The 115343-nt window shown below is 47.3% G+C and carries 110 protein-coding genes, 3 tRNA genes and 1 pseudogene (2 of these 114 running past the window's edge); 67 read left to right on the top strand and 47 right to left on the bottom strand.

Annotated features, from left to right (window positions below):
• Positions 1 to 1718, bottom strand: the 5' portion of a protein-coding gene (locus FC652_RS08085) for an efflux RND transporter permease subunit (protein WP_176298169.1). 1420 nt of this gene lie to the left of the window's left edge; only the first 1718 of its 3138 coding nucleotides appear in the window; it begins with the start codon at positions 1716 to 1718; its stop codon lies off the left edge, out of view.
• 11 nt (positions 1719 to 1729) lie between these two features.
• A complete protein-coding gene (locus FC652_RS08090; RefSeq protein WP_176298170.1) occupies positions 1730 to 2884 on the bottom strand; it encodes an efflux RND transporter periplasmic adaptor subunit in 1155 nt (384 codons plus the stop codon).
• A 516-nt stretch (positions 2885 to 3400) separates the two neighbouring features.
• On the opposite strand from FC652_RS08090, the gene FC652_RS08095 reads away from it, so the two are divergent.
• The 6 genes from FC652_RS08095 to FC652_RS08120 all read left to right on the top strand — a co-directional run bounded on the left by FC652_RS08095 (position 3401) and on the right by FC652_RS08120 (position 9752).
• Complete coding sequence (locus FC652_RS08095) at positions 3401 to 3910, top strand: molybdopterin-dependent oxidoreductase (RefSeq protein ID WP_176298171.1); 510 nt, start codon at positions 3401 to 3403, stop codon at positions 3908 to 3910.
• A gap of 12 nt (positions 3911 to 3922) precedes the next feature.
• Positions 3923 to 6073 (top strand): ATP-binding protein, encoded by a 2151-nt coding sequence (locus FC652_RS08100; RefSeq protein WP_176298172.1) that lies wholly within the window; start codon positions 3923 to 3925, stop codon positions 6071 to 6073.
• Between the two features lie 99 nt (positions 6074 to 6172).
• Entirely contained in the window at positions 6173 to 6574 is a 402-nt protein-coding gene (locus FC652_RS08105; RefSeq protein ID WP_176298173.1) for an NUDIX hydrolase, read from the top strand.
• 187 nt (positions 6575 to 6761) lie between these two features.
• Positions 6762 to 7301 carry a YbhB/YbcL family Raf kinase inhibitor-like protein gene (locus FC652_RS08110; protein WP_130196275.1) on the top strand — a complete coding sequence of 180 codons (540 nt, stop codon included), beginning with the start codon at positions 6762 to 6764 and terminating at the stop codon, positions 7299 to 7301.
• Between the two features lie 5 nt (positions 7302 to 7306).
• Positions 7307 to 8113, top strand: coding sequence for a helix-turn-helix transcriptional regulator (locus FC652_RS08115; RefSeq protein ID WP_176298174.1), 807 nt, complete (start codon positions 7307 to 7309; stop codon positions 8111 to 8113).
• Positions 8114 to 8201: 88 nt separating this feature from the next.
• Entirely contained in the window at positions 8202 to 9752 is a 1551-nt protein-coding gene (locus tag FC652_RS08120; protein WP_176298175.1) for a cryptochrome/photolyase family protein, read from the top strand.
• Here the strand turns inward: FC652_RS08120 and soxR are convergent.
• Positions 9747 to 10202 carry a redox-sensitive transcriptional activator SoxR gene (gene soxR, locus FC652_RS08125; protein WP_176298176.1) on the bottom strand — a complete coding sequence of 152 codons (456 nt, stop codon included), beginning with the start codon at positions 10200 to 10202 and terminating at the stop codon, positions 9747 to 9749. The two genes, FC652_RS08120 and soxR, sit on opposite strands and share 6 nt — an antisense overlap.
• 91 nt (positions 10203 to 10293) lie before the next feature.
• Here soxR and FC652_RS08130 point away from each other — a divergent pair, with 91 nt between their 5' ends.
• Positions 10294 to 11520: an MFS transporter gene (locus FC652_RS08130; RefSeq protein WP_176298177.1), complete on the top strand. Its 1227-nt coding sequence runs from the start codon at positions 10294 to 10296 to the stop codon at positions 11518 to 11520.
• A 103-nt stretch (positions 11521 to 11623) separates the two neighbouring features.
• Here FC652_RS08130 and ptsG read toward each other — a convergent pair whose 3' ends face one another.
• Complete coding sequence (gene ptsG / locus FC652_RS08135; protein WP_176298178.1) at positions 11624 to 13066, bottom strand: glucose-specific PTS transporter subunit IIBC; 1443 nt, start codon at positions 13064 to 13066, stop codon at positions 11624 to 11626.
• 235 nt (positions 13067 to 13301) lie between these two features.
• Between ptsG and FC652_RS08140 the strand changes: the two genes are divergently transcribed.
• The 7 genes from FC652_RS08140 (at position 13302) to fusA (ending at position 22569) form a co-directional block, all read left to right on the top strand.
• Entirely contained in the window at positions 13302 to 14009 is a 708-nt protein-coding gene (locus FC652_RS08140; protein ID WP_176298179.1) for a response regulator transcription factor, read from the top strand.
• Positions 13999 to 15435, top strand: coding sequence for an ATP-binding protein (locus FC652_RS08145; protein ID WP_176298180.1), 1437 nt, complete (start codon positions 13999 to 14001; stop codon positions 15433 to 15435). The genes FC652_RS08140 and FC652_RS08145 overlap by 11 nt, the downstream gene beginning before the upstream one ends.
• Positions 15432 to 16661 (top strand): ABC transporter substrate-binding protein, encoded by a 1230-nt coding sequence (locus tag FC652_RS08150; RefSeq protein ID WP_176298181.1) that lies wholly within the window; start codon positions 15432 to 15434, stop codon positions 16659 to 16661. Before FC652_RS08145 ends, FC652_RS08150 begins: the two co-directional genes overlap by 4 nt.
• 192 nt (positions 16662 to 16853) lie before the next feature.
• Positions 16854 to 18008 (top strand): substrate-binding protein, encoded by a 1155-nt coding sequence (locus tag FC652_RS08155; protein WP_176298182.1) that lies wholly within the window; start codon positions 16854 to 16856, stop codon positions 18006 to 18008.
• Positions 18001 to 19824: a GGDEF domain-containing protein gene (locus tag FC652_RS08160; protein ID WP_176298183.1), complete on the top strand. Its 1824-nt coding sequence runs from the start codon at positions 18001 to 18003 to the stop codon at positions 19822 to 19824. Before FC652_RS08155 ends, FC652_RS08160 begins: the two co-directional genes overlap by 8 nt.
• Positions 19808 to 20263 (top strand): GNAT family N-acetyltransferase, encoded by a 456-nt coding sequence (locus FC652_RS08165; RefSeq protein ID WP_176298184.1) that lies wholly within the window; start codon positions 19808 to 19810, stop codon positions 20261 to 20263. The genes FC652_RS08160 and FC652_RS08165 overlap by 17 nt, the downstream gene beginning before the upstream one ends.
• 287 nt (positions 20264 to 20550) lie before the next feature.
• Complete coding sequence (gene fusA / locus FC652_RS08170; protein ID WP_176298185.1) at positions 20551 to 22569, top strand: elongation factor G; 2019 nt, start codon at positions 20551 to 20553, stop codon at positions 22567 to 22569.
• Between the two features lie 169 nt (positions 22570 to 22738).
• On the opposite strand, the gene nqrM is transcribed toward fusA, so the two are convergent.
• The 6 genes from nqrM to FC652_RS08200 all read right to left on the bottom strand — a co-directional run bounded on the left by nqrM (position 22739) and on the right by FC652_RS08200 (position 25006).
• On the bottom strand, positions 22739 to 22936 hold the full coding sequence (gene nqrM, locus FC652_RS08175) for a (Na+)-NQR maturation NqrM (protein WP_011081850.1): 198 nt from the start codon (positions 22934 to 22936) through the stop codon (positions 22739 to 22741).
• Between the two features lies 1 nt (position 22937).
• Positions 22938 to 23390 carry a NifB/NifX family molybdenum-iron cluster-binding protein gene (locus tag FC652_RS08180; protein WP_011152657.1) on the bottom strand — a complete coding sequence of 151 codons (453 nt, stop codon included), beginning with the start codon at positions 23388 to 23390 and terminating at the stop codon, positions 22938 to 22940.
• Entirely contained in the window at positions 23387 to 23689 is a 303-nt protein-coding gene (locus tag FC652_RS08185) for a DUF134 domain-containing protein (protein ID WP_176298186.1), read from the bottom strand. Before FC652_RS08185 ends, FC652_RS08180 begins: the two co-directional genes overlap by 4 nt.
• Before the next feature lie 138 nt (positions 23690 to 23827).
• Positions 23828 to 24022: a hypothetical protein gene (locus tag FC652_RS08190; RefSeq protein ID WP_011081853.1), complete on the bottom strand. Its 195-nt coding sequence runs from the start codon at positions 24020 to 24022 to the stop codon at positions 23828 to 23830.
• Between the two features lie 186 nt (positions 24023 to 24208).
• Entirely contained in the window at positions 24209 to 24556 is a 348-nt protein-coding gene (locus FC652_RS08195) for a GlpM family protein (protein WP_176298187.1), read from the bottom strand.
• 129 nt (positions 24557 to 24685) lie between these two features.
• Complete coding sequence (locus FC652_RS08200; protein ID WP_045597291.1) at positions 24686 to 25006, bottom strand: hypothetical protein; 321 nt, start codon at positions 25004 to 25006, stop codon at positions 24686 to 24688.
• A 265-nt stretch (positions 25007 to 25271) separates the two neighbouring features.
• Here FC652_RS08200 and FC652_RS08205 point away from each other — a divergent pair, with 265 nt between their 5' ends.
• Positions 25272 to 26912 (top strand): tannase/feruloyl esterase family alpha/beta hydrolase, encoded by a 1641-nt coding sequence (locus FC652_RS08205; RefSeq protein WP_176298188.1) that lies wholly within the window; start codon positions 25272 to 25274, stop codon positions 26910 to 26912.
• A gap of 55 nt (positions 26913 to 26967) precedes the next feature.
• Here FC652_RS08205 and FC652_RS08210 read toward each other — a convergent pair whose 3' ends face one another.
• Together FC652_RS08210 and FC652_RS08215 are read right to left on the bottom strand one after the other, a co-directional pair.
• Positions 26968 to 27924: a LysR family transcriptional regulator gene (locus FC652_RS08210; protein ID WP_176298189.1), complete on the bottom strand. Its 957-nt coding sequence runs from the start codon at positions 27922 to 27924 to the stop codon at positions 26968 to 26970.
• A gap of 260 nt (positions 27925 to 28184) precedes the next feature.
• Entirely contained in the window at positions 28185 to 28898 is a 714-nt protein-coding gene (locus tag FC652_RS08215; RefSeq protein ID WP_217904564.1) for a hypothetical protein, read from the bottom strand.
• Positions 28899 to 29097: 199 nt separating this feature from the next.
• Here FC652_RS08215 and FC652_RS08220 point away from each other — a divergent pair, with 199 nt between their 5' ends.
• Positions 29098 to 29442, top strand: coding sequence for a hypothetical protein (locus FC652_RS08220; protein WP_011081860.1), 345 nt, complete (start codon positions 29098 to 29100; stop codon positions 29440 to 29442).
• Between the two features lie 31 nt (positions 29443 to 29473).
• On the opposite strand, the gene FC652_RS08225 is transcribed toward FC652_RS08220, so the two are convergent.
• Positions 29474 to 30253 (bottom strand): helix-turn-helix domain-containing protein, encoded by a 780-nt coding sequence (locus FC652_RS08225; RefSeq protein WP_176298191.1) that lies wholly within the window; start codon positions 30251 to 30253, stop codon positions 29474 to 29476.
• 95 nt (positions 30254 to 30348) lie between these two features.
• Between FC652_RS08225 and FC652_RS08230 the strand changes: the two genes are divergently transcribed.
• From FC652_RS08230 to FC652_RS20830, 7 genes and pseudogenes are all read left to right on the top strand, one after another.
• Entirely contained in the window at positions 30349 to 31479 is a 1131-nt protein-coding gene (locus FC652_RS08230; RefSeq protein WP_176298192.1) for a multidrug effflux MFS transporter, read from the top strand.
• A 120-nt stretch (positions 31480 to 31599) separates the two neighbouring features.
• A complete protein-coding gene (locus FC652_RS08235) occupies positions 31600 to 32496 on the top strand; it encodes a DMT family transporter (RefSeq protein WP_176298193.1) in 897 nt (298 codons plus the stop codon).
• 90 nt (positions 32497 to 32586) lie between these two features.
• Positions 32587 to 33117: a DUF2799 domain-containing protein gene (locus tag FC652_RS08240; RefSeq protein ID WP_011081865.1), complete on the top strand. Its 531-nt coding sequence runs from the start codon at positions 32587 to 32589 to the stop codon at positions 33115 to 33117.
• A gap of 157 nt (positions 33118 to 33274) precedes the next feature.
• Entirely contained in the window at positions 33275 to 33922 is a 648-nt protein-coding gene (locus FC652_RS08245) for a DUF2057 domain-containing protein (protein WP_176298194.1), read from the top strand.
• Positions 33923 to 34174: 252 nt separating this feature from the next.
• A pseudogene (locus tag FC652_RS20820) lies at positions 34175 to 34585 on the top strand (EamA family transporter); the annotation flags it as partial.
• A complete protein-coding gene (gene psbR / locus FC652_RS20825; RefSeq protein WP_223370952.1) occupies positions 34552 to 34728 on the top strand; it encodes a photosystem II protein PsbR in 177 nt (58 codons plus the stop codon). The pseudogene FC652_RS20820 and the gene psbR, both read left to right, overlap by 34 nt.
• Positions 34679 to 35038 carry a DMT family transporter gene (locus FC652_RS20830; RefSeq protein ID WP_349953743.1) on the top strand — a complete coding sequence of 120 codons (360 nt, stop codon included), beginning with the start codon at positions 34679 to 34681 and terminating at the stop codon, positions 35036 to 35038. Before psbR ends, FC652_RS20830 begins: the two co-directional genes overlap by 50 nt.
• Here the strand turns inward: FC652_RS20830 and FC652_RS08255 are convergent.
• Entirely contained in the window at positions 35016 to 35795 is a 780-nt protein-coding gene (locus FC652_RS08255; protein ID WP_011081868.1) for a ferredoxin--NADP reductase, read from the bottom strand. The two genes, FC652_RS20830 and FC652_RS08255, sit on opposite strands and share 23 nt — an antisense overlap.
• Positions 35796 to 35989: 194 nt before the next feature.
• Here FC652_RS08255 and FC652_RS08260 point away from each other — a divergent pair, with 194 nt between their 5' ends.
• Entirely contained in the window at positions 35990 to 36424 is a 435-nt protein-coding gene (locus tag FC652_RS08260; RefSeq protein WP_176298195.1) for a thioesterase family protein, read from the top strand.
• A gap of 255 nt (positions 36425 to 36679) precedes the next feature.
• Positions 36680 to 37627 (top strand): LysR family transcriptional regulator, encoded by a 948-nt coding sequence (locus FC652_RS08265; RefSeq protein WP_011081870.1) that lies wholly within the window; start codon positions 36680 to 36682, stop codon positions 37625 to 37627.
• On the opposite strand, the gene FC652_RS08270 is transcribed toward FC652_RS08265, so the two are convergent.
• Together FC652_RS08270 and FC652_RS08275 are read right to left on the bottom strand one after the other, a co-directional pair.
• On the bottom strand, positions 37610 to 37900 hold the full coding sequence (locus FC652_RS08270; RefSeq protein ID WP_176298196.1) for a putative quinol monooxygenase: 291 nt from the start codon (positions 37898 to 37900) through the stop codon (positions 37610 to 37612). The two genes, FC652_RS08265 and FC652_RS08270, sit on opposite strands and share 18 nt — an antisense overlap.
• 16 nt (positions 37901 to 37916) lie before the next feature.
• Positions 37917 to 38570, bottom strand: coding sequence for an oxygen-insensitive NAD(P)H-dependent nitroreductase NfsB (locus tag FC652_RS08275; protein WP_011081872.1), 654 nt, complete (start codon positions 38568 to 38570; stop codon positions 37917 to 37919).
• A 264-nt stretch (positions 38571 to 38834) separates the two neighbouring features.
• Between FC652_RS08275 and FC652_RS08280 the strand changes: the two genes are divergently transcribed.
• The 3 genes from FC652_RS08280 (at position 38835) to FC652_RS08290 (ending at position 42114) form a co-directional block, all read left to right on the top strand.
• Complete coding sequence (locus FC652_RS08280; protein ID WP_176298197.1) at positions 38835 to 40139, top strand: alpha/beta fold hydrolase; 1305 nt, start codon at positions 38835 to 38837, stop codon at positions 40137 to 40139.
• 75 nt (positions 40140 to 40214) lie between these two features.
• Entirely contained in the window at positions 40215 to 41411 is a 1197-nt protein-coding gene (locus tag FC652_RS08285; protein WP_176298198.1) for a DEAD/DEAH box helicase, read from the top strand.
• A 229-nt stretch (positions 41412 to 41640) separates the two neighbouring features.
• A complete protein-coding gene (locus FC652_RS08290) occupies positions 41641 to 42114 on the top strand; it encodes a peroxiredoxin (RefSeq protein ID WP_011081694.1) in 474 nt (157 codons plus the stop codon).
• 85 nt (positions 42115 to 42199) lie between these two features.
• Here FC652_RS08290 and FC652_RS08295 read toward each other — a convergent pair whose 3' ends face one another.
• Genes FC652_RS08295 through FC652_RS08305 form a run of 3 tightly spaced genes read right to left on the bottom strand, consistent with a single transcriptional unit; the run spans position 42200 to position 44265 of the window.
• The gene (locus FC652_RS08295) at positions 42200 to 42814 is read right to left on the bottom strand and encodes a LysE family translocator (protein ID WP_026050675.1); all 615 of its coding nucleotides are present in this window, start codon (positions 42812 to 42814) and stop codon (positions 42200 to 42202) included.
• Between the two features lie 57 nt (positions 42815 to 42871).
• A complete protein-coding gene (locus FC652_RS08300) occupies positions 42872 to 43813 on the bottom strand; it encodes a LysR family transcriptional regulator (protein WP_176298199.1) in 942 nt (313 codons plus the stop codon).
• 2 nt (positions 43814 to 43815) lie between these two features.
• Positions 43816 to 44265: an Lrp/AsnC family transcriptional regulator gene (locus tag FC652_RS08305; RefSeq protein WP_172572769.1), complete on the bottom strand. Its 450-nt coding sequence runs from the start codon at positions 44263 to 44265 to the stop codon at positions 43816 to 43818.
• Positions 44266 to 44520: 255 nt separating this feature from the next.
• Here FC652_RS08305 and yjeH point away from each other — a divergent pair, with 255 nt between their 5' ends.
• Positions 44521 to 45774 carry an L-methionine/branched-chain amino acid transporter gene (gene yjeH / locus FC652_RS08315; protein WP_176298201.1) on the top strand — a complete coding sequence of 418 codons (1254 nt, stop codon included), beginning with the start codon at positions 44521 to 44523 and terminating at the stop codon, positions 45772 to 45774.
• 13 nt (positions 45775 to 45787) lie between these two features.
• On the opposite strand, the gene FC652_RS08320 is transcribed toward yjeH, so the two are convergent.
• Positions 45788 to 46549 (bottom strand): class II glutamine amidotransferase, encoded by a 762-nt coding sequence (locus tag FC652_RS08320; protein WP_176298202.1) that lies wholly within the window; start codon positions 46547 to 46549, stop codon positions 45788 to 45790.
• Positions 46550 to 46561: 12 nt separating this feature from the next.
• Complete coding sequence (locus FC652_RS08325; protein WP_176298203.1) at positions 46562 to 48019, bottom strand: PLP-dependent aminotransferase family protein; 1458 nt, start codon at positions 48017 to 48019, stop codon at positions 46562 to 46564.
• Between the two features lie 116 nt (positions 48020 to 48135).
• Here FC652_RS08325 and FC652_RS08330 point away from each other — a divergent pair, with 116 nt between their 5' ends.
• Positions 48136 to 48807, top strand: coding sequence for a pyridoxamine 5'-phosphate oxidase family protein (locus tag FC652_RS08330; protein WP_176298204.1), 672 nt, complete (start codon positions 48136 to 48138; stop codon positions 48805 to 48807).
• On the opposite strand, the gene FC652_RS08335 is transcribed toward FC652_RS08330, so the two are convergent.
• A complete protein-coding gene (locus FC652_RS08335) occupies positions 48804 to 49814 on the bottom strand; it encodes an AraC family transcriptional regulator (RefSeq protein ID WP_176298205.1) in 1011 nt (336 codons plus the stop codon). The genes FC652_RS08330 and FC652_RS08335 overlap by 4 nt on opposite strands.
• Positions 49815 to 49920: 106 nt before the next feature.
• Here FC652_RS08335 and FC652_RS08340 point away from each other — a divergent pair, with 106 nt between their 5' ends.
• From FC652_RS08340 to FC652_RS08365, 6 genes are all read left to right on the top strand, one after another.
• Positions 49921 to 50250, top strand: a complete 330-nt coding sequence (locus tag FC652_RS08340) for an MFS transporter (protein WP_176298206.1) — start codon at positions 49921 to 49923, stop codon at positions 50248 to 50250.
• Positions 50247 to 51470, top strand: coding sequence for an HlyD family secretion protein (locus FC652_RS08345; RefSeq protein WP_176298207.1), 1224 nt, complete (start codon positions 50247 to 50249; stop codon positions 51468 to 51470). The genes FC652_RS08340 and FC652_RS08345 overlap by 4 nt, the downstream gene beginning before the upstream one ends.
• A gap of 140 nt (positions 51471 to 51610) precedes the next feature.
• On the top strand, positions 51611 to 52957 hold the full coding sequence (locus FC652_RS08350; RefSeq protein WP_176298208.1) for a magnesium transporter: 1347 nt from the start codon (positions 51611 to 51613) through the stop codon (positions 52955 to 52957).
• A 473-nt stretch (positions 52958 to 53430) separates the two neighbouring features.
• Positions 53431 to 54333, top strand: coding sequence for a GyrI-like domain-containing protein (locus FC652_RS08355; RefSeq protein ID WP_176298209.1), 903 nt, complete (start codon positions 53431 to 53433; stop codon positions 54331 to 54333).
• A gap of 286 nt (positions 54334 to 54619) precedes the next feature.
• Positions 54620 to 55858, top strand: coding sequence for a cytosine permease (gene codB / locus FC652_RS08360; RefSeq protein ID WP_176298210.1), 1239 nt, complete (start codon positions 54620 to 54622; stop codon positions 55856 to 55858).
• A 9-nt stretch (positions 55859 to 55867) separates the two neighbouring features.
• Entirely contained in the window at positions 55868 to 57145 is a 1278-nt protein-coding gene (locus tag FC652_RS08365; RefSeq protein ID WP_015728188.1) for a cytosine deaminase, read from the top strand.
• A gap of 323 nt (positions 57146 to 57468) precedes the next feature.
• On the opposite strand, the gene FC652_RS08370 is transcribed toward FC652_RS08365, so the two are convergent.
• Entirely contained in the window at positions 57469 to 59829 is a 2361-nt protein-coding gene (locus FC652_RS08370) for a Lon protease family protein (RefSeq protein ID WP_176298211.1), read from the bottom strand.
• 268 nt (positions 59830 to 60097) lie between these two features.
• Here FC652_RS08370 and FC652_RS08375 point away from each other — a divergent pair, with 268 nt between their 5' ends.
• A complete protein-coding gene (locus FC652_RS08375) occupies positions 60098 to 60598 on the top strand; it encodes a hypothetical protein (protein WP_176298212.1) in 501 nt (166 codons plus the stop codon).
• Between the two features lie 14 nt (positions 60599 to 60612).
• Positions 60613 to 62241: an ABC transporter ATP-binding protein gene (locus FC652_RS08380; RefSeq protein ID WP_176298213.1), complete on the top strand. Its 1629-nt coding sequence runs from the start codon at positions 60613 to 60615 to the stop codon at positions 62239 to 62241.
• Positions 62242 to 62423: 182 nt separating this feature from the next.
• On the opposite strand, the gene FC652_RS08385 is transcribed toward FC652_RS08380, so the two are convergent.
• Together FC652_RS08385 and FC652_RS08390 are read right to left on the bottom strand one after the other, a co-directional pair.
• Positions 62424 to 64460 carry a prolyl oligopeptidase family protein gene (locus FC652_RS08385; RefSeq protein ID WP_176298214.1) on the bottom strand — a complete coding sequence of 679 codons (2037 nt, stop codon included), beginning with the start codon at positions 64458 to 64460 and terminating at the stop codon, positions 62424 to 62426.
• Positions 64461 to 64694: 234 nt separating this feature from the next.
• Positions 64695 to 65594, bottom strand: coding sequence for a LysR family transcriptional regulator (locus tag FC652_RS08390; RefSeq protein ID WP_011152506.1), 900 nt, complete (start codon positions 65592 to 65594; stop codon positions 64695 to 64697).
• Between the two features lie 134 nt (positions 65595 to 65728).
• Here FC652_RS08390 and FC652_RS20555 point away from each other — a divergent pair, with 134 nt between their 5' ends.
• The 11 genes from FC652_RS20555 (at position 65729) to FC652_RS08440 (ending at position 76290) form a co-directional block, all read left to right on the top strand.
• Positions 65729 to 65857 carry a hypothetical protein gene (locus tag FC652_RS20555; RefSeq protein ID WP_255199154.1) on the top strand — a complete coding sequence of 43 codons (129 nt, stop codon included), beginning with the start codon at positions 65729 to 65731 and terminating at the stop codon, positions 65855 to 65857.
• A gap of 147 nt (positions 65858 to 66004) precedes the next feature.
• Positions 66005 to 66760: a (Fe-S)-binding protein gene (locus FC652_RS08395; RefSeq protein ID WP_011152508.1), complete on the top strand. Its 756-nt coding sequence runs from the start codon at positions 66005 to 66007 to the stop codon at positions 66758 to 66760.
• Positions 66760 to 68190: a LutB/LldF family L-lactate oxidation iron-sulfur protein gene (locus tag FC652_RS08400; protein WP_176298215.1), complete on the top strand. Its 1431-nt coding sequence runs from the start codon at positions 66760 to 66762 to the stop codon at positions 68188 to 68190. The genes FC652_RS08395 and FC652_RS08400 overlap by 1 nt, the downstream gene beginning before the upstream one ends.
• Positions 68187 to 68846 carry a lactate utilization protein C gene (locus FC652_RS08405; protein ID WP_176298216.1) on the top strand — a complete coding sequence of 220 codons (660 nt, stop codon included), beginning with the start codon at positions 68187 to 68189 and terminating at the stop codon, positions 68844 to 68846. The genes FC652_RS08400 and FC652_RS08405 overlap by 4 nt, the downstream gene beginning before the upstream one ends.
• 169 nt (positions 68847 to 69015) lie before the next feature.
• Positions 69016 to 71859 (top strand): FAD-binding and (Fe-S)-binding domain-containing protein, encoded by a 2844-nt coding sequence (locus FC652_RS08410; protein WP_176298217.1) that lies wholly within the window; start codon positions 69016 to 69018, stop codon positions 71857 to 71859.
• A 113-nt stretch (positions 71860 to 71972) separates the two neighbouring features.
• Positions 71973 to 72728, top strand: a complete 756-nt coding sequence (locus tag FC652_RS08415; RefSeq protein WP_176298218.1) for a helix-turn-helix transcriptional regulator — start codon at positions 71973 to 71975, stop codon at positions 72726 to 72728.
• Positions 72729 to 72852: 124 nt separating this feature from the next.
• Positions 72853 to 74724: an MFS transporter gene (locus FC652_RS08420; protein ID WP_176298219.1), complete on the top strand. Its 1872-nt coding sequence runs from the start codon at positions 72853 to 72855 to the stop codon at positions 74722 to 74724.
• Positions 74725 to 74818: 94 nt separating this feature from the next.
• Positions 74819 to 75451 (top strand): triacylglycerol lipase, encoded by a 633-nt coding sequence (locus tag FC652_RS08425; RefSeq protein WP_176298270.1) that lies wholly within the window; start codon positions 74819 to 74821, stop codon positions 75449 to 75451.
• Positions 75452 to 75978: 527 nt separating this feature from the next.
• Positions 75979 to 76069: transfer RNA gene (locus FC652_RS08430), tRNA-Ser, on the top strand.
• A gap of 32 nt (positions 76070 to 76101) precedes the next feature.
• A tRNA-Phe gene (locus tag FC652_RS08435) sits at positions 76102 to 76177 on the top strand.
• A gap of 37 nt (positions 76178 to 76214) precedes the next feature.
• A tRNA-Asn gene (locus tag FC652_RS08440) sits at positions 76215 to 76290 on the top strand.
• Positions 76291 to 76344: 54 nt separating this feature from the next.
• Here the strand turns inward: FC652_RS08440 and FC652_RS08445 are convergent.
• The 3 genes from FC652_RS08445 to FC652_RS08455 form a co-directional block, all read right to left on the bottom strand.
• On the bottom strand, positions 76345 to 77055 hold the full coding sequence (locus tag FC652_RS08445; RefSeq protein ID WP_176298220.1) for an MBL fold metallo-hydrolase: 711 nt from the start codon (positions 77053 to 77055) through the stop codon (positions 76345 to 76347).
• A gap of 317 nt (positions 77056 to 77372) precedes the next feature.
• The gene (locus FC652_RS20560) at positions 77373 to 77678 is read right to left on the bottom strand and encodes a hypothetical protein (RefSeq protein WP_255199149.1); all 306 of its coding nucleotides are present in this window, start codon (positions 77676 to 77678) and stop codon (positions 77373 to 77375) included.
• On the bottom strand, positions 77678 to 78625 hold the full coding sequence (locus FC652_RS08455; protein WP_176298221.1) for an SRPBCC family protein: 948 nt from the start codon (positions 78623 to 78625) through the stop codon (positions 77678 to 77680). Before FC652_RS08455 ends, FC652_RS20560 begins: the two co-directional genes overlap by 1 nt.
• 289 nt (positions 78626 to 78914) lie before the next feature.
• On the opposite strand from FC652_RS08455, the gene FC652_RS08460 reads away from it, so the two are divergent.
• The gene (locus FC652_RS08460) at positions 78915 to 79304 is read left to right on the top strand and encodes a rhodanese-like domain-containing protein (RefSeq protein ID WP_176298222.1); all 390 of its coding nucleotides are present in this window, start codon (positions 78915 to 78917) and stop codon (positions 79302 to 79304) included.
• A gap of 252 nt (positions 79305 to 79556) precedes the next feature.
• Here FC652_RS08460 and yegD read toward each other — a convergent pair whose 3' ends face one another.
• Entirely contained in the window at positions 79557 to 80909 is a 1353-nt protein-coding gene (yegD, locus tag FC652_RS08465) for a molecular chaperone (protein ID WP_176298271.1), read from the bottom strand.
• 336 nt (positions 80910 to 81245) lie between these two features.
• On the opposite strand from yegD, the gene yiaY reads away from it, so the two are divergent.
• Positions 81246 to 82394: an L-threonine dehydrogenase gene (gene yiaY / locus FC652_RS08470; RefSeq protein WP_176298223.1), complete on the top strand. Its 1149-nt coding sequence runs from the start codon at positions 81246 to 81248 to the stop codon at positions 82392 to 82394.
• A 115-nt stretch (positions 82395 to 82509) separates the two neighbouring features.
• Here the strand turns inward: yiaY and FC652_RS08475 are convergent, their stop codons facing one another.
• On the bottom strand, positions 82510 to 83112 hold the full coding sequence (locus tag FC652_RS08475) for a DUF1294 domain-containing protein (RefSeq protein WP_176298224.1): 603 nt from the start codon (positions 83110 to 83112) through the stop codon (positions 82510 to 82512).
• Between the two features lie 135 nt (positions 83113 to 83247).
• Here FC652_RS08475 and FC652_RS08480 point away from each other — a divergent pair, with 135 nt between their 5' ends.
• Positions 83248 to 84330: a PQQ-dependent sugar dehydrogenase gene (locus FC652_RS08480; RefSeq protein ID WP_176298225.1), complete on the top strand. Its 1083-nt coding sequence runs from the start codon at positions 83248 to 83250 to the stop codon at positions 84328 to 84330.
• Positions 84331 to 84478: 148 nt separating this feature from the next.
• A complete protein-coding gene (locus tag FC652_RS08485; protein ID WP_176298226.1) occupies positions 84479 to 85090 on the top strand; it encodes an HAD family hydrolase in 612 nt (203 codons plus the stop codon).
• A 93-nt stretch (positions 85091 to 85183) separates the two neighbouring features.
• On the opposite strand, the gene FC652_RS08490 is transcribed toward FC652_RS08485, so the two are convergent.
• Positions 85184 to 85609 (bottom strand): hypothetical protein, encoded by a 426-nt coding sequence (locus FC652_RS08490; RefSeq protein ID WP_176298227.1) that lies wholly within the window; start codon positions 85607 to 85609, stop codon positions 85184 to 85186.
• A 272-nt stretch (positions 85610 to 85881) separates the two neighbouring features.
• On the opposite strand from FC652_RS08490, the gene FC652_RS08495 reads away from it, so the two are divergent.
• Positions 85882 to 86424: a hypothetical protein gene (locus FC652_RS08495; protein ID WP_176298228.1), complete on the top strand. Its 543-nt coding sequence runs from the start codon at positions 85882 to 85884 to the stop codon at positions 86422 to 86424.
• Positions 86425 to 86499: 75 nt separating this feature from the next.
• Here the strand turns inward: FC652_RS08495 and FC652_RS08500 are convergent, their stop codons facing one another.
• Positions 86500 to 86907 carry a ribosome recycling factor family protein gene (locus tag FC652_RS08500; protein ID WP_176298229.1) on the bottom strand — a complete coding sequence of 136 codons (408 nt, stop codon included), beginning with the start codon at positions 86905 to 86907 and terminating at the stop codon, positions 86500 to 86502.
• A gap of 2 nt (positions 86908 to 86909) precedes the next feature.
• On the bottom strand, positions 86910 to 87296 hold the full coding sequence (locus tag FC652_RS08505; protein ID WP_176298230.1) for a hypothetical protein: 387 nt from the start codon (positions 87294 to 87296) through the stop codon (positions 86910 to 86912).
• Between the two features lie 177 nt (positions 87297 to 87473).
• Here FC652_RS08505 and FC652_RS08510 point away from each other — a divergent pair, with 177 nt between their 5' ends.
• On the top strand, positions 87474 to 87980 hold the full coding sequence (locus FC652_RS08510; protein ID WP_176298231.1) for a GNAT family N-acetyltransferase: 507 nt from the start codon (positions 87474 to 87476) through the stop codon (positions 87978 to 87980).
• 340 nt (positions 87981 to 88320) lie between these two features.
• A complete protein-coding gene (locus FC652_RS08515; protein ID WP_176298232.1) occupies positions 88321 to 89883 on the top strand; it encodes an amidohydrolase family protein in 1563 nt (520 codons plus the stop codon).
• Between the two features lie 43 nt (positions 89884 to 89926).
• Here FC652_RS08515 and FC652_RS08520 read toward each other — a convergent pair whose 3' ends face one another.
• From FC652_RS08520 to FC652_RS08530, 3 genes are all read right to left on the bottom strand, one after another.
• Positions 89927 to 90889, bottom strand: coding sequence for an AraC family transcriptional regulator (locus tag FC652_RS08520; protein WP_176298233.1), 963 nt, complete (start codon positions 90887 to 90889; stop codon positions 89927 to 89929).
• Between the two features lie 271 nt (positions 90890 to 91160).
• Entirely contained in the window at positions 91161 to 91916 is a 756-nt protein-coding gene (locus tag FC652_RS08525; RefSeq protein ID WP_176298234.1) for a hypothetical protein, read from the bottom strand.
• A 169-nt stretch (positions 91917 to 92085) separates the two neighbouring features.
• Positions 92086 to 92511, bottom strand: coding sequence for an N-acetyltransferase (locus FC652_RS08530; RefSeq protein WP_176298235.1), 426 nt, complete (start codon positions 92509 to 92511; stop codon positions 92086 to 92088).
• 405 nt (positions 92512 to 92916) lie between these two features.
• Here FC652_RS08530 and rnk point away from each other — a divergent pair, with 405 nt between their 5' ends.
• Positions 92917 to 93324: a nucleoside diphosphate kinase regulator gene (gene rnk, locus FC652_RS08535; protein ID WP_011081559.1), complete on the top strand. Its 408-nt coding sequence runs from the start codon at positions 92917 to 92919 to the stop codon at positions 93322 to 93324.
• Between the two features lie 263 nt (positions 93325 to 93587).
• Complete coding sequence (locus tag FC652_RS08540; protein ID WP_176298236.1) at positions 93588 to 94109, top strand: RNA methyltransferase; 522 nt, start codon at positions 93588 to 93590, stop codon at positions 94107 to 94109.
• Between the two features lie 155 nt (positions 94110 to 94264).
• On the opposite strand, the gene FC652_RS08545 is transcribed toward FC652_RS08540, so the two are convergent.
• Both FC652_RS08545 and FC652_RS08550 read right to left on the bottom strand, forming a co-directional pair.
• Positions 94265 to 96073, bottom strand: a complete 1809-nt coding sequence (locus tag FC652_RS08545; protein WP_176298237.1) for a hypothetical protein — start codon at positions 96071 to 96073, stop codon at positions 94265 to 94267.
• 229 nt (positions 96074 to 96302) lie between these two features.
• Positions 96303 to 97349: a GMP reductase gene (locus FC652_RS08550; protein WP_011081644.1), complete on the bottom strand. Its 1047-nt coding sequence runs from the start codon at positions 97347 to 97349 to the stop codon at positions 96303 to 96305.
• A gap of 502 nt (positions 97350 to 97851) precedes the next feature.
• Here FC652_RS08550 and FC652_RS08555 point away from each other — a divergent pair.
• The gene (locus FC652_RS08555) at positions 97852 to 98403 is read left to right on the top strand and encodes an outer membrane beta-barrel protein (protein WP_176298238.1); all 552 of its coding nucleotides are present in this window, start codon (positions 97852 to 97854) and stop codon (positions 98401 to 98403) included.
• 115 nt (positions 98404 to 98518) lie between these two features.
• On the opposite strand, the gene FC652_RS08560 is transcribed toward FC652_RS08555, so the two are convergent.
• Positions 98519 to 99622, bottom strand: a complete 1104-nt coding sequence (locus FC652_RS08560) for a 1-acyl-sn-glycerol-3-phosphate acyltransferase (RefSeq protein ID WP_176298239.1) — start codon at positions 99620 to 99622, stop codon at positions 98519 to 98521.
• A gap of 230 nt (positions 99623 to 99852) precedes the next feature.
• On the opposite strand from FC652_RS08560, the gene FC652_RS08565 reads away from it, so the two are divergent.
• Positions 99853 to 100458 carry an AraC family transcriptional regulator gene (locus FC652_RS08565; RefSeq protein ID WP_176298240.1) on the top strand — a complete coding sequence of 202 codons (606 nt, stop codon included), beginning with the start codon at positions 99853 to 99855 and terminating at the stop codon, positions 100456 to 100458.
• 61 nt (positions 100459 to 100519) lie between these two features.
• Here FC652_RS08565 and FC652_RS08570 read toward each other — a convergent pair whose 3' ends face one another.
• Together FC652_RS08570 and FC652_RS08575 are read right to left on the bottom strand one after the other, a co-directional pair.
• A complete protein-coding gene (locus FC652_RS08570; protein ID WP_176298241.1) occupies positions 100520 to 100999 on the bottom strand; it encodes a hypothetical protein in 480 nt (159 codons plus the stop codon).
• Between the two features lie 20 nt (positions 101000 to 101019).
• The gene (locus FC652_RS08575; protein ID WP_176298242.1) at positions 101020 to 101544 is read right to left on the bottom strand and encodes a nicotinate-nicotinamide nucleotide adenylyltransferase; all 525 of its coding nucleotides are present in this window, start codon (positions 101542 to 101544) and stop codon (positions 101020 to 101022) included.
• 149 nt (positions 101545 to 101693) lie between these two features.
• On the opposite strand from FC652_RS08575, the gene nadE reads away from it, so the two are divergent.
• A complete protein-coding gene (nadE, locus tag FC652_RS08580) occupies positions 101694 to 102524 on the top strand; it encodes an ammonia-dependent NAD(+) synthetase (protein ID WP_176298243.1) in 831 nt (276 codons plus the stop codon).
• A gap of 112 nt (positions 102525 to 102636) precedes the next feature.
• Here the strand turns inward: nadE and FC652_RS08585 are convergent, their stop codons facing one another.
• Positions 102637 to 104457, bottom strand: a complete 1821-nt coding sequence (locus FC652_RS08585) for a hybrid-cluster NAD(P)-dependent oxidoreductase (protein ID WP_176298244.1) — start codon at positions 104455 to 104457, stop codon at positions 102637 to 102639.
• Between the two features lie 257 nt (positions 104458 to 104714).
• On the opposite strand from FC652_RS08585, the gene pyrC reads away from it, so the two are divergent.
• Both pyrC and FC652_RS08595 read left to right on the top strand, forming a co-directional pair.
• Positions 104715 to 105743 carry a dihydroorotase gene (gene pyrC / locus FC652_RS08590; protein ID WP_176298245.1) on the top strand — a complete coding sequence of 343 codons (1029 nt, stop codon included), beginning with the start codon at positions 104715 to 104717 and terminating at the stop codon, positions 105741 to 105743.
• 132 nt (positions 105744 to 105875) lie between these two features.
• On the top strand, positions 105876 to 107039 hold the full coding sequence (locus tag FC652_RS08595) for a GGDEF domain-containing protein (protein ID WP_176298246.1): 1164 nt from the start codon (positions 105876 to 105878) through the stop codon (positions 107037 to 107039).
• 3 nt (positions 107040 to 107042) lie between these two features.
• On the opposite strand, the gene FC652_RS08600 is transcribed toward FC652_RS08595, so the two are convergent.
• Positions 107043 to 107954: a DUF808 domain-containing protein gene (locus FC652_RS08600; RefSeq protein WP_176298247.1), complete on the bottom strand. Its 912-nt coding sequence runs from the start codon at positions 107952 to 107954 to the stop codon at positions 107043 to 107045.
• Positions 107955 to 108126: 172 nt separating this feature from the next.
• Between FC652_RS08600 and FC652_RS08605 the strand changes: the two genes are divergently transcribed.
• The gene (locus tag FC652_RS08605; RefSeq protein WP_176298248.1) at positions 108127 to 109044 is read left to right on the top strand and encodes a M14 family metallocarboxypeptidase; all 918 of its coding nucleotides are present in this window, start codon (positions 108127 to 108129) and stop codon (positions 109042 to 109044) included.
• Here FC652_RS08605 and FC652_RS08610 read toward each other — a convergent pair.
• Entirely contained in the window at positions 109039 to 109827 is a 789-nt protein-coding gene (locus tag FC652_RS08610; RefSeq protein WP_026050763.1) for a helix-turn-helix domain-containing protein, read from the bottom strand. The two genes, FC652_RS08605 and FC652_RS08610, sit on opposite strands and share 6 nt — an antisense overlap.
• A gap of 99 nt (positions 109828 to 109926) precedes the next feature.
• Here FC652_RS08610 and FC652_RS08615 point away from each other — a divergent pair, with 99 nt between their 5' ends.
• The 3 genes from FC652_RS08615 to FC652_RS08625 all read left to right on the top strand — a co-directional run bounded on the left by FC652_RS08615 (position 109927) and on the right by FC652_RS08625 (position 111819).
• Complete coding sequence (locus FC652_RS08615; RefSeq protein WP_039450173.1) at positions 109927 to 110835, top strand: DMT family transporter; 909 nt, start codon at positions 109927 to 109929, stop codon at positions 110833 to 110835.
• A 113-nt stretch (positions 110836 to 110948) separates the two neighbouring features.
• On the top strand, positions 110949 to 111434 hold the full coding sequence (locus FC652_RS08620) for an acyl-CoA thioesterase (protein WP_176298249.1): 486 nt from the start codon (positions 110949 to 110951) through the stop codon (positions 111432 to 111434).
• A gap of 139 nt (positions 111435 to 111573) precedes the next feature.
• Complete coding sequence (locus FC652_RS08625) at positions 111574 to 111819, top strand: hypothetical protein (protein ID WP_011082434.1); 246 nt, start codon at positions 111574 to 111576, stop codon at positions 111817 to 111819.
• A gap of 366 nt (positions 111820 to 112185) precedes the next feature.
• On the opposite strand, the gene malG is transcribed toward FC652_RS08625, so the two are convergent.
• The 3 genes from malG to malE all read right to left on the bottom strand — a co-directional run.
• Positions 112186 to 113076, bottom strand: coding sequence for a maltose ABC transporter permease MalG (malG, locus tag FC652_RS08630; RefSeq protein WP_011082433.1), 891 nt, complete (start codon positions 113074 to 113076; stop codon positions 112186 to 112188).
• Between the two features lie 18 nt (positions 113077 to 113094).
• A complete protein-coding gene (gene malF / locus FC652_RS08635) occupies positions 113095 to 114666 on the bottom strand; it encodes a maltose ABC transporter permease MalF (RefSeq protein WP_176298250.1) in 1572 nt (523 codons plus the stop codon).
• A gap of 72 nt (positions 114667 to 114738) precedes the next feature.
• A protein-coding gene (gene malE, locus FC652_RS08640; protein WP_176298251.1) for a maltose/maltodextrin ABC transporter substrate-binding protein MalE crosses the window boundary here: on the bottom strand, positions 114739 to 115343 show its 3' portion. 577 nt of this gene lie beyond the right edge of the window; the window shows 605 of its 1182 coding nt (coding positions 578-1182); the start codon falls outside the window, past its right edge; it ends in the stop codon at positions 114739 to 114741.

A 115343-nucleotide genomic window follows, 5' to 3' on the forward strand; every position in this document is an offset into this window, starting at 1 on the left:
GATACGTTGTCATTCATTTTCAAAATGACCGCTGGGAAATCTGTCGGCACTTTGGGATTCATAATGATGCGCACGTGATTGGACGTAACCAAGCCCACACTGACCACCAGCAAACTGATGAAAAACGCCATCACGCTCCAACGCCAATGCGTGCAAAAACGCACAAATCGTTGATATGGACCGTTCACAAAACCAAAAAAACGAGCGTTGAAACGGGCGCGCCAACCATCGGGTTTGATGGGTTTAAATGTGGTGTGCGATAAATGTGCGGGTAAAATGAGCTTTGATTCAATCAAACTGAAGATCAAACAGAGCATGACCACCGAGGCAATACCGACAAAGAATGCGCGCTCTATACCTGAAGACATCAAAAAGGGCGCAAACACCGCAATGGTGGTCAAAACCCCGAAGGTGGCTGGCGTAGCAACCTTCTTCACCCCAACAATAACGTTTTTTACCCCTCCACCATTCTTTTCGATTTCACTGTAGGCGCTTTCTCCGATGACGATGGCGTCATCAACGACAATACCCAACACCATAATGAAAGCAAATAAAGAGACAATATTGATCGTCACACCAATAAATGGCATCACCATTACGGCACCAAGGAAACAAACTGGTAGGCCGATCATCACCCAAAGAGCCAAACGCACTCGTAAGAAGATACTGAGCATGATCGCCACCAACACAGCCCCTTGGAGCAAATTTTTCAGCATCATGTCCAGACGACCTTGCAAGTAGTAGGTCATATCCACCAGCGTTTTGATCTGCAAATCATCAGGCAGCTGCTCATTCTTATGTGCAATATACGCCTTCACCGATTCGGCAACGGGGATAATATCCTGATCTTTGGTCGCTTTTACCGACAGATAGATAGCATTTTGCCCCGAAAACTGGAAATAACGCTCAGCTTCGGTGAAACCATCCTTAATCGTCGCAATATCCTGAAGCAGCACTTTGGCGCCATTAGCGCCCAGTTTCACCGGAATGTTGCGGAACTCTTCGCCTTTGTAGTATTGGTTCTCAATCCGTACCGCAATCATTCCTGCACTGGTCGTCACTTCACCAGCAGAATAATTGGCGGAATAGCGGCGAATAGCATTGGTTACGTCGTTTAACGTCAAATCGTATTTGCGCAGCACCAAAGGATCGACCTCAATCGCAATCTCCTCTTGTGGTGCACTCATCTCCACCAACATGACATTTTGCAACTGCAGTAACTCATCTTCAATTTTCTTTGCGATGGGTTTGAGCTCTTCCAGCGTACGGTCACCAACCAAAGAGAGTTCGATAACATCTTGTCGAAACTCATACTGGTATATGTTGACCGGTTCCATCCCTTTCGGAAAACTGGCGATGGTGCTAATTCGCTGTTTGACATCATCCAACACCTCTTTGATGTTGGCTTTAACGTCGATCTCTAAAGAGATGTGTGCATTCCCACGCGACGCCGTTGAAACTGCCTTTTTTATTCCCGTCACATCTTTTAGTGACTCTTCCATTTTTAACAAAATGCTTTCTTCAACTTCTTGCGGCGATGCACCGGGATAACTGGCGCTCACATTGATATAGTTGACCTCAATGTTTGGAAACATCTGCCGCTGAATAAAGAAGAAGCTCACAATGCCCATAATGATGATGAACACCATCAACAAGTTAGCCGCTACGGTATTGTGCGCGAAGTAGGCGATCAGCCCTCGCTGTTGTGTTGATTCCATAACCCGTTCCTTTATCCTTGCGTGTCGTTTTTAGCAGCGTCCTGTTGGGATAACTTCACCGACATGCCTTTGGCTGGATATTCAGGCACAGTGAGTACCAGCTTGTCGCTTTGCTCAATTCCCTGAGAGATCAGCACAAACTCACCTTCCGCACGCAAGACATTCACCGTTCTTGGGTAGAGTTGATTCTCTTCGTTCACTACCCATACCGTGCGATTGTTGACGAGTTCTTGAGGTAAGCGATAAATATGCTTGAGCTCTTTACCCGCGAACTGCACTTCAACATACGAACCAAATTTAATCGCAGGCTGTTTATTATTGACTCCATAGGGATCATCAATGCGCACCACAACATTGATCATGCGTGTTGCCGTGTCGATCATTGCTAAGTCACGGTCAATCTTACCTTCTCTGACAACCTTACGGATTCCCTCTAAACGGATGGTGGCATCTATCTTTGCCAGTTGATCAGGCAAAAACGCACTGTCGAAACCCGCTATAGGAATGTGGATTTCCGCCGCTTCAATATTATTGAGCAGTGCCACTTCACTGCCGGCCGAGATAAACTGCCCTACGCCAATTTGTCTGGAAACCACCAAAGCATCGTATGGTGCTAGCACTTTGCAGTTGTCGAGATCTCGCTGAGCACGTTTCAGCGAAGCTTGAGCGGATTTCACTTGTGCCTCTGCACTCAGTAACTGCGGCTTACGCAAATAAAGATCCGAGACTTGCTTATCATTTAGGGCCTTCGCTTGACGCTCAGCAACCTTAGCTTTGGCTTTTTCCTCAATTAACGCGGCTTTGGCAGAAGCCAATTGCGCTTCCGCTTGCAAAACCGACGCTTGGTAATTCTCACTTTCAATCGAGAACAACACCTCGCCACGCTTGACGATCCCGCCCGTAACAAAATTAGGATGCCAAGCGATCACTTCTCCCGACACCTGTGCCGATAAACGTGTGGTTTCAAATGGCACCAACTCACCGTGACTGGTGATCATAACTCGGTGTTCTGTTGGGAACAGAGGTATAGTATCCACCATTGGCTCTGCAGCACTCTCTTTTTTCTCTTCAGCTTCAGGCCCCAAAGCAGCGACCGCTTGGTAGGCACCATAACCACCTCCAAGCAAAGCAATAGGTAAAATCCAACGTGCGACATTGTGTAACATGAGTATCCCTATCTGAGTTTTTATCCTTCGCCACAAACTGACGTTGAATGGGTAAGTTGAATAAATATTAACGAATTGTTCGACTAAGTTGTTGTGACAACTTGTGACCAGTTGTGACCTAGACGTCTCGCTCTTACCTACGGTTCAAAGCAAATCAAAACGACTTTTTGCCATTGCACATTAAAAAACATGATGCCAGCAGACCCAGAGATAGACCACGCAAATAATTCAAAATTCCCCTTTTGTAACAAAATTTATGCCAAAAACATTTTCAATACTTATCATACAGTTAAAATTTAAAGCGTTTTCATCTTACATTGAAGTGGTAAATATCACCCACCATCGGTGATATTTACCTCGTTAAAACAGCATGGAACGACATGCGACAAAAAAGTCTCTTTGCGGAATGCTCATTAAACAACAGAAAATCGGTAAACCTTCCGACAGTTCAGTTTGAAAGGGGCGATTTTATGGCCTATTTTCAAAGGTATGAGCAAATGATGAGGCAAGACAGAGATGAACGTAAAAATCGCTGGTTTGGCATTCTCGATAGTTTTTTACGCGAACATGAGTTTGGCGGAAATCTATCCACCTCCGCAAGGCGAAGTGATCTTGACTATCAGTGGTAAAATCGACAATAAAAACTCGCCCAACGGTTTACTGTTTGACAGAGACAAAATCGAGTCTTTTGAGCAAGTGACCATCAACACCGACAACCATGTCATCGCCTCGGTTTTTAGTTATCGAGGGCCACGTCTGTCTGACTTGCTCAATTACGCCGGCATTACTGCCGAGAGCCGAGATATCATTGTGATTGCTTGGGATGATTATGTCGCCACAATTCCCATTGACGACATAACGAACTATCCGGTGATTCTCGCCACACACGAAAATGGCCGGCAGATGACGTTAGACGATAAAGGGCCACTTTTTGTCGTTTACCCCTTTACTGACCATTCCGAGCTTCGTTTTGATCTCTATTACAATCGCTCGGTTTGGCAAGTTCGCGAAATCAAAGTGGAATAAGAGAAACACTCAATGAAGCAAATCAGCCGGCTGCCCATTATTGCTATTCTGCTTGTGACCTTAACCTGCGGGCTGTTTTTATTGATCGCCATGGCGTTTTTTTCCTATCAGACCATGACAAGCCAAGCGATCGCACCCTATGTTTCCATCGTGAATAATAATCTTGGAGCGAAAACCAAACTGCTGCACATCAAGAGTGCCTTGCAAGACTTTCTGGTTCAACCAACCCCATCTAACCTTGGTAGAACCCAAACTCGCACGCGGATCATGCGCGCCAGTATCATCAATGATCTTAAAAGCCACGCGACCATAGAGCTGCATTCCGATTATGGTGATTTTGCTCAACTCGATGCCATGAACCAAGGACTACAGCAACTCACGACTGCCGTCACCTCGTTGCAGGATGTAGAAAGTGCCAAACAGCAGATGCCAAGTCTCATCCAAGAGATAGATCAGCTTTACGATCGGTGGAATAGCTATACTTCTAATGTTATTTTGCGGGTGGAACACAATCAAAGCGATTTCTTACTCTCACGCGAACAGTTTTACCACCGCCAACATTGGTATTACCTTGCCATCATCGCCATTTCTATCTTGATCATTGCTTTGGTATTTAAGCTCTACATTGACCAAGTACACCTAACCAAACTCACTCAAGAACAAGCACTTGAGATGAAAGAGGCGAAAAAAGCGGCAGAGGCAAGTGCAGACATCAAATCAAAGTTTCTCGCAAATATATCCCATGAAGTGCGAACCCCCCTGAACGCCATTATTGGCTTGAGTGACACCGATCATTACCTCAATGCAAGCGAACAAATACGTGAATACATCGACTTGATTCACCGTTCAGGGAAGCACCTTCTCGCCCTCATGAACGACATTCTTGATGTCAGCAAAATTGATTCAGGCAAACTGAGTTTGAACCAAACTGAATTTTCTCTTAAAGACATGATCGACGATACACGCACCCTTTTTCATGAACGAACCCATAATCCCGGCGTGGAGAGCTTTATTCTGACTCCGCAAGAGAGTGATATGATTTTTTATGGCGATGCGCTGCGCATTTTTCAGATCATCAGTAATCTCTGTTCCAATGCCATCAAGTTTACCCATCAAGGACATATTAAAGTTGAGTTCGCGGTACAAAACCGTGGACCCAACTCTGTGCTACAGATATTAGTCTCAGACACTGGGATCGGGATGTCAGACGCACAGTTAAAAAAAGTGTTCGATGAATTTGTCCAAGCGGATGATTCGACCACGCGCAAATATGGTGGTACTGGCCTTGGCTTGGCCATCTGCCAGAAGCTCACGGAGTTGATGCAAGGCTCTTTGCGTATCGAAAGTGAGCTAAATCGTGGCACGCAAATTAGCCTAACGCTAACGCTACCACTGTTGCATGCACCACACATTGAGCCCAAACCACCCTCTCCGCACGACATCATGGTCCACAACGATGGCAGTGACTACTGCGCTATACTTCAACACGATATCAACCGTCTGGCTGCCTTGGCAGAGCACTCTGAACCCTACTTTATTTACTATCACTCTAATCAACGTTTAATCAGTAATGTGCTACCCACACTGCACGAAGAGGCACAAGGCAGAAAGATCATCGTCATTACAGATATTGAACAGCAAGAAAACGTCGATAGGAACTCGCGAGTCCACTACCTGAGTAAGCCCTATGTCTCTTATCGCCTCTTTGATCTACTGGCAGGTAGAGTCACTCAAACCTTCACACCGCTAAAAGTGCCTCATCGAACCTATCCAGAGCTGCACGTGCTCTTGGTGGAAGATGTTCATATTAATCAGTTGGTCGCCACGCACTTTCTCTCTCGCTTAGGTATTACACCCGATGTTGTCAACAACGGTGAAGAGGCGCTTAATTACTTAAGGAAACACCGTTACGATTTAGTGCTCATGGATATCCAAATGCCCGTGATGGATGGATTACAAGCAATGAGAGTGATTAAAACCGAGCAACTCGGTCATCACACTGTCTTTATCGCCGTCACCGCTAACGTCTTTGAAGAAGACCAACAAAAGTATCGTCAAGCTGGATTTGAAGATCTGTTAGCCAAACCCTTCAACTTAGACGCCCTACAAACCATCATCGATACACACTGCCACACGCAGTTAGTGAAAAGCCGCACAGTTTGACGACAAAACACTCGTTTTCTGTGGCTGAGTTTGTTTCCATCGTCCTTGACCTTTTTCCCAAAACGCCGATCAGGCTTATCCCTAACACGAGTAAGACCAATGACCACCATTCATGAATGTGTTTCTTTTCTCTTAGTGAATAAAGATCAAGTGTTGCTTGAGCAACGTAGCAAAGAGAAATCTTGCGATCCGGATATGGTTGCCATTCCCGGTGGGCATATGGAAACCGGAGAAAGCCAAACAGAGACTCTGCTAAGAGAGATCCGCGAAGAACTTGGCGTCGATGCGTTGACGTATCACTATCTCTGTTCGCTCTACCATCCAACCTCTGAGCTGCAGCTGCTGCATTATTACGTGGTGACCCAATGGCAAGGTGAGATCCAAAGCCACGAAGCGGACACTGTCTTTTGGAGCAAGGTCACTGACTTCGCCCCAGCGACCGAGGCGGATAAGACCGCACTTAAAGAACTACTTCGCTTACAAGCTGAGGGGTTGTTTTAGCTCGCATTGATGCTCCGCGTACCGTGTGAGCGTCAAACGGTGCAGCATCACACCGTTACATAAAAACCAGAAAACAGACTAAAAGAATCATTTCCAAGTAAATATTAAAAACAGTGACACTTTCAAGCGAGAAAACTATCCTGAGGTTCTTACAATGGTTCTCATACACCATTAGGAGAACATCAGCATGAAATACTCATCTATCGCCCTACTACTGCTTAGCTCTGTTGCCGCATCCACCAGCTATGCTGGCGATTTTAGCCTCACTAGCCATGACATTATGGAAGGGCAACGTATGGCGAAAACTTTTGAATTTACAGGATTCGGTTGTAGCGGCGATAACCTTTCCCCTCAACTGAGCTGGCAGAACGCGCCTAAAGGCACCAAAAGTTTTGCCATCACAGCGTACGACCCAGATGCCCCTACAGGCAGTGGTTGGTGGCATTGGTCTGCCATTGATATCCCAGCCAATGTATCGGAATTACCGCGTGGCGTTGACCTTAAGAAAGTAGGCGCAACGGAGATCCGTAACGACTATGGCGCAAAAGGATTCGGCGGCGTTTGTCCGCCAGAGGGTGATGGCATGCACCGCTATCAATTTACCGTTTGGGCATTACCTGAAGCCAAGTTAGACTTAGATGGCAACAGCTCACCCGCTCTAGTGGGTTTTATGCTCAACGCGATGGCGTTAGATAAAGCAACGTTAACCGCAACTTACGTTCGATAATTCGTATGGGAGTGACAATGAAATCATTGATGCAACTTGCCTACTACCGTGGTGTTCACACGCAAGCATTGCGCAATGTGGCGATTCTCACTCCCAGCATTATCCAAATTACCACTGGCAGTAAGCGCCTTTATTGGCAAGAAACCACCTTGGATATTGATGCTCACAGCCTGCTACTGTGCCGTGCCAACCACGCGCTCCATTTCGAGAATCTTCCTCAAGCTGGGCAATTTTCATCTCGCCAATTTTGCTTCTCTCTGCCACCCACATCAGAAATGCTGTCGCTGAGTGAACGTAATGGCACGACCACGCCACATCTCACCCTTCATCACCCTGTGGTTCGCTGTGATAAAGCCCTCAACCATACGCTGAATTTGCTCGCCGGATTACCGCTTGGCGAATTGAGTACAGAAACGCTCACGTTCTGGCTGTACGGCCTCTATCAGCAATTGGCAGAACGAGGGGGGCTGCATTTGATGTTTGCGCCACAAGGCCAAAGCTTTGAGCAAAAGCTGAGTGAGTTTATCGCCCAACAGCCGAGTAAAGATCATCAAATTGAAGACGCTTGTCAGCACTTCGCCATCAGCAAAGCGACCTTGATCCGCCGCTTAAAAGAGGAAGGCACTCAATATCGTGAAGTGTTGTCAAAAGTACGGCTTAGCCATGCACTAAGCCTGATGCAGCAAGGCCATCGTAAAACCGCAGAGTTGTCATTGATGTGCGGATACCAATCGCCAGATAAATTCAGTCAACGCTTTCGCCAGCGCTTTGGACTCTCTCCGAGAGAGTATTGCAAAACACTGCCGAATTGAGCACAGCGCCAGTTTGATCGTTTTTCGCCGCGGTTCGTATGCAACAGCTAATCGTATACAGCAGCAAAAACACACTCGCGAGGAGAAGATGACATTCACTCGGCTACGACTCATTTTAGGCGACCAACTTAATGCACAGCACTCTTGGTTCGATCAAGTGAGCGATGACACCTTATATCTGATCATCGAACTCAAACAAGAAACCGATTACGTGACACACCATGTGCAAAAAATCTGTGCCTTCTTTGCTGCGATGGAACAGTTCGCCCAGACGCTCCAACAAGCAGGACATCAGGTCCAGTACATCGATTTGGATCAGTCGGTAGAAAAAGCATCACTTTGCGAATGGATAGTGCACCTTTGCCTGTCTTATCAGGTCAGCCAGTTTGAATACCAACGTCCCGATGAGTATCGCTTAGCACAACAACTCGCCCAACTCGACATCCCTAATACCACGATACAAGCAGTAGACAGCGAACACTTTATTGTGCCGTTTGAGCACATCCCACAGTCCTTCCCAAAAGGGAACCCACCATTGATGGAGCACTTTTATCGGCGCATGCGCAAAACGCATCAGTTACTGCTCGATGAAGCACAAAAACCACTTGGCGGGAAATGGAACTACGATGCTGATAACCGCAAGAAACTCTCAGCAGCCGATCTCGACGCCTTGCCAAAACCGCTGTTATTTGCCAACTCCGTTGAGACGATTCTCGCTCGCCTCACACGCCATCGGATTAAAACCATTGGTGTCGCTCAATCAACACTGATTTGGCCTATCAATCGCGGCCAAGCCCTCAACTTGCTTGCTCATTTTTGTCGAGTGTGCCTCCCTCATTTTGGCCAGTTTCAAGACGCGATGACCAACCAGCACAATGCCGCATGGAGTTTGTATCACAGCCGACTTTCTTTTGCTCTAAACAGCAAGATACTCTCGCCGATGGAGGTCATTCATGCGGCAATTTCGACCTATCAGCACCCAGAGCATGGAATAACACTGGCACAAATCGAAGGCTTTGTAAGGCAAATTTTAGGTTGGCGCGAGTACGTCCGCGGGGTCTATTGGAGTGAAATGCCCAGCTATGCCACCACCAATGCGTTAGCCGCCACTCGCCCTCTGCCCAGCTATTTTTGGAACGGAGAGACCAAAATGGCCTGTGTGCGTGAAGCCGTATCGCAATCGCTAGAATACGCCTACGCTCACCATATTCAACGCCTGATGATTACTGGCAATTTCGCCCTGCTGACAGGCATCCACCCCGATCAAGTGGATGCGTGGTATTTGGGTATTTATATCGATGCGATCGAATGGGTGGAAATGCCAAACACACGCGGAATGGCCTTGCATGCAGATGGGGGCATTGTGGGCACCAAACCGTATGCGGCCAGTGGGGCCTACATCAACAAGATGAGCGATTACTGCAAACACTGTTTTTATCAAGTGAAGCAACGCAGTGGAGAAGGTGCCTGCCCGTTCAATAGCCTGTATTGGCACTTCATCGATCAACACCAGAGTGCATTTAACCACAACCCGAGGATGTCTCTGGTGATGAACAATTGGTACAAGCAAACGGATGAAGAAAAGGCGCAAATTCTGTCGACAGCGCGCCATTATCTTCATCACATTGAGTCGTTATGAAGTGACAAAATCCTCATCTTCAGGTTGAGTGAGTAACGACTCTCCGAGATGGTGAGAGGCTTTTTCATCCTGAGGATTTCGTAAGTTGCAGCTCTCTAGCGACAAACATCCGCAGCCAATGCATCCGCCCAAATCATTTTGCAGCGCTTTGAGCTGCAAAATCCGATGTTCAAGCATCGCATGCCAACCTGTTGCCATCGCTTCCCATTGCGCTTTACTTGGTGCTTGGTGTTTGGGAAGTGATTCCAGCGCTTGAGCTATCTCTTCTAAAGTCAGTCCCACCTGTTGAGCCGCTTTGATCACGGCGATACGGCGGATCGCACTGCGATGGTATCGTCGCTGATTGCCCTGATTACGCCAACTGCTAATCAACCCTTTTTGCTCATAAAAGTGCAGTGCCGACACTTTTACACCCGCTCGTTTCGCCACTTCTCCGACGCTCAATTCCATCTGCCCTAGACTCCTTTGCTATTTGGCTGAAAAAACGCTTTACCTCAAGTTAGGTTGAGCTTTTAGAGTAGCAACAAATACGTCAGTCGACATGGAGAAAATAATGAATATGCCACCTGCAACACGCCATCGTACCTTGCCTTACCTCACCGGCCTCTTTTTTGATGGGATCTCATCGGGACTGTTTATGATGGCGTTACCATGGATGATGCTACAAACACCCGACATGGGCACGTTTGTCGCGCTCACTGCCTTAACTTGTACCACGGTAGCTTTTCTTTTTGCGCCCATTTTCGCCACCATGGTTGACCGTCATTCACGCAAAAAAATCTTGGTGGTCAATCAAGCGGTTCAAGCATCCACTGCGGCGGCCATCGCGCTGATTTATAGCTTGGGCCTGAACTCACCATGGTTGTTGGCTGCCGCTCAGTTGATCTTCTGGCTTTCCAGTAATCTTGGTTGGAACAGTAACAATGCCTTCACGCAGGAAAATTATCAGCGACACGAGTACGCCGCCATTTCTGGTAAACAAGAAATTGTCCTGCAGACGACCACTTTGGGTGCCGGCGGATTGGGGGTGATGCTATTGGAGCTTTGGGGAGTGAGAGAATTCGCGCTCTTTGCGGCCACGGCCTCGTTGATTGCCACCCTCTGTTATGCACTGACGCCCTATCGCCGTCAACTACGACATACCTCGAGTGGGCACTTTTGGCATCAAGTAACGGAAAGCCGGACGATTTTTGCCGCAAAACCAAGGCTATTTGCGGTCGTGCTACTCTCTTGCCTGTCGTACCCTGTTGTCACCTTTTTAGGTAAGCTAGTGCCCATTTGGTTTGCCGAAAAGCACGTATCTGGCCATTGGTTTGCTAGCTACAGCATCGCGTTTGGCGTTGGGGCTCTGCTAACTGGGCTGTTTATTCAGCGCTTATTGTCCAAGCGCCCGTATGCGACGACCATTTTCTATGCCATGGTTGCACTCACCTTCGCGTTGATGGGCATGAGCCTGTTTAACGATCCTTTAAGCCTTATCATCCTCACCCTCGTCTTTGGTTTTTTTAATGCGCTCAATCGCATCGCAAGAACCAACTGGATGCACCACACCATCGCCATTGAACAAAGAGGAAGAGTGGATGGTGGACTGGCGATGTTTTCAACTTTAGTTCAAAGCTTAAGCTACCTACTTATTGCCTTGCTGAGTACGATGGCTTCTACGGAGCTGGGTTTTATCAGCGCCGCGGTCGTTATTGCCGCTGCTAGCCTTGCTATCTATGTGCTGACCAAACCATCACGCTTTAACCACGTCTTGGAAGCGTCATAAGCCGGAGTAAAAATGAAAATAGCCAACCTCCTAAGAGGTTGGCTGCTTACCAGACAAAAACAAACAGGGGGAGTGTCAGGAGCTGGCAAGTTAGAACACATCACTAAGCGGTTGCGAGTACCGTGTGTATTTCCGTCTTTAGGTTGTCGGACTGGGTGCCGAAAATCGCTTGCAGACTATCTCCAATAATCAACACATCTCGTGCCCCCAGCGATTTGAGCTTGTTGGCATCCACGTGTGAAATATCCTTCATCGAAACACGCAAGCGCGTAATGCACGCATCGACCGATTTGATATTGGCTTTACCGCCAAGTGCCGACACGATGTCCAACGCAATCGCTTCTGGTGCACCAGCAATTTTGACTTCCACGGCGTCGTTATCTCGACCTGGGGTTTTTAAATCCAACTTAACGATCAAGAATCGAAACAACCCGTAGTAGAGCGCAGCCCAAATCGGGCCAATAATGAAGAACATCCACGCGTTCGTTGACATAGGATAGTACAAGAAAAACTGGATCGCGCCGTGAGCAAAGTCGGTACTGTGTTTAATCTCCAAAAAGGCGGTGAGTGCAAACGCGATGCCCGTTAGGAAAATGTGGATGATATACAACACTGGGGCGACGAACAGGAAGGTAAACTCAATTGGCTCAGTAATACCCGTTAACCAAGACGTGAGTGCTGCCGACATCATCAAGCCACCAACCAGTTTTTTGCGCTCTGGGGCTGCGCAATGATAAATGGCTAGCGCCGCCGCAGGTAATGCCCACATCGAGTACATGAAGCCACCCGCCAAGTAACCCGCGGTTTTATCGCCGGCGAAGAAACGAGTGAGCTCGCCCGTAAACTCTTTTCCGGTTTGTGGATCCACATAGCTACCGACTTCAAAGAAGAAAGGCGCATTCCAGATATGATGCAAACCCACAGGCAAGAGAGAACGTTCACCCGCACCATACACTGCCCAAGCTAACACGGGATTTTGATACGCCGCCCAATGAGAAAAAACATCTAACGCTTGGCCTACTGGTGGCCACACAAACGCCAGTAGTGCCCCAACAACAATCGCCGTTAATCCGGTAACAATCGGTACAAACCGCTTGCCGGCAAAAAAGCCTAAGTATTCTGGTAAGCGAATATTATAGAAACGGTTGTACATCAGCGCCGCCACCGCGCCAATAATGATACCGCCAAACACCCCAGTTTGCAGGGTATTGACCCCCATGATCGTCGCGTCGGTTTCCAGCCCTCTCAATCCGGTCACAATGCCCAAAGAGGCGTTCATGATGATCAAGCCGACTAAACCTGCCAGTGCCGCTGCGCCGTCATTCCCTTTCGACAGCCCCAGCGCCACACCAACGGCAAACATCAGCTGCATGTTACCAAACACCCCTTCCCCTGCGGCCAGCATCACTTTGCTGAGTGCTTCGGGGATAAACGCAAACCCAGCGTTACCGATACCGAGCATCAAACCCGCCACGGGTAGCACCGCCACAGGCAGCATCAACGAGCGACCTATTTTTTGCAATTGTCCAAATGCATTACCTAACATAATCCCTCCTACTTGGAGTCAAGTATCCTCGCCATGACCACTATGGATGGCCTCATAATTTCCATTTAAGAGTACTGCCAAATTTTTCGGTGAAGGTTACAAAGCGCTATCAGTTTGTAAGTGACCTCTTACAAAAAAACACCTTTGTAAGCAGCAAATTACAACACTATCGATTGAGTTCAGCTGCGAGGCGTTGCATCATAATTGCACACAAAACAGACGATCATGGTGCGCTATGGACAGCAAGTTGATTCTCGTCGTGGATGACAACCAAGACCTGCGTGAAGCTCTCTCAGAGTATTTAGGAAAAGCGGGATTTGAGGTGCAATGTGCGGAAAACGGTCAAATCATGTGGCAAAAATTAGAGCAATGCCAACCTGATTTGATCATTCTCGATATTATGATGCCGGGAGACGACGGTTTTACGCTCTGTCAGAAAATACGCCGCCACTCCGATGTGCCCATTATCATGCTTACCGCGGTCTCAGAAGAGGCAGATCGCGTTGCAGGGCTTGAGATGGGGGCCGATGACTACATCACCAAATCCTTTAGCCCGCGTGAGTTATTAGCACGCATAAAAACCATTTTACGTCGCAGCCAAATCCACCATGATACACGCCTCACCCGTCGCATTCGTTTTGATGACTGGCAACTTGATACCGTAACCCGGCAACTCACTCACTGCCCTAGCCAAACAATAAAACAACTCAGTGGTGCCGATCTCTCCTTGCTGGCACTGTTTCTTTCCCACGCAGAATCCATTTTGTCTCGCGATGATATCGCCAGAGAAATTTGGGGGCGAGACGCAGACCCATTTGAACGCGGGATCGATGTGCAGATCAGCCGTTTGCGCCATCATCTCGAAGATAAAGAAAGAGCGCTGATTCTGACGGTAAGAAACAAAGGTTACATGCTGACCGCGGGTGCACACTATGAGAGCTAGTGGCTCATTAAACTCTCTCGCTACACGCACCAGTCTTTTCTTACTGCTGGTGATCATTTCCGCGCAGCTTTTCGCTGGCATCATTTGGTACCAGCATGCGAGTGAACGAGACAAAGCGGGGTTACTTACGACAGTTCGCAGCTTGGCCCTAAGCGCTTCATCCACCATCTCTTTCTTTTCTACTTTGCCTTCTGAGTATCGCCATCTCGTATTGAATCAGCTCAGAAACATGGGAGGCACACGTTTTTTTGTCTCCTTAAACAATCACCCGATTTACGTAAGACCATTGCCGGATAGCCAGCGCAAAACGTTGGTGATAGAAGAAGTAAAATCCGTACTCAATGCTGAACTTCAAGGCTCGCCTAATACCTTAGTGGAGTTTACTCGCCGAGACGATTTGAGAGTGTTTAACAACGAACTGCCTATTGATGAACTGCCGATGTTGTGGGCGCACTACTCACTCTCTCTGGGTGACCTCAATCCACCGATTTTGGTCATGCAAATTGAAGTGGAACAGAACGAGTGGTTCTATCTCGCCGCCGTATTACCAGCTCCTTACGTAAACTTAGAAACGCATTATTTTGACTTGCGCGAGTGGTTTACCTTGCTGCTGTCTGCGCTGTTACTGCTGATTTGTACTTGGTTTGTCGTACGACGAGAAATTCGCCCCATCCGCCAGTTAGCCAAAGCCGCCACGTTGATGTCAAGCCGTCTCAAGGTACCCAAAGTGAAAGAAGAAGGCAGCACAGAACTGAGAGCCGCCATCCGCGCTTTCAATAAAATGAATGCGAGAATCGACAGTCACATCAAAGATCGAGAAATGCTGTTTAGCGCCATTTCTCACGATTTAAAAACCCCCATTGCCTGCCTAAAACTCCGTGCCGACATGCTGGATGATGAACTTGAACGCGCGCGATTTAGCAAAATCGCCAACGATTTGGATCTCATGGTTAAAGGGGCATTACAATGCATCAAAGAGACGGACATCCATGAAGAGATTGAGTCTGTTGACCTAACCAAGTTAGTGGAGCATATCGCCTCAGGGCTAGACCCTCATAGCACACGCATTACTCTCAACTCCACTACAGATATCTGTATCTCAGGCAAACCTCTCGCTCTCAAACGGGCGTTGCAAAATCTCATCGACAACGCGCTAAAATACGGAAAACGTGCGCATGTCCAGTTAGAAAACCAAGATGATCGGGTGCAAATCATGGTGACCGATGAGGGAACAAACCTGCGCCCCGAGCAACTGGAAAAACTGTGTGAGCCTTACTACCGTGCCAGTGAGCGCGTTGAGGGTAACGGGCTAGGACTGACCATTTCGAGCAGCATTATCAAAGCCCATGGTGGCGAACTCAACTTAACCCTTACCTCACAAAATGGACTCTGTGCCACCTTATCATTTCCGAGGGAAACGTTATGAAAATGACCCTTCTTCCTCTCGCACTGTTCCCGCTTTCTGTGTATTCACAAACGTTTGAGTTTCTTCACTGGTGGACTTCTCCCGGCGAGCGTGCAGCGTTGGAAGTGCTTGAAAGCCATCTCAGGCAAAACCACCTTTCTGTTCATCCTTCGGCGGTGATCGGAGGTGGCGGCGACAGTGCGATGACGGTTTTGCAAGCACGTGCGTTGGCGGGTAACACGCCAAGTTTTGCGCAGATTGAAGGGCCAAGCATTAAGTCTTGGGATGCGATCGGCATCTTGCATCCGATTAATCACACCGCTCAAACCATGAAATGGGACGAGGTACTCTACCCACTTGCCATCGACATCAACAAAACGGATAACGGCTACGTTGCCCTGCCACTCACACTACATCGTCTCAACCTTCTTTGGACCAATCAAAAGCTGCTCAAGCAGCTCAACCTAACCACGCCAACAACATGGCCAGAACTTTTCAACGCCATGGAACAAGCCAAACAAGCGGGTATCGCTCCGCTCGCGATAGGAGAACAGCCGTGGCAAATCGCCCAACTTTTTGAGAGTTTGGTGATTGCCGCAGGTGGCGTCACCTTTTACAAAACCGCTCTGGTACAGTTAGATAAGAAAAATATCGATTCAGCGGAAATGAGGCTCGCCCTTAGCCAACTTAGGCACATCAGCCTGTTAACCACACCCGCGAGTAAACAGAGCAAGTGGGACAGCGCAACGCAAGCATTGGCCGAAGACAAAGCGCTCTTTCAGTTGGGCGGAGATTGGATTCTTGGCGATTTATTGGCAAGAAACATCTCGGTGCCTGAGCATATTAGTTGTCACCCCGCGCCGCAATCTCACCAAATTTTTCTCTACAACATGGACAGTTTCATTTTCATGGCGAGTAAAACCTTTTCTCAACCACAGGCGGAACAGTTGTCAAGGGTGCTGGCAGACAAAGCGTTCCAACAACGTTTTAATCGCGTTAAAGGGTCAATTCCCGTTCGCATTGACATCGATCTCAACCACTTTAACGATTGTCAGCAGCAGTCTTATCACGACTTTCAGTTCGCCTCCGCTAACGGTTTGGCCGTTCCGAGTATGACGGACTCCATGGCAGTCAACCCCGTTGCACAACAAGCGATCAACTCAGAAATTTTTCGATTTTTCCGTAACCCCGACATCAGTGAAAATGAGGTCATTCGTCGTATTTTGTCGATATCCGTCAACCATTAGTCATCCCATTAGATGGACCAGTGCTAATCGCCATCACACGAACGATTCTGTTCTTAGAGATTGGTTTAAGCTTTATCGCCGACAATAGACAAAGCAACACTGTATAAAAAATGCGCTCGCTTTTACCGAGCGCATCCCCTTATAATTACTAATAAAATAATAATTAACGCTCAGCACACAAGGATACTCACTATGAGCAAAATCCGTTTCTATTTGCTGCCATGGATACTGCTTAGCCTACTCAGCTGTTCAGAGCCACAGCCCCCGGTTAAGATTGGCGCTGTGCTGCCATTAACCGGCACATTTAGTGTCTATGGTGAACAAGCGGTAAAAGGTGCGCAACTTGCTGTCGAACAGATTAATGCCAAAGGTGGTGTCTTGGGGCGTCCACTTGAGCTGGTGATCAGAGACAATGCAACGGACCCCGCAAAGACGGTCAAATACAGTCGAGAGCTGATTCTCAATGAGGATGTGTTCGCGCTATTAGGCCCGGTCAGCAGTTCGTCTCGTTATGCGATGAGTGAAATCGCCACCGAGCTACGCACCCCCATGTTCTACGGCATCGATTATGAAGGGCGTCACTACACCCCTTATCTCATCTGTTACAGCACCATACCCGAACACTATATTGCGCCTATTGTGCCTTATTTAGCTAACAACGTAGGCAACTCATTCTACATTTTTGGCTATGACTACATCTGGCCTCATCGTATGTCGCAACGCATTGTTGAAGAAGTCGAGAAAGTGAACGGCGAGATCAGCGGCATCGAATTCACCGCTTTTGGTGTCAAAGATTACACACCCGTGCTTCAACACATTAAAACGTCTGGCGCCAAAGTGCTGATGTTGATCCTACCAGGCAGTGATGGTTTCAACTTTCTCAAGCAGATGAAAGCCTTTGAATTTGGACGAGAGATTCAAGTTGTCGCGTTTGCAGCCGATGAAACCTATCTCAGCAATGTTGATCGCGATGCGCTCCAAGGGGTAATGACAGCACTGCATTTTTTCAGCAGTTTGGACAGCAATGTTGCCCGAGAATTTGTACAGGACTATCAGCGCTTTCACGGCAGTGATGCGGTTGTAACTTACTCGAGTAAAGCGCACTACGACCTGATTTACTTGATAAAAGAAGCGCTTGAAAAAAGTGGTCGTGTCGACCGAGAACAGCTGCTGATCCATTTACCCGGTACCACTCTTTACAGTGGTGGTGATGCCGTGCGGTTGAGAGAAGACCACCATTTCGACCTACCAATGTACTTGGCACAGTTTCAAACAGATAGACTCAAGGTGGTTGAAAAATTAGGCATCATTAAACCCGAGGATCAAAGAAGCCCAAAGAATGAATAGACTCAGTTTTAAGATGTTCCTGATTCTGTCACCACTTGCCCTATTTTTGGCAATATTTGGCTACGTCTACTATCAGGCCAAAGTGAATATTATGGTCGAGCACATTCGCCGGAGCAGCCAGTTAGCTGTCGCCCAGGGCGCAAAGGAAATCAGCCATTACATTGATCGTCGCTTTGCGGAATTTGACCTATTAAGTGGGCATCTGGCCCAGTGCAATGCTTCAACATCTATGCGCGAAAAGATGGAAGATGCATTAAGTTTTACTTCTGGATTTTCGATGCTGCTGGTCACCGATACGCAGGGTGACATCGTGGACTCGGTGTTTTCGGCCAACAAAAGTAATCGCTATATTCTGCGGCAGGAAATCAATGGGCAACATGCCTATGACGCTTTTACCCAAAAACAGCTCGCTTATTCTTATCAGCAGTGGGGCATCGATTCACCCGTCAATCAGGCCAAAGAAGAGCTGCTCTACCAGCAGCTGCAAAAGCTCAAACTTCGCGGTGAAGAAAACTCCATCACCAGCCGCGAGTTACGTAATCAACTTAATACGCTGAGAGCGATAAAAAGCTTACCTCGCCCAGTGGTGACACTGATGCCAGCGGAATACGTCGCAAACCTTGGACTGATTTTCGACAGCGAAACTTATTACCTTTCTAGACCACTGCTCGATTGTGATGGACAGCTAGTTGGCTATTACAGTGCCGTGCTAGACCGCACGCTCATCGAAGACCATCTCTTCGAGATCAAAAGCAGCTTAACCAACGAAGAAATCAACCAAGTGGACGTCTCCATTTTAACGAAACTCAAGCGCAATCTCTTGGTGCCAACCAAGTATTTGTCTCCCGAGGGGATCAAACAATATGGTCCCAACAACACTTCTGCACCTTGGATTCGACCTGACCTCGGTGGCATGCTCATCAACCAAGACATTAATATTAGCCCCTCTTGGAGCCATCGATTTACCCGTGCAAGCGGGTTGAATGTCGCACAACATGAGCTGGGGTTGTGCCTGCTGGCGTTCATCAACATGGATGAGCTCAATGCTGAGAAAAACGCTATTTTGCGTGAGGTTGTTATCTATGTGGGAGCATCATTGCTTATCTTTTTGCTCCTCACTTTATACCTTGCCCACTACGTCAGTATCCCGATTGAGAATCTACGCAAGCAAGCACGGGCCTTAGCCAAGGGAAATCCAATAAAAAGTGAGCTGGTTGAGCGCAAAGATGAAATTGGCGAGCTGTTCAACGCCTTCAATCACATGGCTGAGGCGATTAAGGGCAAAGAACAACAGCTCATATTACTTGCTCAACAAGATTCCTTGACCGGAGTACTCAACCGTCGCGCCTTAATTGAAGCTGCCAACGTGCAGCGCCGGATCAACGATAGAATTGGCGTCTGTATGATGGACCTGGATCACTTCAAATCGATCAACGATCAGTATGGCCACGGAGCTGGCGATAAAGTACTGCGCGCTTTTTGCCAATTAGTGAACCAAGAGATACGTCAGCAAGATCTCTTTGGTCGTGTGGGGGGCGAAGAGTTTTGTTTAGTGTTGCCAGATGCAAATTTGGCACAAACCCTGCTTATTGCTGAGCGGATCCGCCTCAGTGCGGAGATGCTACTTGGAAAAGCGCTTGATTTGGGTGATGACCTGGTGGTCACCGTCAGCATCGGCGCTACCTTGTGGCAATGCAGCCAATTTGATGTGGCTTTGAACATTGCCGACCAGGCTCTCTACCAAGCGAAAAATGAGGGTCGAAACCAAGTAAAACATAGGCTCAATGAGGAAGAGGTTTGTGAAGATAACCACTAAAGATTTGGAACATCAGCAAGTGATTCAGTTGCTGGAAGAACACTTGCAAGACATGTATGCCACCTCTCCAGCAGAAAGTGTTCATGCCCTTGATCTGAGCGTGCTTAAACACCCAGATGTGACATTTTGGACTGGCTGGCGTGAAGGAACCCTACTTGGTTGCACTGCTTTGAAACGGTTGTCGCACCAACATGGTGAACTAAAGTCGATGCGCACCAGCCTACATGCGCGCGGAACTGGGGTCGCATCCACCTTATTACAGCACCTCATTACCGAGGCGAAACAACAAGGGTATAAACAGATCAGTTTGGAAACGGGCTCGATGGCCTTTTTTGCTCCCGCACGAGCACTCTACGAAAAGTTTGGCTTTGAATATTGCGGACCCTTTGGTAATTACCAAGCCGATCCTAACAGCTGTTTTATGACCTTAGTGCTTTAGACATACTTCAAATCAGCGCACCACATCAACAAACGAGGCGTTCATCGCCTCTTTTGTTTTATTTGTGACACCGAATCCGCTTTTGGTTATTTGATCTCCACCAGCATGAATTAAGTCACATAAAAAATATGGGTATGGGTGCACACTGATTTGGTACTCATTGACTCATGAGGTCGCAATGCAAGGAGCCCTTCGCAAAATGACCTGGAAGACGACCAGGCGGTAACCCCGCCTGATCATGAGATTTATCGTCCTTCTCTTCTTCCTCTCTATTGCAAGGAGGCGCTATGCCTATCAACAAAATTCGCAATATCGCGTTTGTGGGTCAGTCTGGTAGCGGTAAAACCACGTTGATCGAAAAATTGCTTTTTGCTTGCGACGCCACCACTCATCTTGGATCCATTGAAAAAGGCGATACCGTGACCGATTTCGATGACCAATCGATTCAATATCAGCACAGTATCGAAGCCACTCCCGTCGCGTTAAGCTGGCAAAAACATCGTCTAAACATCATCGATACTCCGGGATTGTCCGAGTTACTCGGTCGCAGTTTGAGTGTCTTTCCCGCCGTTGAAACGTCGGTGTTGGTGCTGGATCCGCAAATGCCGCTGACCCAAGTGACCGACAAACTGTTCCAATTTGCTCAGCAGCAGAAAAAATGCCAGATGATCATCATCAATAAGTTGGACAACCACGGTAACCAACTTGAGAAAATGTTGGATGAGATTCAAGACCATTTTGGTAGCAATTGCCTACCGATTAACCTTCCTTCAGCCGATGGCAACGAGGTTGTTGACTGTTTCTTTGAACCTCAATACCAACAAGCGACATTGCTAAGCAGTGTTGAAGCCGCCCATGAAACCTTGATTGACCAAGTGGTGGAAGTGGATGAAGAACTGATGGAGCTCTACCTTGAGCAAGGTTCTGAACTTACCCCTGCGCAGTTACACGATCCATTTGAAGAAGCGTTACGTACCGGGCACGTTGTGCCAATCTGTTTTGCCTCCGCGCAGACCGGTGCCGGCATTGAATTGCTGCTGCGCACCTTAGCCGAATTAATGCCAATGCCCAACGAAGGCAACCCTCCGTTGCTGCAAAAGAACGGAAAGATGATCAAGGTGAATTGCGATACCCTCGAACACACTGTCGCCCATGTTTACAAGATCAGCGTGGACCCTTACATGGGTAAATTGGCGTATTTACGCGTGTTCCAAGGGGAGATCAACGCAGGTAGCCAACTCTATGTCGGCGAGAGCAATAAAGCGTTTAAAGTCGGCCATCTGTATCAATTGCAAGGTAAGCAGCGCACGGAAATTTCACGTGCACTCGCAGGTGATTTTTGCGTCTTGGCTAAAGTGGACGAGTTGGAGTTTGATTCCATCGTGCACGACTCACATGACGAAGATGACGTGAGCTTGAAAACCCTTCATTTCCCCCAACCGATGTACAGCTTAAGCCTAAAACCCACCAAACGTGGCGATGAGCAAAAACTGGGCGAAGTGCTAAATCGTATTGTTAGTGAAGACCCTTCGCTGCGCTTAGAGCATCGCGCGCGCACCAATGAGACCATTTTAAGTGGACAAGGCGAGTTCCACCTCAAAATTGCCTTGGAAAAAATGGCAAGCGTATACAAGTTGGAGGTAGACACCGAACAGCCAAGCGTTGAGTACTTTGAAACCATCACCAAACCCGCTGAAGGGCAATATCGCCATAAAAAACAAAGTGGTGGAGCGGGTCAGTTTGGCGAAGTACACCTCAGTGTGAAACCCCTTGAGCGAGGTGCGGGGTTCAAATTCGTCAACAAAGTAGTAGGCGGAGCCATTCCAACCTCATTGATTCCAGCGGTTGAAAAAGGCATCCATCAAGCACTTGAAGAAGGGGCGATTTCGAATAACCCTATCCGCGACATTGAAGTCACGGTACACGATGGCAAATACCACTCGGTCGATTCTAAAGAGATCGCGTTTGTCATCGCAGGTAAGAAGGCGTTTCTCGATGCCGTCAAGAAGGCAGACCCGATTGTATTGGAACCGATTGTTCAGTTGGAGCTGACCATTCCGACCAATAACGTCGGGGATGTGACTGGCGATCTGTCTGGCAACCGTGGCCTCATTGAGGGCACAGAACCACAAGCGAACAACCTAACTTTAATCAAAGGCAAATCGCCGCTCAATGAGCTGCAAGACTATGCAAGAAAACTGCGAGCACTGACCGGCGGTGAAGGCAGCTTCAACATGTCGCTCAGCCACTATGAGCCCGCCCCACCAGCAGTGCAAAAAAGAGTCTGTGAAGAAACCACGTCCTAAACGGAAAATTCAGTCACCATAGACGTTTTTAGCCAACAACACCGCAAGGGAGCATCACGCTCCCTTGTTTATCGCTTCTTTTTATTTGTTTCGTTGTAAATTGTCTGTACGTAAATGGCTTCTTCGTTTATTGCTTGCTGGCCAAGCAACCGTCGCGGCCATCTTTTGACTAACGTTCTTTCGGTTCAGCAATTTGATAGAGCTTATGTTCCGAGCAGGCAGTTTCACAGTTGCAAACTTTATCCACCCCGACGGTATTTAAACCACCACAACTGCCTTGAATCGCTTTGCGTTTGAACATAACACCAATCGCCATCAAGCCAATCACCAATAGAAAAACGCCGAATGTCACCAACAAATTCACCATGTTACCCCCTTGGACGAATGCGTAATATGGGTGAACAAACCCTTTGATTTGGTTCGCGCGTGGCCACCTTGTTCACCTTGCTCTGCGGGCGACAAGCCGATCCACACTGAGAATGAGACCGACATTCACGGCCTTGTGTTGCAGAAGTCATGGGCGTTTTTACTGCGTTGCTCACCTCGTGCAGTGAACAACGACCTGCCAGTTGATAAACGCGCACCCCTTTTGACAGTAGTTTGGCTAACGATTTCTGACCAATATTTTTCACCATCAGTTGTGTCACGCCTGCGGCTAAAAGTTGCTGGACACAACGCGCTTTCTTGGCGCACTCTGCTTGATTGAATGCAGGGTTGGCAAGATACGCCACCACCTCTCCAACGGAATTGATCAACGCGAATCGCTCCGCTTTCATAAAGTGTCCAGAGATTTTGTCCTGATGTAATGGAATCGCAATCATACTTCCTTCTCCTTATCTTGACTTTGATTGGGTAAGGTCAGCACTTTGCCTTCCACCAAACACAACGCCACTTTGTTTCGCGCTCGCTTGATGATGTTGCCAAACGTCTGCCTCGACACCCCCATACTCTGAGCCGCTTCAAGTTGATGCAGTTGCAATACGTCCGCCAGTCGCAGGGCTTCAAGTTCATCGGCTTCTAGAGCAATGCGCGGCAAATTGTGTGCAGGTATCCCATTGGGCTTAAAGCAGCTGGCTTTTGGCAAACAACCAATGGTGCGGGGCTTTTTCGGTCTTGGCATCGGTGCCTCCTCAATATGACAAGCGCACTGTAGATTTATAATTAGCATATGCCAATAACATTAACCTTAGATTGCAAAAACAACAAAAGCCGCGCTGGCGGCTTTTGGAATGGATTAAAGGAAGCAAAAAACTCGGTGCTATTTATCGATGCTCAGTCCGAGCTGGGTAATTCTTGCTTCAAAGTCAGCAAGGCTTTCCGCTTTGTAGGTGGGTGAGCCATTGAAGTATCTTGGTTTTTCAGGCCGCATGGCATTTTTCAGTTCCTGCTCCTGCTCTAGATTGTCATGATACACGGTGACTCGATTTGGAATGTCTTGCTTTAGTCTTGCCATTACGATCTCCTTTCTGACGTTGGAATCTAAAGCGTAGTCAAGGCCACCTTGCTGTCAAAGTCGCCCTAGTTCACTGTTTTATCAGTAAAATCGCTAATCCTTTGTCAGCAGAGAAAAAAATCAAAAATAGCCACTGTTGGTGACTCGGTTTAAAGATCAAATTTGTGATTGAATGCAAAAAGTCACTTATGCCGAAATCATCACTTTGGTCCACGCGACGATCAATAGCGAAGCCGCCATCAACCAAATCACCGTCGCGGCAGAAAGTGTCGTCACCAGACTGAAGCGGTAACTAAAATAGTAAACGGCAGCAAGATAGGCGGCATAAGGCAACAGAGACCAAAGACCAAATAGCGCGGTTTGGCGCAACTCTTCCATGCTTCTTTCACTGCCGACAATGAAGTGCGCAATCAGGGCAAAGGTGGGAAATAAAGGCACTAAGCCTGCAATGTAGAAGTTTTTGCTTTTCGACAACAGCGCAATAATGACCACAGCCGCCGCGCCCAACAAAGATTTTAGAAACAAACTGATCACCGATGCCTTCCCTTTTTGATCTTGATTGGTCAAATCGTAAAAGATCAAGCGCAAGAAACCAGCAAGAGAAACGCAAGATTCTCACTAAATGAGAATCTTTGAAAAATCGAGCGTGTGAAGGCTTCAAGCCTAGTCGAGATGAACGCGAAAGGTTAACAACGGCTTTCTTAGCCATCGGGGATGTTCGACAATCTCAACCCGATCCCCCACCAAGATTTGCCCCTTGCGCGGCACTTCCATTTGAAGAGTATCGCCATTTTGCAAGATGACATTGACCAAGGTATGCGGCTGAGTAAATTCATCGTCATAGCCGATTGCCGTTTCAGACACCTGCCCCCAATGCACCACAGGCTGTGACGAATAGAGGTTAACTTTGAGCACGATGAGCAGAGCCAGCGCGGCAATCAGGACCAGACGACGAGTAGAAGGTCGTCTTAAGTGAATGGGCATAACGAATCCTCCATGGGCGTTGAAAGGATTGAACAGCAACAGAGCTTTTCGGTTATTTTTCCACCATAACACAGTTATTTAGCAGACAACGTCGCGCCGTCAATGATTTCCGATACAGCTCAACAAACCAGCTCTCGCGTTGTCATGCAAATTTGAATTTCTCTAATTCCTGCCCTTTTCCATCAAAGCGCTGAATAATTCCCTCATCGGTTAACCAGCGGCATAAAGCCACTTGGTTGTTCCTCACTACGAAAGGTAAACAACAATGTCTGTCCTGAAAAAGAACACCTCAAAATTCGCCTTTAGTTTGATTGCCGTCGCCATTTTGGCGGGCTGCGACAGCGCAACCACACAAAACGAGACGCAAGAGAAGCGCTCCGCTCACACCACTCAAGCAAACGCTGACCAACCCAGTTATCGCGTGGGTGAGTGCAGCATCGATTCAATGCCCCCACTGGCCAATGTGCGTTATACCGAAGCTCAGCGTAGCGATACTCACTGCATTGTTCGTGGCGTCATTGAACGTGAAATTCACTTCCAAGTAACCTTGCCAGATGATTGGAATGGCATGTTTGCCCAAAGCGGCGGCGGCGGTTTTGTTGGCTCGGTAGTGGACGTAATTCACCTTGCGACTCGTGACAAACGCTACGCGACCGCAGGCACAGATTCCGGCCACCGAGCGCACGCATTGGAGTCGAATTGGGCGGCACAAAACCCGTATCGCGAGGAACGTTTGGCCAACTTTGCTGGACGTGCTACCCATTTAACGACGCAAAATGCCAAGCAAATTATTGCAAGCTACTACCAGCAAGAAAGCCAACGTAACCTCTTTTTTGGTTGCTCGCGTGGTGGCGGTGAAGGCTTGATCGCCGCACAGCGCTACCCAACGGATTACGACGTGATTGTCGCAGGCTCTCCAGCTTATGACTACGCCATCCAGACGGGCGGATTGCATGCGGCCATCGCGCGCAAAATGTTCCCAAATCCAGACAACATGCAGCTCGCGATTGTGGGTGCAAAAGAGATCGAGTTAGTGAATCGTACAGCGGCACAACAATGTGCCAACCGCGATGGCCGAGACAGCGAGGTGCTGAGCGAACCTTGGAACTGCCACATTGACTTTGCCGCGCTGCAATGCAGTGCGGACAAGAATGATGAGTGCCTCACTGGCGATCAGGTTGAAGTGTTCGATCTTGTCTTCAATGGGTTGCGTGACAGCCAAGGCAATGTGTTGGCCGAAGGTTTCTACGTGGGTGCGGGGGTGGAGATGTTTAACAAATGGCTCGCGGGCGGTTTAGCCATCAATGACCTGAGCCAATTTCAATCTGGCGTGACGATTGACCCCGACATGACACCTCCGGTGACGCCGAGCTTTGGCTACGCGTTTGGTAACGGCATTATGCGCAACTTTGTTTTTGATGGCGAATTCGATGCGGCGAGCTACAACTTCGATAATCTGCGCAAAGATGGCGCTAAGGTGACTGAGTCGATCAGTGCAGTAAACCCAGATTTGAGTGCATTTCGTCAACAAGGTGGCAAATTGCTCTTGTGGAATGGCTTGCGCGATGTCGCGGTGACGCCGGCCAGCACCATTCGCTATTATCAAGATGTGTTAGCGCACGATCCAAAAGCCGCGAACGATGTGGCGCTGTTTTTGCTGCCGGGTATGGACCACTGTGCAGGCGGCGCGGCACCTTGGCTTGTCGATTGGATTGACGAAGCAAACCTGTGGTTAGACAGTGGCAACGCCCCTACAGAAATCATCGCGCATGATTTTACGCCAGCCGAAGGCTTGAGCGGCAACGGTAAGATTTGCGCCTTCCCCAATGTCGCCATGTGGGACGGAAAGGGAGACCCGCACAGTGCCGATAGCTTCCGCTGCGAAACCCCTGAGCAAACGCAATAGCGCCAAGTAGACCGTTGCAAATTCAAGCAGGCTCTCCTCGTTGAGAGCCTGCTTTTTATTCATCACTAAGATGACGATCAAAACTCTGCTCTGGCTGAATCACCCCATCAAAATAACTCTGCACGGTTTGATGAATCAGTTGATAGAGAGGGAAACCGCGTTTGGTACGCAAATAGCCACCACTTATCGCGATTTCTCGCATCTCTTTCGGCATGGCAGGCAAGGGAAATGTGCCGATTTGCGAATCAAACACCTTCATAAAATTGCTGCCATAAAGAATCGCATCTGAGTGTTTTAAGGCGCTGCTCAATACACGGACACTGTGAGTCACTAAAGTAAAATTGGCTTGATAACCCTTAGCCAAGTAGAGCTCTTCAATCGGTACCCGCTTTGAATTAATGCCGTCGATGGCCAAACGTACGATAGGCAAAGGATGAATGGCTTGCCAATCACTGGTTTGACTCAAGATGGGGTGATCTTTTCGCGCCACCAAACAGAGTTTTACGTCTTGTAATTTATGGGTATAGACTTCTTGCGGCAAAGGAAACGCCGAGAAATGGATCAGGTAGTCAATCTTGCCATTAAGCAATTCGGCTAACGAATCTTCTTGCCAATACACCAGCTTAAACGTGGCGTGAGGCAGTGCCTGGCTGAGGGCAGCGTACAAGCCATCACCATACAGTTCGAGGAAATAGATGTTCATCGCTAAGGTAATCTCACCGCGAAACGCCTCTGGCTCAAAACTTTGGTAAGACTCGACCACTTTTAGAATGGGGTTAAACATCTCTTCTGCGGCTTCTGCCAGCTTTTCGGCTAACTCAGAAGGCTCAACGCCGTGGGCTTTGCGAATAAACAGGCCATCACCAAATGTCTCCCGCAGTTTTGCCATCCCTCGACTAACACTGGTTTGAGAAATGCCCAGTTTGTCGGCGGCTGCATGGGTATTGCGCGTTTCAACCACGGCCTGCAAAAGCTTGAGTAAGTTAAGATCTAAATCCTTTATGTCTTTCATGTCACACTCCTGTGTTCATCATCACCAGCCTTGCTCTGCTGTTCACCGCAAAGCTGGGCAAATCACAGCAAAGATAGGCAAAGGCGAGAGAGATGAAATAAGCATATTGACATTAGCTAATAAACTCAAAGGGTTGTTTAGAAAAAACCACCGACCCACTCACCAAACGAACCATTCACATTATCCGAGATAAGGCGAGATAAGGGCAAACAAAAAAGCCAGCGCATCACTGCACTGGCCTGAAAAGCGTTTCCGCTATATTAAAAAGCGCCTTCATAGGCGAAGAGTGACAGATTGTTACCGTCATCATATTGATAGCGGTAGACCAAAGCACTGTTGCTATTGAGCCTAAATCCAAGGTGGGCGTGAACATCCCAATCTCTTAATTTTTTGTTTGGCCCATTTTTCTCTCTCAATGTCCCAAAGCTGTGATTGTATTCTGGCTTCAAACCGAACCAGATATTGCGCTGGCTATCCACCACCATATCGAGATGTGCTCGCGCGTAGTACAAACTGCCGCTCATCTCTCGATAACGGAACTTATTGAGATCGCCACCCGGATAAAAACTCAAAATAGGACTGATGGGCATCTCGTAGTAACTTCCTATTGAGAGTTCTTTTGCTCGGATATCACGGCCGTCAAAATCAGAATCATTCAGATAGGCAACCAAGACACCTAATCCATCCCCTCTTTGCGCCTCAAAGCTGAAGTGATGACGGTCAAAGTGGTGGTTGGTAACATAACCACTCAATAGGCTCCAATCGTGTTGCAGAGGGCGAGCATATTGCAATGCCAAATCAAACTCGCCGTCACCATAACCGACTTGCATTCCAGTGTAATGCTGGTGTGGATTAACAAATACGCTGGTTGTAGAGCCCATCGCCATTGGAGAAATCATCAACCCAGTGAGCAAAAGTTGGATGGTTTTGAGTGTCATATTGTTGTTCTCGTCATGCTGTTTAGAAACTCGCATGTTATGGGCCGTACGCCAAAAGAACGATGAATTACAGTAATTCAATTTTGTCGCCACCGCAGCGGATATACTTAGGCTCTTTGTGCAAATTTGAATTTCTCAAATCCCTGTCACCACACATGGTTGTCATGCATAGTTCCTCTCACTTTTGAGCCCCTAGGGCTCGCTCTAGCCATGACTGAAAACAATGAGAGGAAATATGGAGTTAACCATTTATTTGAACGATCGGCCTTATCGCGTTTGCGATATGGGTGATGGGGAATGCAAGGTGGTGGTGATTCATGCCTTCCACCTAGAATCGCTCTGCGACTGGTATCACCGAGAGTCCCTCTCTAACACGCGCGTGATCATCGTGGATATTTCTCGCAGTTGGGCCAAGTCGTTGGATGAGCTCTCCTCAAACGATCAGGCACTGTTAGCCGCAGATTTGCACCTGCTTGCCGATGTTTACTGGCTCGATCACTTCCACATTGACACTGGCGCGCTGGATGAGCAGTTTACTCACCGCCTCAAGCAGGAATTTTATCCTCGGCAGATTCACTGAGCCATGGCAACGCCTAACGTGAATCTCTCGGTTAGGCGTGCGATTTTTGCATCACAAATGCCAGCGGGGTCTGCCCCGTTTGCTTTTTGAAAAATGAGATAAACGCGCTGTCTGAGGAAAAAGCCAGTTGGTGCGCCACTTCGCTGACGGGTAACGGTGTTGATAATAATTCGATCGCTTTCAACACCCGCCATTGTTGCCGCCATTCTTGGTACGACATGCCTGTATCTTGTTTAAACAAACGGGTAATGGTTTTGCTGCTGGCGCCCACTTGCTTCGCCAACTCGCCACAACTCGGCGCTAAGAAATCACTTCTTGCCAGTTGCTGACTCCATTTCTTCAGCCGGCGATCGGTGGGCAACGGCAGACGATAATCGTGTTGCTGCGCAGCAAAGAACTCTTCCCAAAACAGCGCTAGCGTATGCGTCATCTCTTGTTCATTTTTGTCCCAAGGCCAAAAAGCCATTCGCTCAATCAGCGCACGCAGCAGTTCATTGACCTCAATCACCGTTACCTTGTCTGGGCTATTTATCTCAGAGCAATCAAAGTAGAGCGAACGATAGGCCACCACATTGGTCATCACCGCTTGATGTACCACCCTAGGAGGGATCCACACCGCTTTGGTGGGCGGTAAGATGCAGATTGCCCCTTCTAAGGCAAAGCTCATGCAACCTTTTGGCGCATAAAGCAACTGACCTTTGTGGTGTTGGTGCATGCCAGAGTCGTGCTGTCCAACGTCTGCGGCAATGCCGATCACTCGGCCAGGCAGTCGATCGGCATTGAATACAGTTTGATGATTAATGATGGCCATGTGTCCGAATGTTGATATTTTTCGTTTTAATGTTGTTAACTGGAAATTTTAGTCTCTCACTACACTAGGCACCAAGTTATTTTTGAGAGCAACTTATGAAACAAATACCTTCACTTTGGCTCATGGTGTTACTGCTGATGCTGCCGCAGATTGTCGAAACCATTTATAGCCCAGCGCTCACCGCCATCTCTGCCTCTTTTGCCGTGCCCGAGCACATTGCAGCGCAAACCCTGTCTGTCTATTTTGCGGCTTTTGCCTTTGGCGTGGTGTGTTGGGGCATTTTATGTGATCGATGGGGGCGCCGACTAACCATGCTGCTTGGGCTGATTCTCTACGCTGGCGCATCACTACTGGCTATCGTGACCGACAGTTTTACTATGTTAATGATCGCAAGAATCCTCAGTGCCTTTGGCATTGCGGTTGGATCCATTGTTACCCAAACCATGCTGAGAGACGCTTTTCAAGGCGAAGAGCTTGCCAAAGTTTTCTCTCTGATGGGATTAGGTATCGCGATTAGCCCAGTGTTGGGCATGCTGCTTGGCGGACAACTCGTCTCCTTGGGGGGCTATCGCTCCGTGTTTATCGCCCTGTTTGTCGCAGCGATGGCCGTGGTCACGCTTGCCTTCGCACGACTTCCTGAAACTCAACAAAAGCGAACTTCGACCGCACTGCTGCCACTGGCAACAAAAATGGTCAAAGACGGCGAGATTTGGACCGCCGCCCTACTGGTTGCACTGTATAACATCGCGTTGTTTGCCTATTACCAACTCGGTGGATTTGTGTTTGTTCAACTGGGCTATAGCGCTCGTGAGTTTGGCTATAGTGGCCTTGTGCTGGGGCTCGCAACATTCTGTGCCAGCGATATCAATAAACGCTTGCTCGCGAGAAAAGTGTCTCAAACCACATTGTTGCGCCTTGCTGCCACATTGTTCGTGTTTGGTTCACTTGGGGTTTTTCTCTGTTTGAGCTCGATTTGGTTCTTACTGCCGATGATGGGCGTCGTCATGGCCTTTGGGATCGCCATTCCGAATCTTCTTAGTGGGGCTTTGCTTCACTACCGAGAGCATGCTGGCAGTGCTGGAGCACTATTTGGGCTGATGTACTATCTGTTGATTGGCTTTGGCCTTGCGCTCGCCGCTCGCGTACAGCACTTAGGAGTCGTATTAGTGGGTTGTAGTTTGCTGGTTATCACAATCACCACTTTCCACAAAAAAGCGCTGCACTGATAACATTGCCACCACCATGCTAAATAAGCGTTGGCTGATCCCATCGCTTATTTATTCCATTCGCGTATACTTCTCTCGTTTACACAAAAACTACAATATCAACACAAAGAAAATACACTTATGTCTGCTGCTAGCTTTTTTCGTCTCGTCTGCCTTGCTGCTATTTGGGGAAGTTCATTCCTATTTATGCGCATCGCAGCTCACAGTTTTGGTCCTGCGTATCTCATTGAGCTTCGTGTGTTGTTTGCGGCCATCAGTTTACTGCTGGTCTCCCTCTACCTGCGCAAACACATCCGTGCGTTGCTCAGTCATCCAAAACACTTTTTTATCATTGGCCTGTTCAATACGGCATTGCCTTTTCTGTGCTTTGCCTACGCAGCGCAAACCTTGAATGCCTCTACGCTGGCGGTACTCAACTCGACCGCGGCAATTTGGGGCACTGTGATTGGTTTTTTCTGGCATAAAACCCCCATTTCCACCAAAGGGGTGATCGGCTTGATGTTAGGGGTGACTGGGGTGGTGGTGCTCGTGGGTTGGGATGCCATCAATCTTGGTCAGCAAGCCGCACTGCCTATCACTGCTGGCGTCATGGCCGCATGTTGCTACGGCATAGCAACAAACTACACCAAAGGAGCGCCACAAGTGCCGGCCATCGCCAATGCACATGGCAGTATGTGGGCTGCCGTGCTGATTGTGTTGCCTTTGCTGCCTTTTGTTCCGATGAATGCGATGCCAACCTCGATTGAGTGGCTCTCAGTCTTTGCGCTTGGCATTTTGTGCACGGGCATTGCTTACTTGATGTATTTTCGTCTGATCAGTGAAATTGGCCCTGCGTCGGCCTTGTCTGTGACTTTTTTGATCCCGGTATTTGGCATCCTCTGGGGATATTTAATCCTCAATGAACCTATTGGTATCAATACCTTAGCTGGTACTGTTTTGGTTTTGAGTGGCACCATGATGGTGACGGGCTTTTCGCTACGCTCTGCGCTTTCATCTCCGCAAGCAAAACAATCATAGTTTTGTATGGTTTTGTCATGAATCATTGAAATTAAACAGCGTTCAATTAGGATCAAGGCCCTGTTCCTTGTTCCTTTTTGAGCTGTTGAAATGAAAAAAACGTTATTGCTATTCCTCCTTCCTTTTGTTCTGACTGCCTGCTCTTCGATGAGCCCTGAAGAATGTCGTAGCGCCAATTGGCAACAAATTGGCTATTTAGATGGGCAAAATGGCGTCAATCCCACGGTGATCAGTGACTATGTAAAAGATTGTCGTGATGCGGGTGTTTACCCAGATCAAGAGATGTGGCAGCGTGGCTTTGAGCAAGGCACCGTACTCTACTGCTCAGCAGATAACGGCTACCGCGTCGGTAAGCAAGGCCGCGAATACTACGGCGTGTGCAACAACGAACGTTTTCTCGAAAACTATCAGAAAGGTTATCAAGATTATCTGGTTCAAAAGCGACTCAATGAGATCAACAAAGAAATCAGCGATATTGATACACAACTGCGTATGCTCAAAAACGATAACGAAAACAAACAGCAGAGAAAAACGCTGGAAAGTCGACGTAAAGAGCTCATTCGCGAACGTACATCACTGATTGTGCCAACGCGTTCTTACAATCTGAAGTTTTCGTTTTGAGCATAACGGGCTCAAGCGCGAAACATTAGGTTGATAGTGCTGCACGAGATGAAAGTTTGATGAATTTTTCAAACTTCTTACATACAGACGTTGCAATGCCTCGTTGAACTGGGCACTCTCAAGCAGAAGCAACCTCTCGTATTCTGGAATAATAAATATGAATATCATCAAACCGTTAACATGCATTTTGGCAATGAGTATCAGCGGCTTGGCAACTGCTGCTGTTACCCTACATGTACCGGATGACGTCACTCTGTTTGTCGCCAACGGGCAAAAAGCCAAGCTCTCTGGCAGCCTATTTGCCTCTTCAAAAACCATTGAATTGCCAAATGGTGAAAACCAAATCGTCTTTCAATACGAACCCTACTTCAGCCAAGGTAATGATCGTATTGGCGTCGAGAGTAACGTGATCATCGCGAAATTTTCAGCCACCGATACCGATCTCAACTTCGAGCTGCCAAAGTATCGTGATCACCGTGCTGCAGAGCAGGAAATCAAACAAATGCAGTGGCAGTTGGTCGATGAACAAGGCGCAGCTGTGACCAAATCTGAAGACAAACTGGTGAAATCCGGCATGCAGATTGGTCGAGACTATGCGCGTGAAGCAGCAGATTACAACCAAACTGGCGGTATCGCGGCAATCGGTACAGCGGTGTCAGTGGCCACAATCAAGACTGAGCCAGTGGCAAACGTTGAAACCAAAGTGAAGGCGGGAGATAACACCGCAGAAGAGATGCTGCACTTCTGGTATGACAAAGCCGATGAGGCCACCAAAGCGCGTTTTAAAGCCTACATCAATCAATAACACGCAAAATGGCTTAAGCAAGTAGGAGGTGTTCATCACCTCCTCTTCTCACCTAACCTTGCCATCCATGCACAACCACTCTACCCTCTCTCCCGATCTTTTTAGCCTTCGTTGCTCGCCGTTGATTTCGAACGACCAATACCTAAGCTTCTTCCATCAGCATTGTTTTTATTTGCTCTTTACTGAAAGCTCAGCACCACCACTTCGGTCTTATCCAGACTAAAATAGAAAAAACAACCAAATGAGAGAACGATGTCTGCATTCCCATTAACGGCCATCGCGATGATCGCGTTTGCCGCAAACTCGGTTTTTTGTCGTTTAGCACTGGCAGAACAAAGCATTGATCCGGGTAGCTTTACTTTCATTCGCTTGTTGTCAGGCGCGGTCACTTTACTGGTTATCTTATCGTTTAGCCAAGCTGGTCAAATGCGCCAACTGTTGAGCAAATCAACCTTTTTAAGCCGAACAAGTGTGCTGGCTGGTGTCGCGTTGTTTGGTTACGCCGTTGCCTTTTCCTATGCGTACGTCGGGCTCACTACCGGTACTGGTGCATTGATTCTGTTTGCGGTTGTGCAATTCAGCCTCATCGCCTTCCACCTGTTTTCTGGCCATCGCCCTTCTAAATTGGAATGGGGAGGCGTCGCTCTATCCATCAGTGGGTTTATCGTTTTAATGTCGCCTTCGGCACAAACACCCAATGCGATAGATGCGTTTATGATGGCGATAGCTGGGGTTTGCTGGGCGATTTTTACCTTATTGGGCAAACAGGCACAATCGCCCACACAAGCCATCGCTCAAGGCTTTAGCTTTGCATCCTTACTGGCACTGCTGTGTGGTTTTTGGCTACTGAATGTCTCATCCGTATCCGTCAATGGCATTGTTTGGGCTTTGCTTTCTGGCGTGTTAGCGTCTGGGATTGGTTATGTGGTGTGGTATATGGCAGTGAAATCGTTATCGGTGCTGCAAGCGTCCATTGCACAACTCTCTGTCCCTGTGATTGCGATGGCTGCTGGGGTGATTTGGTTAAATGAACCGCTGACTATCGTGAGCACTGTCGCCAGCGCACTCGTGCTTGGCGGCATTGCACTGATTTTTACCAGTAACGCTCAAAAATAATGTTTCCCCCGGTTTGACGACGGTATTTTTCCAAACCCAAGTTTTGCAGCGCCGCAGAGGTGTCTTTAATCATTTCAGGATTACCACACAACATGGCAAAACTGGTTTTGGCTGACATCTCCATGCCAAGGTGATGGAACAGTATCCCAGAAGAGAGCAATGCCGGAATTCGACCATGTAACGTGTTCGGTACTTGCTCTCTCGACACGATGGGCACGTAAACTAAACGGCCACCATACAGCTCTTTCAACTGCTCAATCAGATAGCGATAAACAAGATCTTTTTCATATCGTACGCAATGGACCAAGATGATGCGATCACAACGAGGTTGATGGGTAATGTCATCGAGGAGCGAAAGAAAAGGACCAATGCCAGTCCCTGTGGCAAAAAGCCAGAGGTCTTCGGTGGTTTTGGGAATGATGTCGGAAGTGAGATCACCATGAGCGCTTTTGCCCACGTAAATCTCATCCCCAGTTTTGAGCGATTGCAATTTCGGTGTGAGTTTTCCTTGCGGGTGAGAGACGATCAAAAACTCCAACCAATCATTCAGCACCGAAGGGGCATTGACCAGAGAATAGGCACGGCTCACCATTTGGCCTTGCTCATCCAGCAAAGCCAGCTTGGTAAATTGACCCGCTTTAAAATCCAAATGCGTGCCAGTAACACGTAGGCTAAAAAGCTCCCCCGTCCAATCGGTGCGCTTTTCTACCACGGCCTTCGCAAAATCTCGATGTTCAGTGATTTTCAGTTCAGCCATATCTACCTCTCACTCTGACACGGTTATGCAAAAAGTAACCGCCACATCTCTTTAAGTAAAGTGGAAACACCACAACAAACAACAATTTTTAATCATTTTATTTACAAAACGTTAAATGCATCATTACACACTCTATTAATAAAATTTAGAATAAAGACTCAAAACAGCTATCAAGGTCACGGAATCACAACGATATGGAATTACTACTGCAAGATTTTCCGGTTGTTACTGAAATCAACGTCGCTTGGGGGGAAATGGATGCCCTACAACACATCAATAACGTGGTGTATTTTCGCTATTTCGAAACAGCACGGATTGAATATTTCAATAAAATCAATCTAATGGATGAAATTAAGCGCAATCAGATTGGTCCGGTACTCAGCGAAACCCAGTGCCGATATCGTATTCCGGTGACGTTTCCGGATACGCTATTGATTGGTTCTCGCGTCAGTGAGGTAAGGGAAGACCGTTTCACCATGGAGTATCAAGTGGTCAGCAAAAAGATGGGTAAAGTCACCACCACAGGCAGTGCAACCGTCGTCATGTTCGATTTTAAAAACCAATGCAAAACACAGCTACCCGCCGTATTGCGCGATGCCATTTTCAGTATCGAAGCTAAAAAGGCATAACGCTTACAATGACTTACAGACAAACCATCAATGGTTTCGCTACACTTCTTTTCAAGCGGTTTGTTACCCAGCCGTTTTGATGACGAAAACGCATTAACGCCCGTTGCCCCAATAGAGTGGCAGCAAACAGAAGCCACGCTTGAACGGCGGGTAATGATGCTCTCTTCTTTTGTATGCCTCTTCTCGATTGGATGAGGCATTTTTTTTATCAATACGCTATAGTCATACCCCATTATTCGCCGTTCACTTCAATGCATGAAAGCGCTCAACGATCTCAATATTTTTGTGGAAACCGCTCGACAAGGTAGCTTCTCGCAGGCCGCCAATAGTCTTGATCTCACCCCAGCTGCGGTCAGTGCCGCCATCAAAAGACTAGAAGAGCAAGTCGGTTTTCCCTTGTTTGTTCGTTCAACACGAAGCTTGCGCTTAACCAGCGACGGCGCGTTATTTTTGCAAAAAACCACCGCAGCATTGAGTTTGCTCCAAGATGGCCTAGACGAAATCAACAGCGCGCGAGGCGAGTTAGCTGGGCAACTCTACATCACCGCTCCTTCGGATTTTGGTCGCAATATGCTGCTGGAGTGGATTGACGAATTCATCGAACAACACCCTCGAGTGACCATCAAACTCGACCTCTCCGATAGCCTGACCGATATGTACTCCAAACCTGTCGATCTGGCGATTCGCTATGGAGAACCCGCAGACTCCAATCTGGTTGCCATTCCTCTTTGTCGTTCCAATGAGCGCATTTTGTGCGCCTCTCCCGATTATTTAGCCAGTCAGCCCCCCATCTTGCATCCAAGCGATTTACTGCAACACAACTGCCTGTGCTATATGGTGTCTGGGGCGATTTACAACAAATGGACATTGCATTTCGAAGGGCAAAGTGAGCATGTTCTGGTCAGTGGCAATCCAACCACCAATGACAGTGAAGTCGTGCATCGACAGGCATTGAAAGGCAAAGGGGTCGCCAACAAATCGCTGATGGACGTCAGCCAAGATATTTTGGAAGGTAAATTGGTACGCATTTTACCAGAATGGGATGGCGGCTCGGTGCCGATTTACATGATGTGCACGGATCGCCGAGCGCTCACGCCGTTAATGCGGCAGTTTCAGGAATTCGTCCAACAAAAATGCTGCCAGCAGCGCAAGGCAGTACTGGCAGCCATTGAACTCTGCGACTATTCAGGCGACGAAGGTTAATGGGCGAAGGTGCAAGTATTCCAGTAATTCTTCCTCTTCAATACGGTCTTTAAACCGTTGAAAATGCTCACTGGCGATGTGTCTATCTAGGCTCTGCTGTGAGCACCAGATTTCCTGCATTAAAAACAGCCCCTCAATTTGGTTGTCCACAAACAGCTCATACTGGCAACAGCCTTGTTCCTGACGCGTCGGCTCCAAGAGCGATTGCAGCAAGCCGCATACCTCGTCAACGTGATCCGCATGCGCTTTTATTTCAGCAATTAAATGGATCATCATGCGTTACCTATCGTTAGATTTCGGTAAAAACGGTCTCTGCTGACCAACGTGATTTTGGCAGCTTAGCATTAAAATCGTCTTCGCTATGGTAACCCAGCGGCACAATCACCACGCTGGTAAAGCCCTTCTCACGCAGACCAAACTCCTCATCAAGCACCTTGGCATCGAAGCCTTCAATTGGCACCGCGTCGATCTCCATCGCAGAGGCACCTAATAGCAGCGTCCCCACATTGAGGTAAACTTGCTTTTCCATCCAGTGATGCGCGTCTTTCAAGTCAAAGCGGTGCATGTTGACGAAAAATGAACGGCCAGCATGCATGCCATTTTTTGCTTCGACATCGGCAAAGCGGCCATCTTTGTCTTCGCTTTCCAAAAGGTCGAGTAGGTACGCTTCATCAATCGCCGTTTTGGCGCAGAACACCACAACGTGAGAGGCATCCAAAATCTTGCGCTCATTGAAAGCAAAACCACCTTGTGTTGCTTTGGCGATGCGCGCTTTTCCTTCTTCACTGCTCGCGACAATAAAATGCCAAGGTTGCGAGTTGACACTGGACGCACTCATGCGGATTAACTCTTTCACTGCCGCGACTTTCTCTTCAGGCAATTTGCGCGAAGCATCAAAGGCTTTGGTGGAGTAGCGGGATTGGGCAGCTTGAACAATAGTCATATTTTTCTCCGATAAAATGGCGGTAATAGGTTAAGACTCAATGTTGTTGTGAGTACTGTAAGCGTTTGAAGCACAGTGAAAAACCATCAAGCAGTGAATTCTTTTTCAAATTTTTTTTGAAAATACGTCAAACCACAGACTCCGTAAGCAAGTCGAAGCTGACACACATCAGACATCGAGCACGATTAAACTGGGCAGCGATTTCCGTTATACTCCCGCCACTATGGCTGTTGTCAGTCAGGACACTCTACAAGGAAAGAAACCATGCCCTCGCTCCCTCATTACGTCCATCAAGGATTAAAATTTGTCCCTCATTTTTTTACCGTTCCGCTTGATTATGATGATCCGTCCAAAGGCACCATTGAGATCTTCGCGCGAGAAGTGAATCAACATAGCGACAATGCAGCAAACAAACCTTGGCTGGTCTATTTTCAGGGCGGTCCTGGTTTTCCTGCGGGGAGGCCGATGGGCAACAGTGGCTGGATAAAACGAGCACTGCAGCAATACCGCGTCTTGTTGCTTGATCAGCGTGGGACAGGAAACAGTAGCGTCATCAGCCACCAGACTCTTGCTCATCTCACGCCTGAGCAGCAATCGGACTACCTCAGCCTGTTTCGCGCCGACAATATCGTGCGTGATGCGGAGTTTATTCGCCTGCAGTTTGGCGTCGATAAATGGGCAATTCTCGGCCAGAGTTTTGGTGGTTTTTGCTCCCTGACCTATCTTTCCCTGTATCCAGATAGCTTGCTGCAAAGTTATATCACTGGTGGTGTGCCTTCTCTCTCTCGTCATCCCGATGAGGTTTATCAGGCGACGTTCAAGCGTACGATGGACAAAAACCAAGCCTTTTTCGCGCAATTTCCCCACGCGCAAGCACTATGCCAGCGCATTGCAGATCATCTGCTGGAAAACGACGAGTATCTGCCAAACGGACAGCGTTTTACGGTTGAACAGTTTCAACAGCTTGGCATTCATTTCGGCATGAGTGACACCTTTCTTTCAACCTATTACCTGTTGGAAAACGCCTTTATCGAGCTCAATGGTCAAACCGTGCTGCGCTACGAATTTTTGCATCAAATGCTGCAGCAGCAATCTTTCCACACCAACCCGATTTACGCGCTATTACACGAATCCATTTATTGCCAAGGCTTTGCCTCTCAATGGAGTGCGCATCGTGTGCGCCAATCACTTGAAGCGTTTAATTATCAAAAAGGCAAAGCGTTTTATTTCACTGGCGAAATGGTGTTTCCTTGGATGTTTGAACAATACTCGACCCTACAGCCTCTCAAACAAGCGGCTGAATTGTTAGCGGCAAAAGTGGATTGGACGCCACTCTATGACGCAGAGCAACTGGCGCAAAACCGCGTCCCTGTGAGTTGTGCGGTCTACGCGGACGATATGTTTGTTGAAATGGATTTTAGCCGTGAAACCTTGGCCTTAATACCCAACGCCAAAGCCTGGATCACCAATGAGTATGAACACAACGGCCTGCGTGCGGATGGAGAACGTATTCTTGATGCGCTGATCGCCATGGGTGAACAAACTTTGGCGAATCAGCATTCATTGTAAACAGCGTTTTGACTTGGACTATGCTAGAATGCAGCCCTTTGCATTCTAGCTACCTTTATTCGTTTGAGATTTACTATGTCCTTTACTCAACTCGGTTTGTGTGCATCGCTCACTGACGCCCTTGATACCCTTGGCTACCCAAAACCCACTCGCATTCAAACCCAAGCCATTCCTGTCATTCTCGAAGGCCAAGATTTGATTGCTGCGGCGCAAACGGGGACAGGTAAAACCGCCAGTTTTGTTCTGCCAATGCTTGAGAAATTGCGTCATGGTCAAACACAAAAGAAAAAGCGTATTCGCGCCCTTATTTTGGTTCCAACACGCGAACTGGCGATCCAAGTCGACGAAAAAATTAAGCAGTATGGACAAAACCTAGCACTTCGCTCATTGGCCATGTTCGGTGGCGTTGACGAAAAAGCACAAAAACAAGCCTTAATTGAAGGTTTAGATATTCTTGTCGCCACGCCAGGACGACTGCTGGATATGTACGGTCAACGCGCCGTCTATTTCGAAGAAATCGAGATGTTAGTGCTTGATGAAGCCGATCGCATGCTCGATATGGGCTTTATTGATGACATCAATAAGATCCTCGATCGCTTGCCTGAAAACATTCAGCATTTGCTGTTCTCTGCCACCCTCTCGAATAAAGTGCGTGATCTGGCCAAAAGCGCCATTCACAATCCGTTCGAGATCAGCATTGCGGCGAATCAAGCCTCAAAGTCGAACATCGAACAGTGGATCATTACCGTAGACAAAGACCAAAAATCGGCCTTGCTCAGTCACTTGATCACAGAAAATCAGTGGGATCAAACCTTGATTTTTATTGAGACCAAACATGGAGCCGCCAAGCTGGCCTCTCAGTTGGAAAAACGAGGCATCGTGGCCGAAGCGTTTCACAGTGGCCGCAGCCAAGCGGTGCGAGAGCAACTGCTGGAAGATTTTAAAGCGGGAAAAATCAAATACTTGGTATCAACGGGTGTGGCTGCTCGTGGTATCGATATTGAAGCACTCCCACGCGTGGTGAACTACGACTTGCCTTTCCCTGCCGATGAATATGTCCACCGAATTGGCCGTACCGGTCGTGCCAATGCCAAGGGCGAAGCGATTTCATTGGTTTCAAAGGATAACTTCAAAAACCTATGCATGATTGAGAGCCGTCTCGGACACTTGCTTGAGCGCCGAGAAGTGGAAGGATTCACACCAAAGAAAGCGGTGCCCATTTCTATTTTGAATTATGTGCCTAAACACAAAAGAGAACCAAGACAGGCCTAGTCGCTAAGACCCTTGCCTATCATCGCTTGAGCGACGCTTCCCGCGAGCCGTTCAAGCGATGAACTCCATCTTATTTCGTCATTGCTTCACCTTCACACAATAAGCTTGCCAACCACACGGCGCGAAAAACATCTCAGATGTCGATTAACCCCGCTTTTCATCCGTTTTTAACTTGTTGATTTCGTACTACACTGCTTGAGAACTCAATTCGTCAAATAAGGACAATAACATGATCGCTCAAGGCCAAACTTTACCTAACGCTACATTGAGCCAACTGACCAAAGAGGGAATGGTCCACCACCCTGTTTTAGAGCTGTTTGCTGGCAAAAAAGTCGTGCTTTTCGCCGTACCTGGGGCGTTCACCCCAACCTGTTCAGAAGCACATTTACCGGGTTATATCGTACTGGCCGATCAACTTAAGGCGAAAGGCGTCGATCTGATTGCCTGCGTTTCTGTCAACGATGCGTTTGTGATGAAAGCCTGGGGTGAAGCACAAAATGCGGAAGAAATTCTGATGTTGGCGGATGGCGACGCGAGCTTTACCAAAGCACTTGGCTTGGAAATGGATACCGCTGGTTTTGGTGGCCTTCGCTCTCAACGCTACGCGATGATTATCGACAATGGCGTGGTCACAACCCTCAATGTGGAAGCGCCTAAATCATTTGAAGTGAGTAACGCTGAAACGATTCTTGCAGCGCTTTAAGCCGCATAAGTCCAAAACAAAACGCAAGCTCTGACGCTTGCGTTTTTTTCTGGTTGCTCATCGGTAGCTAACGATTACTCGGCGATTACACCGTCATCACCACACGCGCTGCCAGCAAAATCAGCACCACGCCTGACAGGCGATCGATCAACTGTGCTTTGGAGCGAATTTTGTCCACCACTTTTGAGCTCGATAACACCAAGGTGATAAAGGTATACCAGAGGCCATCAACGATAAATGGCGTCGCTACGATAATCACTTGATTACTCAACTCATTCCCCAGCGCAACAAACTGGCTAAACAGTGCGATGAAAAACAGCGCGATTTTCGGACTGAGAATAGAAATCAAAAAGCCTTCTTTGGCCGACTGCAAAACTGTCGTTTGCTCCCCCGATTCCAACTTGGCCGCCACACCGCCTTTAGAGCGCAACGCGTTGTAACCCAAGTAGGCTAAATAGCCCGCACCTGCGTAACTAATGGTTTTGAACAAGAGTGGGGATTGCTGTAACACCACCGCCAAACCAATTAAGGTCACGAAAGCGTATATCCCAATGCCAAAAGCGTGTGCCCAACTGGTGGCCAAACCATTCGCTCGCCCACCCGCTAACGCATGCTTAGCGACAATCGCTAAACTTGGCCCCGGCGACATCGCGCCCAAAATGCAGATCGTAAAAAGTGATAACCAAACTGTGAATGTCATAATCTTCTCCTGTGATGATTCACAGTAAGCCAATATTTAAATGAACTGAAATCAAACTTAATCATGATCGCCATGATTTGAAATCATACCGATTGAATACTCGCAACTCAGCATGACGCGGGTGACCTTTTCTCGTACCCATCGATGGGCTGAGTCATGATCGTATTTGGGATGCCACATTAGCCAATATTGATGAATTTCCGTGTCAAACGGCAATGGATAATGGCAAATAGGTTGGCTCTTCGCCAAGTTCACTGCGATATGCTCAGGCACCACCATCATGTAATCGCTTTGAATCAGGACGTTAACCGCAGCGGAAAAGAAAGGCACTTGTAATGCAATGTGACGCGTTTTGCCCAACTTTCTTAATACACTATCGGTCGCGGAGTCCTTGTCACCGCCGCCAGTCACTTTAATGTGCGAGTAGCGCAGCATGTCTTCCAAGCTCAACGCCGCTTTGCCTGACAGCGGATGGCCTTGACGCATCACACACACCGAGTAGTCTTCGCCGATTTTCGTGTAAGAAAGCTCTTTGGGAGGAGAGGGCAACATGGTCGATGCCAGATGAATACCCGTGTCGAGCAAGCTGTCTAAATATTGTGGCTGCCAAAGCCGGTAGGACAATGTCAGACGCGGGGCCTGCTCTATCAGAACGCGAGAGAGCGTCGGTACAATGAACTGCGCAACATAATCGCTCGACGAAAGCACCAATTGCCCCTGCCAGTCTTGCGGGTTAAATGCCTGATGATCAAAGAGATGTTCAAACTCACTCAGTAACTGCACTAATTTAGGCCGTAACGCTTCGGCATGTGGCGTAGCAACAAGTCGGTTACCTTCTCTGACCAACAGAGGGTCAGAGCACAGCTCTCGTAACTGGGCCAACTGCCGACTCATCGCAGACTGTGTAATGTGTAATCTGTCGGCCGCTCGGCTAACATGACACTCTTCGAGCAACACGAGCAAAGAACGCAGTAAATTGAGATTGATGTTGTTGAGCATAATCAGGACACTTTGGTGGTATTAAAGAACTCCGTCAGTACCGTATGAGTAATAACGTGTTTCAGTTCTGGGAAGGCTTGTAACTGCTCTCTGATCTGGTTCAGCCGTGTCATGGTCGTCACCTCCACATAGAGCATCATGTCCGTTTCACCACTGATCGCGTGGCACCATTTCACCCCATCGATAAGATAAATTTCCTTGGCATACGCTTCGCAATGATGGCTCGAAGCCGAAGTATCAAACTTCAACGCCAGATAGGCGGCGATTTTTTCGCTGGCCTTCTCCTGCGCGATATCGGCGTGGTAACCCAAGATCACCCCATCACTTTCCAACTTTTTGATTCTGGCCGTCACGGCAGAACGCGACAGATTGACCGCCTTCGCCATGTCAGTCACCGAGCTACGCGCATCGTTTCTCAGTATGGTGAGGAGTTGTTTATCAAATTTATCCATTTCTTCTCTGTGGTTAGCGTCCCTAATCTCTCTCCCATTCTACTCACAACGCTCAATTAGTGAAGCAATGAAAATCAATTTGACTCTGCTTGCCCTAACCGTCACTTTGACGGCAATTAACAACAAAAGCGTCAAAATGTCGGTGCGCAACATCACTTTGCTAGCTGCCATTTTCTGCAAAAGTCGATATGCTTGGTTAACGCTTTCATTCTCATAATTATTCATTTTCTATGGAAGCGGCACAGGGAGCGTGTCATGAGTGAACTCAAACAAGAAATTACACTGTTGTCAGGAATTGGCCAGTTATCCACCACCTTGATGGGAACCGGATTGTTTATGATCCCCGCCATCGCCGCTAGTATTGCCGGTCAATATTCCCTCTGGGCTTGGTTGTTTCTGTTTGTGCTTATTTGCCCTGTGGCCCTCACCTTTGCTCAACTTGGCAAACGCTACCCCAACGCCGGTGGTACGGCTTATTTTGTTCGCCAAGCGTTTGATAAACGCTTAGAAAGCGCGGTGGCATGGCTGTTTGTTTCAGTGATTCCCGTCGGGGTTCCCGCTGCGATTGCGCTCGCCGCTGGCTTTTTGCAGCAGTTACTGCCTAGCGCGCTCAATCACGCCTTGATGGCTCAGTTGATCACCGTTGCGTTATTAGTGGCGGTCAACTTGCTCGGCGCACGCTCTTCCGGACACTTACAAACGCTGATTGCTCTGGCTATCTTCACGCTTGTTGGCGCTTTCTTATGGCGCGGGGAAGTCAGTGTCGAGGATTTGCACATGCCCATTCTTACCAGCGACTCGCTCCTGCCTATTGGCGCAGCACTGGCGGTGATGTTTTGGTGCTTTGTCGGCATCGAAGCCTTTGCTCATATGGGGGAAGAGTTTAAAAATCCACAACGCGATTTTCCCATCGCCATCGTCATTGGTTGTTTTGTCGCTGGTGTGACGTACTGGGCATGCTCGGTGGTGATACTCAAATTTGGCGCTTACGGTAGTGCTGAGTTTGACAGTGCTTCGATCCCTTGGCTAAGTGAGCAACTGTTTGGTACGCAAGTCAAAACTCTGATCAGCGTGATTGGCTTTTCGGCCTGTTTTGCCAGCATCAATCTCTATACCCAAAGCCTCTCACGCATGATCTGGGCGCAAGCGAGAGAACATAATCCGAGTGGAAAAATGGCAAAAATTTCCCGTCGCGGTGTGCCCATCAACGCAACCTTAGTGGTGGGGTTGGTTTTGGCACTCGCCTGTCTTGTTGGCGAAATCTCTGGGCTCGATTTAGAGTTTTTCCTCAAATTGGCCAACAGCGTTTTTGTCTTAGTCTATCTGCTTGCTATGCTGGCCGCCTTCAAACTGCTCAATGGCCATGCTAAGTGGCTTGCCGGTGTCTCATTGATACTCTGCTCGTTGGTGTTTGTTTGTCTTGGTTGGTCAATGCTGTATGCACTGAGCGTTTTTGCTCTGTTTTTTCTACAAGCGAAAAAGCAAATGAACAAGGCTGAGTCGGTTTAACTCAGCCAATAAGTTACGCGATCGGATAGCTAGTCACCGCGCTACCTTGAATGTGGGTGATGGTTTGGGGTGCAATCACTTGCCAGCGACACTGGCCGTCCAATGGTTCCGACGCGAGGATGATCGAATCTTGGCAATCTTGAATAAACACCGTCGGTGGGTCGCCTGCCGAAGCGTATCTTACCACCCAAAACTCGTCACCGTTTGAGATGCACATCGACGCTTTAAACGGCTCTGTGATCGATTTTTCCTGCATGATTTGATTCACTTCGTCAATCGTCTGTCGAATGGCGTTTAAGGGATCATGCTGAAGCCCATTTTTCATCATCAACAAAAAGATCAACTCGCTGTCAGTGGTTCCGCGACGTTTGAGATAAATGACTTCAGGCAGTAATCGCTCTAAAGCAAACTTCACCGCAGCAAACTGACCTATCTGACCATTGTGCAAAAACATCCATTGCTCGAGGATAAATGGGTGGCAGTTGGAGCGGGATACCGAAGTGCCTGTCGATGAACGGACGTGCGCCATAAAGCGATGAGAGCGAATGTGATGCGCTAATGAACGCAGATTTTCATCCCCCCAAGCGGGAAGCACCTCATGGAATTGACCTGGCGTTGCCCGCTCGGTATACCAACCTAAACCAAAACCATCGGCATTGACGCGGGTGACCGCTTTTCTTGCTTCAAGACTCTGATGCACCAATGAATGTTCTGGCTCATAAACCAGTTTGTCGAGATAGATAGGCTCTCCTTGGTAGGCCAACCAGCGACACATAAATTTGCTTCCTTATTGATGGGACGATATTTGCACAAACAAGCTTGCCAGTAGAGCGAGCTTGGCGTCAATCTCTTCCTCTGCCACATTACCAAATCCTAATACCGCGCCCTGCCAATCTCGTGGCGCGCAGGCTTCACTTTCATAATAGCTTAAAGGTCGAATCACAATGCCTTGGCTTAAAGCTGCGGCGGCCCACTGATGCTCCGAAGGCCCTTGGAACCAACGTACGGTCACATGCAGCCCTGCGGCTTGGCTGATCACTTCCAAGCGCTGAGAAAAATGACGTTCAATGCTCGCCACCATCGTTTGGTACTTCTGCGTATAGAGGCGGCGCATCTTACGGATATGACGCATTAACGCGCCATCGGCAATAAATTCCGCCAACGCAGCCTGAGTATGCGTAGGCGAATCGCCACTCAAGGCATCTTTGATTTCGCAGCCCCTATCCACCAGTTCAAGGGGCAAGACAAGGTAGCCAAGTCGCAAACCGTTAAACATGATCTTGCTAAATGAACCAATATACATAACGCGATCACTGGCACCAATTTGGCTGGCTAGCCCTTGCAAGCTGGTATAGGGGCGATGAGCAAACTGGAACTCGCTGTCATAGTCATCTTCAATGATCCAGCGCTGTTTCACTCGGGCCCACTCGATGATCTGCACTCTTTGCTCAGTACTTAAGGTGGTACCCATTGGGTATTGATTGCTCGGCGTCAGGTAGACAAAACGACATTCAGAAGCGAGCACATCGGCAACCTCAATGCCGCTTCTCACTGCGACGTTAAGGGGCTCCATCGGCATGCCCAATAAGCGGGCCACTTTGCGCATTTGGCTGTAACCCGGTTGCTCCATTAACAGTGGATCGCTTGCTTCTTTTGCGCACATCAGCGCGATGGTTAAGGCCTGCTGTGCGCCAGAGGTAATGATGATTTGCTCAGCTTGGCATTTAACAGAGCGACTCGACGCCAGGTAATCCACTAAAGCGCACCTGAGGGCGTAATCCCCTTTGACGATTTGATTGCCTAAGATGGTGCGCCGCGAATGTTGGCGTTGTACATATTTTTGCCATTCATGCAGCGGGAATTTTTCCAGATCCGGCACGCCGGGCGCAAAGGCTCGGTTGATCTTGATGGGTTCAGGTTCTGCCGCGAAGGCTGCCATGCGCTTTTCTTGGGCTGGTGAAGTCGCCATCTCTCCCAGATAGTGCTCTGGTAGCTCAACCGTAACGTAGTAGCCCGCGCCAACACGGCTTTCAATGTAACCCTCCGCACTGAGTTGTTCGTACGCCGCGATGACGGTGTTGCGGCTCACATTGAGCGCCTGAGCTAACTTACGTGTGGCAGGCAAGCGCCCCTGCTTATTCCAAAGTCCGCGCGTGATTTTTTCTCGAATGGCGTTGTAAAGATCTTGCTGTAAAACACCTGTTTTGGGCGTCAGTGTCAGATCGCCGATTTCAATCGGTAGCATGGTCAGTCCCTTTTCCAATTGGATCTAAACATAAATCAAAATTGGACCTTATAGCTAGACCAATTTGTCTTTATTGTTCGTGTCATCTAAGCACTTCGCACGAAAGGGAGAGAAGTATGTTGTCAGCAACGGACAGGACTCAAATTAAAAAAGCGGCACGTAAAGCAGTACACGATGTCGAGCAGTTACATCGGATCATTGATGAAAGCTTGATTGCTCACATCGCCATTTCGGATGCCTCCGGACCCATTGTCATCCCGATGCTTGCTTGGCGTGTCGACAACCAAGTCTATATTCATGGCGCGCGAAACAGCCGCTTAATCAAAGCGCTGAGATCAGGGCAAAATACCTGCCTCACTTTTACTTTATTTGATGGCTGGGTGTTGGCACGCTCTGCCTTTCACCACAGTGCCCACTACCGAAGCGCAGTGGTTTTTGGTCAATTTAATGTGATAGAAGAGAATGCAGAAAAGGATCGTTTGTTGAATCATTTTATTGAGCAGATTGCCCCTGGTCGCACCGAGCAGGTTCGCTTAAGTAACGAAAAAGAGCTCAATGCCACCGAACTGCTCGCCATCGGGTTGGAAGAAGCTTCGGTAAAAATCAGTGCATTTGGTGTCAATGACGATAGCAGCGATCTCGATCGTCCCGTTTGGGCGGGCATTTTACCCTACCGAACCGTTGTCGGGCCATTAGTGGGTGTGGATGAACAAGCGGGCCAAATTCTATCGCCGGATTACGCATCAGCGTATGGCAAACGATGGTTTTCTGCCCCATTGAACGATTAACGAACATCGTGGAAGCGCTGTAGATACTCTTTGGGCGTCACTCCACGATGTTTCTTAAACATGCGGTTGAAGCTAGCAATATTGGTATAACCTAATCGCCGAGAAATGTCCTCAATGGTAACCCCTTGAGCAAGCGCATTTACCGCTTGGTTACTAAGAACATATCCACAAACCGTCGAAAAATTGAGCCCTAGTGCATGCAATCGCCGCTGCAGTTGCTGTTCTGACATCGAGATCAATTCAGCAACTCGGTGAAGCGTTGGTAAACCATAATGACAGCTGTAGTTGACCAGCTCGTAGATCGATTTTAGCTCATCATCTGGCACCGGCATGTTGAGTAAATCATCCAGATCAGCAAAGTTCATTGCCAGCCGCTTGTTGGCTATTGGTTTTTTCTGCCTAACCGCCAAACGCTCGTCAGAATGGAGCCACACTTCGGTACGCTTGTGATTCCAACCGATCTCACAACCAAAAAAATCTTGATAACGCTGACGGTTTTGTCGTGAGCCCGAAATCATCACCCGTTTTGGGCAAAAGTCTTCGCCAAGGTGTTCTCGCAATACTTTGGTCATAAATATCGCGATGCGAATACTGTCGTGAACTTTCACATCGGTGTGAACAAAAGGATTGTCGTATGTCCATTTGACGATAGCGCCAATCTGAGCGCCCGCCAAAAACGCCCCCGATTGCAGACAGCTAACGCCGTAGTTGATGCGTCGGATGGTTGTGGAGAGATCATGCCCTGAAAACAGCCAACGCCCTACCGCGCCAAATTTTGCTATGTCCACTTCACTGGTCAAATTAAGAATGAAATCGGGTTCGGTCGCCTGCTCCAACTGGGCGTACATACGGTTCACTTCAGAAAGCGGGATCAGGTTCATTGGTTGCTTAAACACGGAGTGAGGAATGATCAATTGCCCCTCGTCCAAACCATACTTCTGCTTCGCATTGAAGTAGAGGTTCACTATAGAAATAGCACGGATGAAACGCACCGATTTGATATCCATAAACAGATCGCATCAATTAAAGCTAAATTTTGAATTAATCTGTCACAAATAAAGACGACTTTCAAATCCTGAACACAATGACGCGAAAAGATTACAGGAGAAATGAATGAGTCTACTTAGTGTCCCTTTTGTTGGAACAGGCGCAGACACGGCACTGCATGTTGTCGCGACCTTTGTTTTAATCGCAAGCGTCGCTGCAGCTGGATTTGGTTTTTGGAAGATTCACGAGCTTCCGATCAACAAAGCACACAGCAAAGATCACCATCAAATTGGACTCATTACCGCCCTCACCTGGATTGGATTTTTGTGGCATTGGGTATGGGTACTGGCCGTCATCCTCGCTTTTGTCGATATGGACAAAGCGATTATTCACCTGCGTGATACTTGGAAAGGCACGCCTGAACGCGAAGTCACTCAAGAGGAGAACGCGCAATGATTGAAGGTTTAGCGGTATGGGCGCTGTTCATCTACTTGCTGCGCATGGTGGGTATGCCTTGGAACAAAGGGACAAAAGCTTTTGCTTACCTAGGTGGTGTTTCTTGGCTGATGTTTGTGTGGGTCGGGCTGATTAACTTTACGCCGATGGATATCTCTGGCGGCTCAGTGGTGCAATCGCCACACATTCAATTGCGCCCGGACTCCAGCAACGTCAACGGTAAAGTTGAGAAAATCTACATTTCGCCCAATCAAGCAATCCATAAAGGCCAACTCATCTATCAACTGGATGACACCCCCTTTCAAATTGCGCTCAACCAAGCCCAAGTGACAAGCCAAGCCGCGCAAGTGGCACTTAAAGTGGCGCAGGAAGACATCGCCATTGCTCAGGCGAGCTATGAGGCGGCGCTGCAAGATCTTGAGACATCAAAAAGTCAGCTGGCAGCAGCGAAGGCCGACCATCAGTTACAAGCCAAAACCTTAACGCGATACGTCGAACAAAACCGAGTGGTGAAGAACACCATCACGCAGAATGACATCGACAAGCAGACAACGGCAGTGGAGCTGGCTAAACAGAACATCGTCACTTTGCAATCTTCTTTAAAGAAGAAAGAAGTCGATGCAAGCCGCGCAAAACTCGACATTACCAAAGCAGAATTAGCCGTCGAAACCCGCACGGCGGATCTTGCCAAAGCGAAAGAGCAAGTCGCGCGAGCGCAATGGGAGCTCGACAGTACCTTGGTTTACGCACCAGCCGATGGCTTTGTCACCAACTTCATTTTGCGTGAAGGGCAACGTGTTTCGATGATGCCAAGGCTGCAAATGTACACCAACGAAAAATACGTTTTGATGCGTGTTAATCACCAAGCCATTCGCAATGTCAAACCGGGACAAATGGCGGAGTTCGCCTCTTCGGTCTACCCCGGAAAAATTTTCTCTGCGGAAGTCGAAGGCATTGTCGAGGCGACTGGAGAAGCACAAGGCAACCTGCTCGGTTGGGATGACTCAGTGCGAATGACCACGGGTAAAAACCTCGCCAACAAACATCACTTTGTGCGTTTAAAAATTGATGAACCAGAAGGCTACGACTTGCCTGTCGGCTCAGTGGGCTTGGCATGGGTCAGCGGTGAAAAACCGATCGGATTCCTCGCGTTTCTCGATGTGATCCGCGGCATCATTATCCGCATGAAGTCACAACTTTACTTCTTTTATTCCATTTAAACACTCAAGGCCGTATTTTACGGCCTTACTTTCACCGCCCAATCACTTTATTTCCTCTGTACGCTTTGATTTCACTGCGCTTTCCAGTACCTTATCGAACATTATAATTTTTTCGTTTTTATTTTTTCGGGGGATACTTTGTGAGTGAATATCAGGATCTACCCTTACTGATTGAGCAGATCGCGAAAGCAGAAGATGCCGAACAGGTTGTTTTGCTTAATGACTCTATCGACTCTGGCTTAGAATCGGGTTCCATCGCTTTAATTTTAGAATCGCAACCTGTCGATGATCGTGTTCGGTTGTGGCGTGCTCTGCCACTGGAAATGCACATTGATGTGTTGACCGACATGCGTGCCGACGCACGCTATTCCGTCATCAATGCCTTGTCAGAAATTGAACTCAAGCTAACGCTAGCCAAGCTAGACAACTTATCGTTGATCGAATGGGCAGACTCTCTGCCAGAAGAGATCATCAATGAAGCCCTTTCTCTGATTGAAAAATCAGAGCTAGAGCTGTTCGATCTTGCAAACCAGTATGGTGATGACGAGCTTGGCCGCTGGGCAGAGCGAAAGATCATTACTCTCCCGTTTAATATCTCGGTTGACCGTGCAAGACGGTTGATGGAGAAATACAGCTTTGATACACCACAGCAAGTCTATCTTATCAACAAAAAGAAACAGTTTCGTGGCGTCGTCAATTACTACGAAATTCTGCGTAGTGAAGGCAGTACCATTTTAAAAAATCTGGTGATTGACCCGGTCATTCTGCTAAGCAGCAAGATGGCACTGGCGGAAGCCGTCGAAGCCGTCGAGCACAGCTCGTTGCCAGCCCTTCCGGTTGTTGATGAAGACCAAACCCTGATTGGCGAAGTGGATTGGCAGTTCGCCCTTACCACGCAAAGGGAGATTTACGAAGCGCGTTTAATGGCCGGTACTGGTATGGATGAGGGGGACGACCTGTTTGCTCCTGTGGTCAAAAGCTCTAAAAAACGTGGCGTTTGGCTCGGCATCAACTTGCTGACCGCTATCCTTGCTTCCGTCACTATCGGGTTGTTTGAAGACGTGATATCGCAAGTGGTGGCGCTGGCAGTATTGATGCCGATTGTGGCTTCCATGGGCGGCATTGCCGGTAGTCAAACACTCACGCTGATGGTTCGTGCCATGGCATTAAACCAAATTACCCCAGGCAACCGTTTTGCGCTATTTAAAAACGAGTTTGGTATTGGTGCCATTAACGGCCTTTTATGGGCGGTGATCATCGGTGGATTAGCCGCGCTTTGGTTCCAATCACCCGTTATTGGTGGCACCATTGCGCTTGCTATCGTGGTCAACATCATTACCGCTGCGATGTTCGGTGTGCTGATTCCAATCATCCTCGATAAACTGGAGCTTGATCCCGCATTAGCGGGGTCGGTTATTCTGACCACCGTCACTGACGTCGTCGGATTTTTTGCCTTTCTCGGCACAGCCAGCTTGGTCATGTTGTAAAGCACTTCATCCTGCAACTCGCTGATAAACGGAAGCTTCGTCTTCCGTTTTTTATTGAGTGAAGAAAAAACAGTACATTTATTGCCCAATTATTACATTAACCTATCAATAGCGTTTTAATTATGTTTCGCATATTGCATTTTCATTTTGCAAAGGACATTTTCCATTAAGCAACCATTGTCACAGAAACCCAGCTAAAAACGCGGTTTTTAAGACAAAACAAAGTTGGCACGCTTTCTGCTTATATAAAATTGACCCTTATTAAGCCGAGGGTCACCTAGCCAACTGACGTTGTTAGTGAACTTGATTTGTTCACAAATATATAAGCCAATCGCACCTTTTGCGGTTGGCTCTTTTTTTATCTATCTGCTCTAACTTCCCTACGAAACACTTTCCTTTCTTTGTCAAATTCTCTTAGGCTATCGAGAGATTCATTATTCAAAATCCATCATTGCAATCCATCCGTCATGCTTATGAAAACCAATTATCAACAACGTTTGATCCCTGTGATTCGCTATCTCGAGAACCACTTTGACACGCCTCTAAACCTAGAAGAAGTGGCTCGTTTGGCCCACCTTTCTCCTTACCATTTCCATCGCATCTTTAAAGCGGTCACTGGTGAGACGCTTAATGAATACTTGCGTCGCCTTCGACTGGAAAAGATTGCCAATCTGCTGTTTTACAGTAAACCCAGCGTGACTGAGGTAGCGCTAGACTATGGATTCTCCAGCTCGCAAAGCTTAGCGAAAGCATTTCGGCAGCATTTTGGACTTACGCCCTCACAGATTCGACAGTGTGAAACGCTTGAACAGTTTGCTCTGGTGCTACAAGAGAGCAAGATAGGACACACGCTGCGCAAGAATGGACACGAAGCATTCACTGAACCCTCATACACTGGAGGGGAATCACAAACATGGAGTAGCACAATGGATATTCAAACATTCCCAGCCAGTAAAATTGCCTATATTCGTGTCACTGGTGAGTACGGCAAAAACTACGAACCAGCAACACAAAAGTTATATCAATGGGCAGGACCGCGTGGTTTGGCGGGCAACACCTGTATTTTCATTTATCACGATAACCCTGAGATTACCCCTGCGGACAAATGTCGAACGGACATCTGCTTGCTCAACTGTGAAAAGGCGGAGGGCAATGGAGAGATCGAAATCAAAGACTTTCCTGGCGGTGAGTACGCGTTCATCCGTAAAACCATTACCGATAACGCGCAATATGCCACCGCGTGGGACGAGTTGATGGCACGGCTTGTCGAGCGTGGCTTAGAGTCGGATGAGCGTCCTTGCTTTGAGCTGTATCATTCCTATGATCCACAGACCCAGCACGCGGATGTCAGTTTCTGCACTGCCGTCACAGCCTAGATCGAAAGTGGGTGAGCGGCTGCTCACCCATGCTCACAAGCAAAGCGTATTAATGTTAGATAAATCATAAAAGCAAACAATAAAGCAAACGCGATACCATTCTTTATTTTTTAATATATTAAAATCCCATCCATTTGTTTTTATTGAACAAAAAACAAAAAAATCAAATGCAAACGTTTTATTATCAAAAACGCGATTGACACCAACATTTTCATCACCATAATACGCGCCGTTTACCCAAAATCTGGGTCTATAATGACTATTCTATTGTATCGTGGAGGTAAAAATGGCGGCCGATAATAACTTCAGTTTGGGCCCGGTTCCCAACTCAGCCAGAAAAGGCGTTGCGTCTTTAACCATGGTGATGTTAGGGCTCACTTTCTTCTCCGCGAGTATGTGGACGGGCGGTTCACTCGGTACTGGACTCTCATTTAACGATTTCTTCCTCGCTGTTCTCATTGGTAACCTCATCCTCGGTATTTACACTTCTTTCCTAGGTTACATCGGCGCTTCTACTGGTCTCTCTACTCACCTTCTTGCTCGTTTCTCTTTTGGCTCTAAAGGCTCTTGGCTTCCCTCAGCACTGCTTGGTGGTACACAAGTCGGTTGGTTTGGTGTTGGCGTGGCGATGTTTGCGATTCCAGTCAACAAAGCGACAGGCATTGATACCAATACCCTCATCATCATTTCTGGTCTATTAATGACAGCGACGGTTTACTTCGGTATCTCTGCGCTGATGGTGTTATCTGCCATTGCTGTACCCGCAATTGCGTTACTCGGCGGATACTCGGTAGTAGAAGCGGTAAACAGCGTGGGTGGTGTGGCTGAACTACAAAAAGTACAACCTGCGCAACCGCTGGACTTCTCTGTGGCTCTCGCCATGGTGGTTGGCTCTTTCATCAGTGCAGGGACGCTGACCGCAGACTTCGTACGATTCGGCAGAAAGCCAAAAGGCGCGGTGATGGTCACTATGGTGGCATTCTTTATCGGCAACTCACTGATGTTTATCTTTGGTGCTGCGGGCGCGGCAGTCACTGGTCAATCCGACATCTCCGAAGTGATGATTGCGCAAGGTCTGCTTATCCCGGCGATCATTGTGCTTGGTTTGAATATCTGGACCACCAACGACAACGCGCTTTACGCATCCGGTCTAGGCTTCTCTAACATCACAGGCTTGCCAAGCAAATACATCTCCATGGTGAACGGTTTGGTCGGCACGTTATGCGCACTATGGCTGTACAATAACTTTGTCGGCTGGTTAACCTTCCTGTCGCTTGCCATTCCACCCATTGGTGGCGTCATCATTGCGGATTTCTTTATCAACCGTAAACGTTATTCCAATTTCGCCGCAGCAGAGTTCCAAACCGTCAACTGGGCTGGCATTATCGCTGTAGCGATTGGAGTGGCCGCAGGTCACTTCCTTCCAGGTGTAGTACCTATCAACGCGGTACTCGGCGGCACAATCAGCTACCTGATTCTCAATCCTATTCTAAATAAAAAGAGACTGGCCGAACTGCCAGCGTAAGGAACCATCATGACAACACTATTGATCAAGAACGCAACGCTTAAGGGACAGGAAGGTCTCCAGCAAATTTTGATTGAGGATGGTCAATTCACGCGTATTGAAAACAACAATGTCGAACTCAATTACACCGGTGACGTTCTTGATGCCGAGGGCGGCATGGCGGTCGCCCCGTTCTGCGAGCCGCACATTCACCTAGACACCACGCAAACCGCGGGTGAGCCAAGCTGGAATATCTCCGGGACACTTTTCGAAGGCATCGAGCGTTGGGCTGAACGCAAAGAGACGCTGTCGATTGAAGATGTTAAATCGCGCGCGAAGCAAACGCTCAAGTGGCAAATCGCCAACGGTGTGCAACACGTTCGTACTCATGTTGACGTATCAGACCCGACGCTAATCGCGCTAAAAGCGATGGTGGAAGTGCGTGAAGAGATGAAAGAGTGGGTAGACATCCAAATCGTAGCGTTTCCGCAAGAAGGCATTCTGTCTTACCCGAACGGGAAAGAGTTGCTAGAAGAAGCGGTTCAATTGGGGGCGGATGTGATTGGTGCGATCCCTCACTTTGAGTTTACTCGTGAATACGGCATTGAGTCGCTGCATTATGTGTTTGAACTGGCACAAAAATACGACCGTTTGATTGATGTGCACTGTGATGAGATTGATGATGAGCAATCGCGCTTTGTTGAAACGCTTGCCGCACTGGCGCACAAGTTCAACATGGGTCACAAGGTAACCGCAAGCCATACAACCGCAATGGGTTCTTACAACGGTGCGTACGCCTCTCGCCTATTCCGTTTGCTGCGCATGTCGGGCATCAACTTCGTGGCAAACCCGCTGGTCAACATCCACCTTCAAGGCCGCTTTGACGATTACCCGAAACGCCGTGGTGTCACACGCGTAAAAGAGATGCTCAATGCCAACATCAACGTCTGTTTTGGTCACGATGACGTGTTTGATCCTTGGTACCCACTAGGCACTGCCAATATGCTGCAAGTACTGCACATGGGTCTGCATGTTTGCCAAGTGATGGGGTACGACCAAATCAACAACTCACTTGATCTGATCAGCACCAACTCAGCGCGTACGCTGAACATTCAAGACAAGCACGGCATTGAAGCAGGGAAACCTGGTAGCTTACTGATCCTTCCTGCGGAAAATGGTTTTGATGCAGTGCGTCGCCAAGTGCCGGTTCGTTACTCTGTTCGTCACGGTAAAGTGATTGCAGAAACACAACCTGCGACAACGCACATCCACCTTGGAGAGCGTGAACAAGTCACTTTTCAGCGCTAACATTCGCGATGCATGCTATTGAAGATGAAATTGGCCCATCGGGCCAATTTTTTCATTCAACCCCATTAATATGGAATCAATCTCACATAAATATTAAGTAATTTAATAATAAATTGTGGAATATTTGCGCACTAAAAAAATCACGACTAGTGTTAATACAACCCAGTGAACCTGAAAAGAGATAGCGAATTTTCAGAACTCACTAACAACGTCACACTCACAACTCTCATATCAATGATAATAACTCAACATTAAACGGCTCCCTTAGGAGCCGTCTTTGTTACGATTAAATTAATTATTAAGTTATTGATTTTTATTAATGATTACTTTCTTAGCGCATTGAGTTTCGCTTGAGCAATACCAAAGATAGTGTCAATGGGGTAGCTGCCATCATCGGTTGACTCGCCCGCCGGTTTGCCGGTAAAGATCTCGATTGCTTCAGTGACATGGTCAATCGCCCAAATATGGAAATCACCTTTTTCTACTGCTCTAACAATATCTGGTCTCAACATCAGATTATGCACATTCGAGCGTGGAATAATCACCCCTTGTTGATCATGACGACCTTTGATGACACACACATCAAAGAAGCCTTCGATCTTCTCGTTTACCCCGCCAATCGGCTGTGACTCACCAAATTGGTTCATCGAGCCAGTGATCGCGATATCCTGTCGGTTTGGCTGCTTGGAAAACGCCGATACGACGGCACACAACTCCGCCATACTGGCGCTGTCACCATCCACTCCCCCATACGATTGCTCAAACGTAATCGTGGTGGTCAATGGCACTTTCGCATTGCGGCCAAACACCGATGAAAGATAAGCCGACAATATCATCACGCCTTTAGAGTGAATGCTGCCACCCAAATCCACGCTGCGCTCAATATCGATCACCTCACCTTCACCATAACAGGTGGTGGCGGTAATACGGTTTGGCGCACCAAACGCATGGTCACTGGTGCTCAATACCGATAAAGCGTTCACTTGTCCCACCGCATTACCTTCGGTACGAATCAGCGTAGTGCCATTGATAAAGCCTTCCATCACGGCATCTTGCAAGCGGCTTACTCGCATTTCTTGATTGCTCAATGCCTCTTCCACATGACCAATGCGAATCATATTGGCGTTAGACTGCTTGGCCACATAGTTCGACTCACGTAGCAAATTAGCAATGTGCGCCGAATGCAATGAGAGCTTGCCTTGGTCGCCCACCAGACGCGAGCTGTGCTCAATGATGCGCGCAATGGCTTTCTTATCGCAATGCAACAGGCCATTGTCATGCACCACGCTGGAGATGAAGCGCGCGTATTGCAGTTCAGATTCCGGCGTGCGTTTCATTTCATCTTCAAAATCGGCGGTAACACGGAACAGCTCGCTGAACTCTGGATCGTAGTGTTGTAACAACTGATACGTGCGATAGTCGCCAAACAAAATGATCTTGATGTCGAGCGGAATCGGTTCCGGATCAAGTGACACCGCACCAGTCAACGTCACCTCTTTTTCTAACGAGGTAAAGCTGAGCTGACGAGAACGAAGCGCTCGTTTCAAACCATCCCACACGTACGGCTGCTCAAGCACTTTTTGTGCATCCATCAACAGCACGCCACCATTGGCTTTGTGCAAGCTACCCGCACGAATTAAGGAGAAATCGGTAAATACCGTGCCTTTGAACGTCGCGGTTTCAATCGAACCAAACAAGGTGTGATAGTTTGGTGTCTCTTCGACAACGATTGGAAACTCACCCGTCTTGCGGCTCACCAACACGTTCACTTTGTAGCGGCGCGGCAGTTTCTTATCAAGAGAAGCAGTGGCCACTTCACCTTGCTCACCCGTCTCTTCCAAAAAGATATCGGCGTTTTCGATGATGTCTTTTTGCAGTTCCGTTAAATAAGTTTTGATCTCAGGATATTGTGAATAATCGAGTTTAAGTTGCTTGATAAAGTGCGTAATCACATCGCGAGTCACATCGTCATTGAGCTTTTTGATTTTCTCGCTGTAAGACTCTTCCCACTCCGTTAAGTGGCGCACCATCGAACGAAGGTTCACTTCAAGCTCGTCGATACTGGCACCAAAGTACTCCTGCTCTTTACGGCTTAGGGCATCAAAAGTCTCTTCTGTATGCAGCTCTTCACCGTTCAACGCAACGAACTGATAATCCCCTTGCGTGGTGATGGTCAAACTGATGCCTTTCTCTTTGGCATCTTTGGTAATCCGTTCGAGCTCTTGCTCCTGCTTTTGCACCAATTGGTTTTTTAGCTTATCGGCTCGCGAATAATACATTTCGTTGTCAAACGCGAGAGGCATCGCGTTAACAAGCTTGGTCATTAACTTTTCGATATCGTTGCGAAAACGCACCCCAACACCTTGTGGCAATTTAAGCACTTTAGGTGTACGAATATCTTCAAAGTTCGCGACATAGCACCAATCATAGAGCGCATCCACATCGTGTTGATGGCGGTTTAAGTAGCGCAAAATCATCGTGCGCTTACCCAGTCCATTCTGACCAATGGCGTAGATGTTGTACCCTTTTTCCTTGATTGACATAGCAAACTCAACCGCTTTTTGTGCTCGCTCTTGCCCTACAATCTCGTCAATCGGAGCCAACTCCTTGGTTGACTTACATGGCAGTTGCTCTAACTCAGCTACAGAATAGAGTTGTGCTGCAGATAATCTTTGAATCGCCATCGCTGCCTCCTTGTTTCTTGTTCTTGTCTTTCTTCCCAGTTAGCTCAATCCATTCATCGCTGATATTGAGCTCTCAGGAGGTTCTTTTCTCCACACTACCTCAAGTCTAGTCGGAATTAATAGAATTTTTAGTGACTTATGCAACACGCCAGCGTAAGTGAGCAGAAATGCAGCAATTGTTAATCAATAAAATCAAATGATATAAATTTGCATTTGATAATAATTTTCATTTAAACTTCAAGAATCGCGTTTTAGACAGGAGAGTAACGTGAACATCGAACAATGCTGGATGCGCTTTCTTAAAGCCCAAGAGTTAATGGAACAAGGTCATTGGCCGGAAGCTCATCACTTATTCAGTGAAGTGCTTACTTACTTGCCTACCCATATTCAGGCAGCCGCGCATGACTGTGAACTCAAACCGTGTCAGCTCGTTTGTTTACTCAGCGGATTACGTGACGCCAGTATCATGCAGTCAGAACTGTATAACCGTATGGGGCTCTATCAAGACGCTTTTTCTACCCTCAACAACACCTATGCTCTGTTCCAATTTGTGGCACTGGAGCAAAGTGAACTCATTCAACGTGTGCACTCCATGTTAAGCAAACATTGCGATGATTTGCTCTCGTACATGACGGCATTTTGCCGAGCACAGCGAAATGCGCAATGGATGCTGGAGTTAGATCAAGTCAACCGCGCTCACGCGCAGTTTGCAACGCTACAACTTTTTCATGGTAGCGCTCCACAGCACGCTACTCGCGTCCTTAACTAAGACAAGGAATTACAATGTCATCAAGAACCATTCTTACGGTGAACAACCTCTCGGTCAGTTTTAAGACCAACGATGGAATCGTCGATGCAGTTAAGAATGTTAGCTTCGATCTCCAAGCCGGAGAAACCCTCTCGATTGTTGGTGAATCTGGCTCTGGCAAGTCTGTCTCTTCCAGTGCTTTGATGAAACTGTTGCCCAATAACGCGATTGTCCATCCGGATTCATCGATTTTATTTGAAGGGGAATCGATTCTTGAGAAATCGGAGCAAGCGATGCGCAAGGTCCGAGGCGATCGCATCGGCATGATTTTCCAAGAGCCAATGACATCACTCAACCCATACATGCGTGTGGGCATCCAAGTTGCCGAAGCGATGATGTGCCACCGTAAGGTGACGCAAAAACAAGCCAAACACCGAGTGCTGGAGTTGTTCGAACTCGTTCATTTACCCAATCCGCAACAGGCTTATTCAAAATTCCCTCACGAATTTTCTGGCGGTCAATTGCAACGCATCATGATCGCAATGGCGTTGATCAATGAACCGGAAATTTTGATTGCAGATGAACCCACCACGGCATTAGATGTCACGGTGCAAGCGGAAGTACTCTATCTGATCAAAGAGATTCAAGCCAAGATGGGCATGGCGATTTTGTTCATCACCCATGATCTGGGCGTGGTAAAACACTTTGCCGATCGCGTGCTGGTGATGTGCAAAGGGGAAGTCGTTGAAGAAGGGAGCACACAAGCGTTGTTTGCCAACCCTCAGCACGACTACACCAAGATGCTGATCAATTCGATTCCTAAAGGAAGCAAAGAAGCGCTTGATGAATCTGCCCCGATGCTGCTCAAAGCGCAAGACATTCGTGTTAAGTTTCTCGTTAAACCTCACTTTTTACCGAGTCGAAACCAATATTTTGAAGCGGTTAAGGGGATCTCCTTACAACTAAAACAAGGGGAAACCTTAGGCATCGTCGGCGAATCTGGCTCGGGGAAATCCACGCTTGGTAGAGCGCTGATCGGGTTACTGCCTTCCACTGGTGAGATCGAATTTCAAGGTCAATCACTTGCTCAATTGAGCGAAAAAGCGCGTTTCGACCTCAAGAAACAAGTACAGATGGTGTTCCAAGACCCGTATGGTTCGTTGTCTCCCCGCATGACAGTGGGCGAAATCATCACCGAAGCGTTGACGGTTCACCGCCCAGAGCTAAGCAAGCAGCAGCGTATGAGCATGGCACGCGAAGCGCTGAAAGAAGTGCGTTTGGAGCCGACATCGATTAATCGTTATCCGCATGAATTTTCCGGAGGCCAACGTCAACGCATTGCGATTGCACGGGCGTTGATCCTCAAACCTGCGTTTATTCTGCTCGATGAACCCACCTCGGCGCTGGATCGCTCTGTTCAGCTTACGGTCATCGACCTGCTTAAAGATCTGCAGAAAAAATACAACATCGGTTATCTATTTATCAGTCATGATCTTTCGGTGGTTAAAGCCTTGTCTGATCGCGTCCTGGTGATGCAAAAAGGTGAAGTGATGGAGCAAGGCAGTGCTGACGATATTTTCCACCAGCCGCAAAGTGACTACACCAAAAAGCTCATCAGCGCGTCGTTTGATCTCGATGAGCCACAGATTGAAGAAGTCGCTTAAGTCGACTCAAACGAGGACCAACTCGCAAGTTCACATTACAACGTCAATGGAAAAAGTGGAACATGGCTGTTCTTTGGCTTGGCCGCCAACCCAATAGTGACTTGGGCTGAAAATAAGCGTCACAAACAAAAATGCCGCGAACATATCGCGGCATTTTTACATCCCTTAGATGAATAAACGGATTACTTTAATGCGGTGATTCCCATATTGAACAACGTAAACGCATAGATATCCGCGGAGAGATCAATCATTTTACTCATCGGCATACCCGCGCCGTGCCCTGCATTGACATCAATTCGGATCAGTACCGGATTCGCACCTTGGTGCTTCTCTTGCAGCTCGGCAATGAACTTATAAGAGTGCGCAGGCACAACACGATCATCGTGATCGGCCGTGGTCACAAGGGTTGCTGGGTAGGCTGTGCCTTCCTTCACGTTGTGTACCGGAGAGTAGCCCAACAAATACTGGAACATTTCTTCACTTTGCGCCGAGGTGCCGTAGTCGTATTTCCAACCTTCACCAGAGGTGAAAGTGTGGTAGCGCAGCATATCCAACACCCCAACTGCAGGCAGTGCCACTTTGAACAGATCTGGTCGCTGAGTCATACAGGCGCCCACAAGCAAACCACCATTTGAACCACCACGAATCGCCAAATAGTCCGAACTGGTGTATTGCTGTTCAATTAAATATTCTGCGGCGGCAATGAAGTCATCAAACACATTCTGCTTTTGCAATTGCGTTCCAGCATTATGCCAAGCCTTACCGTATTCACCGCCACCACGTAAGTTAGCGACCGCATAAACGCCACCCAACTCTAGCCAACTCGCCACCATGCCTGAGAAGGCAGGCGTCAAACTGACATCGAAGCCACCGTAACCATAGAGAATCGTCGGATTTTTACCGTTGAGTTCAATCCCTTTCTTATAAGAGATGATCATCGGGATCAAGGTGCCATCTTTCGATGGGTAGAACACCTGTTGAGATTCGTATTGGTGACGATCAAACGGCGCTTTAGACTCTTGGAACACCTGCGATTCACCGCTGTTCACATCCAGCGAGAAAATCGTCGGCGGTGTGACGTAATTGGTGAATGTGTAGTAGAGCGTGGTTTGGCTTTTCTTCCCTTCGAGCCCCGTTGCGGTGCCTTCGCCGGGCAGCGTAATTTCTCGAACTTTTTCCCCTTGGTAGCTGTACTGCACGACTTTTGACAGCACATCAACCATGTAGGTCGCAAAAAGATAACCACCTGCCGCAACCACCTCGAGAGGCTGATCTTGCTCGGCGATTAAATCACGCCATTGACCACTTTCAATGTCCACACTCACTACTTTACCGTTTGGCGCATCCAAGTTGGTGTAGAGAAGAAACTCACGATCGGTCGAATCCAGCAAATGCGTATCAGAGTCAACGTGATCCAACAAGGTGTAAATCTGGCGCTCATCACTTTGCAGATCGACATAAAACAAGCGGTTACCCGACGTTGACTCGTGGCCACTGATTACCAAGTAGCGATCGTCTTCGCTTGTCTGTCCATAAACGTAGCGATGCAGTTCGCCTTCCGCCTCGCCGAAAACCAACACATCATCGGATTGTGGCGTGCCCAGTTGATGGTAATAGAGTTTGTGCTGTTCTGTTCTGGCTGACAGCTCGCTGCCTTGCGGCTTGTCATAACGCGAGTAGTAAAAGCCTTGATTGCCCAACCACGACACACCGGTAAATTTCGCGTCGACGATTTCAGGTTCGATTTGCTCACCTGTTTCGGCATTGAGCACAAAAATCTTACGCCAGTCACTTCCCCCTTCAGAGATAGTGTACGCCACCAGCGAGTCATCTTTTGAGAAAAACACGCCAGAAAGTGAGGTCGTGCCATCGTCAGAAAACCCGTTCGGGTCAAGAAATACCTGCGCAGCTTCGTCACCTTTGCGGCGATAGAGGACACTTTGATTTTGTAAGCCGTCATTTTTGTAGAAGTAGGTGTATTCCCCATACACAAAAGGCTGAGAAGATTTTTCGTAATCTTGACTCGCGGCGATTTGCTCTCTGAGTTGCTGGCGAAAACCAATCTGGCCTAGATAGTCAAATGTGATGGCGTTTTGCCCTGATACCCACTCTGTGGTTTCTGCACTGCGATCGTCTTCTAACCAACGATAGGGATCGGCCACCGCATGGCCAAAGTAATGATCAACAATTGGGTCTTTACGAGTTTTGATATATTGCATAACGTCCTTGTGACTCTTTGTGTGAAGCTCTTTCTATAAAAAGCATGAAGGCCAAATGGCCTTCATGCTTTAGGGTTTGCTTATGGTTGTAATGAGAATAATTTTCACCCCTTAACTTAGGGCTTACTACGCGGTTTTCAAGGTAAAGATTGCAACATTTCTTGAAATGATGACTCAATCGCAATTTATTACTTATCATCAATCAAAGTCAGCGCCTCTCAACATCAGCAACACTCAAAAATAGTGGGAAATGGTCAGGTAACGCTCTCGAATATGTTCAATTAATAAACGCACTTTATTCGGTGGCTGGCGAGTGAACGGATAGACCGCATAGATGCCCAATTTTTTACCAACTTGTTCTGGAAAAATATCCACCAGCTGACCATTACGAAAATCGTGGTACACCAAGCAGCGAGGAACATAGGCAATACCATGGCCACCTAACGCCGCTTTGCGCAAAGCCGTTGCGTTGTCGGTCGAAAAACACCCTGCCACTCGCACAATGTAGTTGCCTTTTTCCCCCTTAAACTCCCACTCTGACGCCCCTGTGGTTTGGTAGGCATACTGCAAACAGTTGTGTTGAGTTAAATCGGAAGGGATTAGCGGTTTACCATGTTTGGCAATGTAAGAAGGAGAAGCGCACACCACCCATTGAGAGTCGAGAATGTGCCTAGCAATCAAGCTGGAATCCTCAAGATAGCCGGTGCGAATGACCAGATCATAGCCGCCTGACACGAGGTCAACAAATCGGTTATCTAACGACATATCGACGGTTAATCCTGGGTGCTGGTTACAAAATTCGGCAACCGCATCCGCCAATATCAAATCTCCCGAAATCGTCGGTACCGACATTTTGATATGGCCACTGACATTCTCTCCAAAGCCTGCAACGGCATCCATAGCCTCCTGAGTGGCTTGCTTCACATTTTTGGCACTATGCAGTAACGCCTTGCCCGCCTCGGTCAGGGTTAATTTTCGCGTTGTTCGATATAATAATTGAGCGCCAATTTCTTCTTCAAGTCGCGCAATTCTTTTGCTAACTACCGAATTTGTAAGGCTATTTTCTTCAGCCACCTTACTAAAGCTGCCCTGTTCAACCACTTGGCTAAATAAGATTAAGTCATCTGCACGCATTGGATTATGTCATTTTTGGAAAGAATGATTTTCATTATTTCCCTATATCAATAAAAAATAAAGGGGTAAATTCACACAGCATTAACAACGGAGTTACAAATCAATACGCTTTACCTGTGTAAAAAACAGGCCCGATGGATATCAAAGATACGACACGACACAAAACCATTATCCCCACTTTCTACTACCTTGTAGTCACGGGCATCATCGGTTTGACACTGATTTACGGTTTGCAGATCACCGATGCACTCATGACACCGTAGATAGCCAGATTCATAACGACAACGAGTGGCAGGTGCAACCTGCCGCCAAACCAATATGGCGTAGCGGTCGCATACCCCGACAACCATAGCGTAGTCACTGCGCTATCCGCTGACCACTACGCCATTCTTTACACGGGAGCACTGCCAATGCGTATTTATCCGGCAAAACCTGACAAAGTTTATTTCTACGCCACTTGCCTCGTCGACATGTTTGACCCAGAAGCAGGGCTCGATGCCATGACACTACTCGAGCAGCAAGGCATTGACGTTATCTTTGTTGAAAAACAAACCTGCTGCGGCCAGCCAGCTTACTCTTCTGGATACGATGAAGAAGCCAAACAAGTTGCCCTCAGCCAAATTGAATTATTTCCGCAAAGCTACCCCGTGATTGTGTTATCGGGATCGTGTGGCGGTATGATGCATCATCATTACCGACGTCTTTTTAAAGGCGATTCGCACGAAGCCCAAGTGAGCCAATTCTGTGACCGAGTTTTTGAGCTCACCGAATTTCTCGTCAATGTGTGTCGTGTCAAGCTCAATGACCAAGGTCAACCAACCTCAGTGGTAATGCACACGTCCTGCGCGGCTCGTCGGGAAATGAATGTGCATGTCACCGCAACAGAGCTGCTTTCACAACTCAATAATGTTGAACTGCGCATGCAAGATTACGAAAGCGAGTGCTGCGGCTTTGGCGGGACATTCTCTGTTCGTCATCCCAACATTTCTCAAGCCATGGTGGAAGACAAAACTCGCCATATCGAGGCTACTGCCGCTGAGACACTCGTTAGCGCAGACTGGGGCTGCTTGCTCAATATCAACGGGGCATTTGAATATCAAGGTAAAGCGATCAAAGGTCGCCACTTGGCCAGTTTTCTACTCGAACGAACTGGGGGGAAAGCCTAATGTCACAAACTCCGCAACAGTTCCATCAGCAAGCCAAAGTCGCACTCGCGGACCCGCAGCTCAGAGCCAATTTCCGTGGTGCGATGGATTATCTGCGCGACAAACGTAAACTCGCCTTTGCCGATCCTGCCGAGGAAAAAGCGATTCGAGATCTGGCGGAAGCCATTCGTCAACGCTGCTTAAGCAAGTTACCGCAACTGCTAGAAAAGCTTGAGTTCAACTGCTATCGCAACGGTATTCATGTCCATTGGGCAGAAAATGCTGACGAAGCCAATAGCATCATTGCCAGCATTGCTAACGCTCATCAGGCGAAAATGATCATCAAAGGTAAATCGATGGTCAGCGAAGAGATTGAGATGAACCATGAGATGGCGAAACTGGGGATTGAGTGCTTAGAGAGTGATATGGGGGAATACATCGTCCAACTCGACGGCGATAAACCTTCCCACATCATCATGCCAGCCATCCACAAAAATAAGCAGGAAGTGAGTGATACCTTCGAGAAAAATCTCGACAACTTCACGCCAACAACCGATGTAGATACCTTGATTCAAACTGGCCGCCAGCGCTTACGACAAAAATTTCACGATGCCGATATTGGTTTATCTGGCGTCAACTTTGCCGTTGCAGAAACAGGCACCTTGTGTTTGGTGGAGAACGAAGGGAACGGGCGCATGTCCACCACCGTGCCGAATGTTCACATTGCGATTACTGGCATTGAAAAGGTGGTGGAGTTTTTGACCGATGTGCCGCCGCTCTACAGCGCATTAACCCGTAGTGCGACCGGGCAAGCCATTACCACCTATTTCAATATGATTACCTCACCACGTAAAAATGGTGAAAAAGATGGCCCACAAGAAGTGCATTTGGTGCTACTTGATAATGGCCGCTCACAAGCTTATCAAGATGAAGAGTTACGCAAAACGCTGCAATGTATTCGCTGTGGCGCCTGCATGAATCACTGCCCTGTTTACACCAAAATTGGCGGCCATGCCTATGGCACCGTCTATCCCGGCCCTATTGGTAAGATCATCTCTCCTCATTTACTAGGATTGGAAAAAACACAGGATCTTGTTACCGCATCAAGCCTTTGCGGCGCTTGTGGAGAAGTATGCCCGGTACGCATCCCCATTCCTGAAATGTTGCAACGCCTGCGACGAGAAGCGAAAAATGATCCCATGCCAAACCATGCTCCACTTCGCGGCCAAAACGCGGCGCACAGTGGGTTGGAAACGGCAGCAATGAAAGGCTTTGCTTACGCCGCGAGCCATCCCTCGCTCTACCATGCAGGCACGGCCATCGCCAGCAAAATGCGTAACCTACTTCCGGCAAATCTCGGCCCTTGGACACAATGCCGCACTGCGCCAAAACCGGCAGAAAAATCCTTACACCAATTGATGGCAGAAAAACGCAAAAGAGGTGAATCATGAGCCATGCGAAAAACAACATACTCAATCGCCTCAAAGCCGCCAACGCGATTGAAAAAAGTTCTGCGCACTTGAGTTATCAACCGTGGGGACACGAACAGAATGTCACTCAGGATGAAAAAGTGCGCCGCTTCATCGCTGCCATGGAAGCCAGCCACGCCGAAATGCACACAATAGAAGCGTCGCAACTCGAATCCACCATCGCGCGTATTGTGTCAGACAAAGCATGTCAAACCGCCGCTATTGGCACGGATGGAGAATACATTCACGCCTTTCGCAACGGACTCACTCAAGTGAAAGTGGTGGAATTTGAACGCCACATTGAAGAATGGAAAAGTGAGCTTTTTAACCAAATCGATGTCGGTATTACTCATGTTTTAGCCGGTATTGCAGACACTGGTGCTTTGGTGTTGTGGCCAAGCGAATATGAGCCAAGAACCTTGTCCTTGGTGCCTCCTAAGCACATCGCCGTGATCAAACAGTCGACTCTCAAGTGCAATTTCCTTGAGGTCATGGTGGAGCAAGAGTGGGCACATCATATGCCGACCAATGCACTGTTGATTTCTGGCCCGTCTAAAACGGCTGACATCCAACAAACTCTGGCCTATGGCGCGCACGGACCAAGTGAACTCGTGGTGTTATTACTTACCGATCAATAAGCGAAAAACGTAACCTCAGCCTCATCGTTGAGGTTTTGTTTCTCAGCCATTGTGACGTTTTCATACAAACATGGCACGATGCTTTAGCCCAAATAGAAAACATCAAGAGCAAATACGTCGCAGCAATGTAAAAACATAAACCGAAAAACGCTGCAAAACAAAGGAAGCAATGATGGTCAATAACTTAGATAACGCCACCTATCAAAAACTGGCTGCGGTGTTTGCTACCCGCATTGAACAAGAGCGGATCATTACCCAAGAGGCCAAACGCTTAGCCTACGGCACCGACGCCAGTTTTTATCGTTTAGTGCCAAAGATCGTCTTACGACTCAAGGATTTGCAAGAAGTCATTTTTGCCATTCAAAGTTGCCGCGAGCTCCATGTTCCCTGCACGTTTCGCGCCGCGGGTACCAGCTTGTCTGGGCAAGCGGTCTCTGACTCAGTGCTCATCACCCTAACCGACGATTGGCGTGGTCACGAGATTGTCGACGATGGCAATAAGATCATTCTTCAACCTGGCGTAATCGGGGCGGATGCCAATCGATACTTGGCCCCTTTTCAGCGCAAAATTGGCCCCGATCCCGCTTCGATTAATACCTGCAAAATCGGCGGCATAGCGGCCAATAATGCCAGTGGCATGTGCTGCGGCACCGCGCAAAACTCTTACCGCACCGTAGATAGTATGAAGATCGTTTTTAGTGACGGCACCATACTGAACACCGCTGATGAAGCCAGCATCGCCGCCTTTAAGCAAAGCCACGCTTCGCTCGTCTCCGGCATCGAAGCGCTTTGCCAACAAGTGGCTGATAATAAAGAATTATCAGATAAAATTAAGCACAAGTATCGTCTTAAAAACACCACAGGTTACGCTCTTAACGCCTTGGTGGATTACCAAGATCCGATTGAAGTCATTGAACACTTGATGATTGGTTCAGAAGGCACCTTAGGTTTTATTGCCGAGATCACCTATAACACCGTCATTGAGCACCCCAATAAAGCCTCGGCGTTGTTGGTCTTTGCGACCATTGAAGAAGCCTGTCGTGCCGTAACGACGTTATCCAAATTACCTGTGGCAGCCGTCGAACTGATGGATGGGCGCGCCCTGCGTTCTGTTGCCGACAAAGCGGGCATGCCCAGCTTTATTCCATCGTTGGATCTCGAAGCCGCGGCCATTTTGGTTGAGTCTCATGCAAGCTGCCAAACAACGTTAGATTTACAATGTAAATCTGTTATGGATGCATTGGCAGAGTACACCATCATTGAATCCGTGCCGTTTACCAGCGATGCTGCGACCGTTGCGACACTATGGGGAATTCGCAAAGGCATGTTCCCTGCCGTAGGGGCAGTACGTGAAGTCGGCACCACGGTGATTATCGAAGACGTTGCTTTCCCAGTGGAAAACTTAGCTAACGGCGTGCGTGATTTACAAGCCTTGTTTGATCGTTTCCAATACGGTGAAGCGATCATTTTCGGCCACGCTCTTGAAGGTAACTTGCACTTTGTTTTCACCCAAGGGTTTGACAGCCAAACAGAAATTGACCGCTACGGCAAGTTTATGGATGAGGTTGCGGAGTTGGTTGCGGTCAAATATCAAGGCTCGCTTAAAGCAGAACATGGTACAGGCCGTAACATGGCCCCCTATGTCGAGCTAGAATGGGGCCGTGAGGGCTACCAGTTGATGCAACAGATCAAGACGATCTTCGATCCGCAAGGTCTGCTCAATCCTGGGGTCATCATCAATGATAATCCCCACTCGCATATAGAAAACCTCAAACCCATGCCTGCTGCCGATCCCTTGGTGGATCGCTGCATTGAATGCGGATTTTGTGAACCCGTTTGCCCTTCGAGAACACTGACGCTTTCTCCTCGTCAACGCATCGTGCTCTATCGAGAATTGCAGCGCAGAGAACGGGCAGGTGAAAAAACTCAAGCCAGCGAGTTAGAGAAAGTTTTTGAATATCAAGGTATTGATACCTGCGCAGCAACCGGTTTGTGTGCCGATCGCTGCCCAGTTGGCATTAATACTGGCGATTTGGTGAAAAAGCTTCGCACCGCTAAGTATCAGAAGTTTACCCCCATTGCCAAATGGACTTCGGACCATTTCAGCACCACAACCGCCATTGCCAGAAATGGTCTACGTGCTAACCAGTTAGCGAGTAAGGTGATTGGTGCACCAACGGTGGGCAAACTCACCAATGGCTTACGCTCACTGACCAAAGGGTCGACACCCATTTGGTATCCAGAGTACCCTACTGCCAATCAACACTCACTTGGTAACAGCGCATTTCCTATCACTGCAACAGAGAAGAAAGTGGTATACATGCCTTCATGCGCCAGCCGTAACATGGGGCAACAGGCAGATGCAACGGATCAACGGCCACTGACAGAGGTGACATTGTCACTTATAAAGAAAGCAGGATACGAAGTGATCATCCCTGCGCAATTGAGCAATCAATGTTGTGGCATGCCATACGACAGCAAAGGAATGAACGAATTAGCAACAAACAAAGCCAGGCAGTTGGAAGAAGTACTGTGGCAGGCAAGTCGAGAAGGGACCTATCCTGTGCTGATGGATACCAGCCCTTGTGCCAAACGCAGCATTGAGCAGTTTAGCCAACCCATGGAAGTGCTTGAGCCGACAGGCTTTGTCAGCAAGTATCTCTTACCACATCTCGACATTACCCCACTCAACGAAACCGTCATGTTACACGTCACTTGCAGTTCAAGACGCATGGGGCTGGAAAATGCCATGATAACGTTAGCCAACGCGTGCGCATCCCGCGTCATTGTTCCTGAACATATTCAATGTTGTGGCTGGGCTGGCGATAAAGGATTCACCACCCCAGAACTCAACGCCGCCGCAGTTCATCCGTTAAAAGCGCAAGTGCCCAGTGATTGCCAGCGGGGCTTTAGCAATAGCCGCACGTGTGAAATTGGTTTGTCGCATCACAGTGGCATACCTTATCAATCCATTCTCTACCTGGTTGATGACGCCTCTGCCCCAAAAAGCTAAGCTTGTTTTCCCTCATGGCCCTGTTTAGGGCCATTTTTTGTTGTTCGCAATTTTGTATTGAGGTGGGCATACTAGGCCAAACTGGACACTCAGCAGAGAATACGGGAAAAAACATGACCGAATCGAAGCAACTGATTGCTGAACTAAAAACTCAACTCAAACTGAACGGCGTGCACTATAGCGACATCGCTAAGGCCTTAGATCTTAGTGAAGGTTCGGTGAAACGCTTACTGGCAGAAGGCAACAACATCAGCTTGGCGCGTTTGGAACGTATATGCCAGCTTATCGACCTAGAGATGAGTGAGTTATTTAAGCTCGCCTATGCCCCAAAACAGGGGTTAACGGCGCTCAGTTATCAGCAGGAAAAAGAGCTGATTGACGACAAAGCACTGCTACTGGTCGCGGTGTGCGTCGTGAATGGCTACACCTTTAAACAGATAGCCGAACAATATCAGTTCAGTGAACCAGATCTCATACAAAAGTGCGCGCAACTCGATCGTCTTGGTATCATCGAACTGCAACCCAACAACCGCTTTAAATTGAAGCTTACCAAGCAGTTCGCCTGGATTGCCGGTGGCCCCATTCAATCGTTTTTCCAGCAGCAAGTGCAACACGCCTTTTTCAACAGCTATTTTTCCGCAGAGGATGAAAAGCTGGTGATGGCAACAGGGCTAATGTCATTACCCAGCAACCAGAAAATGCAACAGAAAATGCAAAAACTGGTCGGCGAGTTCTACGCCGCCTGCCAAAGTGATAACGAACTGGATATCAAAGATCGTCACGGAACATCCTTGGTGCTCGCGATACGCCGCTGGACTTTTCCTCTATTCGCCGAACGAGAAGCAAACGTGAGCCAGCGTAAAAAGTAACAATAGATCGCATTTCGGGTAACAACAGACGTTACTTTTGTTGCGGTTATCGCGCCTAAAAGGGATTTGCGGCACTCTGCCTGCCATTGGAACGTAGTAAAGCTACGCACTCATGGAGGCTACAATGTTTTTATCGCGTCGATTTTTCCCTTACTTCTGCACTCAGTGCTTGGGTGCCCTCAACGATAATGTCTATAAGAATGTGTTACTGCTGATGGTCACTTATAGCCAAGTGGAGCAGCTTCCACTGCCCATTGACTTATTTGTGAATCTCGCGGCAGGCTTATTCATCTTACCTTTCCTTCTTTTTTCAGCTCATGCTGGGCAAGTCGCTGACAATATGGACAAGGCACGATTAATTAAGCGCCTCAAACAGATTGAACTGTTGGTGATGGGCTGCGCCACCATTGCCATTTTGACGCAAAGCTACATCGCGATGTTGATTCTGCTCTTTCTCACCGGGACTCAATCTGCCTATTTTGGCCCAGTTAAATACTCCCTGCTTCCACAAGCACTCAAAGCCAACGAATTAGTCAAAGGCAATGCTTGGGTAGAGATGGGCACCTTCGTTTCTATTTTACTCGGCACACTCACCGCAGGCGTGCTGATTGCGCTAGAAAATGGGCTCTACATTACCGCAGGCTTAGTATTGGTGCTGGCGTTGCTTGGCGTTGTCAGCAGCCAAAAAATGCCCGCACTACCATTGCAAACACCTGCTAAAAAAGTACAGTTCAAACCTATTTCTGGCTTAGTGAGCACGCTAAAGAATGCGCAGAAAAATCGTGGAATCTGGATGGCGATCTTAGCCATCAGTTGGTTTTGGTTTTTAGGCGCCACCTACCTGACTCAGTTCCCCAACTTCGCAAAAACACACCTCTATGCAGATAGCACGGTCGTTTCTGTGTTGCTGGCACTGTTTTCCATTGGCGTCGCTACGGGTTCATGGCTGTGTGAAAAACTCTCTTTTGATCAAGTGGAACTCGGTATTCTGCCTTTTGGCATTGCCGGCCTTACCGTGTTTGGTGGTGACCTACTTTTTGCTCTGCCTAACCCGGCACAGTTTCCATCCGCCTATTGGCAAGCGGCTGATTTCGTCCAGAACGCTCAGCACTGGCACGTAATGGCGGATCTTTTTATGGTGGGAGTCAGCGGTGGGCTTTTCATCGTTCCACTGTACGCTTTCATTCAATCTCGTGCAGAGGATGGCGAATGTGCGCAAGCTATTGCGGCCAATAACATCATGAACTCGCTATTTATGGTGGCATCCGCAGCACTCTCCATCTTCGTCTTAACTGTGGTAGAGCTGAGCATTGTACAATTGTTCGCCTTGTTGGCACTGATGAACTTGGCCATCGCCATTTATGTTTACCGCCAAGTACCCGAGTTTACCCAGCGATTTATCAGCTATCTGATTAGTCACATCATGTATCGAGTGACGATTAAGGGTCGTAGCGGCATTCCCCAACAAGGAGCAGCGCTGCTGGTTGCGAACCACGTGAGTTACGTTGATGCACTGATCTTAATGGGTATTTCACCACGCCCGATTCGCTTCGTCATGGCAAAAGGCATAGCAGAGATCCCACTACTGAAATATGTGTTCCGCCATGCAGGCGTGATTCCCATCTGCTCGCCGAAAAAATGTGAAAAAACCTATCAAAATGCGTTTAAACAGATTGCTCAAGCCTTAAATAACGGAGAACTCGTTTGCATTTTTCCTGAAGGTCGCCTGACAGCGGACGGCTGCTTGGGCGAGTTTAGACCCGGTGTGGAAACGATTCTCAAAGACAATCCTGTCGCTGTTATTCCCGTAGGGCTAGTTGGACTATGGGGCTCCTTTTTCAGCCATAAACATGGGCATGCACTCACCTCTTTGCCACGTCGATTCTGGTCGAAAATCAGCGTTAACGTTGGCGAAGCGATAGAAGGCACAGACGCCAACCGACATCAACTGCAACAAGAGGTACAAAAGTTGGTTGCTGTACCCTGTTCACAGTAAGCCATTATTTTTGATGAGATAATCTAGATATTAGGTCGCCCCAAGTAGCTTGGCATTACAGGTAGCTAGGGAATAAGGGATGGAGAGTGAAGCGATGAAAATCATTATATTACACGGTTTATATATGCATGGTTTAGTCATGCAACCTCTCAGCTTGCGCCTAAAAAAATTGGGCTATCAAACACAAACGCTCACCTACAACACGGTCAATATTGATGAAGAAAAAGTTTTCCAATCCATAGACAAAGCGCTCAGCACTACGACGGAGAATGTGTTGGTTGGCCATAGTTTGGGAGGCTTGATGATCAAACATTATCTTGCCTCACGTCGCCCTACCCTTCAGCGAATCTCACATGTGGTGGCCATAGGGTCACCGCTCAAAGGCGCTTCCATCGTAACAAAAATTCAGGAGCTTGGTTTAGGTGCGATGCTTGGCAATTCGCCAAAACATGGGCTCAATATGCATGAAGATATTTGGGATTTCCCTCAGAAGCTTGGCAGTATTGCAGGCACGATTCCATTGGGTGCAAGACCCTTCTTACTGATGGATACACAGACAATGTCTGATGGGACGGTCACGGTGGAGGAGACAAAGATCTCAGGTATGACTGACCACGTTTTGACGAAAAATAGCCATACCAGCATGATATATAGCCGCTATATTCCAGACCAGATTAATCATTTCATACATAACTCTTGTTTTAAAAAAAATGAAAACACTAATTAATCAATCGCTAATTAAACGCATTGGTTAAAATTTATTGAATATACTTATGGAAATTAATATTAATTTTACATATTATCTCACCCGGTTATAAAACAGCGTTCAAAACCAAGATGCTCGGCCAAAGCGGTTAAGGACTAGGCAGTTTATGACTAAAGCATAGAAACTGTATTGTCGACTCTCAACAAAATAATTCACTAAGAGAACATCGACAACCAAGGTCTGCTTATTTGCTCTATGGTTCGCCATCGACAGATAAGCAGACCTTATTAGAACAAAAAATGGAAAGTGAAACTCGACACATTGTCGCTGATGCTATTGAGCCTTACGGTTTGGTTTTTCATCATCTCTCGATATGAATCAGTCGGCTAAAAAACTCGAGAGTGGCCAGCTTCTAGTGGCCTTAGTGTCCAAAAAAGAGACCAAACGCGCAAAATTAAAGCAAACAAAATGCGAAATGGCTAGAAATCAAGCAAACGAACTTTTTCCACTTTACATCAACCACGCTTCCCCCTATTATCTCGGCCCATGGAGAGATGGCTGAGTGGTTGAAAGCACCGGTCTTGAAAACCGGCGTACGTTAATAGCGTACCTAGGGTTCAAATCCCTATCTCTCCGCCACATTGCATTGTTGAGCTAATGCTGAACAATTTGCCTCGATAGCTCAGTCGGTAGAGCAGAGGATTGAAAATCCTCGTGTCGGTGGTTCGATTCCGCCTCGAGGCACCACTTATTTAAGTTGTGCCTGATACAACAACAGAATAGTTCCTCCTTAGCTCAGTCGGTAGAGCGACGGACTGTTAATCCGCAGGTCGCTGGTTCGAGCCCAGCAGGAGGAGCCACATTATAAAAGCCTCATCGAAAGATGAGGCTTTTTGCTATTCTGCGTATGGGAACTACGACGGAAGCTGAGCAGTTAAGTTATAACTAATCGCAGAAGCAACGAGTTCTTCACAGACTGCATGACCACAACGCTCATCGTTCCACTCTCCATCAACGCCATGACATTTTTCTTCATGACCCAAGTAAACATCAACGCCATTGCTTTGAATGTGGGTATAGAGAGAATGCAGTAAATGATCAATGTTTGTTTTCTCCTCCCAAAGCTGACAATTGCTTTCAGGAATCAACGCATCACCAATAAAGATCGCTTCGCCAATTTTAAAAGTCACATCCGAGGCAGAGTGACAAGGTGTGTTGATCACTTCTAGATCAGACTCACCAAACTCTAGATGCTCTTGATCCATAAGGAAGTGTTCAAACTCATACAACTCTTTAAGAGCTAACTCATCTTTCCAGCAGGCATAGACTTTCTTCGCCCCTTCAGCCACGTTGATGGGCGCTTGTAGCTTCTCGCTCAGGTAGAATGACCCCGTTAAGTGATCGGCATGAATGTGCGTTTCAAAAATCGCCACCACGCTTAAATGGTTATCATGTATGTGCTGCAAAATCTTATCGGCCGATTCAAAACTTATTTGGCCAGTGTTGAGGCAATAGTCCGCCACAGGGTCAATAATAATTGCCTGATTCGTTCCGATATCCGAAACAATATAGCTAATGGTTCCTGAAACAACATGATGAAACTCTTGAATAAGCTGCCCTGCCATTGCGTCCTACTCCAAAACGTTCCGAAGCTACATATTGAGTCTAGAAGAGAGTCGATGACTGGCAAGAAAAATTTGGTTAAATCAAAATCAGCAGAACGCTAAATGGCATGATGCAAATCGTAGAGGAGAGAAGACTCAGATCTACTTCGCTAATAGAACTTGGCATAACCACACTCCACAAGCAGAGAGGAAATAACCTGTATTTGAGTAGCATAATACACGTGATGATAACGGCGCGCTACTCATTAGCGCCTGATATTGGTTGACACAGCGTTCGATCGTTGCTCGCTCATGCAGATTGTCAAACACTCCCGGTGTCATTTTGACTTCATCAAACAGCGATTTGACCAATTGCAGTTTCTCCGGCATGGCAGTTTCTCCGGCATGGCAGTTTTTCTTAAGCTAATAAGTTCAAACTGTTCTGCGTATTTCATTGCGATTGCACCTTGCGGCTTGACCTGATCTAGCTCATTCATTAATGACCGCACTTGATGTTTGAGCTCTATGGGAAGCGTCACATCATAGATAAACGGCCTCAACCACAGCCATACTTGTGTGACGATCAATGCAACAAAGATCATGAGTAACGCAATTAATAGAATCTCAATAGCAAAATTATTCATCATTCACTCCTCTTAATCAGCATCACTTCGGTCAGCCACTGTTCAGGAGGCACTTCGCTTCTTCGGTTTAAGAACTTCTCAATACCCATCGGCTTACCTTTGGTTTTTATTTTCTTCGCCCGGGTCAAGGAGGAAGCAAATGACCAAGCATTACCAAGAAACTGATATTCGCCTTTATGCTGAACCGCATATACTGCCATCGATGGCAGCATACCTGCGACAAATTTGCCCTTTGCTTCAACTGGATAAGAGACTGGCATACAAGTAGTGAACTCAAAAATGCCCGTTTTCAACGACATCGAATGGTAGAGATTAAACAGTTCGCCACACACCGGAACGCGATATTCGGCGATGTAATCATGCAGATTGTCGAAATGACGCTGCATCAACTCCCCAACCTGCTCGACTGTCGCGCTGCCTTTTACACCGATGTAATGAACCTGAGGCATAACGCGCTCACCAAGATCCGTTAACTTGCAGTAGACATGTCCGGTTTCAATAGCACTTTTTAGCATCCGTAAACCACGGGTGTAATCCATACCGAGTAATGCACCAAACGTCTGACGGAAAAAGAACATATACCAAGGCAACTTACCTTGAAACTGCCACTCTACCCGAGCCCCTTTTCCTTCAGGAGAGACATTGAAATAGACAGTCGCCTCGCCTTTAAAGGGCTTAAGATAGTGCAGATTGAACACCAACTGATGATCATAAAGGTGCATGAGCTCCATTTTTCCAGCGCCTATCCGTTCTCCTTTCCAAGCATACTGAGCGCCTGGCTGTTGCTGAAAGGTACTAAACGTCACTTCGCTTTTCGGTTCCAAAATCAACCAAGGAGACCATTTGGCCCAAGTGCTAAAGTCACTGATGTAATCGATTACCTTATCGGCATGTTTGTCGATATAAAGACTTCTGCTAACACAAACCCCTGTCATAGCAACACCCATGTAAAATCCCTAGATGTGATTTAAGCAACTCATTGATACTAACGAACTCCCAAACAGAATGAAAGCAAACAGTTATTCACTTTCGATCGCACTATTTGACATATTTAACACTATCGCCACTTACCAAGCTAAACGTCGTTCTAGGAATAACAATTAAATGATAGAAGTCACAATCTAGACTTAAAAACGAGACTTCTCCTGTCGTTCGGAGAATGATTGGACACATTGTTTGCATCCTCTCCAATTTGTTGAGAATACGGACAGGTTAGCGGTGTCATTAGGAGTCTTCATGCGACAAAAAAACCAACAACAAACTCAGTGGTATACACATTGGCGCGCATTTTTAAGCCTGCTGTTGCTAAGTTGTTTTTCCTCCTTCGCTCATGCATCAAATCGAGCAATGGAAGCGTGGGAATGGATCGAACAAGGTGCGCTCGTTGTGGATGTGCGTACACCGGCGGAGTTTCAGCAAAAACACATTGAAGGGGCAGTAAACATCCCTTTGAATGAGCTGGCGAAAGGCTTTAGTAAGATCGACAAGGGCCAGCCGATAGTTCTGTACTGCCGCAGTGGTAATCGTTCCGGCCAAGCGTACGATTTCCTCACGCAATCTGGCTACACGCTGCTGTTAAATGGTGGAGGCATTGAAGAAATGCTGGCCGTCAAACCAGAAGAATAATCCATCAAGCAGAAATGAAGAAGGCGCTCAATCCAGAGCGCCTTTTGTGCTTTTTAGCCAGCGAAAAAAGCTAATGCAAACACCACGACCATCATCACTACAATGGTAATGAATAGTGTGGATGGTTTTCCACCACCACCTTTCGGCGCTTGATTACAACATCCCATAAGTCACCTTACTTTTGGATTAACGACTAGAATAGGTATAAACCTTTGCCTTGGGGTAAGGTCAAACGGTAATGCATTAACGTAATCAGCGAAAACAAACCTCCGCCCAACGCGCGAGACCTGCGGTGACTGAGCCGAAGTAGTTGCCGCTGACAACGGGTACATTCGGTAACTCGCTCTCTACAGCTTGGCGTAAGATCGGTGAGCGAGCGGAACCACCCGTCATAAAGATAACATCCGGTTTCACGCCACCTTGTTCCACCGCTTCTTTCACTAGCTCCACCATTTTGCTCTTTGGTGACTCAATTGCTTCAATCATTTCGCTCTGGCTCACATCCACATGTAAGTGTTCCGAAAACAGATTGAGGGCAACTTGATATTGTTCACTATCCGACAAGGCAATTTTTGCCTCTTCAGCCCGTCTGACGATCTGATAACCGAGCGTTTCATGGTAAACCTTGAGCAGGCGCGCCAGTTTCTCTGGCTCTTGGGCTTCTTTGTGCAGCAGCTTCAGCGCCGCTAGATTGGCTCTTCCATAGAAGTCGTTTTGCGCTTGAACGTTGTTAATGGCGATCGGGTTCCAAAACTGCGTCCTGGGCATATCAATACCACTCAGTGCTTTGCTGCCAAACCCAAATGGCGTCATCAGTTGACGAAACGCGAGATAAATATCGAGGTCGTTACCACCAATTCGCTGGCCGGAATGGGCAAGCAAGCTGCCTGCACGCTCGGTTTTTCCACGCCAGCTTGGCCCCATTTCAATCAGAGAGCAGTCAGTCGTGCCCCCGCCAATATCGACCACCAGCACGGTTTTGTCTTGCTGCAGGCTTGCTTCGTACTCTAGACCTGCCGCTACCGGCTCAAATTGAAACTCGATGCGTTTAAAACCAGCACGTGTCGCCGCGCGACGTAAAATGCCTTCGGCCTGATGGTTTGCCTCTTCACCACCTCGCCCATGGAAGTTGACCGGACGGCCAATCACCGCATCACGAATCACCGCTTGCGCCGAATGTTCTGCGTTGGTTTTGATGTTGGCCATCATGGCGCAAACCAGATCTTCGAAGAAGCTCAGTTGCACATCATGCAGGCCAGAGGCGCCAAGAAACGATTTAGGTGATTTAACGTAATAGAGATCCGTTGGGTCTGCCAAATAGCGATCAAGCGCCGCTTGGCCAAACACCACATCTTCAGGGTGCAGCTCAATGCTCTCTTCTCGATTGACGTTGATGGCTCGGCGCAATACCTGTTCACCCACTTTGTCTAGTGGCTTGATATCGCGATGACGAAATAAATGCTCGGAAACCGATTCACGCGTCGGGGCGGAAAGTGTTGAAGGAATATAGTGACTGGATCCTTCAATAGCGAGTAGCTCTGGCTCGCCATCTTGCATTCTCGCCACTGAACAATTCGCTGTTCCATAATCGAAACCAATGTACATAACACCTCCTGCCGAAAAAAGGTCGGCAATGCTAACGCAGCGCCCATCAAATAGCCAGTAAAAGCCAAACAACTGGTAACCAAAGCAAACGTGATTTTTCGCTTGCATTAAGGAGACACCAAGTAATCGATTGCTTTAACAGTCATCGATTATGACTTTATTATCAATAAGATAACGAAATTTATGTGCAACAAGATCCTGTTCACAGTTCCTGCTTTTAGGGAGGGCTTTCCCTCCCCCAACTTGTTTGAGATCAAATTTAACTTCACCATTCCTATGACAAAGTAATAACCAGAAGAGGAATCATTATTAACTAACAACGATGGAGCAATCCAAATGGCAAGTGCATTTTTTATCCCTACCGTGAACCTAATGGGCGCTGGCTGCCTAAAAGACGCAGCAGATAGCGTTAAGGCTCAAGGTTTTACCAAAGGTTTGATTGTTACCGACAAAATCCTAAATCAAATCGGTGTGGTCAAGCAGGTGCAAGACCTTCTTTCTGAGCGTGGTGTCAGTGCAGTCGTGTTCGATGGCACACAGCCAAACCCAACAATCAGTAACGTAAACGCAGGCTTAGAGCTTCTGAAGCAAAACGATTGTGACTTTGTGATCTCGCTAGGTGGCGGTTCTCCGCACGACTGCGCTAAAGGTATCGCCTTAGTGGCTTCAAATGGTGGCACCATTGCAGATTACGAAGGTGTCGACAAATCAGCGAAACCAATGCTACCGCTGATTGCGATTAACACCACCGCAGGTACTGCGTCTGAAATGACTCGCTTCTGCATCATCACCGATGAAGCACGTCATATCAAAATGGCAATCGTTGATAAACACACCACGCCGCTTATCTCTGTGAACGATCCGGAACTGATGTTGGCAAAACCCGCATCACTAACGGCGGCAACAGGTATGGATGCACTGACTCACGCGGTAGAAGCGTACGTTTCTATTGCAGCGACGCCGATTACCGATGCAGTTGCGATCAAAGCGATTGAGCTTATCCAAGCCCACCTTCGTACTGCGGTTGCACATGGTGACGATATTGAAGCGCGTGAGCAAATGGCGTACGCACAGTTCATGGCAGGTATGGCGTTTAACAATGCCTCTCTGGGTTACGTGCATGCGATGGCGCACCAGTTGGGTGGCTTCTACGATCTACCACACGGTGTCTGCAACGCGATCTTGTTGCCACACGTACAACGTTACAACGCACAAGTTTGCCCAGAGCGTCTACGCGATGTCGCGAAAGCAATGGGGGTGAATGTCGAAGGTATGAGCGCAGAGCAAGGAGCAGACGCAGCGATCGAAGCAATTGTGCAGCTAGCGAAAGATGTGGGCATCCCAACAGGTATTCGCGAGCTTGGTGCAAAATCAGAAGATATCCCAACCTTGGCTGACAATGCACTCAAAGACGCTTGTGGTTTCACTAACCCGAAACAAGCGACACACGAAGAGATCTCGGCGATTTTTGAAGCAGCAATGTAATCATCTCAAGGTGTTCGAGTTGATATGAACAAAGCGCTCTTCGGAGCGCTTTTCTCATTGTGACATTGACGTTTAAATGGAGTATTCCTAAACAGAGGTCATCATGCTCGAGGCACTAACCAAAACCCGGAATCAAATGAAGTGGTAACCGATCCAACATCAAGTAGAGATAGCTCTTGCCATAATCGGTTAATGTCCAGGCAAAGCCCGCCATGTTAATCATCGCCATCAACCAACTCATCACGAGGAAAGGTGTATTACCCACTTTATGACTCAAAACCACATGAGCAAAGAATGCCCCGGGCCAACCGCCAATCAATGCCAGAACATAAAACAACATTTCTGGTACTCTTGGCTTGCTCTCCTTGGCTGCGGAGACATCAAATGCGCATATCACAAAAGTGACTGCGCTGATAAAGAAATAGTGTAAGACGGCTAATGCCGGATATCTGAACAACCAAATTCCTGCGAAAACAGCAGTGAGAAAAATAATGGCAACCCCAATAGCAAAAGAGAAAACAAACGCTTTTTGTACTGTCACTGCGATAACTTGACCATGCTTGTTACGCTCAACTTCAAAAGTAACCACATCATGCAGCGCCGCTGTGCCAATAACTTCTGCTTTATTGAAATAAACCATTTCTCCTGAACCATCGATTTTTATAAAACCATTACCTTTGTCTTGGCTCCATTGAGCAATTCTTCCTTTGTACGCCATACTTATGCCCCAAAAGTGATTGATTTAACAGAACACAGCTCTCCTAGTGGATAAGTATAGGTCAGAATTCGACGGGTATTGGGTATATACTCAAACTAATCAAGTCAAAGGGATTCCGCCAAAAGGAACGTTGCAATGAAATGGACAAGTCTGTGTTTAGGAACCGTGCTGCTGGGGCTGGTGTCGTTTTCCACTCTAAGTGAGGAATTAAAACTAACGAAAATCGCTTCGGGTTATCAAATTCCTTGGGGAATGGAATTTATCGACAGTGCCAACGCCGTCATTACCGAGAAAAATGGCCGTATTTCGTTGCTCGATGTCACTCAAGGTCAGAAAACCCCACTCTATCAAGTCACCAATGTCGACGACTCAGGTCAAGGCGGCTTGCTTGATGTTGCCTTATCCCCCATCACACGTCAGCAGATCTATTTTACCTTTTCGAAAGAAGTCGATACTGGCACAACCGTGGTACTGGCCACAGCCCGTTTGCAAGACAAAGCGCTCTCCGACTGGCGAGAGCTGTTTGTCGCGGATGCGGTGTCAACAACCGGTCGCCACTTCGGCAGTCGTATCGCCTTCGACGACAACAATCACCTTTATATCTCCATCGGTGATCGTGGCGTTCGAGACAACGGCCAAGATCCGAGCAACCACGCTGCCACCATTTTGCGCCTGACACTCGATGGAAAAACACCCAGTGACAATCCTTTCATCAACAATAGCGAAGTGAAAAAGGAGATATGGAGCTATGGTCATCGCAATCCGCAAGGGCTGTTTTTCGATGGCAAAACGCAGCAACTCTGGTCTGTTGAACATGGTCCAAGAGGCGGCGATGAGATCAACCTCATCCAAGCCGGAAAGAACTACGGCTGGGCGAAAACCTCCCATGGCAAAGAGTATTGGGGCCCAGTACGCGTCGGCGAAGCAGAATCATTACCGGGCATTGAAGAGCCATATTGGGTCTATATACCATCAATCGCACCGAGCAGTTTGGTTCTGTATCGCGGTGAGCGTTACCCAAGCCTCAACGGCAAGCTGCTTATCGGAGCGTTAAAACTCACCCACGTCAATGTGGTAAGTGTAAAAGACAGCAAACTTGAAGAGATTGGCCGCCTATTTGAAGCGTTAAATGAACGGATTCGTGATATTGCCATCAGCCCTGATGACTATCTGTACTTCACCACTGATAACGGCAACATTTACAAAATCGTTCGGTAATCAAAAAGGATTGCCAACCACAAATACAGTGAAGTCGTGCTTGTTATCTGCGCTTTTCTTCTGATTTTCGAGGCAGATACAAATAATCACCATATAAATTTTCGGGAAAGGGATAAACTGCGATGAGCGCTAATAAAATGGACGCCACATGACACCGATAGCACTAGAAATCAAAAGAATACAAGCAGTAGTGTTTGATTTGGACAACACCCTTGTCAGCTGCGAACTCAATTTCTCACAACTTAGAGCCGAACTAGGTTGCCCGCAAGAGATGGATTTACTCAGCTTTGTGGATGCGATTGAAAACCACGATGTTAGGCAGCAAGCTGCGCAGACCATTTTGGATCGCGAACTTTCCGATGCGCAGCACGCCTCCCCGCTTTCAGGTTGTCACGATTTGCTTCACTATCTCAGAAAAGAAGGCATTCGTACGGCAATTGTGACCCGTAATTGCCTCGAAGCAAGCGAGTTGAAACTGCGCCACACTGGTATTGAAGTAGAGGTACTGTTAACTCGCGAGCACGGTGCACCCAAGCCAGATCCTCAATCGCTCATCACGTTAACGAAGCAATGGCAGTTGTTGCCAGAGCAAATACTGTATGTCGGTGATTATCTTTATGACCTGCAAGCAGCTTTCAATGCGTCAATGCCCTCTTGTTTGGTGACTAATGGTGAAGACAAAGGGTTTTCCAGCCAAGCCTCTTTGTGCGTCGCTAGACTGGATGAACTATTGCAAACGTTGCAACAGCAACGTGCTTAACTCTCCACTCACTGCGGTCAACCCAATGCCCGTTTACCGAAAAGAAAAGCGCCATTCCGGCGCTTTTCTTCATTCGATTGATCGTTTAATCCGTTAGATAACGCATTCAGTGGCCATCTCAGCTTTTTGAGTGGCTTTTTCAATCAACTGTTGAAGATTTTTGTCAGCAACTGTTGCCATCACTTTGTCCAATAATGCTTGCGCACTATTTTCTGAAGAAGCACTGACTAGACAGGAATATGTATTTGCGATTTTTTCCTGCGCACTCAATAGTGCTTGTGGATCGCTCAAGTCCGTTGACATTAAATCTTCCACTGACGCTACGAGTTCTGTCGCTGTCGCGGCGGCTTCACCGAACTGCTCTAGGGTCAAGGTACTAAAATCGAACGATTCAACTTGCTGGCTTATCTCATCTACAGCTTTGTTCGCTGCAAGTTGTGCTTGCTCAATAGCTTTGGATGCATCGTCACACCCCCAAAGAGCAGCCAGCGATACCAACATTACAACCTTACTTTTCATCTGCAAACTCCACTGATATTAGATTTCCATCAAATGCTACTCAAAACCCTCTATAAAACGAATAGAAAATCCGTAAGCATATATTGCTTAAGTCGTTTCGACCGTTTGTCGCGACTAAACAAGATGACCGCCCGTTGTTCAACCATCATTGCCTTCTGCCACCATGTAGATCTCTCTCGCAATTGCACATCGAAAAATACCGTTTACCAAGCAAACGTTCTCTGTAAGCTTATAATTCTTCGATAAAAAGTAACGATTAAGGAAACAAAAAAATGAAAGCCTCTACTCTGGCGATTGCAACGATAGTCATGCTCACTGGCTGTGCATCAGACCCCTTTGGCCAGCTATCCAATGATCATCAATTGACAAATCAACCCGTAGCAGCAATGCAGATTTTTCCGAGCAACTTCCAAGTAGCGGTTTACTCTGGTACAGAGAAAGATGGCTATTTCGTACCAAATAAAATGATTTATGACGATCAACCGCTGTCTGATTTTGCCGTGTTCAATGTAGAGCCCAACCAATTGATCGCAATCTTGGATGTCAAACCGGCCACCAGCAAAGATAAGCGAGACAAATTTTCTATTTGTTACCAAGGCGGTTCGGTTTTAGCCTTCTTTGTTCCGGAAGTCGCTACAGATAAAACCTACTACACTGCATACTTTAACTACCGTTATTCATCGGGACGTTTATCAACGGATGTCTACGACAACGCGGAAGAGGTCAGCAAACAAATTTTTGCCGATGCGTACCCCAACTTGGGGCCTATTGAAGCGTTGCCAGTGAAGCAGCTAAAGGTAAAAGAAGGCTGCTAAATGCAGCCCAAGGTATCGATTCAAAGAGCCATTGATCGTGGCTCTTATCCCGTTTGCACTAACCGCCAAATCCACTTACAAACCCTCAGCAGAAAAGCGTGCACTCCTCGCTTGTGATAAGCTGCAGTGCGTTTGCGACATCAACTCCGCCAAGGTAATCGCCGGATTTTCCATCACCAAACGCTGTAATTTGTCTTCCAGTGGCTCTAGCTTCTCACTGTGTGAAGCCAACGCCAATTGCATTTTTTTGACCAAGTAGCTGGCCGAGTTTTCTTCCAAGCGCCTTACTTGGTCATAAAACGCCTGAAGTGCTAAGGCTTCGCCAGCAATTTGCCAATGGCGAGATCGACGAACGCGCTTAAGTTCACAACCATGATCCGCCGCCACGCTTTTCAAATGCTTTGTCGTCTCTCCACCAATACGATGAATCAAGGACGGTAAAGCAATCACAATGATAGTGTCTGCTACTTGCTTTATTTTCACTGCTATTCTTCACTGTCCTTCACAATGTCATCATTCGACGTCAGTTGATAACGCACATGGCCTTGCTCACCGAGAGTAAAAATCCAGACACTATTGTCCGATTCAAATCGATATTGATTTTCGGTCTCTAAAGGCTGTAGCTGGCTAAGAAACTGCGCCATTTCTTTCTCTGCAATGACAAACGAACCTTGAGAGGTGTTGTTGTCCAGATCATTCGCCACCTCAATTTGCCTGGTCGACACAGGCAGAACATCTGGCAGCCACCCTCTTTCAAAGAGTTGATCCGCTTGAGCATGCTGGTAATTATCATAGTGGCTTTGAACTATATCAGAGCACCCCGCTAAAACGAGGAGCAAAAGAAGAAAACGCGCTTTCATCGGTCTATCCATTTATTTCAGTGATAACAAGCGAGCAAAAATCGCCAAAACATTCAGCGAAATTGTATAAGAAAAACGACTTGGCGTTTGTACCGCTCTGTCAAAGATTGGTAAGAACTAAACTGCTTTTTTCTATTGGTAATAAGGCGTACAGTGCCAACGCATTTAAAAACAATGAGGAAGATTAGCATGGCACTATTGTGTGAAACCGAGCGTTTGATTGTTCGCCATTTTGAGCTGAGTGACAGCGATTTCATCATCCAACTGCTCAACCAAGCGTCGTTTATTCGCTACATTGCTGATAAAAACGTGCGCACCACCGAAGATGCGATTCAATACCTCACCAACGGCCCCATCGCCAGCTACCAACACTACGGCTTTGGTTTAAGCATGGTGGCGCTCAAAGCGTGTGGCACGCCTGTGGGTATGTGCGGCGTGCTAAAACGACCAGAGTTGGAACACCCAGATCTCGGCTACGCGTTTTTAGAAAAACATTGGCGCCAAGGCTATGCAGAAGAAGCCGCCAAAGCAGTATTGGCAAACGCTTTTGAACGTTATCAGTTGGAGCAGATTTTGGCCGTCACGCTACCAGACAACCAAGCCTCCAATGGATTATTGCAAAAACTCGGCTTTAGCCAACTTGGCACCAAAGAACTCTATGGCATGGAGAATAATTTGTACGGTATTGTGGGGTAGCAGATCACGCCAAGCCACACCTTTACTACCATTTCACCTTATCTATCACGATAGCTCCGTCGAACTCTGACTGGCAAAATGACGACCAACAGCAAGTTAAGTGAATTTCGCCGAACGTTTTTCCGCAGATAATGTAAAAACGTTCTTATACTAAAAAGAAAGAGTTGCGCTTCACTCTTCGAACATCACACAGGTGTAATGGCGCGAAATGACCTTACGAAAATTCGCTCGCCTGATTATATTGAGTTCAACTTCTGAACAACGGTAACAAACGATGCGTTTTTTTTCTCAAACCTTCGTTTCCACCTTTTAATCAATGTTAACTAACTGGAATTTTGTGATGAAACCAATAAAACAGTTTGTAAAAAAAGCGTCAGTGATAAGCCTAAGTCTTCTTTCTCCTTTTGCACTTGCCGCGAGCTACGATACCGTCATCCTAAATGGTAGAGTCATTGACCCAGAAACCAAATTTGATGCCATTGCCAATATCGGTATCAAGGATAACCAAATTGTCACCATCACGACGGATGCCATCAGCGGCGATAAAACCATTGATGCCACTGGAAAAGTGGTAGCCCCAGGTTTTATTGATGTTCACGCCCACGGGCAGAATATTGGTGACTATCGCATGCAAGCGATGCAAGGGGTCACCACCATGTTGGAGTTAGAATCCGGCGTGCTACCCATTTCCAGTTGGTATGATGAGCAAGGCAAGAAGGGATTACCATTGAACTATGGCGCCGCAGCAGGCTGGACATATGCTCGAATCGCAACCTTTAGTGGTACCCAACCTGAAGCCACCGCGGACTATTTTCAAAAAGCGCAATCACGCAACGATTGGAAGATGGATATCGCAACCCCTGAGCAACAAGAGAAGATTCTTAAGCTGATCGAGCAAGGATTGGATGAAGGAGGCTTAGGCATCGGTATTAATGCTGGCTATGCACCAGGCCATGGACAAAAAGAGTATTACGCCCTAGCGGAGCTTGCCGCGCAACGAGATGTGGCAACCTATACACACGTTCGCTATGCCAGTAATGCCGAGCCACAAAGCTCTTTTGAAGCGGTAAAAGAACTCATCGGTAATGCGGCGATTACAGGGGCTCATATGCATTTGTGCCACATTAATAGCACATCACTCAAGGACATCGATACCATTTTACCTATGGTCGAGAAAGCCAAAGAACAAGGGATTAATGTTACGGTAGGCGCTTATCCCTACGGTGCAGCAAGTACGGTTGTTGGCGCGGCGATGTTCCAAGGTGAAGGGTGGCGTGAGCGAATGGGCTCGACTGCAGAAAACTTCCAGCTTGGCAAAGAGCGTATGTCTGAAAAACAATTGGCTGACTATCAAGCGAACAATCCGGGAACCTTTATTGTTTGGCACTTCCTAGATGAGAATAACCCAGAAGATCTGGCGAAACTGGATGCGTCAATTTTAAGCCCAGATGTACTCATCGAATCCGATGAAATGTTCTGGATGCACATGGATGAAGAAGGGCATGTAGACAACTATGCTGGTGATGAATGGCCGTTACCAAAAGATTTATTCTCTCACCCTCGTTCGAATGGTACTTTTGCCAAAGTGTTGCGTGTGTATGTGAGAGAGCGTGCGTTGCTTTCGATGTCAGAAGCCATTCGTAAGATGACCCTAATGCCTGCGCAGCTGCTCGAAGATTTCGTTCCGCAGATGAAAAATAAAGGCCGAATTCAACCCAATATGGATGCCGACATTGTTGTCTTTGACCCAGAAACCATCTCTGATGTCGGTACTTACCAAGATCCAAACCACCCTGCAGTAGGTGTACATTGGTTGCTGGTCAACGGTGAAATCGTGGTGAACAATAGCGAATTAGACACGACAGTGAAAGCCGGTAAAGCGATTCGCCGTACAAAAAAATAATCCAACAATGTAACCAAAGAGAGTCGAAAGCGCGTAGTTCATACTACGCGCTTTCTTTATTGCGGGTACGATACTGTGCAGGAGTAACACCAGTCCAACGACGAAAAGCACGATTAAAGTTAGACAGATCGTTATAACCACAACACCACGCCACTTCTTCCGAGGTCATCTTTTCTTCCAAAAGCTGTTTTGCCGTCTCGACCCTCGCCTCATCCCGAAGTGCTTTTAATGACAGGCCCTTCTCCGCCAGTTTTCGCTGCAACGTTCGTGAGGACATATGAAGAAAACCAGCAAACCAATCGACAGTAAACCACGGCAATATTGCGTACGTATGGGACAAACGCTTAATTCGCTCAACCCAATCAACCTCATTTGTCGTCAATGAAATGGGTTGATACTCCTTATCAAGCTCGATCTTAATAGCACCGAACGGATGTTCAAAACTGAAGCGTGTATTGGAGAACTCAAAAGGAAGTCCTTGTGCCAGGTGTTTCGAAAAGCTCATATAGACGTGCTCTGGAACCCATTCTTTACCCAAAAATAGGCGACACATTGAGAGCAAAGCGTATGAACGAAACCACTCTGTTTGATCAAAACCGAGCGTCGAAGGATGATAGGCGCCACGATGGCAGAGATACCAATCCCCATGAATTTGCTCCACCCAAATAACCACGTGGCTGCTCAGCTCTGGGATCATTTGTATCACGGTTTCTATCGCTTGCGACAAATCACCACAACGGCGGATATTACTCTCTAGAGAAGGCGAGATTTGAGATAAAGTAATCAGCTTCCCGACTTCCAATCCGACTTTCTTATTCGAGTGTCGAACCATCGCCATAAGAAACGACATTAACTGTTGAGAAGAGAGCCACACTTGGCGAGACTCGATATCATGTGGAATTTGATATTGATCGGCGACCGCTTTCCAGTCAATGCTGTTTTTCTCAAAATACCGGATAAATGGCAGCAAATTGCTCGAGCTGGTCGTATTAATGTTGTGCGACATGATTGCTCATCCTTGGCGTAAACTGACCTAATGGTAGAAGATTTACAGCCAATCTTCAAATCGCTAAAAGCTCTGCAGAGAAAGAGAATGTCGTAGACCACGGCATTGAAAAGGTATTGCGGAAGTCATCAGTGTGTCTTCACCTGTGCGATAGCAAAAACAACACAGGAGTTAAGATATTGGAAATTAAGTGGGAGTGAGGGTGAAAGGGATCGCTAACAAGAAGAAAACAACATGGGAAGCATCCTTGCTTCGGGGAAAGTTAGAAAGATTAGAAATACACTTTATAGAAGGCCCACGCTACCGTGTCATCGATGTGGATCGTTTTCTGACTCGATTCCATCTGACCATAAGTGTTCTCAAGTTTAAACTGCCCCCAGCGTTTACCATCTGCAGAAAGCGGGGTACCGAGTGTTAACGACGTCTTCAAGGTTGATGTCTCGATGCTGCCGTCCATGTAGGTGTATTCTGGCGAGAACATGAGATAGGTACCATCCGCACCTGGCTTCCAAGAAAGGTACCCAGCTGCCATCCCCCCCATGATATCGCTATCGTTTTCTCCCATCATTCTACTGAAATTTTCGTCATACTGACCCACCAAAGCTCCGACACGGCCAAACATCACAACATCTTTCACACCGGGGTTAAACATCGCAACGGCACCGGCTGCGAGAGTGGTAAAGTTTGCATTATCAATAAGATCGAGAGAAGCTGCCACTCGTGGAACGTGAGGATAAGGTAAGTTAAATACATGAAAATACTGTAGACGGCTATCTTTGTATTTTCCTTCTTGGTCCATGGTGCCTTCCAACGTTCCCATGGCCATCTGGCCGTTATCAAGACCAAAACCCAGCGAAGCCGACAACTTTACATCCCCTTGGTTATTCATGCCGATGTATCCAGAGGTGCTCACCGCTGTCAGATCTGAAGGATCGACTTTTGGTTCATGATCATCATTGGCGTAAGCCGTTGAAACACACAACGCCAAGAGTGATGCCGTAAAAAGAGGGCTCGCAAAACGTTTCATAAAGTTCTCCTGTATCAAAACTGTGGAGAACTATAAGGTGACTCACAACCAAACATTAGGTCATTTCGCGCCAACATAGAGGTCGTTTTACGCCAAAGAAAATCACCGACCAATTTAATTCTTGTCTACGCTAACCTTTCTTTTTGTTCTTACAAAAAGCAATCGCTCATCACTTCGCCATCCTTTTCCTTAAACCAATTCGGCTATACCCCGCAGGGAAATCATCAAAACGCGTGAATTCTTCAAATCCCAAACTTTGATAAAACTGTGGAGCCTGCCAACTTTGTGTCCAGAGCCACAAGCCAGATAGTGAACATTGTTTCGCGTACTCCTCGGCTTGAGCCATCAGCTTTTTGCCCATGCCCGTCCCTCGGCATGTCTCATCAACCCAAAGCTCATCAATGTAGAGCCAATCCCAAAGTAAGTCTGCCGTTAACACTGCAATGAGGTTGCCCTGCTCATCCTCCACCGTCCAATTAAAACGTTCTTTTTGGTAAGGCGGTGCCAAATGCGTTTCACTGTGAGATTCAAACCCAGCACTGAGTTGACGCTGCTTACCTTCACCTAAAGGACCTGTCGTGAAATCAATCTTCATCTTTTTCTCGTTTCTGTTTACCCGTTATGCTGAGCGCAGAGTATCGCACGGCAGCCGATGAAACCTTTAATTTTATTAATACCCAAACTACTTGGAGTTGTAGGTAGGCGGCAAGTGAGTTCATCTCCTTGAGCATAGACAGGCTATGTGATTAGAGGGAAGGAACGAAGCCAACAGCGCGACAGCTTCAAGTAGGAAGGGGGTATCACACTGTTAACTCAATTTGTTTGCCTCACCACCTCCCACTTTCATGTATGAAAACAACCGAAACATAGAAAACTTCATTCATATTGATTAGAATGGCACGACAAATTTGTGTTACTCCCATTGAGAAGCACAACAATCTGGATTTTTCTATGCCGCCCTGACTTTTGTTGGGGCGGTATTGCGTTTAGGAGGAATAAAATGTCCAACACTGAATCGATCTGCGTATCAACGCTAGACATGGATCGTATTAGCGCACTTCTTGAAAAGATGGCGAACTTATCACCAGAATTGGAGAAGCTGGAAAATGAGTTAGATAGAGCCAACGTGCTCGCACCACAACAAATGCCCGACAACATCGTTACCATGAACTCAACGGTGCGTTTTACGTTTGTCGGCAGTGACAAAGTCATGGAGAAAACATTAGTCTACCCAGACCAAGTTCGTAACCCAGATGACGTTTCTATTTTTGCCCCAGTTGGCAGCGCGTTACTTGGCCTTTCTGTCGGCCAGCAGCTCACATGGCCAATGCCCGGCGGCGCAGAAAAAACCATCGAAATTCTCGAAGTGACTTACCAACCAGAGCGCATGGGCGAATTTCATTTGTAATGCTTAAGACAAGAGCCGCAAAAGCGGCTCTTAATGGTAATGGTGTATGATTTTCGAGGTATCACAATACCTTTCTTGACCAAATGGCTGTTGTACCGCTTTCAGTTGAAAGAAGGCAAATTCGCATTGACGCTTTCATTGCTCCATCTTGAATCTCCCCTGAAGTGCATTCATCACTAGCGCTCCTGCCCCGTTAGAGCGATAATCCCGCCCTTTGTTAGCACCCAGCTCAACGATAGCAATACAGAAGTAGAAAGACAGCGATGACAACTGAGCCAACAGTCATAATTGGACTGCACAATCCCAAAAGCCCCACCAATGTCGGCGCAGTGATGCGCGCGGCAGGTTGCTACAACGCCACTCAGGTGCGCTACAACGGCACCCGTTATAGCCGAGCGGCAAGGTTTCAGACCGATACACAAAATAGTCATGAGCGGATTGATTTGCTGGAGATGGAAGACCTCACCGCCAGCCTTGACGGCGATGTCGAGATTGTTTGTGTCGAGTTGGTGGTTGGTGCCACTGCACTGCCGCATTTCACCCATCCTGAAAAAGCCATTTATCTGTTTGGCCCGGAAGATGGTTCACTGCCGCAAGAGGTGGTCGACAAAGCACATCATGTTGTTTACATCCCCACGCACGGTTGCATGAATCTCGCCGCAACTGTCAATGTGGTGATGTACGATCGCTTAGCAAAAACACTCGACTCGATAGACGACCACGCACAAGTTATCGCCAATCGCGATAACAAAAACCGTTTGCGAGTTAAAGAAAGCTGCGATTAGAAAACAAGTTTTACCAAGCTCTCGTGTGATAGGGTGTCACGACTTACTGACCAAATTTTGGACGATAAAAGAGCAGTAAAAAGCGGCGCGATTTTTAAATCGCGCCGCATTGAAGCTAACTATATGCAGAAGCCAATCACAAAACCTTCACTGTGTTAAGGCGCAACGAGTTTAGCTAAAAATGCACTGGCTCCAGCTTTTTGGCCCGCTAACCAGACACTTCCATCGTCTGCTTTCATTAGCCCACTAAAACGCTCGAGATCTGTAGGCGCAAAGTACTCTGCAATCACCTCGTTATTCGGCGTCGCTTCGGTGAGATACATGAGGCAATCACTGTAACAACTTTCTTTCGATTCTTCAGCGTATAGAAAGTTTCCGTTGTCTAACTTAACAACGCCCACCAATACGCGATAAGCATTATTGCTCTCGGTATACCACACAGGCTTAGGAACCGTTTGCTGCGCAGCCAAGTCCGTAGCTGTATCGATCGTGGTTGGAATTCGCTCCCCACAGCTGGTGTATAAGACGTTGTCATAGCTAAACATACGTTTGCAGGCGTCCATTTCTACAGGACTATAAGCTAAGGTTTTAACCGGATCCGATGTCAGATCGTTATTGGTAAAGCGTTCAACGAGTACTCTATTATTTTCACCCAGGGTACCGTTGTCATACCGTACATAGACTCTTTCATTACTCGCGGCCATACTCAGCGGTAAATAGCTTGCGTTAGCAAAATTGGCTTGACGCAATATGCTACCTGAAGTGATATCCACTTCATAGACGAGACGGTGATCTTGAATAAACAAGGTATCACCAGCCAAGGCAATATGACTTCCCTGAATAGCATCAATGGCAACAGGCACTGATGTAATCACTGACGCTCTCGGATCCACAAGGTTAGGTTGCATCGTTTTTACGAAGTAATCCTTGTACACATTTCCGCCATAACCAATCACAAAAATGATTTCACCGGTTGCTTCATCAATAAAGACATCACTCGTCTCATTGTCTGCTTCGTTGTTAATAGGAATCGTGATCGTCGGGCTGCCATCAACTGGCACGATATTGATTTCAGGGCTGCCATAAAGGTTACTCAACACCACGATCGCATTATAGTAGCTGCTGTATTTAACCTGATTTGGCCAACTCGATATGTAGCTGACAGCCTTAGCATCGCTGTATGTCGCTGTCGGTATTGTGGTCGCAACATAGCTCACATCTATTGCTACATTGTCCACGCAACCCATTGCTCCACAGAGCTCCATCGTATATCGATGCCCTGCATTCAATTCAGCATCGGTTCTTGAACTAAAACTGTCTTCTTTTACATTACATATCGCCTTGTCTCTCGCGTCATTGTATGTGCAATAGTTCTTCGACCAACCATCTTGACTAGTAAACGAAACAAGGTTGGATGAGTTTTGGCTAACACCCGTCACTGGGATTTCGATGACATATTCAGTGTCGGTTGGCGCGTCTCTTCGCGCTGTCACTTCAACCGATGTATTTACTGATTTGCTGATAGAAGGTGTCGTTATGTCAAACTTCACCTGGACATCAGTTGGCGAACCGACGACTTGCTTGGAACAACTTTGGTCATAGCAAAAGTACAAAGTGAGCCGTTCAGAAAATTCACTTGCCGCGTTGTTAAAAACGATCCCAGCATGTGGTGTTGATCCTATAAGATCGAGGTAAACATCACTAACATTTGTTGATTCAGCTTTGTCACTGCGTACGTATAAATAAATAACTTGCGTGGAACCGGGCAGCGTGACATTGAGGGGTATGTCGAGCCAATAGTGTGAATTCGACCCATCAGTGGTTATGGAAAAGCTTGTCTGTTCCACCGTGATTTTTCCGCCCGTATCTCCGGCTAAGTTGGAACCATCACTGCCTCCACCACCACCGCCGCCACAACCAGAAAGTGCTGCAATTAGCACTGATAATCCCCAAAAATGTTTCATGATTAATTCCTCGGATCATTAACTTAGCCAAAGAATGTACTGAAACACGCATGCACCACAATGAAATGACGTAATCGCAACTAATAGTGTCGAAGCACTTCACATCACAGAGGAAAAAATTACGAATAAAGAGGAGGTTACATGTTAAAAAACCTCATCTCTCAATTTTCTGACAAAAAAGAGCCGCAAAAAGCGGCTCTAGATAGTTTGTAATTTTCGAAGTGTCGGCTTACTTCTCTTTACCAAACACGTTGTTCTCTTGCTCAAGAACGCGGATGAACGTGGTGCGTTTGGTTAGCTCGCGAAGCTCGGCTGCGCCTACGTAAGTACAAGTTGAACGCACGCCACCAAGGATGTCTTGAATGGTGCCGTGAACACTGCCACGGTAAGGCAATAGTACGGTTTTTCCTTCCGCTGCTCGGTAGCCTGCAACCCCACCGGAATGCTTGTCCATCGCGCTCTTTGAAGACATGCCGTAGAATTTCATGTAGCTTTCGCCGTCTTTTAGCACGATTTCACCGCCTGATTCTTCGTGACCAGCGAGCATGCCGCCTAGCATCACGAAATCTGCACCGCCGCCGAAGGCTTTCGCTACATCGCCAGCACACGCACAGCCACCGTCACCGATAATACGGCCACCAAGACCGTGCGCAGCATCGGCACACTCAATGATGGCAGAAAGCTGAGGGTAACCAACGCCTGTTTTCACGCGAGTAGTACATACTGAACCTGGGCCGATACCCACTTTAACGATGTCTGCGCCAGCAAGGATCAACTCTTCCACCATATCGCCAGTAACGACGTTACCTGCTGAGATCACTTTGTCTGGGAACGCAGCGCGAACTTGCTGAACATATTGTACTAGGTGCTCTGAATAGCCGTTGGCGATATCGATACAGATGAAAATCAGCTCATCGGAAAGCGCCATGACATCTTTGGTTTTTTGGAAGTCAGCTTCCGATGTGCCGGTTGAAACCATCACTTTGTTCAAGGTTTCGCTGTCAGCGTCTTTGACGAAATCGGCCCAATCTTGAACGGTGTAGTGTTTGTGGATGGCGGTCATTACACCATGCTGAGAAAGTGCCTTCGCCATTTCGAAGCTGCCCACAGAGTCCATATTGGCGGCGATGACAGGCACGCCAGACCATTGACGACCACTATGTTTGAATGTAAACTCGCGGGTTAAATTTACTTGAGAACGGCTTTTCAGGGTAGAACGTTTCGGGCGAAACAGGACATCTTTAAAACCTAACTTAAGTTCTTGTTCGATACGCATTGTGTAATTCCTTGATTCATAACTTGTATGTGTCATCGCAGAGTGCGTAGTAACCAAGTTGGCAGACGAGGTTACTGTTCTTCGGACACAAAAAAACCGGAGCGTTGGCAGACGCTCCGGTTTTCAGCATTATAGGTCGCGATTTTTTTTCGACAAGTCTGATTTTTTAAATTTTTTTGTGCTACCATCGCAGAGATTCCATACCCACTCCCCCTGATTTCTCTCTTAATTTCTTTTTTATCTTTTAATTCATACCTTTAGTTAAGAAACCGTTCGCAAACGCTTGCGCAATGCTTTGGCTATTTGTTCACCCATGTCCGTTTTTTTCTCAAGATGTGACCTAAACGAGGTGGTCGCTGCCTATCAACCTTCTCACTTTTTTGTTAACCCTCCTAAACTTTTACTATGAAAAGCGGACTGTTTTTTGCTTAGTAAGGTATTAAGGAATAAACAAGGAACACTTTTGCCGCTCGGCAATTGAACAACAAAGGCAGTGTCGACTATGAAAAAACTCTCTGTAATTACGCTGACATTTTTGACTGCGCTTCCTTCTGCGGTCTATGCAAAAGGGGAAGTGGGTACCATGTACACTAACGTCGGCGCGACAATGGTGAACAATGGCAATCAACAAGAGCTCGCTTATTTTTTCCAAGTGGGTTACAACCATCGCATTACCGATTTCCTTTCTGCTGATGTGAGTTACAAAAAGGTGGAGACGGTCAACGGCAGTGTGGCGGCAAACTCAAAAGATTTTGTACAAACTTATGATGCTTATGGTTTGGGTTTAAGAGTCGATCAACACCTAGGCCCGCTGAGTGTTTACGGTAAGGCTGGGGCAAGTTATATCCAGTCAGAGCTTACCAAGTGGAATGCAATCACATCGACTGAGCAAACCACTACCGATGACAGCTTTAAACCTTATGCCAGTGCAGGGGTGAGCTTAGCCTCCCCATTTGACCAACGCTTAACGCTAGATGCTGCTGTCACTTACCAGATGCTACCGAATGATGAGCATGCAACCTCCGTCAGTGCGGGTGTTCGCTACTCCTTTTAGTCGCCAAAAGTAAGCGGCGATTTTTATTGTGAATAGTAAACTTCAAACACATGATGGGCAGGAAAAAACAATGCCAGCGATGGCGCTGGCATTGGTTGTTTACAGCGGGTTGATGCTACTTGTTATTACACGGGTTGGCATAGCTTGCAACCAGGTGATGCTGTGCTCCTTCCGGAAGCTGCTCAAGCTTCATTTTTAAAGACGCACGCACCGCTGGGGCTATCGAGTCATCATCATGACCAGCTGCTAGCTTATTGATCGGGTAAAGATGGTAGTTAGCATGGATTTGTCGGTCAATCTCTTCCGCTAACGCTTCTGGTGTCTCAAAATCACTTTCGATTAGATCACCAAACGCAACCTGCACACGACCTTTGTAGCCAACAATGCCTTGAATAATGCTTTCAATATCCTCAAATTCGCCTTTTTTATAGCTACCATTGCTCGCTTTTTCAAACAGCTCTTTCGCTTTGGCAATATCACAAGGATCATTTTCATACGAAATGGAAACAGGCACGATTTTGAGCGACTTCATGTAGTCTGCGAAGCTCACTTTTTGCTTGCGCCCTTCGACATGGAACATTTTCAAAATCGCTGGGTCAGTAAAATCATTACCATCCTTTGCTCGTCCTTCTTTTTGCGCAATCCAAATCGAGTTCCCTGTTTCAAGCGAATGCTTGATATAGGAAGAAAGTTGTCCAAGCACTTTCATCATTTCTCGTGGCGCTTTGACTGAACGTTTGACTATAAAGCTCTTGTTGAGCTTCATTAGCTCTGTTGCACAAGGTTTTTTTAGCAGATTGTCACCAATCGCGATACGCACTGTCTTGTGACCATGAGTGAACAAGCCATAGTTCACGAGCGCTGGGTCCATTGCGATATCACGGTGATTACAGATAAACAAATAGGCGCTCTGTTTATCTAGCTTCTCTAAACCGGTATAAGTTACCCCATCTGTTGTTGTTTTAAGTGTCTGTTCAAGATACTTCTTTACCACCTGCTGGATCGCTTCTACCGAATCTAGGCTACGCCATTTTCTTCTGAGATAGAATTTAAGGAATGGTGCGACAAGCCCCCTGAACCACGAAGCACTGTTGGGATAACGATGTTGTAATATTGCACTGATAAATTCATCATCGTGCACCAAACGTTCCAGTGCAGCAGGAATCTCGTCATCGTTGTAAGGGCGAATCTCTTTATAAGGATCAATGTTGTCTGTCATTATTTTTGTCATGTTGAAAAAAACTGGCACATTCTACGCATTGTTCGCGATACTCGCAGCTAACTTAGCCTTTGTTTTAACAAGGTCATACCAGTGAACTCACAAATATGACAAATTGTGCCTCAATTCTTTCCCTTTCTACGCAAGATAGCGCCATATCCTTCTCGCAATAGTTGGCTTTTGCGACGCTAGGCGGTAACCTTAGCGCCCCAAGATTTGAGGTACCCTACATGAACTACGCGATTGAGTTTAAACGCGAGACTTTTAGCCATTTAACTGCAATGGCGAGAAAACGCTCCTTAAAACACAAGTGGTTGCTTGTCCGCTCTGGTTTAGCATTAATCAAAATGGGCAAACACGAATTTGGCCTAGAAACGGGTCAATCATTCTGGATTCCTCAAAACAGCCTGTGTTCACTTACCCTACTGCCAGGCTCAACTCTTGATGGCTGCTCTATTTCGCTCCGTGTCGGTGAAAGATTCCCACAAAGCGCTGGATATATTACGTTGTCCCCCTTGGCTCTTGCACTTTTCGATGAACTCCCTAAACATCCAGCGCGCAGTGACGCACAGTTGGAGATACTCGCGGTATTGAAACGTGAAGCACTGCAGTTAAAGCCTGTGTTTGAACACACCCCACTCAGCGACAAACTAAGTGGTTGGACGCCCAATTCAGAAGCTCTTGATAGGGAACTGCATCTCGCATTATTAGCCAGAGAAGCACAAAAACGAGCTTTGTCGGGAGGAAAGAAAGCACAGATCGTCGAGGATTTTTTTGATGGAAATGAAGAACAATGCGACCTCATTTGCCAAATGCTGCTCGGGCAAACTCTCTAATTCCCTATTGAAAACAAAGACGCCAGCATTGAGCTGGCGTCTTTGTATGAAATCAAGTGTTCTAAAATGGGACTTCTATCTGCATCATAAGATCCGCTTCTTGGGCATCATGCCAACGATAGTCGAAACGCATTCTCGGCTCCCCCGCCTTTTTATCACCAAAGCCTAAGCTAAACATCACACCATGGCTCTTGAGCCACTCTTCTGTGGTCATTTTTGCAACTTGATTTTCTAATTCATCGGGTAACCAAAAACCAAGGCCAAAATGTTTATCGGAGAGACTTTGTGATAGCACTGGGTTATCTTTAGGCTTCATAGCCCATTCATCCCAATAGTCCTGACGCGATTCTACTTTTTCTTTATTCCACCAAGCTATTGCGTTATCTCGCAAAAAGCTCAACTTCTCTTCTAAGGTAGTACACACTTCAAATTCGTTGTCTGGCAGCATAATTGAACGCTCCTCTAGCAACGCACACGACGCAGCCGCTTGCCCGGCAAACAGCATTGATACGAAGCAACATAGGAGTGTTTTCTTAAGCATACTAGTCAGACCTCTTAGAACTAAGGAATTGTCTTATAGAACTGTTTATCGATCAATAATTTTCTCACGCTAGGTGTGGTTAAATGGGATATATCCCCATCCAGATCAATAGCTGTCCGAATATCTGTGCTTCGGATGAACACTTTTTCTGGACAGGCCATTACCGACCAAGTTTGTAAAATGTCTTCCGCACGGTAGAAATGAGCGAACTTAAAAAAATTATCTGGACCAATCACAAAGGTGATATCGGCTTCCGGATAGATTTCTTGAATCCGATTGAGTAGTGCGAACGTTGTGACACTTTCTCCGGGTTGGTACAACTCTTGCTCAAAACTTGAGCGTCGTACATTCAACAACGATAAATCTTGAATAAAGGCATCCAACAACATGCACCGCATTGGGTAATCGAGCATTTCTTTGCCCCAAGCATGGGCAATCGCAGGCTCTAAAAGCACTAGGTCAAAATGGGAAAGTGATTCGATAACACTACGGTGACCGAGACTAGGAGGATTAAAAGCGCTGCCAAATACGGCGATTTTCAACATAAATGGTATTTACTCGAGTCAGAGAGTTTTCTATTAAAACGAATCGGGTATGATACTACCAGTCACAGTAAATTTGTAATACCAGCCTTGATATTTGTGCCTTTGGCGACATTTAAGCTGGGTTTAGCTTGCAGGAAAAGGAACCCGAAATGGAACAACTCATCCGCGATGAAATGCGTGTGCTTCCAACCATCGACCCTCAATTTGAAATTGAACGCCGCGTCGCTTTCATCAAAAAGAAGCTGCTTGAATCAGGCTGTAAATCGCTTGTTCTTGGTATCAGTGGTGGCGTCGATTCAACCACGTGTGGCCGTCTCGCTCAGGTTGCTGTGGATCAACTCAACCAAGAATCGAACAGCAATACCTATCAGTTTGTCGCTGTTCGTTTGCCCTATGGCGAGCAAAAAGACGAAGAAGAAGCGCAACTTGCTCTATCGTTTATCCAACCAACGCATTCTGTTTCCGTCAACATTAAAGCCGGTGTCGATGGCTTACATGCGGCTTCTCATGTTGCGTTAGAGGGGACTGGTCTTATCCCACAAGATGCAGCCAAAGTCGACTTCGTTAAAGGTAACGTCAAAGCACGCGCTCGTATGGTGGCTCAGTATGAAATTGCTGGTTATGTGGGTGGCCTAGTACTCGGTACCGACCATTCTGCAGAAAACATCACGGGTTTTTACACCAAGTTCGGTGATGGCGCTTGCGACTTAGCCCCACTGTTTGGTTTGAGTAAACGTCAGGTTCGTCTTGTCGCAGAAACGCTTGGAGCACCAGAACTTTTGGTTAAAAAGGTACCGACGGCAGACCTAGAAGAGCTGGCACCACAAAAAGCCGATGAAGATGCGCTGAATCTGACCTACGAACAGATTGATGATTTCTTGGAAGGCAAACCCGTCTCTGAAGCCGTCAGTGCGCGTCTAGTGAGTATTTACAAAGCCACGCAACACAAACGCCAACCTATTCCTACTATCTACGATTAATCGAGTTTACGATTCACCAAGCTCCATGCGAAGTGAGCTTAGAAATCGAGATAAAACAATGACCTCGCTTAAAGCGAGGTCATTGTTTCTGGCTTACTTAATCTAAGCGTCGCTACAACGACTGAAAACGAACATCCGTTAAAGGCACGCAACAACATGCTAGCGCTTTACCCTCGCGTTTCTCTTGCTCAGTCAACGCAGGAACCTCAGGCTGATGAACTTGCCCACTGATGACGTTCACCTTGCACGCCCCACAAAAACCGGCTCGACAGCTATGCGCGATCGTCAAACCATGATTTTCAACGTGTTCAAGTAAGGTTTGCTGATTATCAGCCGTAAACGTCTCACCATTAAATTCCAGCTCAACCGTTTTGCGCTCACTGTTAGGCGACGTCGAGACACCAAACGCTTCTTGATGATAATGGCTTTCAGGCAGCCCTTTTTTCAGCAATAAATTCTTCGCCTTTTGCATAAAGCCATCGGGGCCGCACACAAAAACCTGACGAGATTCCACCGCCTTGATCTGTTTAAGATGCGATAAACTCAAGCGCCCTTTGAGACCAAACCAATCGATCGGTGCTTGAGTGAGCGAGATTTTAACCGTGAGCCCAGAATAGCGTGATTTCAGCGCATCAAGCTCCTCTTTACATGGGATATCTTCAACGGAGCGACATTGGTGATAGAACACCACATCCTCGACAAGATCATGATCCGCAAGATAGCGTAGCATCGACAACATGGGGGTTACGCCACTACCTGCCGAGAGCAGCAACAAAGGTTGATGTTTGTCCTCTTGAATATGGAACTGGCCTTGTGGGGATTGTGCAAGCAGCTCATCGCCTACCTCAAGATGATCAACCAGCCAATTTGACACTCGTCCACCATCGATGCGTTTGACGGAAATGGCGTATCTTCCTGGCCGAGAAGGGCTCGACGATAAGGTATAACGACGTGAAATGGTGTCACCATCAACGGTGATTTCTAGTGGCAAATGCTGCCCTGGCAAATACGCGGGTAGTTGCCCGTGCTCTGGTTCGAGCCAAAACGTCACGAAATCCCGTGCAATGGTCTCTTTTTCGACGCAGGTAAGGCGAATATCGTGACAAGCACTGTCCGGATAGACTTCTTTCTCTTTCACTTCCAACACCTCTACCCGGTCTCCCACTTGGATCATCCCTTCGTTCAGCGCGACTAAATTTTGTCCAAAAAAGACGCCACCTTGTTCATTGGCGCGAAACGTCAATAAGGTGTTCAGTGGTTCTTTATTGGCGCGAAACTGACCTTTCTCGACATCGACCGTGGTGAGAATGCAGCGCTCACAGGGCTTCACCGCTTCAAATATCACCTCACCAATGCGAATTTTTTTCCATCCATCTTCGGCAAACGCGTCGCAGTTGCTCACCACTAAGTTGGTGCGAAACTGATCCATCGAATGCGTTTCCGGGCTGCGTCGATTGAGTTCTTTTAGTGACGCATCGCTTATGACCAACAGTGGGTAACCATCCGCAAAACTGACATTGTGTCCGATCTTCTCACGGACTCGATTCGATTGCTCCCCAGAAAACAACAGCTCAACACGGATCCCCAGAATATCGCTAAACCAGTCGTCCGCTTCATCAGTGGTGGTGTAAGCGGTGAAATTGTCTTTCCACACTTGCGCCGGTGTTTCTTGTCGCTTGAAGTCTTGATACTTCAGCATCAGGGCGGGTTTGTCTGGGTAAGTGAAAACAATCCCATCAGCAACCAAAGCGGAGCGTATCGTCACCATTTGAGGATATTTACGTGCAGTGACCATTTCACCTAACGCCGTCGCGACCATAAATCGGCGATCGAAAGCAAGCCCTTGTTTTTCTACCCAAGCGGACGTTAAAGCGATTCCTCCAACGGATTTCACTGGATACACATTAATCTGTTGTAATGTGGCTGACGGCATCGAAACTTCCTTGTGAATTATGATTTATAAGATGCCATGATAGACAATTGAAGCGAGAGAGAAAACCACCAACTGATGAAATGCGTTATCTTTGCTCAGAAGGTTAGAGTATGAAAATTCAGCACATTTTTTACATCAAGAGAGAAATCGGGTGAAATAGATCACGCTTTCCTATATCATCCTGTCGCCTAAACGGAAGCGTTTGCTTTCTATTGTTTAGGCTCCTTTTGGATTCTTTTTCTATGGTGGGAGCAACAATGACAACACTTACTATTACTCGTCCTGATGATTGGCACGTACACTTGCGCGATGGCGAAGTTTTGGCAGATACCGTTCGCGATATCAGCCGTTACAATGGCCGCGCACTCATCATGCCAAACACTGTCCCACCCGTCACCACGACTGAAATGGCGCTTGCCTATCGCGATCGCATTCAAGCACATAACCAAACAAAACAATTTTCTCCGCTTATGTCACTGTATTTGACTGACAACACCACAGCGGATGAAGTGCGCAAAGCCAAGGCCAGCGGTGCAGTAGTCGCAGCAAAACTGTACCCAGCAGGCGCGACAACTAACTCCGATTCTGGCGTGACGGATGTAAAGAAAATTTATCCAGTCCTTCAAGCCATGCAAGAAGTAGGCATGTTGCTACTGGTACACGGCGAAGTGACCACACACGATGTGGACATCTTTGATCGCGAAAAAACCTTTTTAGACAATGTGTTGGCGCCGATTGTTCAAGACTTCCCTGATTTGAAAATTGTCCTCGAACACATCACCACCTCAGATGCGGTTGTGTTTGTGAAAAATGCCAATGAAAACGTTGCCGCAACCATTACCGCTCATCACCTGCTGTACAACCGCAATCATATGTTAGTGGGCGGCATCAAACCCCACTTCTACTGTTTGCCAATTCTTAAGCGCAACACCCACCAGCTTGCGTTGATCTCAGCAGCGACGAGCGGCAACAAGAAATTCTTCTTGGGCACGGACTCTGCACCACATGCCAAAGGCGCGAAAGAATCCGCTTGTGGTTGTGCGGGGTCTTACACGGCTCACGCCGCTGTGGAACTGTATGCAGAGGTGTTTGAGCAAGCGGGCAAGTTGGAAAATCTCGAAGCGTTTGCCAGCCATAACGGTCCAGATTTTTACGGTTTGCCTCGCAACCAAGACACAATTACGTTGGTAAAAGACGCATGGCCTGTTCCTGCTTCAATGCCATTTGGTGGTGATATTGTGGTGCCAATTCGCGCCAATGAACACGTTGAGTGGAAAGTGAAATAGTTTAATCATTCCATGTATTACCCTCCTCATAAAAAATGCCGCTGATTTCAGCGGCTTTTTTATGGTTTTGTGATTTCGTCATCTAAGCTAATACAAAGACACTAACAAGAATGACAACATCAACAGCGTGCTATGGATTTAGATCTTGATATCAAAACCTTATCTATCGTCACTGTGCTGATCTGCTCTGCTTATGGGATCGGCATTTTGATGTTGCAGTCAATTCAAAATAACATCAAAGGGTTACGAATTCTCGCTATCGCAGTTTTCGTTATTGCAGTGGGTTTCTTTACTCTTAGTTTTGGCAACAGCACTAGCCTGTGGTTTTCTAAAGTTTTCGCCAACAGTTTCATTTGCTTAGGCTTTACTCTGTTTGTCTCAAGCTTACTGAGATTCCGTTGCTCTCCGTCGTTGCCCGAAAAACTAACGCTATTCTTCTATCCAGTGTTGGTTTTCTGCTTGATTTACTTTACCGACTTTGAAAACTCAACCAACGCGAGAATCATCGCAGTCAGCCTCTATATTGCTTTTTGCAGTTTCTGCGCTGCATATGTTGTAAAAGAAGGAAAAAACGATGATCACCCTTTAGCCATCGCCTTACTCATTGCGGCATTTATGATCCTTGCACTGTGGATGTTAGCTCGGGTTTATATCACCTACATGAGCACGCAAATTACCGACTTTATGTTTGCAAGTAGCGTACATCAGTACTCTTTCCTTGCCATGATTTTGCTTATCCTTACGCTCGGCTTTACCTTCCCTTGGATGATCAACGCTCGCTTAATCGCCAATATTTATCAAACCTCTTTGCGAGATACACTCACCAATATTTATAACCGTAGAGCCTTAGAGGAGATGATTCCTCGGGAACTTTCACGCGCACAGCGGTTGAGGACACCGTTTTCGGTGATCATCTTAGATCTGGACCATTTCAAAAAAATTAACGACCGCTACGGTCATCAGATAGGCGATGTCACGCTGGCTGGCATTGGTCACCTATTGACCACCCAAATTCGCAAACAGGACATCTCTTTTCGTATTGGGGGAGAAGAATTTCTCGTTGTCTTGCCGGATACCACAATAGAAAGTGCGCACATCGTCGCGGAAAAGCTTAGACAAAAGGTGGCCGAACAACGTTTTACCCCAAAGCAACAAGAGCCTTGGACGGCGAGTTTTGGAGTAGCGCAGTTACTGGACAATGACGAATGGGATGAACTTTTAAAACGCGCTGATGCAGCCTTATACCTAGCAAAACGCAAAGGCCGCAACCGAGTTTGTGATGTCTCTGATATCTAACGCTCAGTGATGAGACTGAGTACGAAACTTACCGATAACACTCCACACAGCAACAACCAGTAACCCAGCGAGCAACCCGACTAACCCATTTAGTAAGGTAGGAATGATGGCGCTGACAATTGAGAGGTCCGATAAATTCATGATGATCGGTTCAATCCAATGATGAACCGCAGGGACGTTGTGCACAACAATGCCGCCACCCACCAAAAACATCGCCGCAGTGCCGACGACCGTTAGTACTTTCATCAGTTTTGGCGCAAATCGGATCAGAGCCTGGCCCATGCTATTGAGTGCTCCTTTGCCTTGCGATTTTCTCTCGAGATAGAAACCCAGGTCATCCAATTTAACAATGCCAGCCACCAAACCATACACACCAATGGTCATGGCCAACGCAATCAAACTCACCACCAACACTTGTGTCATGGTGCTCTGCCCCTGCACGGTGCCTAACGCAATGACGATGATTTCTGCTGACAAAATGAAATCAGTACGAATGGCACCTGCAATCTTTTGTTTTTCGTATTGCTCAATGTCCTCTATTACTCGCTCTGCACTGCTACTTTCGGTTTGGTGAGAAGAGTGGAACAGCTTTTCCAGTACCTTCTCCGCCCCTTCAAAGCACAAGAACAAACCACCCAACAGCAATAAAGGCATGATGAGCCAAGGAATAAAGGCACTGATAAGCAGCGCTGCCGGAACCAAAATGCATTTATTTTTGAACGAACCTTTCGCAACCGACCAGACAACCGGAATTTCTCTTTCTGCCGCCACACCCGACACTTGTTGGGCATTGAGCGCAAGGTCATCCCCTAGTACACCAGCGGTTTTTTTTGCCGCGACTTTCGACATCACCGCAACATCATCTAACACCGTTGCAATATCATCCAAAAGCGTTAATAGACTTGCTCCAGCCATAATTGATTTCTCATAGATAAACTCGAATCATTTCAAAATGTAACAGCGCTCTTCGGTGTCGCCAAGTGAATATTGTGCAAAAAATTGAGTAAGCCTAGCATTACGGTTGTATCTCAAGGTAACTCGATCTAACCTTGCGACATCATTTGCGCAGCCACCAATAGGGAATTCTATGAAGACGCATTCAACGTATCCAATCGGTATCGCCGGACAAAAATGGGGAGATGAGGAACGCCTCGCTTGGCGACAGCAAACCCACATAAAGCGTGAATATCAGCTTGAAGTTGTCCCTAAGATTCTTGCTTTGGCCGTAGAGTTTGAGCTTGAACAGTACGGCGCCCTCTCCTACGATCCCGCCCGCTATCCGCTTTACTGCTTAAAAACCAAAGCTTGGGATGAGAGTAAACCAACCGTATTGATCACCGGTGGCGTGCACGGTTACGAAACCAGTGGTGTGCATGGTGCTCTCAAATTTATGGCGACCGAAGCCACCCGATACGAGCCTTACTTCAACTTGGTTTGCACACCTTGCATCAGCCCTTGGGGTTACGAAACCATCAATCGCTGGAACCCAAATGCGGTTGACCCTAATCGTTCATTTTACGCAAAGAGTCCCGCCGAAGAGTCCGCCAGCCTGATGCGGTTAGTGGCCACTCTAGGCCCGATTTTGGTTCATTTTGATCTGCACGAAACCACTGACACCGATGAGAGCGAATTCCGTCCAGCACTCGCCGCTCGCGATGGCATCGACTATATCGAAGGGATGATCCCAGACGGCTTTTACACCGTCGCGGACACTGAGAATCCTCAGCCAGAATTCCAAGCTGCGGTGATTAAATCGGTATCGCGTGTCACGCATATTGCCCCTGCCGATGAGAACGGTGAAATCATCGGTTCTCCTGTCATTCAACACGGCGTCATTCACTACCCAATGGTGAAGCTGGGTTTATGTGGTGGCGTGGCTGGTTGTCAATTTGGCACCACGACAGAAGTGTACCCAGACAGCCCTAAAGTGACCGCACAAGAGTGTGATGATGCACAAGTTGCTGCGATCGTAGGCGGTCTAGACTACGTGATCACTCAGTTATAACAGGCGGTTTTTATATTGCTCCGGGGTTTGCCCGGAGTATTTTTTAAACATACTGATAAAAGGGCTGGCTTGGTTATAACCGAGCGTCAATGCCACTTCCTTCACCGTCTGCCCCTTGCGCAATAACTCCATCGAATAAAGATAACGCACGCGTAAACGCCACTCGGTAAAGCTCATTCCAAGTTCACTCTGACAGTGTCTGGCTAATGTTCGCTCAGTGGTATGCACTTTTTCTGCCCATTCTGACAAGCTCGTCGTGTCCGTCGGATTCTCTTCTACATGAGCCAAAATAGGGGCTAAGTATTTGTGATCGGATGATGGTAGAAAATGATGTTGGGTTTCTTTGGTTGCCAGTTGATCAAGCAGAACTTGCACCAATCGTTTATCCGACTCTTCGGTCGCCACGTTAATATCGCGCAGGCGAAAATCATCAATAATGGCCGACACAATCGGGGTGACCTGAATTAGACAAGTTTTCGCGGGAAATTTATCCGTCAGCTGTTTGGCAATATTGAGTGAACAATACTCCAATGGTCGTCGATTGAAACTGCGGTGCATAATACCGGGCGGTACCCAAATCGCCAGGTGAGGCGGCGCTAAAAAGCGGGTTCCTTGCGCTTCCATTTCTAAGATTCCACCACTGATCAATTGAACCTGACCCCAAGTGTGGCTGTGTTCACGTGTTTCGGTATTCGAGAGAAACTCTTCGAAATTCATAAACACATCAGATGGTGGAGTATCGATTGATAACGAGGGATGAAGATGTCGAGGGGACTTTTTCAAACTTGTCTTCCTATCACGCGCAATGTCTTTTAAGAGATACTTGTAATTATAACGACCTGACAAACTATCTGACAACTGTCATTCTGCGAGTAAGTTCTCATGGTTTATCTGCTTCCACTTTTTACTGTTCTTATTTGGGGCGGCAACTCCATTGTTAATAAGTTGGCAGCATCGGCTATTGAGCCGAGTGCGATGAGCTTTTATCGTTGGTTTGTGGCCATGGCGATTCTTACCCCATTTTGCCTACCTCATGTGATTCGCCAATGGCAGCAGATAAAACCGTACCTCAGTAAACTCGCGTTTTTGGCAACGTTAGGCATGGTGTTAAACCAATCTTTAGGTTACTACGCGGGCTTAACCACCAGCGCGTCTAACATGTCGTTGATCACCTCATTGGTCCCTTTGATCAGTGTCTTTCTCAGTGTGCCTCTTTTGGGCAAACGAGTGTCTGCTCTTAGCCTTATCGGTGGTGCAATTTCACTGTTTGGTTTGGCCTACATGCTTGGCCAAGGTGATGTGGCCTTCTTTATTGAACAACCCGTCACGCAAGGGGATGGACTGATGGTGCTTGCCGCGATTGTCTATGCCGCCTACTGCGTGTTATTGAAACGCTGGAAAATGCCATTTTCCAATTGGACACTGATTTACATGCAAGGTCTGTTTGCTGTTGCCATGCTCACACCATTGTGGCTGACCAGCGAGCAGTTGCTACCTAGCGCAGAAGCTCTGCCTTTGATCTTTTATGCGGGCGTCGCGGCCTCCATTCTCGCACCTTGGATGTGGGTCAAAGCCATCGACAGCATTGGCGCAGAATCCAGCGCAATGTTCATGAATTTGCTTCCGGTCGTCGCAGTGGCTTTAGCGACAAGTATGCTGGGAGAGCAGGTACACCTTTACCACTTTGTTGGTGGGTTATTGGTGATCTTCGGTGTGATTCTTTCGCAACTGAAACCTCGTAAGAAAGCGGCCATGGTTCAGTCGGAAGTCACCTCCGCGACCATTTCATAATTCGTTGTCATGCGTAACAAGCACACCTTAGCGTCTATACGCTAAACTCATTGCTAATAAGTAACATTTTTGTTATCAAATAAGCACAATAATGACATGTTAAGGATTGGCATATGAGTCGTGGTCAACGCAGTATTACTCTGCGCTTTCTCGCAGAACCTGGGGATGTGAATTTTGGTGGAAAGGTCCACGGCGGCGCCGTAATGAAGTGGATCGACTTAGCCGCCTACGCCTGCTCTGCAGCTTGGAGTGGCAAGTACTGTATTACTGCCTACGCGGGTGGCATTCGTTTCGTTGCACCGATACATGTGGGTAACTTGGTTGAAGTCAGCGCCAAGGTGATTTACACAGGGACAACCTCGATGCACATTGCCATTGATGTGCAGGCCAGCGATCCCAAAGATCTCAAAAACCGACTCACCACCCATTGCATTGTTATCATGGTCGCTGTTGATGAAAATGGCCAACCTACCCCCATTCAAAAATGGATTCCTGAAACCGACGAAGATAAAGCGCTCGAGCAATCTGCGATTCGCTTGATGAACATGCGCAAAGAAATCGGTGAAGAGATGGAAGCGCACGTCAAATACCTCAAGTAGCCACCCCACCATCGAGCGTGTGACCTAAGCTAAGGGCTCACGCTCGTCTGTTTCGACATCATTCCAACATCAAAACGTCATAAAAGCGTCATTTTGGTTTGTTTTAATCGCTCAACTGAAATGAGCAAGAGACAACACATTGAAACTAAGGGAAACCACATTAAGTGAAAGCACACTGGCCAATCTCAAGTCGGTTGAATATCAGTGGGTGCGCACCATGTATGTGGAAGGATACGCCAGTGACGAAATCAATCACTATATCCAGGCCTGTTTTGGTGGCGATGTGACGTTCGCCGATCTTTTCCGTCGAGTCGCTCTGCAACAAGAAAGCCTCTATACCCTCTTGCAATACCTTGGCTGCGCACCTTCGAGCAAAGAGTTTTGATCCAGTACAGACCTCGCTACAAGCCACTTCATCATCGACAATTATTTTTGTGAACTGATACGCATCAGGCCCCATCTCAACTATGCGACTAAAGTTGAAATGGTTACTCTGCTTCTGTCCTTTGTACATACTATCAAGACAAAAACATCAGATACAAAAAAGCCTGAGGACAAACTCAGGCAATTGGTTACAAACACTGTTAGTGATAATCGTAAGGAACAAAGCTAACAGCCAGCTATGCGTAACGCCATGATACTTTCTATTACTAGATCGGCGGCCAAACCAAATGGGTAATAAAAAGTAATAAAACGAGCGACCTGATACGGTCGCTCTTATTCTTATCCTTAAGTTAATCGCGAGAAGAGATTAACCTTTAACACCACCGGCAGTCAAACCACCTACTAACCAGCGTTGTGCAAGTAAGAATACGATGGTAATTGGCAATGCTGAAAGCACCGCTGCTGCTGCAAAGTCACCCCACAGATAGTTTTGAGGGTAGAGATACTGCTGCATACCAACCGCTAATGTATAAGAGTTTACATCAGAAAGTAGCAAAGATGCCACAGGAACTTCACCTACCACACCAATAAACGACAGAATAAACACCACCGCAAGAATCGGCACAGACAAAGGTAGAAGTACTAAGCGGAATGCCTGCCATGGTGTAGCACCATCCAATGCAGCTGCTTCTTCTAACGAATTATCGATGGTCTCAAAGTAGCCCTTAATCGTCCAAACATGCAGTGCGATACCACCAAGGTAAGAGAAGATCAAACCACCGTGCGTATTCAAACCAAGGAACGGAATATACTGACCAAGTTTGTCAAACAAAGCATAAAGTGCCACTAGCGCCAATACTGCTGGGAACATTTGGAAAATCATCATCGCTTTTAGGATAGTCTCCTTACCTTTAAAGCGTAGACGCGCAAATGCGTAAGCCGATGTCGTTGAAAGCGCAACAATCAGAATCGATGTAATACCTGCTACTTTTACCGAGTTCCATAACCAAGTGAGAACTGGGAATGGCGGTGGAGTAACAGAGCCATCTGCATTAGTGACTGAGAAACCAAGAGCCAGCTTCCAGTGCTCCAATGACGGGTTGTCTGGAATTAAACTGCCTGTTGCAAAGTTACCCTCGCGGAACGAGATTGCTACGATCATCAACAAAGGGAAGATGATCATCGATAAGAAGGCCCATAATGCAATATGGGTTGCCCATACGCGGTATTTAAGTGATTTACCTTGTACCATTGCCATGTTGTATGCTCCTTACCCTTAGTTCTGAGACAGCTTAGTGAAACGCAGGTTAAGTAGAGCCAGCGCGCCAACCAGTAGGAAAATCAGTGTTGCGATAGCACTTGCCAAACCGAAGTCTTGGCCGCCGCCACCTTCAAACGCAATGCGGTAGGTGTAGCTCACCAACAGGTCGGTGTAACCCGCAGGCTCTGAAGTACCAATCATGTTTGGACCACCTTGCGTCAACAACTGGATCATGACGAAGTTGTTGAAGTTAAATGCAAAGCTCGCAATGAGCAGTGGAGTCAACGGCTTAATCATCAGTGGCAACGTCACGCGAGTGAAGTTTTGCACAAAATTGGCGCCATCAATCGCTGAGGCTTCGTATAAGTCCTCTGGAATCGCTTTCAACAAGCCCATACAAAGGATCATCATGTAAGGGAAACCAAGCCAAGTGTTCACAATCAGTACCATGCTTTTTGCCATGATTGGATCAGAGAACCAACTTGGGCTGATGCCAAACAGCGCATTTAGCACCATGTTGATCTCACCAAAGCTTTGGTTAAACAGACCTTTAAAGATCAAGATTGAAATAAACGCAGGAACCGCATAAGGCAGAATCAGCAATACACGATAAATAGCACGGCCTTTTAACTCTTCCCATTGCACGACACTCGCCAGCACCAAGCCAATGATGAGCGTAAGCACAACGGTGAGAATTGAGAAAACCACCGTCCAGATAAAGATACTGATGAAAGGCTCTTTGATGCCGTCATCTTTCCAAACACGTTCAAAGTTATCGGTACCAATTTGCACTACAAAGCCGGGAGAGACGGTGTTGCCAACAAAGTTGCCTGCCTCATCCATCGCTTGGTAAAAACCCACGTCCATATTGGGCTTAAGCAGTTCACCAGTCTGATTATTCTTCAGCGTTTCGCCATCCGCTTGCATGGTGTAAAGAGGCACTACGCCAGCAAACTTGCGTAAGCCACTCATGCGAATGTCATCACCATTAGCAAAGTGCAAATCGATGCTGCTCAGTGCGGTACGGTTGCTAACAATAGTCTTGATCGGCTCTTCCGTGCCTGTCACCGAATCGACCGGTGAAAGGTCTAGATCACTGATGGCGCTGCCAAGGACAAACTCAGGTGTCGACAGTAAGACATCGCCATCTTTAATAACAATACGGTGACCAGAATCGGTTTTATACAGAGTAAACGGATAGCTTTCACCACTTTGGAAAGTACGGTCCAAAAGCACGCTTTGCGCACGATCGAGAGAAAGCTGGTTTTTAGCGCTGTAGTTGGTAAACGCAAGACCAACGGTGTATGCCAAAGGGAAGAGGATGAACAAAATCATCCCGGCAATACCCGGATAAATGTAGCGATGAGCGTAAGTTTTTTTACTACCAAACACATACAACGCCAACGCAGTAAGAATCACAGTAAGCATTGCAAAAGCAACCTCACCGCGAGAATACATTAGAATCGTTGCATAACCATTAATAAGACCGACCGTGCCAAGAAGCGCCCATTTAATAAACACTTTTTTGCTGCCCGGCAGGCTGGCTGCTGGAGCTGTCATAGCATCTGTACCTTGAACTGACTGCATAGGGAACCTGCTAGCGATATATAGAAAAGAAAGAAAAGTAAGGAGGAGTTACCCCCTCCTTAAAAAGTTACATTATTTTGTCATTTGTTTTTCTGCGTCAGCCAGAGCAGCATCCACAGTTTGACGACCATCCACTACGTTAACGATCGCGTTTTTCGCCGCACCCCAGAATGCATTCATTTGTGGGATATTTGGCATGATTTCACCGTTCATTGCGTTGTCCATCGTCGCCGCAATACGAGCATCTGCATCAAGCTCACGTTGGAACGAGTTCAGTGCAACAGCGCCTAGCGGCTTATCGTTGTTCACCAGACGTAGGCCATCATTTGTCAGTAGGTAGTTCTCAATGAACTCTACCGCAAGGTCTTTGTTTGGTGATGCCGTTGAGATGCCCGCAGTAAGAACGCCAACGAAAGGCTTAGAAGATTGACCATTGAACTTAGGCAGTGTAGTCACGCCGTAGTTGATACCAGACTTCTCAATGTTGCCCCACGCCCAAGGACCGTTGATGGTCATCGCCGTCTTACCTTGGTTAAATGCAGATTCAGATACTGAGTAGTCCATGTCTGGAGAGATGATACCTTTCTCAACCAGCGATTTAACGAAGTTCATTGCGTCTTTCACGCCATCTTTCGCGATGCCTGCGTCTTTAACGTCGTAACCTTCAGAAGTGTATT

The sequence above is a fragment of the Vibrio sp. 05-20-BW147 genome (assembly GCF_013369385.1).
Lineage (GTDB): Bacteria > Pseudomonadota > Gammaproteobacteria > Enterobacterales > Vibrionaceae > Vibrio > Vibrio floridensis.

What these genes read in the sequence shown, in the direction of transcription:
- FC652_RS08090 (WP_176298170.1), bottom strand. Translation starts at nt 2,884, where the DNA reads ATGTTACACAATGTCGCACGTTGGATTTTACCTATTGCTTTGCTTGGA.
- FC652_RS08095 (WP_176298171.1), top strand. Translation starts at nt 3,401, where the DNA reads ATGAACGTAAAAATCGCTGGTTTGGCATTCTCGATAGTTTTTTACGCG.
- FC652_RS08100 (WP_176298172.1), top strand. Translation starts at nt 3,923, where the DNA reads ATGAAGCAAATCAGCCGGCTGCCCATTATTGCTATTCTGCTTGTGACC.
- FC652_RS08105 (WP_176298173.1), top strand. Translation starts at nt 6,173, where the DNA reads ATGACCACCATTCATGAATGTGTTTCTTTTCTCTTAGTGAATAAAGAT.
- FC652_RS08110 (WP_130196275.1), top strand. Translation starts at nt 6,762, where the DNA reads ATGAAATACTCATCTATCGCCCTACTACTGCTTAGCTCTGTTGCCGCA.
- FC652_RS08115 (WP_176298174.1), top strand. Translation starts at nt 7,307, where the DNA reads ATGGGAGTGACAATGAAATCATTGATGCAACTTGCCTACTACCGTGGT.
- FC652_RS08120 (WP_176298175.1), top strand. Translation starts at nt 8,202, where the DNA reads ATGACATTCACTCGGCTACGACTCATTTTAGGCGACCAACTTAATGCA.
- soxR (WP_176298176.1), bottom strand. Translation starts at nt 10,202, where the DNA reads ATGGAATTGAGCGTCGGAGAAGTGGCGAAACGAGCGGGTGTAAAAGTG.
- FC652_RS08130 (WP_176298177.1), top strand. Translation starts at nt 10,294, where the DNA reads ATGGAGAAAATAATGAATATGCCACCTGCAACACGCCATCGTACCTTG.
- ptsG (WP_176298178.1), bottom strand. Translation starts at nt 13,066, where the DNA reads ATGTTAGGTAATGCATTTGGACAATTGCAAAAAATAGGTCGCTCGTTG.
- FC652_RS08140 (WP_176298179.1), top strand. Translation starts at nt 13,302, where the DNA reads ATGGACAGCAAGTTGATTCTCGTCGTGGATGACAACCAAGACCTGCGT.
- FC652_RS08145 (WP_176298180.1), top strand. Translation starts at nt 13,999, where the DNA reads ATGAGAGCTAGTGGCTCATTAAACTCTCTCGCTACACGCACCAGTCTT.
- FC652_RS08150 (WP_176298181.1), top strand. Translation starts at nt 15,432, where the DNA reads ATGAAAATGACCCTTCTTCCTCTCGCACTGTTCCCGCTTTCTGTGTAT.
- FC652_RS08155 (WP_176298182.1), top strand. Translation starts at nt 16,854, where the DNA reads ATGAGCAAAATCCGTTTCTATTTGCTGCCATGGATACTGCTTAGCCTA.
- FC652_RS08160 (WP_176298183.1), top strand. Translation starts at nt 18,001, where the DNA reads ATGAATAGACTCAGTTTTAAGATGTTCCTGATTCTGTCACCACTTGCC.
- fusA (WP_176298185.1), top strand. Translation starts at nt 20,551, where the DNA reads ATGCCTATCAACAAAATTCGCAATATCGCGTTTGTGGGTCAGTCTGGT.
- nqrM (WP_011081850.1), bottom strand. Translation starts at nt 22,936, where the DNA reads ATGGTGAATTTGTTGGTGACATTCGGCGTTTTTCTATTGGTGATTGGC.
- FC652_RS08180 (WP_011152657.1), bottom strand. Translation starts at nt 23,390, where the DNA reads ATGATTGCGATTCCATTACATCAGGACAAAATCTCTGGACACTTTATG.
- FC652_RS08185 (WP_176298186.1), bottom strand. Translation starts at nt 23,689, where the DNA reads ATGCCAAGACCGAAAAAGCCCCGCACCATTGGTTGTTTGCCAAAAGCC.
- FC652_RS08190 (WP_011081853.1), bottom strand. Translation starts at nt 24,022, where the DNA reads ATGGCAAGACTAAAGCAAGACATTCCAAATCGAGTCACCGTGTATCAT.
- FC652_RS08200 (WP_045597291.1), bottom strand. Translation starts at nt 25,006, where the DNA reads ATGCCCATTCACTTAAGACGACCTTCTACTCGTCGTCTGGTCCTGATT.
- FC652_RS08205 (WP_176298188.1), top strand. Translation starts at nt 25,272, where the DNA reads ATGTCTGTCCTGAAAAAGAACACCTCAAAATTCGCCTTTAGTTTGATT.
- FC652_RS08210 (WP_176298189.1), bottom strand. Translation starts at nt 27,924, where the DNA reads ATGAAAGACATAAAGGATTTAGATCTTAACTTACTCAAGCTTTTGCAG.
- FC652_RS08215 (WP_217904564.1), bottom strand. Translation starts at nt 28,898, where the DNA reads ATGCGAGTTTCTAAACAGCATGACGAGAACAACAATATGACACTCAAA.
- FC652_RS08220 (WP_011081860.1), top strand. Translation starts at nt 29,098, where the DNA reads ATGGAGTTAACCATTTATTTGAACGATCGGCCTTATCGCGTTTGCGAT.
- FC652_RS08225 (WP_176298191.1), bottom strand. Translation starts at nt 30,253, where the DNA reads ATGGCCATCATTAATCATCAAACTGTATTCAATGCCGATCGACTGCCT.
- FC652_RS08230 (WP_176298192.1), top strand. Translation starts at nt 30,349, where the DNA reads ATGAAACAAATACCTTCACTTTGGCTCATGGTGTTACTGCTGATGCTG.
- FC652_RS08235 (WP_176298193.1), top strand. Translation starts at nt 31,600, where the DNA reads ATGTCTGCTGCTAGCTTTTTTCGTCTCGTCTGCCTTGCTGCTATTTGG.
- FC652_RS08240 (WP_011081865.1), top strand. Translation starts at nt 32,587, where the DNA reads ATGAAAAAAACGTTATTGCTATTCCTCCTTCCTTTTGTTCTGACTGCC.
- FC652_RS08245 (WP_176298194.1), top strand. Translation starts at nt 33,275, where the DNA reads ATGAATATCATCAAACCGTTAACATGCATTTTGGCAATGAGTATCAGC.
- psbR (WP_223370952.1), top strand. Translation starts at nt 34,552, where the DNA reads ATGGGGAGGCGTCGCTCTATCCATCAGTGGGTTTATCGTTTTAATGTC.
- FC652_RS08255 (WP_011081868.1), bottom strand. Translation starts at nt 35,795, where the DNA reads ATGGCTGAACTGAAAATCACTGAACATCGAGATTTTGCGAAGGCCGTG.
- FC652_RS08260 (WP_176298195.1), top strand. Translation starts at nt 35,990, where the DNA reads ATGGAATTACTACTGCAAGATTTTCCGGTTGTTACTGAAATCAACGTC.
- FC652_RS08265 (WP_011081870.1), top strand. Translation starts at nt 36,680, where the DNA reads ATGAAAGCGCTCAACGATCTCAATATTTTTGTGGAAACCGCTCGACAA.
- FC652_RS08270 (WP_176298196.1), bottom strand. Translation starts at nt 37,900, where the DNA reads ATGATCCATTTAATTGCTGAAATAAAAGCGCATGCGGATCACGTTGAC.
- FC652_RS08275 (WP_011081872.1), bottom strand. Translation starts at nt 38,570, where the DNA reads ATGACTATTGTTCAAGCTGCCCAATCCCGCTACTCCACCAAAGCCTTT.
- FC652_RS08280 (WP_176298197.1), top strand. Translation starts at nt 38,835, where the DNA reads ATGCCCTCGCTCCCTCATTACGTCCATCAAGGATTAAAATTTGTCCCT.
- FC652_RS08285 (WP_176298198.1), top strand. Translation starts at nt 40,215, where the DNA reads ATGTCCTTTACTCAACTCGGTTTGTGTGCATCGCTCACTGACGCCCTT.
- FC652_RS08290 (WP_011081694.1), top strand. Translation starts at nt 41,641, where the DNA reads ATGATCGCTCAAGGCCAAACTTTACCTAACGCTACATTGAGCCAACTG.
- FC652_RS08295 (WP_026050675.1), bottom strand. Translation starts at nt 42,814, where the DNA reads ATGACATTCACAGTTTGGTTATCACTTTTTACGATCTGCATTTTGGGC.
- FC652_RS08300 (WP_176298199.1), bottom strand. Translation starts at nt 43,813, where the DNA reads ATGCTCAACAACATCAATCTCAATTTACTGCGTTCTTTGCTCGTGTTG.
- FC652_RS08305 (WP_172572769.1), bottom strand. Translation starts at nt 44,265, where the DNA reads ATGGATAAATTTGATAAACAACTCCTCACCATACTGAGAAACGATGCG.
- yjeH (WP_176298201.1), top strand. Translation starts at nt 44,521, where the DNA reads ATGAGTGAACTCAAACAAGAAATTACACTGTTGTCAGGAATTGGCCAG.
- FC652_RS08320 (WP_176298202.1), bottom strand. Translation starts at nt 46,549, where the DNA reads ATGTGTCGCTGGTTGGCCTACCAAGGAGAGCCTATCTATCTCGACAAA.
- FC652_RS08325 (WP_176298203.1), bottom strand. Translation starts at nt 48,019, where the DNA reads ATGCTACCGATTGAAATCGGCGATCTGACACTGACGCCCAAAACAGGT.
- FC652_RS08330 (WP_176298204.1), top strand. Translation starts at nt 48,136, where the DNA reads ATGTTGTCAGCAACGGACAGGACTCAAATTAAAAAAGCGGCACGTAAA.
- FC652_RS08335 (WP_176298205.1), bottom strand. Translation starts at nt 49,814, where the DNA reads ATGGATATCAAATCGGTGCGTTTCATCCGTGCTATTTCTATAGTGAAC.
- FC652_RS08340 (WP_176298206.1), top strand. Translation starts at nt 49,921, where the DNA reads ATGAGTCTACTTAGTGTCCCTTTTGTTGGAACAGGCGCAGACACGGCA.
- FC652_RS08345 (WP_176298207.1), top strand. Translation starts at nt 50,247, where the DNA reads ATGATTGAAGGTTTAGCGGTATGGGCGCTGTTCATCTACTTGCTGCGC.
- FC652_RS08355 (WP_176298209.1), top strand. Translation starts at nt 53,431, where the DNA reads ATGAAAACCAATTATCAACAACGTTTGATCCCTGTGATTCGCTATCTC.
- codB (WP_176298210.1), top strand. Translation starts at nt 54,620, where the DNA reads ATGGCGGCCGATAATAACTTCAGTTTGGGCCCGGTTCCCAACTCAGCC.
- FC652_RS08365 (WP_015728188.1), top strand. Translation starts at nt 55,868, where the DNA reads ATGACAACACTATTGATCAAGAACGCAACGCTTAAGGGACAGGAAGGT.
- FC652_RS08370 (WP_176298211.1), bottom strand. Translation starts at nt 59,829, where the DNA reads ATGGCGATTCAAAGATTATCTGCAGCACAACTCTATTCTGTAGCTGAG.
- FC652_RS08380 (WP_176298213.1), top strand. Translation starts at nt 60,613, where the DNA reads ATGTCATCAAGAACCATTCTTACGGTGAACAACCTCTCGGTCAGTTTT.
- FC652_RS08385 (WP_176298214.1), bottom strand. Translation starts at nt 64,460, where the DNA reads ATGCAATATATCAAAACTCGTAAAGACCCAATTGTTGATCATTACTTT.
- FC652_RS08390 (WP_011152506.1), bottom strand. Translation starts at nt 65,594, where the DNA reads ATGCGTGCAGATGACTTAATCTTATTTAGCCAAGTGGTTGAACAGGGC.
- FC652_RS20555 (WP_255199154.1), top strand. Translation starts at nt 65,729, where the DNA reads ATGGATATCAAAGATACGACACGACACAAAACCATTATCCCCACTTTC.
- FC652_RS08395 (WP_011152508.1), top strand. Translation starts at nt 66,005, where the DNA reads ATGCGTATTTATCCGGCAAAACCTGACAAAGTTTATTTCTACGCCACT.
- FC652_RS08400 (WP_176298215.1), top strand. Translation starts at nt 66,760, where the DNA reads ATGTCACAAACTCCGCAACAGTTCCATCAGCAAGCCAAAGTCGCACTC.
- FC652_RS08405 (WP_176298216.1), top strand. Translation starts at nt 68,187, where the DNA reads ATGAGCCATGCGAAAAACAACATACTCAATCGCCTCAAAGCCGCCAAC.
- FC652_RS08410 (WP_176298217.1), top strand. Translation starts at nt 69,016, where the DNA reads ATGATGGTCAATAACTTAGATAACGCCACCTATCAAAAACTGGCTGCG.
- FC652_RS08415 (WP_176298218.1), top strand. Translation starts at nt 71,973, where the DNA reads ATGACCGAATCGAAGCAACTGATTGCTGAACTAAAAACTCAACTCAAA.
- FC652_RS08420 (WP_176298219.1), top strand. Translation starts at nt 72,853, where the DNA reads ATGTTTTTATCGCGTCGATTTTTCCCTTACTTCTGCACTCAGTGCTTG.
- FC652_RS08425 (WP_176298270.1), top strand. Translation starts at nt 74,819, where the DNA reads ATGAAAATCATTATATTACACGGTTTATATATGCATGGTTTAGTCATG.
- FC652_RS08445 (WP_176298220.1), bottom strand. Translation starts at nt 77,055, where the DNA reads ATGGCAGGGCAGCTTATTCAAGAGTTTCATCATGTTGTTTCAGGAACC.
- FC652_RS20560 (WP_255199149.1), bottom strand. Translation starts at nt 77,678, where the DNA reads ATGAATAATTTTGCTATTGAGATTCTATTAATTGCGTTACTCATGATC.
- FC652_RS08455 (WP_176298221.1), bottom strand. Translation starts at nt 78,625, where the DNA reads ATGGGTGTTGCTATGACAGGGGTTTGTGTTAGCAGAAGTCTTTATATC.
- FC652_RS08460 (WP_176298222.1), top strand. Translation starts at nt 78,915, where the DNA reads ATGCGACAAAAAAACCAACAACAAACTCAGTGGTATACACATTGGCGC.
- yegD (WP_176298271.1), bottom strand. Translation starts at nt 80,909, where the DNA reads ATGTACATTGGTTTCGATTATGGAACAGCGAATTGTTCAGTGGCGAGA.
- yiaY (WP_176298223.1), top strand. Translation starts at nt 81,246, where the DNA reads ATGGCAAGTGCATTTTTTATCCCTACCGTGAACCTAATGGGCGCTGGC.
- FC652_RS08475 (WP_176298224.1), bottom strand. Translation starts at nt 83,112, where the DNA reads ATGGCGTACAAAGGAAGAATTGCTCAATGGAGCCAAGACAAAGGTAAT.
- FC652_RS08480 (WP_176298225.1), top strand. Translation starts at nt 83,248, where the DNA reads ATGAAATGGACAAGTCTGTGTTTAGGAACCGTGCTGCTGGGGCTGGTG.
- FC652_RS08485 (WP_176298226.1), top strand. Translation starts at nt 84,479, where the DNA reads ATGACACCGATAGCACTAGAAATCAAAAGAATACAAGCAGTAGTGTTT.
- FC652_RS08490 (WP_176298227.1), bottom strand. Translation starts at nt 85,609, where the DNA reads ATGAAAAGTAAGGTTGTAATGTTGGTATCGCTGGCTGCTCTTTGGGGG.
- FC652_RS08495 (WP_176298228.1), top strand. Translation starts at nt 85,882, where the DNA reads ATGAAAGCCTCTACTCTGGCGATTGCAACGATAGTCATGCTCACTGGC.
- FC652_RS08505 (WP_176298230.1), bottom strand. Translation starts at nt 87,296, where the DNA reads ATGGATAGACCGATGAAAGCGCGTTTTCTTCTTTTGCTCCTCGTTTTA.
- FC652_RS08510 (WP_176298231.1), top strand. Translation starts at nt 87,474, where the DNA reads ATGGCACTATTGTGTGAAACCGAGCGTTTGATTGTTCGCCATTTTGAG.
- FC652_RS08515 (WP_176298232.1), top strand. Translation starts at nt 88,321, where the DNA reads ATGAAACCAATAAAACAGTTTGTAAAAAAAGCGTCAGTGATAAGCCTA.
- FC652_RS08520 (WP_176298233.1), bottom strand. Translation starts at nt 90,889, where the DNA reads ATGTCGCACAACATTAATACGACCAGCTCGAGCAATTTGCTGCCATTT.
- FC652_RS08525 (WP_176298234.1), bottom strand. Translation starts at nt 91,916, where the DNA reads ATGAAACGTTTTGCGAGCCCTCTTTTTACGGCATCACTCTTGGCGTTG.
- FC652_RS08530 (WP_176298235.1), bottom strand. Translation starts at nt 92,511, where the DNA reads ATGAAGATTGATTTCACGACAGGTCCTTTAGGTGAAGGTAAGCAGCGT.
- rnk (WP_011081559.1), top strand. Translation starts at nt 92,917, where the DNA reads ATGTCCAACACTGAATCGATCTGCGTATCAACGCTAGACATGGATCGT.
- FC652_RS08540 (WP_176298236.1), top strand. Translation starts at nt 93,588, where the DNA reads ATGACAACTGAGCCAACAGTCATAATTGGACTGCACAATCCCAAAAGC.
- FC652_RS08545 (WP_176298237.1), bottom strand. Translation starts at nt 96,073, where the DNA reads ATGAAACATTTTTGGGGATTATCAGTGCTAATTGCAGCACTTTCTGGT.
- FC652_RS08550 (WP_011081644.1), bottom strand. Translation starts at nt 97,349, where the DNA reads ATGCGTATCGAACAAGAACTTAAGTTAGGTTTTAAAGATGTCCTGTTT.
- FC652_RS08555 (WP_176298238.1), top strand. Translation starts at nt 97,852, where the DNA reads ATGAAAAAACTCTCTGTAATTACGCTGACATTTTTGACTGCGCTTCCT.
- FC652_RS08560 (WP_176298239.1), bottom strand. Translation starts at nt 99,622, where the DNA reads ATGACAGACAACATTGATCCTTATAAAGAGATTCGCCCTTACAACGAT.
- FC652_RS08565 (WP_176298240.1), top strand. Translation starts at nt 99,853, where the DNA reads ATGAACTACGCGATTGAGTTTAAACGCGAGACTTTTAGCCATTTAACT.
- FC652_RS08570 (WP_176298241.1), bottom strand. Translation starts at nt 100,999, where the DNA reads ATGCTTAAGAAAACACTCCTATGTTGCTTCGTATCAATGCTGTTTGCC.
- FC652_RS08575 (WP_176298242.1), bottom strand. Translation starts at nt 101,544, where the DNA reads ATGTTGAAAATCGCCGTATTTGGCAGCGCTTTTAATCCTCCTAGTCTC.
- nadE (WP_176298243.1), top strand. Translation starts at nt 101,694, where the DNA reads ATGGAACAACTCATCCGCGATGAAATGCGTGTGCTTCCAACCATCGAC.
- FC652_RS08585 (WP_176298244.1), bottom strand. Translation starts at nt 104,457, where the DNA reads ATGCCGTCAGCCACATTACAACAGATTAATGTGTATCCAGTGAAATCC.
- pyrC (WP_176298245.1), top strand. Translation starts at nt 104,715, where the DNA reads ATGACAACACTTACTATTACTCGTCCTGATGATTGGCACGTACACTTG.
- FC652_RS08595 (WP_176298246.1), top strand. Translation starts at nt 105,876, where the DNA reads ATGGATTTAGATCTTGATATCAAAACCTTATCTATCGTCACTGTGCTG.
- FC652_RS08600 (WP_176298247.1), bottom strand. Translation starts at nt 107,954, where the DNA reads ATGGCTGGAGCAAGTCTATTAACGCTTTTGGATGATATTGCAACGGTG.
- FC652_RS08605 (WP_176298248.1), top strand. Translation starts at nt 108,127, where the DNA reads ATGAAGACGCATTCAACGTATCCAATCGGTATCGCCGGACAAAAATGG.
- FC652_RS08615 (WP_039450173.1), top strand. Translation starts at nt 109,927, where the DNA reads ATGGTTTATCTGCTTCCACTTTTTACTGTTCTTATTTGGGGCGGCAAC.
- FC652_RS08620 (WP_176298249.1), top strand. Translation starts at nt 110,949, where the DNA reads ATGAGTCGTGGTCAACGCAGTATTACTCTGCGCTTTCTCGCAGAACCT.
- malG (WP_011082433.1), bottom strand. Translation starts at nt 113,076, where the DNA reads ATGGCAATGGTACAAGGTAAATCACTTAAATACCGCGTATGGGCAACC.
- malF (WP_176298250.1), bottom strand. Translation starts at nt 114,666, where the DNA reads ATGCAGTCAGTTCAAGGTACAGATGCTATGACAGCTCCAGCAGCCAGC.